Consider the following 115,343-nt stretch of genomic DNA (forward strand, 5'->3'; position numbering starts at 1 on the left):
GTCAGGGGTGATGCCTGTCCCGTGTTTACGGGAAGTGTTGCAATCGCAAGAAAATCAGGCTGTTTGGAGATTTTAGCATAGCACCGCTATGGTGAAATTGAAAGCAGCAACGAAGTGGCTGATTTTGAAGCGATTTCAGCACGTAATAGAATGTCTATTGCATATTTCGGGTTTAAAGGCACTGGACACTTCCTTAACCTTTCCAAATGCTGTTATTGAAACAACTATTGAAATTTCTGGAATTCAAAATTTTGTTGCCCTCTCTTATAATAATGCTAAGCTCACTAATAAATAAATTAATTTATCTGTATCAGATTTTTCAAAAGACCTTCCCTATCTATTAAGTCCAAACCTCAATTTTTTATAAAGCAACAACTGTTCTTGAAGCAAATGAAATTGTCGAAGGTGATTTTTGGCCATCGGCTGAATTTCTTAGATCTTTTTCTTCCATGTTCTTAAAGCAAAACCCTGATAAATGGTTTAATTCAAGCTGGTGACTTTGAAACAGCATTAGGTTTCTTTAAATTTCTTTCCCAACTTTTGAGCTTTTTTAATTCTTTGTGATGCTTCCTATCTATAATTCAAATAAATTTATATTCTAAACCATATCAGCGTATAGAATTTAACCTACCGGCAAAAATTTTCTGCTTTATATTTTACATTTAATCACAATCAGAATTCTATGAAAATTTGCGTATATAAAACACCAAAAGGAAAATTTAAAAATAAGTTAATCGAAAAACCAGTCTTCAGGTCGGTCCTTTCACTTTGGTTCCAAGTCATGGTGGTGGTTTTTGCTGTAAGCTGTAAATCTGAAAGCACCGAAAAAGAGGTGGTGAAAAATAATGAATCAGAACCTATAAAGGTTATTTTCGAAACTGATATGGGGAATGATATTGATGATGCCTTGGCCTTGGATATGTTGTACAAATTTGCAGACCAAAACAAAATGGAAATAGTAGCTATCAATGTTAATAAAAACAATAAATATGCTCCACTATTTATTGACCAGATGAATAACTGGTATGGTCATCCCGATATACCTATTGGTACTGTTACCAATGGTGCAGACTCAGGTGGTGAGTCTAGAAATTTTACTCAGGCTGCTTGGGAACATCAAGTGGATGGGAAGCAAGCCTTTCCCGGAACAGTGCTAGAGAGCAATAAATTTCCTGATGCGGTAGATTTATACCGTGAGGTTTTGACCAAACAAGCAGATAACACTGTGACAGTTGTTTCGGTGGGTTTTTCAACAAATTTAGCCCGATTATTGGAATCTTCCTCTGATGATATTTCTGAATTATCAGGCAAAGACCTGGTGAAAGAAAAGGTTAAACTTCTCAGTATTATGGCAGGAAATTTTAATGAAAACCGGATGGTGGAATACAATGTGAGGATAGATATTAAATCAGCTCAAAAGGTTTTTGAGGATTGGCCAACACCTATTGTTGCCAGTCCATGGGAACTTGGACACCAAATAAAATACCCTGCTTCCAGTATAGAAAATGATTTTAAATGGGCGGGAGATCACCCTTTAGTGGTGGCTTATGAGAACTATTTAGAGATGCCTTATGACAGGCCTACTTGGGACCTTACTTCGGCTATATACGCCTTAGAAGGTGGTAGTGATTTTTTTACTTCTAGTAAGAATGGTCAAATTTCTGTTAATGATGAGGGGTATACTAATTTTGTGGAAATGCCTAATGGAAACCATAGATATCTAAAAGTTACTCCGGAGCAAGCCACGACCTTAAAGAAAGAATTCCTTAATATCATTACAAAAAAGCCCCGCAATAGAGATTGATTTATTACCAATAAAGCACTCACCTTCATTTTATAATCACTTAGCCCAATTTATACCAAAAATGAAAATTAAAAGCACATTTACCGAAATCCATGCCGCCAACTTTTATCAAAATAATCCCCTAACTTTCAATAAGAATAAAGGGACATCTTTACTAAATTCCATCTGCTTTCTGCTCTCTTTGTTCATCGGAATGTCTTCAGCTTTTTCACAAGAATTCCCCAAGCTCTCCGATGAAATCTTATTGTCAAGGTTAAAACCAAACACTGAGAAAATTAAAGTGGTGATAGATACAGATACTTATAATGAAGTTGATGATCAATTTGCGGTGGTGTATGCTTTGCTTTCCCCTGAGCAAATAGATGTAGAGGCCATATATGCAGCACCATATCATAACAGTCGTTCTAATGGGCCTGCAGATGGAATGGAAATGAGTTATAAAGAAATCCTTAAGTTAATGGATAAAATGGGAATGCAACATAAGGATTTAGTTTACCGTGGGTCAAAGGAATTTCTCAAGAACAAAAACCAACCAGTAGAAAGTGATGCTGCCAGAGATCTGGTAAAAAGAGCCATGGCTTCTGAGGAACCATTGTATGTGCTTACCTTAGGCGCGCCAACCAATGTGGCGTCTGCTATTTTGATGGAGCCTAAAATCATTGAAAAAATTGTTGTCGTTTGGCTAGGAGGAAAAAGTTTGGAATGGGATACGGCCAGAGAGTTTAACCTATTACAAGACATGGAATCTTCAAAATTACTTTTTGATTCCGGCGTACCGCTAATTCAAGTTCCAACAGAGCCTGTAACCTCCCACCTACTCACAACTATTCCCGAACTGGAAACCTATCTTCAGGGAAAAGGGCCTATTGGGGATTATTTAATCGAGATATTTAAAGACTACCACGATAATCATTATGCCTATTCTAAAATTATTTGGGACATCGCTGTCATTGCGTATGCAATTGATTCCTCATGGTTCAAGACAGAAATTAGACATTCCCCTGTTTTAACTGATCAAATGACCTATAGTGTGGACCAGTCAAGGCATTTCATCCGGCTGGTCACCTACCTAAGACGCGACAAAATATTCGGAGACATGTTCAGAAAGATTCAGGACCATCACAAGTAGATAAAACGAAAGGCTTGTTGGAAAAGAAAGTCCAACAAGCCTCTTATTAATTTCATCCATACTTCTACATTTGATTAAAGCTCCATTATCAGCCTCCATTGCAACGAATTTTCCACCACACTCAGGAAGGAATTTTAAATTAAAGCATACTTATCTCTAATTTGTACCTATTGCTTTTAGATATTGAGATATCAGGGTTCTCATTGTCCTTAAAGCGAACTTCCTTAGGTAATTTGAATCCTCGTTCAAAAATATAAACTGGATATTTTCCATCAATTGCTTCTGCAGGAATGGCAGCAACTTCCATTTCGCCATCTTTTTTAGTGAAATATCCTACTGCAATCTCTTTCCATTTCACCTCAGACCTTCCGCACCTATTGATCTCTGTTCCCTTCTTGTCAAAAAACAAAATGCTATAATAATCCTTTTCATTAATTCGCGAAATCGGTTGATCCCAGATGGCAACAAACTCGTTCTCTGGCAAATCCAAACTGAACTCTCCAGTAGCAGTGGCCATAGGAACGCCTAGCCTGTAGTCTTCCAAGAGGTTTTTACCACTGGCCTTTACCGGGTTGAGCTTAAAATTTTCATCTTGGTTTTGCGAGAAACTCGGACTTTCCCTTTGCGAAAACACAGTGATCATTTTCTCTTTCTTCTTGATACTTCCATTCAGGTCATCTTGAAACCTGAACCAATCCGAATACTGAGCATAGTCCTCCGTAACCTACCAAAGTTTAACTTCATCATTCTTTTGATAATTGATCGTGGTATTTTCAAGTTTAAAAAAGACGCACTGCAAAACAATTTCTTCTTTTACATTGCTGAAGGAATTGCCTCTGATAGTGTTTCCTTCGGTGTTGATTTTTATTCCTATGGTTGAATTCTCAATGGTATTGTCTGATATAAGGTTATAAAAAGCATAGTCACGTCCTTCGTCTGTAATGTCATTTCTTGTGTCTCTTCCCATGCGTGAGCCTATATGTATGGCTACCGAATAGCCATCAAAATGGTTGCCACTGATAATGTTATTGTGAGGCATCTGCTCTCGCAAATTATTGCTTTCCCCCATGTTCCTAAACATTGAAATCCCAATTCTCCTTTGATCCGTATTTATTTGGGATTTAGAAAATTCATTGTTACTTATTTCACTGTCAAAAAAAGTGTCACCGATAAAATCCCCATAGGAATGTTGATTTTGGCTTAGCGTATTGTCCCGAAACACATTGTCTATAAATTGATTGCGCCGACTGCGACTTCCCGAATAAATGGCCCCATAACCATTCTCAAAAAGCTTACAATTCTTCAATAGGGTATTGTATCCATTGGTATAGAACCCTATCCTATTTCGAGTAAAAATGCAATTCTCCACAATCAACCGGTGTTGTTCCTGATCACCTGTGCCATTGATTTTAATGCCTCGTTTCCAACCCATAAACGTGAAATTCTTTATTTGTGTGGCTTGGATTCCTTCTACTTGGGGAAGGTTATAAAATATCCCACGAAGTTCATTACCTTCTCTCCACGGCTCTTTTCTTAAGGCATACAATTCATCAAGAGGGAGGCTTTGGTTGGTGGTTCTTACATCCATAATCAATCCATTGCCATCCATTACTATACCTTGTTTTGCGATGGTAAAAGGAGACTTATTGGTAAACTGCTCACTAATCTTCACCAACCAAGGCTCTTTTCTTGATTTGAATTTAACAGAAGTATCCACATCAAACTGCCGGATCAACGCTCCTTTATCATTGTACCAGGCAGCCCAACGTTCGGCATTCCAAGGGTCAAAATCCCCATTGCCATCTTTTAGTACTTTTTTATATAAAAAACACTTTGGCTTGATTCAGACGCTTCCTTAGGTGCTTTATTTTGGGCAACACTGAAATTATAGCTAAAAACAAGGGCTATTATTGATAAGAATGATTTTGGTATCATGTAGGTATTGGGCTTATAAATAATTGTATATAGTAATCCTAAGCGAGGATTAAATTCAACTCAAAATAAGCTGATTAACATTCTATTCCAATAGAAATTTCGAATTACAAAGCATTACTCCATTTGCACGCTAGGTTAATAATGCCCTATTTCACCAAGCCCCTAGAATCCCTCCCATTAAAGTAAGAGCAAGGATGCAATAACTTGCATTGATTAAGAATGCCTTGAAGGACCGGTTTTCAAATAGATACAAGATTCCCAATAAAGTAGCCACCCAACCAAAACCTGCCAAGAATCCAGCCATCAAGCCGAAGGACATATCAGCATTTACTCCAATAAACAACTCCAGGTTCATGGCAGCAACAAAGGCCAAAAATAATGACAAGCCAAATACCTTGGGCATATTCCTATTATTCAAGACCGATTCTGTAAATCCAAATGCCCGCATCCAGGTCTTACCAAATAATGGTCCATACCAAATACCTCCTACCAAGAAGGAGGATATTGAGGCCACGAAGACCGATAACCATTTGATGTTTTCAAAAGCTGATGCCATATCCATAATGTATTGTATTTTTGTTCTTTACAATACTAATGGTATTTCATATCCTGAAATAGTAAAAAATTAACCTTTCTTATTCAAAGGGAAAAAATTGGTGGCTTCTTGAAAACCGTATTGAATAAATTTCTGCGGATTGATTCCTGAAAAATGCTTGAATTCCTTAATAAAATGCGATTGGTCTGCGTATTCAAACTGGTAGGCTATCTGAGCCCATTCGATTTTTTTAGATTTAAAAATTTGTTGCAAAATTTCATTAAAGCGAAGCATGCGTTGATAATACTTAGGGGTCAAACCTACATACTTTTTGAATTGGTCTATCAGGTGTTTTTGGGTTTTTGGATAGCCCTCAATTATCTTCAAATAATGCTCCACAGGCTCATTGTGTAGTTTTTCCAAAACGTCCAACAAGTCTACCGGAGGGGTTTTATCCTGACGAAATCTTTCTAGAAGCCAATTTTCTGCGCTTTGAAACTTTTTTTCAGACGTTTTTCCATTAAAGATTTGCTCTCTTAAATTAAGTATTTCTTCTCCAAACAATTCCTCAGCATTAATGACCATATCATTCAAGTCCTGCATAGGAAGGTGAAAAAATGGATAGCCTCCAAAAGGTTTAAACTGGATCACAAACAATTCTGAATGTTGGTGAGCTGAAATTGAAATGTAATTTTTTTGCATACCCGACACCCAAACTTCCTTATATGTGGCGATAGGTTCTAAAGTAGCATTGTCATAAGTTTTTCTTGGAAAGCCATCCAACTCAAAAATTATAAATACATGCCCTGTGGGAACCACTCTTTCAATAGAATGGTCAGGCATAAAATCCGTTAAGTGAAATATCGCCTCAACGTATTGATTTAATGTTTTTTTGAGTAGATGTCTTTCAAGTGGCATTGTTGCTAATGGTTGGTTGTCCTTACTAATATAACCATTCCTAAACTTTTGCCCGAAAAATCACTCAATTTCTATTTTCACCAGTCTCTCTTTAAAAAATTTGGCAGCTACTCCTACATAGGTGTTATCTCCTACTCTTGATATGGTACCAGGAACCAACCAAAAACTCTTCAATTCACCACCTTTCCTAGATTTCAATACGGTTTTAGAACTTATTTCCCCGTCACTATTTATATGACCTACATGAATTTCTTTCTTTAGGGGCTCATTGTAAATAAAATAAATGGTGCCATTTTCATACATTTGGTAAATCCCATTCGTATGCAGAGTAATGTCTTTTTGGCGTTTGTTGAAATTTTGTATCCAATTGATCTCACCATTTTCTGATATATTGGTAAATTGGAAATCTTCATTAACATGATACAGTTTACCATTATAGGTATGGGCCTGATAATACTCTGAAGACAACGTAATACTATTGTCATCATTGACAAATATCGACTTGATGTAAGTATTGGAAGGAACCTCCATCTCCTTCCCCTTTTCAACTTTTCGTTTGTCTTTACCTGTTAAGTAATCCTCACTTTGGTATAGAAAATCCACTTTATTTTCATCCGAAAATGGAATGAATTTTTCATTGTCTATTGCCAAGGTAAATGGGTTCAAACTCTGAACAAACATCCCATCAATTTGCCTAAGTTTTTTGTCATTGGAATAATAACCAACCAGTCTAACATCTTTGTTCTTGTCCTGAACCAGTGACATTCTCAAGAGGTATTTGTCTGTGTTTTTCAAATAATTAATAACGGGGTCATCAATTCCCCTATAAAATGAATACATGAAGTGCATAAATTCATTGCCCCCTTTTACTATATCCACCTTACTCAACATATTAAACACCCCTTCATTAGAAAGGCGAACATTACCATTGCTATTTAAGGATTTTATAATACCATATAATTTCGTGTCCTGCCCTCCCTTTTGGAATTCAGGTATACTAGTATTCATTTTCCATTCGGAGTTCATCGAGGCATCGAAAACCTCAACATATGCTTCAGACCCCTCATTGCTCCTACTGCCTACAAAGGAGAAAACAGCAAATTTGCTATTGTCCTCAGAAGGGACAATACTATAGCTTGATCTTCTGTCCAGCTTTTTGTCTACGATGGGCTGTTCGGAAACCATAATCGGCTCTCCAAAAGCCAAGGTTTCCTGGTCCATCTTTTTCCTGAACAAACGGTTTTTATCATCGGATTCATCTGAATAAAACAACCAAATTCCCTTACTTTTGTCTTGGTAAAAAAACTCAAAGCTTTTGTCATTGGCCTTATTCATTACAGTCATTGGAATGTCCTCTATTTTCCTACTTTTTTCCAGTACATAGTCTTTGCTATACTTTTCAACAACCAACACCCCTTTGGTACCTACTCCTACTCCATACAATGAAAAACCTTTGGAAATGGCTCGCAATAAAAAGTATCCATCTTCTGCCGTACCGATAAGGCCAATTGTGCCAGTTAAAAGTCCTCTAGAAGTAGGATCTGTAATTTCCACGTTTATCGTTTTCTCTTGTGCAAGCAGGTCAAGATTTAGTGCCAAAATAATCAATGCCACCAGGTAAAATTTTACTTTCATTTTCTTAAGATTTTTGTTAAAAATTATTTAAAATAACACGCTTATAAAAGTCAAAAAATCCAGCTACTTTATTCATAAAAAGAACCAACAGCTACAATTCCTTACACTTCACTCATTCCTACCTTTTGCTACCTCCTACTCTTAAGTAATATTCACATCTTAATTAAAGCCCACACCAATCAGACACTATCAAATCTGTTTGCTGAAAAAGTAACAGAAAGCAAAACTAATAATTAAATTATTTTTAAACCAACTTTTTTGTATTTTAAATGTAAAAAAATGTTTTACAATAAATTGTAGACATTTTTTTTAGTGGCATTGATGTAAATAAGTTAAAATCACTTGTCTGGTCTTTGATTAGCTAAGTTTAAATAGCTCATGATGCAGAAACTTTTCAACTCACAGCAAAGCCTCTGACTGGTCCCTAACTGGTCGAAGTGTAGCGAAGCGTAACTTAGCCCCATAATGCCGAAAGTTTTCAACTTTCATCAAAGAAGCAAATATCCTCCCCTTCGCATAATTTTTTGGAGTCATTTCTGGTATTATGATTTGGCTAAAGCCACAGAGAAGAGAAAATCCATACTATCCCCCAGCTGAAGCTAGGGGCTATTGATAAAGAAGGATGGTATCATTTTTAAGCATCTTTGCCTGGCTCCTTCCGTACCCCCAGCGGCTGAGCGGAGTCGAAGTCATAGGATGATGAATACGTAATGCCTCCCCCTTCAGTTGGACTTAGGGATCGGAAATCCAATTGATCAACAAAATAAATTCAATAGGAATGGGCTTCAGCCCATTTATAGGGTTACACAATTTCATCTGGCTTTAGCCAAAAATTAGTGATCGAAAGGGTTTGATTTGTGGCTACCTCAAATTTGAAACAAAAATCACTCTGAGAAGGAATCTCCTCTGACATATCAGGTCATCACTATTGTTTTGGACGACCTCCTTATGTTATTAAAAGTGGATTCTTGCTTTAATTTAATTAAACTTTTATTTAAATTAGTTGATTAATAAGTTTAGCTATACCTAAACATTTTGAGGAAATATTCGTTAATCCATACAGAAAACATTCCAAATCCAACCAAAATTGACATTTGGGAATTGTGCAAGAACGGTAAAAGTCTTTTGCAAATGTTTATTGATGAACATCAAAATGACGCCTTAATATTTGACAAAATAGCTGGTGCACTTAGCATTATCGAAATCACATCTAATCTATTACGGTTGCCTAAATCTAAATTCAGGTTGATTGAGGGACACGGAATAAACTGTAAAGTATATGAAGCTAAATCAGGGATTATAAGATTGTACTTATTCCATGAAGAAAACACTGGAAGAGTTATAGTTACTGGTGGAAAAAAGGGCAACCAAAAAGAAGATATTAAATCAGTGCTTCAAACGATTAAAGACTTCAAAAATGAAAGTGAATAAGAGAGAACAAATTTTAAACCAACCCTCCTATTGGATTGAAAATATCAATGCATTATTATACAATGCTATTGTGGATTATATGGAGGAACATAATATGAAGCAAAAGGATTTAGCGGCACATTTAAATATAAGTAAGGGGCGTGTATCCCAAATTTTAAACGATGGTGATATTAATTTTAGTTTAGAGAAGGTCATTCAAATTGCCCTAAAAGTCGGTATGTATCCTTCATTTAAACTAGAAAAAAAATCCAATGTATCAGTGGAAGATTTTGACGATTCTTTGGTGAAGTAAGTTTCACATTTGCTTCTGCTCCTATCTGGTCTAAGTTTAGCGAAGCGTAAATAGACCTATGATGATGAAAGTTTCCAACTTTCATCAAAGAAGAAAAAATTAGACCTTTTCCACCTCAATGAATATCCTTTCTTGGCACAAAGACATTAGCAAATTAAGGCTTAACTATTTGCCTTAAGCGGTAATTGTTGGGTCGTATTTTTTATTTTTTCATTTATAATTTTACTTATTTCTCCAGCTCTATCAACAATCATAAAATGTTCCCCATCTTCAATTAATTCAACTTTACCCGAACCTCTCCAGGGAATCAACTTGTCTTTTGTACCATGAATGCGAATTACGTTATCAACTTGGTTTTGGTTGTCCCAATTTACCAATTCATTAACTGCCCATTTTGCAAACTTTAAATCAGTATCCTCGAAGATATCATTTAGAAGCTCTTTATTGGCTGTACCAAATAAAAAGGATGCAAAATATCTTGGTGGGTCAAAAAATTTTACCGGTAAATTCTTTAGGATACCTAGTTTACCAAAACCTTTATAAATTGGCCTTAATTCATTTTTAGTTTCGACCGAAGAAATTAATATTGTTAAGCAAGGTTTCAAAATTTTACTAATCTCGACAGCCACTAATCCACCAAAACTGACACCAATGAGCACAAAATCTGACTTAAGGTTAATAATTTTCGAAAGTCGGGCTGAATAGTCTTTTAATGCTTCCTTTTTGTAAGGCTTGATCCACTCAATAGGGATTAGCGTATGATCCAACTTAAGAAAATTGAAAACTCGCTTGTCAGCTCCAAGTCCACTTATTCCATAAATTTTCAATTTTTATCGAGTTTTTATGTTTTTAAAAAAAAGCGTGTCAGACTTCTAAGGCATTAAAATTCTAAAGTGCTGTGGCCTAATAACCTCGGCTTTTATTTTGAATTTTTTTTGATCGTTCAACACATGCCCAATATTCTGGCTTTCCATAATCTTGAATTACAAGATGAATCTTTGGCTTTCCTAGAAAAGATGATTTGTCAATTCCACATCTGATAAAATAACTTCTGCCCTTTTCAATATTAAGCTTAATATCAGTTCGTTTACCTGTCTTTGCACTCAAAGTGTAAAGCCCTTCATTTTTCACCTTAACAATTGCTGGCTCATCTTTTCTTAGTTCATATATTGTTGAATCATTAAGTTTTAAATCATACTTCCCTACATGAAAACTATTATATAAAGAGGATGGACTGTAGAAGTAAAGGGACGCAAATTCATTTTCACTTTTTTCTAACTCGACAACATCAAGCTCAAGTTGGTCAAAATCAATATCGGTTTGATAGTTGATATTGCTTTGAGAATAGTAAAAATGAAGCACACTTATGGCTTTATTTAATCTATCATCTTTTTGATCAAATCCATAAGCCAATTTGTAACTTTCAGGTTTTTGATAAGCGTAATTATCCATCCATTGTTTTTTATAGACCAATCTTTTGTAAACATCTATTTTCGTCCCACTAAAACTAAATCTTATTTGCCATTGTGGTTTTGATTTAATTATAGTCACCTTGAAATCTGGGTAGTTTTTTTTTAGATAATCGTAAAGGAAAGTAGCGCTTCCAAGCATCATTGTTGATTGTCCTTTACCTTCCCACAGCACAATTTCTTTTTTTTTAAATTTTTGCCAGTTTAATAAATGACCAACATCTTGTTCGTTGGCAAAAATGTAGTTATTATATTTTTTAAGTTCTTTATCAAAGTATTTTTTGTTTTGTCCAAAAGAAAATAGGTATACGAATAGTAATAAAAGTATAAATAAAAATCTAGTCATTGGGCAGTTAATTATTCAACATAATGTAGGTTAATTGAGCATTTCTCAAAGCTTTAAGTTTTATGAACTTATACCAGCATTTATTGATAATTCAATAGTGAATTACTCAATATTTGACAAATTAAAATAGTCGCCACTGTCATGGCCTGTTGCAAAATAAATCTTATCTCTTTTACTTAAAAATAACTTTTTATCAATCCTTACCCTAATGATGTCGTCAAACATAAAAGTGGAATACGCCAGTGGCAAAATCCAATCAAGAAAATCATAATTAGCAACATCCGTTTTAATGATGTCGTCAATTCCCTTTAATATTCCTGGTAAAACGTATCTATATTCAGGCAAAAAAGTCGGTTCACTAGCCCAATCAATATCATTCTCGTTATAGGTATCAGCTCCAACCAAATAAATCGCAGGAATCTCATTATTGTTATCTTCAAATTTTAATATCCCTACCCATATTGCTTGAACGTTTTCAGGTAATGGCGAATCAATTATTAATCGATGCATCCAACTGATGATATCATTTTGTTCATCTTCAAAATCTAAATCTTGTAAGTCTGTCCAGTAAGGCTTAGGATGCAGTTGCTTATGAAAATCAATAAATTGATTCCAGGCTTCTTTTGCCACAAATTTACTTTTGAATATTTTTTCTAAATAATCCCAAGATATATCGTGTTGAAATTCTATTTTACCGTATCAATTTTTACTTTAAACAACTGTTTATTAGGTTATTATTTAATTTGATATTTTAATCGTCCATGATTAACGAAAATTAAAATGCACTAAATTCACCTAATTTAAACTACGATTAGTGAACAAATTAAAAATTCCAAGGAGCAATATCTGTCAATATAACCCAATCTCTCGAGGATCGAAAAACACCCAGAAGCTCTAATTTAAAATGATTTTGACCATCTGATACAACAAAATAGAAATTCTGTACTTCTATTTCTCCAATTTTTGTTTTAGTTGACTTCTGAATTTCAACATTATCTATTTTTAGAATGTTTTTTCTTTCCAGTTTACCGTAAACAAAATCAAAGGATGAGGAGATATTTTCTTCTAACATCCCAATTGTTGGACCAATGGTCTCGTAGAAACCAACACGTTCTTTTTTCTTTACTTTATTCACTTTTGCCCCATAAGAAAGCTCGAATAAATCCTCCTTGGTTGGACAAAAACGCATTACAAAATCAGTTTTATTATTTTCTACTAACAATTCACTTACCTCTCTACAAAATTGTTCGTAATTAGTTGATTTCTGGGCAAATATTGGATTGAGGGTACTTATTATAATAATCACTGATAAAAATAGTTTTTTCATAAGCTATTATAATGCGTTTAATCATTTGATAATTAAATTATTAACAGGGCATCCTTGTCTGATCTAATTTATGCTTCGCTAAACTAAGACATAAATTAAGAAAAGTTATCAACTTTCATCAAAGAACCACAAGCTGACGCAATCGCAAAATTAGTCGGGAAGCTCCTTGGCAATAGGATTTGGCTAAAGCCACAAAGACGAACAAATCCATAGCATCCCTCAGCTAAAGCTGGGAGCTATTGAAAATTATTACCTTTAAACCTTTCTGTGTTTTTGCCCAACTCATATCATTAATAATACCAACTCAATAGGAATGGGCTTCAGCCCATTTATAGGGTTACACAATTTCATCTGGCTTTAGCCGAAAATTAAAGGGAAAATGGATGTCTATAAAATCCACCTTTCCATGATTTAATAGTTAAAAACATTTGATCTGGCTCCGGGGTCGAAAAATTTGGCTAAAGCCCCAAAAAAAAATACACACCATCCCCTAGCTAAAGCTAGGGGCTATTGAAAATTAGAACCGTTAGACCTTTCTGTTTTGTACCCGTATTTTTCATTTCAAAATTAAAGCCTGCAGCACCATCAGCAAAACTTATAATCCTTTCCGTTAAATCGGATTCATTAAGGTTAAACATGCTTTTATATTCCGCTAAAGTTCGCCCCCATGGAACTGTATTTGTTAATTCAAAACTCATTTTTAATAGGCTGTTAAACGTTATAACCTTATCTCGAATGCCATTTATTTAGGTGAAAATTTCACCTACCGGTTTACCCCAGTTGCCTCAACGGATTCATGTAAGTTCCATTCAAGTGGATTTCGGATCGAAACACATTCTAAATCCGGTTTATGTAAAGGGTCGTTCAGAAAATCTTTTACAATTTGAAAAAAACAGGGACTGTAAAACTGGTGACTCTCATCTGGGAAAACTACTTCATAACCATTTTTCAAATGCCTTAAAGCTTCAGTGGCATTGATGGGGGGAGTGGCAGGGTCCAAATTTCCTGATACCATAAGTGTTGGGATTTCTGAAACTATGGCTTCGTTTTCCAAATAGGTCGCCCGGTAAGGATGCCATTCTGCCAATAACCTGGCGGCCGAATTAGAAGCAAAGGCAAATCCAATCTCAGATTCTTTTATAGCTTTGTCCATGTCTGCGGCATTATAGAAAGGAAGTTCTTCATAAGCTGCAACCGAATACATCACGGGAAAATTCATAAGATAATAAAAGGGCTCAAAAGCCTGTATAAGGTCGGCAATAGGTTCGGATTCTCCATTTTCCAGCGCTTCAATAAGTAAGGGTATCTTGCCAATGGTGGGGCGGTCGTATAGTAGATAAATTAATAAAGACATTGTATCCTGGACATTAAGCACAAACAGCTTTTCCTTATAATCAAAATGCAAAGGCTCTGTTTCCATTTTCTCCAAAGTTCTCAACAATCGTTCTTTAAGATTGGGATATCTACCATTACACTCCTCATTCTCCTCACAACGTCGAAGAACCTCAAAAAGGGAATTTTCAAAGGTTTTGATTCTGTCCCCAAACACATCGGATTCTGGGGTTAAAACACCAGCCAACACAGCACTTCGTACACTTTTGGGAAAATCACGCATGATGGTCAATCCCAACCTTGACCCATATGATACGCCATAAAGATTCCACTGATCATAACCCAAAACTTTGCGTAAGTCCTCAAAATCCGCGGCATTTTCACGGCTATTGTATCCGGCGAGATCGACTCCTTTGCCCTCCATGGTTTGCTTGCATTCTGCTATCAAGTTAGCTATAGCTTTATAATCCCTCTCTAGGTCAAGATCTTGTCGCATGATGTCGAATAGTGAGGAACCAGCTTCGGTACAGTTTGCTTCAGAAGCGCCAGTTCCGCGTTGATCCATTAACACAATGTCCCTATTATTTCTTAGAGGGGAATTTTTCCAAAACGCTTCCATTTCCATGGTTAAGGTGGCTGCTCCTGGGCCACCTTGTAAAAATAAAATAGGCACTTTTAAGGAGTCAACTTTTTTAGCCTTTAGCACCTTATAGGCTAATTTAAGCATTCGTGAATTAGGGTTCAGCCGATTTTCAGGAACTTCTAGTGTTCCATCTATGACTTCATAGTTAGAAGTGGCATTACAGGCATAAAAGAGAATTGCTAGGGTTAAAATTATCGAAAAACGCATAATATTTTGGTTTAAAGTACCTATTTACGATTCCATTTCCCCTGTCTGGATTTTCAAATCCACTCTAAGTGTTGATTCCATTATATCTCTATAGCAAAGATTTTGAAATTTGCCGAAATGTTTATTTACAGAAAACGATAACGGCAAGCATAAAACATCACAGCAAACTATAAAAAGGGATGCATTCTCATACAATGAAAGCCTTATATTACACTCCAAATGGTGGCTTGTACTCTTCCATACACTTTATTCCCACATACGAGAACAATCAATGCAATAGACAATCTCGCTTTTGGTGGTATTGTTTCCATCTAAAATAAACTCGAGTTTCTTTTTGCCCTCACCTGTATTTTGTACTTCAAGTTTAAATTCGAGGTATCCGTCGGTATCTCTTTTGGGCAAACTCCTGTTTTCTTGGTGCACTTCTATCCATTTCTCTCCATCAAAACTGTTATAAGTAGTCAGCTTTAAATTATGGGATGCTTTCGATAGGTTTTCAATGCGCACAATGGCATATATTTTGTCATTTGAGGTGAATGGTCCATCGGAAGAAATACAACGATAGCTTTCTCCACTTTCATCCACACTTCTACACAATTCTATGCTTGAAAAAGGATTGCTCAAATCTGGCGCACCAAATGGAGTAACCATTACGATATAATCTTCGCTAATAATAACCTCCCCTTTTCGGGCTTCTAAAGTGTATTTCATTGTTTTTATTGGGGATACTATTTTATCTCCTAAAGCGATTACAGATTCACCATTTAAGCTGATCTCTTCTGCCTCATAAACCTCCCATGTCAATTTACTGTTTTGCCCTCTGCGAATCGTATTTCGATTTGCAGTGAACCTACCAATCACAGGATCGATAGGGACATCTATGGTAAGCGCTTTAGTCTCCATCTTCACCGGCCCCCCTTTTTCAGCCATAGGTGCAACCATAAGTGTATAGGTCGTCGTCTTATCTACCCCAACAGTTAGGCTTCCCGATTTTCTGACCTGCTGGAATTTTTCTGATCCATGCGCACCAAACATAACCTTAGAGGCATTCTCTGTTTGCCAGGATATCGTAACCGAATCGCCCTTGCTAACTTTGCTTTCGCTTGAAGAAAATGAGAGAATCTTAACCGGTAGGTCAAAATTTGGCCATGACTTTTCAAACGAATATTCACCACACAATATCAAATTCCTTGATTCCATCATACAAACCTTTATGCTTTCACTTGTAAATGCCTTCGTTTTTGGGCGTTTTGTTATGAGCAGACTTACCTGGTTAATTCCGGATTTCAGTGGCACTTTTTCAATGTCTACTTCTTTAAAATTTGACTCACCATCAGATTCCACAGGAAATGCATGAATGAATGTATCATTTGAACCAGCCTTTCCGGTATAATTGTATTCCACATTCACCTGAAGTTGTTTATCGGAAATAGCCACTACCTCAAGAATTTTAAGCTCCGATGCATTACTGGCTTTTTTTGATTGAGCAATAGCATTTTGTATGGATAGGTTTACAACTATGACGAGGGCTATGCATTTAATTGCGCTAAATGAATTCATTGGGATTCTAATTTTTAATAAAAACTTCGCTAAATAACGATCTAAAAATATTAATCGTGACAACGAAAATTGGCGTGGTTAAACCAATTGTTAGCATTGCGCAGAACCATAGATATACTTTGTGTTGTATTTTTCAAAAACACCTTACTCCTAATATAGGTAATATGTCACAAGAGCCAATAGCACTGACAGTAAATCTGTTTGATGTTAGCCTAATTACCCTTTTGCTTTAACAATTACATCCTATTTGGTAATGCACCCGCTTTAAAATAAGAAAACCCCATGCATTTTCCGTATCGTAAAAACCCCGCCAACAAATAATTTCGAGGTATATCAACACTTTAAAATCCAGACATCCCCAAATCCTACCCAAATCAAGTAGTACTAAACCTATAATTGCCCGTAATCTAAGTGAACCTTTGAGGTTTAACGCAATAATACCCCATGAAAAAACTCATTTGTCTATTCGTCTTCACACTTTTTTGTTCCACAACCATTTCTGCACAGGAATTGAAAGTTGGGGCTGCCCTTCGGGTAATAACCCCTGATCCATTGATTCCCGTTTCCGGCGGAGTGGGAACACCGAGTCCGGCAACAGAGAAAAAAGGAGACCTTTTTGTTCGGGCAATGGTGATGGAACAGAATGGAGTCAAAGTAGCCATAGTTGGCATTGACAACCTTGGATGGCCTGCAGTCCTAGGCGACCAGTCACGGGCCCTTATCAAAGGCATCCCTCCTGAAAACATCCTTATTGGGGCTACCCATACCCACAGTGCGCCCGACGCCTATGGCTTTCCCAATGAAAAGGGTGAGGTTCTGGCAGATTTTGACTACCTGGAATGGTGTGTCAAGCAGGTGGCCGACGCAGTAAATGAAGCCATGGAAAACATGGAGCCTGCGGCATTAAAAATCGCGGTGGGAGAAGCCAAGGGAAAGATTGCCTATAATTATTATGCACCGGATCTTTATGACCCACGTTGTGGCGTCATCCAGGCTTTTGGTACTACAGGAAAGAACAAAGACAAGGCCATAGCCACCTTGGTCAATTATGCCATCCACCCAGAAGTCATTGGCAATAAAAAAGGTATTTTATCTCCAGATCTTTGTGGTCCTCTTTACGATCGCATTGAAGCCAAAGCAGGAGGAATAGCAATTTTTATGAATGGTGCCCAAGGAGGTATGGTAACCGCAGACAATAGAAGACCTGAAGGCAGAGAGGCCGGGGATTGGAAAGAATGTATCCGGATTGGTGAATTATTGGCAGACCAGGCCCTGGCGATTGTAGACAAGGCTCCCATGCAAACTGCGCCTGTCTTGTTTACCAGCTCAAAGGAAATCAATCTACCTGTGACTTCTCCTCTGATGAAAATGTTGATAGACCATTCTGAAATAGGGCTAAAGGTATCCGAGGATTATATGCTAAAAACTAGGATAAACCTTCTGAACATTGGCTCAGCCCAAATCCTTACCATTCCTGGAGAAGCACTGCCGAATATTGGTTATTACTTGAAAAGAAAGATGAATACAGCGCATCCCTTTTTGTTTGGGCTTACCAATGATGCCTTTGGCTACATGCTTACCAAAGAAGATTTCAATAGTTTCAAACGCTATGAATACATCAGCGAAACAAGCCTTGGTGAAGAAACGGCTGAGGTTTATATAGAGGAGGCGCTTCAATTGATTGAAGAAAGTCCAGGGGCCAAACCATAATTTTGTTGGCATTGTGTTTTTAATAAAAATAATAAAAACCTCGATCTCATTAAGCCCTGTATTAATATTTTAGCATCTGAATTGGGATATACCTAAATTAAAAAACGAAAAGAACTTTTCTTAATACCAAACAGCAATATAAATCCAATGAAAAATCTGTTTATACTTTTAATTGGCTCGTTTATACTACTGCTTCCAATCACCTGTTACCCACAATTGCCTCCACCAAAAAATGGCAACACTTATGTAATTGCACACAGGGGCGCACATGAAGGTATTCCTGAGAATTCACTCCCAGCCTACCAAAAAGCCATTGATCTGGGATGTGATTTTATAGAAATAGACATTAGGACAACCCGTGACAAACAATTCGTAAGTGTGCACAACAGCAGCATTAACGCATATGTGGACGGCAAATCTGGAAATGTTAAAGACATGCGTCTGGCTGAATTGAAAGCCTTGGATATTGGTAAAAAGATTAGTGGGGAATGGCAAAACACCCGAATACCTACCTTTGAAGAAATCCTCAAGCTTTGCCAGAATAAAATAGGGATTTACCTTGACCTCAAAGATGCAGCTCCTGAGGCATTGCTCCCATTGATTCGGAAGTATAATATGGAGGAAAATATTGTCTGGTTTATCTGGGGAGATGATGATGAAAACATTTCAAAAGTCCGGCAAAACTGCCCCAACTGTTTCCTCATGCCTGATCCGGGAAAAGAAAGTAACCTAAATACTGTTTTGGCCAAATACCAACCGAAGGTAGTCGCTAGTGGAATGAAAAATTGTAGCCTTTTTTTCTGTAAAACAGTACATGAGCAAGAAGCCATAGTATTTGTGGATGAAAGCAAAGACAACCTGGAAGATTTAAAGCTTGAATGGACAAAAATGATTGAGTGGGGAATTGATGGTATTCAAACAGACAAACCCAAGGCACTAATCAGCTTTCTCAAAAATTTAAATTAACAACATGAGTACTACTTCCAAAATATTAAAATGGTTTAAGTTTTTGTTCTTAGGGACAATGGTACTTTTTCTATTGCTGGTCTTGGTAAAAATAAGCCCTGCCCTCTGGAACCGTTGGGTAACTTATCCTGGATTAGAACAGGCAAGGAACGAACTATGGCAGCAATACCGGAAACCTCCACAGGTAATACCAATGCCGCTGTACCAGGGAGTTGTTCATTCCCATACTTTTTGGTCCCACGACAGTCGGGGTTTACTACCTGAAATAATGGATGGGGCCAAAAAAGCCGAACTTCAGTTCATTTTTAACTCAGACCATAAACGCAATCAGCTAGATACTTTTCCTAGGGGATATCAGGGAGTTTATGATGGCATCATCATAGAATCCGGTACAGAACATAGCTCCGGGCTGATGATCAGCCCTTTTGACAGCACTGTAATTGACTGGGACAGGCCTGAAGCTGAGGTTATTCACGATGTAGTTGAAAACGATGGATTGGCCATTTATGTACATTCTGAAGATGAGCATGATTGGGAGAATCCTGATTATCAAGCGATGGAAATTTACAATATCCATACAGACATGAAGGATGAAGAAGGGATATTCCCCATTCTTGTCAACAGATTATTGAATCCAAAAAAATACACCCATTGGATGTTTAGGGACCTTTATGATGAACAAACGGAAATATTGGCCAACTGGGACCGTCTAAACCAAAACCGGAAAATTGTAGGAGTGGCCGGAGTAGACGCACACAACAATCAAAGTTTCAGGGCCAGGCATCTTGAGGACGAAAAAATAGAATGGGTAGGCCCCAATGCCGACACCTTGGTGATAAGGGAACCCAATTGGTTTGACAAATTGCTTATGGGAAAAGTCGACAAATACGGTTGGGCTTTTAAATGGGAGTTGGATCCTTATTTCAACTCTTACAACCATGCCAATAACTATGTCTATTGCGACACTTTTACCAATGTAAATATTAGGGATCATATTAAATTAGGACATCTTTTTGTCTCCTTTGAAAGTCTGGCCAAAGGGGACGGCTTTCAATATTTTGCGGTAAATGATGCGGATAGCTTAACAGCCATTTTGGGGGATTCTGTAAACCTGGCTGCTGTTAATAAATTGAAAGTGTTATCCCCATTTCCCGTAAAATTTCAGCTTTACCAGAATGGGGAGCTTATAGAAGAAACCGAGGAAAATTACGAATATGAATACTTGATTCTCGACAAAGGCAATTACCGAATAGTGGCAAGAATCAACCTGAGAAAAGAATGGACACCATGGATTTATACCAATCCTATTTATGTTTATTAGCACCCTAATGGAGTTGTTTTGGGAATATGTAATTCCTTGGTTTTTAATAGAACACTTGCGTAAATAAATAATTATGAAAAATACACTACTCCTAGTACTTATTACCTTATTCTGTGTGGTGGGATGCAAAACAGCTGATAATAATCCTGACCGCCCACTCAAAGCACCCAAAGGATATATGAATGAAACGTTCCTCAAAATGGCCTACGGTTTGGGAATGTTAGATCTAATCGATTCTAAGCCCCCTGTACCGGATGATTTAGAGGCGATAAAAAATATTACTTATAAAACCGTAGGAGATATTGATTTACAATTGGATATCTACAAAAAGAAAGGCTTGGAAGCTCCTGCTCCTACGATGGTTTTCATTCATGGAGGCGCCTGGAAAAAAGGAAAGCGTCAAGACTATTTGCCTTATATGATCGATTACGCCGAGAAAGGTTTTGTAACCGTAACCCTCTCCTACAGGCTTTCAGGAGTGGCTAAATTTCCAGCTGCGGCCCAGGATGTAAACTGTGGGATCAAATGGGTAAAGCAACATGCCGCTGATTATGGCATCGACCCAGACCGCTTGGTGTTGATCGGTGGATCAGCCGGTGGGCACCTTTCTTTACTGCTGGGCTACGGAGGTGATGAGGAGGAATTCAACCAGGATTGTGCAGCGCTAACCTCAGATAGCAAGGTAAAAGCCATTGTAGATTTTTACGGTCCTGTGGACATTACTACTCCTTATGCCATTACCACGGATCAGGTACTAAGTTTTATGGGGGCTACTTATGAAGAAATCCCAGAGAGGTATCAGCTCGCTTCGCCAAGCACCTTTATCACCCCTGATGATCCCCCAACTTTAATCTTTCAGGGAACAATTGATTCATTGGTTCCTGTCAGCCAATCAGATTCACTTGCCAGTTGGTTAGATCAGGCCGGTGTAGACCATGATTACCACCGACTCAAAGGTTGGCCACATACCATGGATGCTGCCAAAAAAGTAAATGAATATGCCCAATTTTATATTGATGCTTTTTTAGAGAAACACCTATGATACGGGAATAGTCACACCGGCTCCAATCTATAAAAGTCTCTAGACTGGTTAAAAATTTGGATGTCCGCAACCCCTTTTAAGCTGAAGATCATGAAGTTTTCTTTTATTTAAGTTAATTAAACTGGATCTCTTCATCTCTAGCCGGAGGATACAAAAGGTTTAATAAAGGAAACCCGGCTTTGAACACAGTTGTCTGTAGGAATAGGTAACTTAAAGAACATCCTTTTATTGAAAGGAACAACAAAAATAATTTGAAATTTAATTCATTATTATTATCTTAATAACAGAATTCGAACAATAAATACGTTTAACGGTATCAACATTTATGATATTGTCTTAATATCAGATGTTGATTTAGTAGTTTTTTTTTCAAGCCATTTTACTAAATTAAGGTTTGTTTTTGTAAAAATCGAAAGGTTGGATTATCCCCAATACAATTCAGTCGCCAATATTAGTAGCCTTTTGATAACGTGTTCTATAGCGAAATGGCCAATTATAATCTATAAATTGGTTTTAAAATGCTTACTAAAAGAATTAAAACAATTTTAATCATTTTCTCAATATTTTCCATCTTTTCCTGTGATGAAAATTTATATGATTCCCAGACTTTTGATAGCTTTGAAATTCAGGGAGAAGACCTGCTTTCTCATAAAGAGTTAAAAAATATTATTGGCAATATTGCAGAAATTCAATATGAATTTGAAAACGGAAGAATAAGTGCTGATATTTTGGAAAAAGAAATTAAAAATTCTCTAGATCCTCTTATTAAAAATGGGAGAAATTTACACAGCAAGTTTTTAAATAACCTTGCTAGAAGTGGAGATCTAAATAAAATGTCTACCCATGAAATAAGAGAGATTGAAGATTTTTCTGATCAACAACTCGCAGAACTTTCATTTGCAATAAATTACTCAAATTACAACTTTTCTATCGATCCAAGAATCCGTTCATATCTCAATACGGCGTTAGGCATTACAGGGATGTATGACCTGATGAGGAATACCCAAGCTTTGGGTATTGTTCAAACCACAGTTAAAGCTTTACGTTTAGTCGGCCGTAGAGCACTGGGATGGGTTGGTGTATGACTAATGATTTTGGATTTTACTGATTGTTACTATGCTTTATAATAAAAACAATGATCGTCTAATCAATTCATGGAATAGCAACACCTCAATCTTTACTGTTTTGATGTATGTCCTATATGGTATCTTTTACAGGATTTTAGATCTTCCAGTACTATTTTATTTTCTATCCTTCCTTACCTTTATCAACGTCATCGCCATTATTTGGCTCTTATCATTGATTTTCAAAAACACAGCTGGCAGTCTTTTTAAAGACAAGCGTTTTGGTTTTGCGTCTTTGAGACTTATTTTAAACTCCTTGCTATTCTTTCTGATTATTACCGCTGCAATTAGTGGCTAAAAGGAATCTCTTGAAGGTGCCTAAATAAATGGAAAATGAAACAAAAGCGAATAAAATTTGCAAAAATGATATCGGTAAAAAGAAAATAATCCCTGATTCTAAAACATTTAAAATAGTAAGATTAGCCTCCTAAATTGGGTAGAGATTTCAACGGTATCGTTGCAAGAAAAGGCAACAATACCGCCAAAACACTGTCACATAATATTGGCTACCTTGGGCCAATAACTTAGGCTGAGGAATTATCGTCACTGTTAGGGAGTAATTGCGTACAAAAATGGTAAAGTAAATGAGCACTGCGACTGTGGCAGTCTGTGGGAATAGGTATACGCCCTATATTATCCAATGACCCTATTCGAAATCTTTACACTGCCGTTACAATTCAGATTGCTTCGCTTAAGCTCGCAATGACGGTAAGCATTTACCGCTTAAAATAAAGGTAATTGGCTGGGCCTTGTTTTCCTTCGGTGGTCATGGTAGAGGTGATATCAAAACTTGAGCGTTGCCAATAATAGAATTGCCCTGTTTCAGTTCCTACTACAAGGTCAGGTATCCCGTCTTTATTGAAGTCAGAAACAACAGGGCCATCGGTATGCCCCATCAGGGTTTTGGACAGCACTCTCCCCATGTATTCCAAAACCAACTTACCATCCTTCATGCCTTTATTCTTCATCCAATCTACTGCAGGTTTAGAAGAGACAATCAAATCTTCCAGGCCATCGCCATCCCAGTCATGGAAGGTTATTTTTAACCGCCCACTGCTCGATCCTGTACGCTGATTGAGCAAAATGGGTTGACCATCAGGAAAGACAAAATTCCTTTTTGGATGCATTAGTATCAATTTATCGTCCACCTTTTTACGAGGATACACTGCCAAATAACCTTCATGGTCCAGCATGACCAGGTCATTTAATCCATCATCGTTAAAGTCCATAATCAGCGGAGACGTTCTCCAGGGAGCCAATAATTCATTGTCTGCTTTGGCCACACCGGGCACCCAGGCAGGCCGAAGTGGTTCGCCTTCCCATTCCACGTACAATGGCTGTGGGGCTGCCAGTTTAGGGGCTTTCTTGCTACCAGTATTTTTAAAAAACACAATATTTCCATTGTGTTCATTGGCCAGAATATCCGGCAAATCATCTTCATCCCAATACCCCACATCAATGGTGCTATACCCCCAAATTGGGGCCTCAGTGTTGGGAAGGGCTTCCGTTTGAATCAACCGGATAGGCTTTCCATCTGCCTCAAGCAATTGAGGAGCATCCCATACAGGGTCTTTTCCTCCAAGGTTTTTAATGAAGCCAATATGTCCCACTCCATTTCCACTAATAATATCATCCAATCCATCTCCATCCCAATCAAAAATCCTAGGCGCCACTAAAGCACCAAAATCTACATATTTGGCTTCTTGCTGAATATATACTGGCGCTGCAAATTGAGGTATTCCGTCTTTGATTTCTCCAGTATGCCTGAGGTAAGAGATTTTCCCATCTTCATCCCCAGCCAAAATATCCATAAAACCATCTTTGTTCCAGTCAATTGCCGTCTGATGCATGGTAGCCCTAGACTCATATTGGATGGGAAGTCCATCAATTTTCAAAGCTATCCCTAGGCCAAACTCATATTCTGTAGCAGAACCGGTATTCTCGAAATAAACGACAAAGTCATCGTTCCAGTCAATGTCAAAATTTTCATGGTTTTTACCAATACTCAAAAAATCATAGTCTCCATCATTGTCAAAATCCGCAAACATGGGTTTCATCGATAACCCTTCGGATAAAGGAGATCCATCTGATTTCAAAAGTCTTTGGGGACTTTCATATACTGGATCCTCATTGGTGCCAGAATTTTTCAAAAACAATACATGGCTTTTTCCATCGGTTACAAATTCAAGTTTTTTCGCAAGTTCCCCTATCCGGCCTCGGTAAGTTCTGGGTTTGTCCCGTGTGGCAACTGCCATCAAATCATGGACACCATCCCCATCAAAATCAATAATTTTCCACTCTGTTTTGCAGTTGTGCAAGTAATCGTATCCATCAACAGGTAAATGCACTTCATTTTCATCCCAAAAGACATTTTGAGGCACATTTTTATAAATCAAAAGCTTTTCTCTAACCCTATCAGGGGTAAGCACGTGCACTCCTTCCCCCACATAAGAGGCCTGAAACCTGGAACCATCATCGCCCAACCTCCTTCTTTCAAAAGACACCTTCATTCTCCTTCTAAATACAGGCATTTCCGTGTTCCCTGAAATATTTTCAAAGTAGAAAATTCCAGATTCAGTATAGCTCCCGGATTCTGAAATCAACAAATCGAGATCTCCATCCCCATCAAAGTCCATGGGCATGGGTACGGCTTTAAAACCAGCATCTAAGTCTACCAGCAAACCAGGATTATTATAGGCCAGTTTGTGAAGCATATTGTCACCATAAATGCTTGATTCTGCAGACGGCTGGTTCGTTCCACAGGAAAAGAGAAAAAGGCTACCTATTGCTAAAATAGGCAGCCAGGTTTTAATGGGTTTAATCATTATTGTAAAATGTTTATTGCTATATTTTAATATAAGTATTGTTTTTATACATGTACCATAATATAAGGTAAAGCAAACCAAAACCACCAAGGGTGGTCAATGCACCATAATAGGCACCTGTATATTGCTCCAAACCATACAATAGAAAATGGGCTATATCAGGGAAGCTAATGACATGGGAAAGCACATAAGCAGTAATGGCATTCATCCCGATCACTTTAAACATAAAAGTCCATTTCACCTTACCTTTCACATCAATGATCCAGTAAAACAGGGCCATTAAAAGAAAACAAACGCCAGAGGAGGCGAGCACAAATGAACTGGTCCATATTTTTTTGACAATTGGATGCCAAATTCCCCAAATCATGCCCAATGCCAATCCTGCAACACCCACAATCAATAGGTAAAGAGCCACTTTATTTCTAGGAAGATTGGATTTAATCAACTCTCCAGCAAAGAGTCCAGACAAGGTAGTAGCAATAAATCCAAAACCAGTCAGTACCCAGGTGTATTGATAGCCATCGTCAAATCGACCCAATACCAAATGATCAAAATACAAAGCATAATTTTTATCAGGAAGAATCACACTTTGACCAACTCCCGGAACATTGGGAACTGTGAGTATCAAGGCATAAATGATCAAACAAGCAGCAAACATAATATAGCGCCCATTCCTGCTCAAATAAATAAAAGCCAGACAAGAAAAGAAATAGCCTACTGCAATCGCTTGAAGGGTATTGCTAAAGATTTTAAAGGTATTGACATCCAAGGCCAGTAAATTTCCCTGAACAATCCATCCCAAGAAAAACAGGATAAAGACCCGCTTAAAGAGTTTTTTATAAATCTGAGCCTTTCCTGTATTTTCCTGCATTCTTTTGGACAAGGAAAAAGGAATAACAGCCCCCACCATAAAAAGGAACAGCGGCATGATGATATCGTAAAAGGTGGATCCAAACCAATCGGGATGGTCAAATTGGTTGGCCAAAAAACCTGTAATCGGGGATTGGGAACCTTTGTGAAGCAGAGCGAAAAAACGATCCGCAAAAATAATAAACAACATATCAAATCCTCTCAGTGCATCTATGGAGAGGATTCTGTTGGGTTTGATGTTTTGCTCATTCATGAAAATAAACTTTAATGGGTGGTGGAAAGAAGGTAATATATCAATTAATTTAAACAAAAATCTAAATTGAATTGGTTAAACACTTCTGGGTTTATGTTTGATCTTTTGAAAAACAAGGATTATAATAGCTCTAATAGGCGGTAAAACAGATCAGCACCAACTGAAAAGACATAGCATCAAGATTATTTGCCAAATAATTTATTGCGCTTTTTCCAATTTATCTTGGCAACATAAACACTGCCATCGCTTCCATACTTCTCTACTCCTTCTGGCTGCATCCATTCCGAAACAGTCACCCATGTTTCTTTTGGACTTATTTCTGTTACTCCGAAATTACCCAGTCTGGCACCTCTCTCTGGCACTAGGGCAATTTCTGTTTCTCTGATTACCGCTAACTTTTCGGTGTCAATCTTCGCCATAAACAATGGCGCACGGTGTCTGAAAACATGATCATTGTCTGCACCTCTACGTGTATATACCAAGTACAATCCATCTGAATGCCTTACCCAATGCTGCTGGGTATTGTAATTACCCAAGGGCGATCCATCGTCAAAAGTCCATGGTTTGATCTCATCGTAATGCAAACCGTCCTTACTGGAAGTAATATAACCCTGCAGGTCATTTCTGATGGTAAGAAAATATTTACCCCCAAATTCCATCAACGAGGGTTCGTGCAAACCTCTGGTCTCATTATTCACCCAAAGTGAATTCCCTTTCTTTAAATACCGCAATGTCTTCCCATCAAAACTACAATGACATACCGTTACTCTGGAATTATTCCCCTGAGAAATATAATATATGGGTAATAAAATTGAGCCATCAGCTAAATCCAGTCGCTGAACACATCCAGCCCCTGCACTTGCAAGTTCATCACCTTCCGGCATTTCCAATTTCATCCACGGCAGCCATTCAGCACTCTTGGGGTCGTAGACAGAATAGGAAGTATGTCTTGCCCCATGATGATCGACTTTCCAGTCAGGAGTGTAAACAATGGTATGGCCTGTTCCCAAAAGCACGCCTGACTTTTCGTGCCACTTGGGCCAAAAATCAGCAGCCGCTACTGGCCGCTCTACACCAGCTATGGTTTCCATTTTAGGAGCTAAAGGCTCGGACTTTTCAGGCTTTGTCCATGTTTTCCCTTTATCCATACTCCGAATCTGATACATTCCTTTAAATACATCGCTTCCTTCCAAGTCCAGTGTACTCATGGTCATGACAATCTCTTTTGTTCCATTCACCTTTCCTGCTCTAGGATGCACCCAACATTGTTTGCCATCAAAAAGCTTGGCCACCACATCTAAGCTGACCGTAAAATCCGGTACCAAAGGTGCTCTAGGAAAGGAGAAACCCACTTGAGGAAGGCTCAGTACCAGGAAGGAAGCACTACTTTTAAGGAGGAATTTTCTACGGTTCAACATGCTAATATTTTTTTTGAGGAGTAGGATAAATAACCAATAATAAGGAAACATACATAAAACTAACCTTATAAACCACCGTTTTTTCACAAAATAACGGTACTTTTATCTGACTGGTCTTCACCTGCCAGCATTCCACTTATTTATTGTTGATTAGGTCTCCTTTTTCAAAGGAATACCCTTGTCAATACCATTCAAAAACCATTCGGACGATAATGGACAACGTTACATTAAAGGACTTTTTAATTTCAAATCTAAAGGTTGACGAAAACGAAATTTTATCAATCGTTGAAAGCTGCAAGAAAAAAAGGGTTAAAAAAGGGGACTTTTTATTACGAAAAAATGAATACTGCAAATACACCTTTTTTATAGAAAAAGGGCTGCTACGTCAATTTTCTATAGACAAAAAAGGAAAGGAGCACATTTTAACTTTCGCTCCTGAAAATTGGTTTGTTACTGATAGAGACGGTGCCTACTTCAATAAGCCATCAACTTATTTTATTCAGGCATTGGAAGACAGTCAGGTTGTATTAATAGATGAAGAACAAGTCCACCTGCTTTCCAATAAAATCCCAAAGTTTACCTACTTCAACTATAGATTGCTTCACAACCATATTCGACACTTACAAAACAGAATTAACCTGTTATTAAGTACTGCCGCAGAAGACAGGTATTTACAGTTTGTAAAGATGTACCCTGACATACTTTTAAGAGTACCTCAAACAATGGTAGCATCCTATCTAGGCATCACTCCCGAAAGCCTGAGTCGTGTCCGTAAGGAATTGACTCTCAAAAACTTCAAAGTATAATTTCTTACCATACATCAATGCAAGGACCATGTTCTAAATGTAGGTTTGCTAAATAAAATTAAACAGCTATGAAAACGAGAACAGTAGAATTGGTAGTAAGTCCTGGAGAGCCCCACTTTGTTGGTGATGGTTTTCGTGTGCATACCTTTATCCCCAGTGGTATTGGTCTAGATATGCAACGGATGAACCCCTTTATTTTGTTGGATTATAATTCACCCTACAAATTTCCACCATCAAGCAATCCAAAGGGAGTGGGGGTCCATCCACACAGGGGTTTTGAAACGGTAACAATCTCCTATAAAGGAAAAGTAGCTCATCATGACAGTAGTGGTGGTGGCGGAGTGATCGGTGAAGGCGAAGTTCAATGGATGACAGCTGCAAGTGGGGTTTTGCATAAGGAATACCATGAAGAAGAATGGAGCAAAACCGGAGGCATTTTTCAAATGGTCCAACTTTGGGTGAACCTACCCCAAAAAGACAAAATGAGTGAACCAAAATACCAAGCCATAAAAAAAGAAGATATCAACCAACATAAATTGGAAAACGATGCAGGACATATAGAGGTAATTGCAGGAGAATACAACGGCACCAAAGGTATTGCTTCCACCTTCACCCCATTACATGTTTTGAATGCAAGGTTAAACAAAGGAGGTAAAACAACCTTTGAGTTACCTGCCAATTACAATACAGCCCTCCTTGTATTAGAAGGGAGCATCGTTATCAATAGAAATAAAAAAATACAAACGGATCATTTGGCATTAATGGCAAATGATGGAGAAACTTTTGAGGTCGAAGCCGATAAGGAAGCCCTAGTATTGCTTTTAAGTGGGCTACCAATTGATGAACCAATAGTTTCACATGGACCATTTGTGATGAACACAAAAAAAGAGCTATTAGAAGCTTTCGATGATTTCAACAATGGCAAATTTGGCTATTTAAAAGATTGAATATAACCTAGTCATAATCTTTTTTAAGTGCTAAAAAAAGATCATGATTAACTTTAAACAAGCCCTTCTTTAAGGTTAGCATTAGAAATAATGATACGGCTAGAATAATCAATCATTTTCTTTATTAGGTCATCGTCAACTATTGCCCACAAAAGTTTTTCATCGTCCCCACCCCATATTTCTCTGGTATCAAATTGAAAAAACAGGATATTTTCATTCACCCTTTTATATAAAAGCTTTCTGCTCTCAGAATCTTTAATGATGTTTTGAGAAAATATCACTAGATGGCATTTAACACTATCACTAGAATAAAATTTTAAGAATTCTTCTCCTTTTTCAAACAACAAATCAAAATTTGAATTTTCGCCAATTCTATGGTGGTAGAAAAAAACAACCCTCTTTCTTCCTCTTATTTTTTTTAAACGTTGGATTTTTCGTTGTAAACTCTTCCTTTTGTTTTCTGAGGCAATAATATCATGATGGGAGAATTCAAAGCCTTTCATGTGCAATTCGTTATAAATAGTTTCGCAGGTATTATATAAAGTTGACCTCACGACTTTTGTTTTTCCTACATAGTCATACCTTAAATTCATTTTTTCTAAAAGCCCCTCGAAATTATTTCTTTCAAGCATCAAGGCATCATCGATATTACTTCTACTATGAGAAAAGGGTGTACTGAAACTTTTCACACCATGCCTTTGCAGAATATTATCCGTTAAACAATTTTCACCTAATGATAACCAAAAAACCTTAGCTGTATGAACTTCCACAAAGGCTTGTAAGACTCTTAAAATTTGTATTAAAATAGATTTGATCTTGGAAAAATATATCATTATGTCTTATCAATTATTTATGGTAAACTGCCAATGCCGAAGGGAAACTTTACTTAACCCACAATACGACGCCACTTCTTTACTATAACACAAAACTACATCTATTCCCGTCCGGAGACAATCTACACTCACTTTACCGATAAAAGAGTGGCCACCCACTATTAATACAAATTAAACCACCTTGTATTTTATTTCAACTGCTCCAGTAGAGTAAGCTTTGGTTTCGATAAGCATCAATTTAGTCTCTTTAGGAAAGCTTTCAAACAAATCAATACCTTGAGTCAGTACAATAGGCATTACAAAAACCTGGATTTCATCAATAAGTTTTTCATTTAGCAACAGGGTGTTCAATTGCCCTCCCCCTATAAGCCAAATATCTCCCCCTTTTTGGTTTTTTAATTGTTTGACAAAATCCAGGTGATTGTCCGAAATGAATACCACATCCCTTGTATTTATCAAGGTTTTATCCCTTGTAAACACATAATTATTTTTGTCTGCATAAGGAAAATCGATTCCCCAACTTAAGATTTGCTTATAAGTAGTATTCCCTTGAATGGTCGTATCAATGGATTTATAAAAATCAGCATAACCGTGATCAATTTTCTCTGGATTAGGGATAGCTTCAAGCCAATCGACACTACCGTCAGACTTGGCAATCTTCCCATTAAGACTTATGGCAATATATAGTTTTAATTTTCTCATTATCAATAAATTAAATAAACATCTCAACTAAAAAACCTCTACTTCACTATTAACTATTGGCCAAAGTACGGTTAATTTTTATTTGGAAGAAGAATCAGTAAATAGAAATATTAAAACGAATAGAAACAACCTAACACAGAAAGGAAAATGCGCTAAGTGTTAAAAATGTTCTCCAATAATTTGTTTTGCAGGGTTAAGTTTTCTAAAATTATTCTGAATTAGCAATAACGGCCTTTGCACCCATGAAGTAAAGGTCAAAACCCAATATATATAATGAAGCCTACCGATACGAGTAATCCGGAATATTACCACAAGGTAGTGGACTGTCAGTACGCCTGTCCAGCCCACACACCGGTCCCTGAGTACATCCGAAAAATTGCAGAAGAAAAATACACCGAAGCCTACATGATCAATTGGGAATCCAATGTATTCCCAGGGGTTTTAGGCCGAACATGTGACCGTCCCTGTGAACCGGCATGTAGAAGAGGGAGAGTAGAAGAAGAACCTGTAGCAATCTGTAGGTTAAAAAGAGTGGCCGCAGACAACAAAGGAGATGTCAAAGCCCTAATGCCTCATGCACCATTCCCTTCCAATGGTAAAAAAATCGCCCTTATAGGCGGAGGGCCAGCTTCCTTGACAGTAGCAAGAGACCTTGCTCCTTTGGGCTATGAAATCCATCTTTTTGATGAACAAATAGCTGGAGGAGGTATGATGCGAAGTCAGATACCTGCATTCCGCTTACCTGAAGAAGTCCTCAATGAGGAAGTCAATTACATCTTGGATTTGGGTATTCACACCCAATTCATGCATTATGTAGATAGCCTTAAAGGCATTCTAGAGCAAGACTATGATGCCGTATTTGTAGGTACTGGAGCTCCAAGAGGTAGAGATCTTCCCAAACTTCCAGGAAGAAAAGAAGCCGATGCCAATATCCATATCGGAATCGAATGGCTGGCCAGTGTAGCATTTGAACACACCAAAAAGATTGGAAAAAAGGTAATTGTTTTGGGTGGTGGTAACACCGCCATGGACTGCTGCCGTACTTCTCGCCGAATGGGTGGAGAGAGTGTAAAAGTAGTCGTTAGAAGCCCATTCAAGGACATGAAAGCCTCTCCTTGGGAAAAAGAAGATGCTCAGCATGAAGACATTGATATATTTGACAACCATGTCCCCCTTAGTTTTGAAGTGGAAAATGGCAAGCTTATAGGCATGAAATTCCAAAAGGTGGAAGCTGTCTATGATGACAATGGCAAAAGAAAGCTAATTCCAACCGGCGAAGCGGATGTTTTTATAGAAGCAGACGAAGTACTTATCGCTATAGGTCAGGAAAACAGCTTTCCATGGATAGAAAGGGACATAGGGCTTGAGTTTAACGAATGGGAAATGCCTACAGTAGATAAGGTAACCTTTCAGTCTACAAACCCTAAAGTGTTTTTTGGTGGAGATGCTGCATTTGGACCAGAAAACGTTATCACGGCAGTGGCTCATGGACACCAGGCTGCAGTATCCATGCACCTCTTTTGCGAAGAAAAAGACCTAAAGCAAAGGCCTGCTCCGTTTACCAAGCTGTTCAGCACCAAAATGGGTATCCACGAATGGAGCTACGACAGCCCAGTAACCATCGATCAAAGATTCTTGGTTCCACAGGCAGAAAAAGCCCTGACATTGGTAGATCGAAAGAAAGAAGTGGAGCTAGGATTTAACTTGCCCACAGGATTTAAAGAAGCTCAACGTTGCCTAAACTGCGATGTACAAACAGATTTCTCTGCTGATCTCTGCATAGAGTGCGATGCCTGTATGGACGTCTGTCCTACAACCTGTATCACATTTACAGGAAACGAGCCGGAGGAGGATAAATTAAGACAGAAACTACTGGTACCAGCAACCAATAAATCACAGGATATCTTGGTATCAGAAACACTCAAAACCGGACGTGTCATGGTAAAAGATGAAGATGTATGTCTTCACTGCGGACTATGTGCAGAAAGGTGCCCCACCTCCGCATGGGACATGAAACAATATTTTTACAGTGTAACAAAAGCAGGAAACATATGAATGAGGAACAAACCATTGCTCACCCTAAAGCAAGGGTAAATGATTTTGTAGCCCGGTTTGCCAACGTCAATGGAACCGGGTCAGCAAGTGCCAATTTTCTATTTGCCAAAGCCATCTTCAGGATGGGAATTCCCGTCACCCCTAAAAATATTTTCCCTTCCAATATACAAGGGCTTCCCACCTGGTATGAAGTTAGGGTCAGTGAAAAAGGCTATCTGGGACGCAGAGAAGGCATAGACCTGCTCGTGGCTGTCAATGCCCAAAGCATGAGACAAGACATCGAAAGCGTCCAGTCCGGAGGCTACTTGATGTATGATAGCACCAAAAAACTGCACACAGATATGATCCGAGGGGACATCCATTATTTGGGAGTCCCTATGATGGAAATGGCCAATGAAAACTACAGCAACCCAAGGCAGCGACAACTGTTTAAAAACATTATCTATGTAGGCGCCCTTTCTGTTTTGCTAAACATAGAGTTTGAGGTATTGGAAACATTGCTCAAGGAGCAATTTGCCGGCAAAGAAAAGCTGATAGCTCCGAATGTAAAAGCCCTGCAACTGGGAATGGATTATGCAAAAAAGCATTTTGACTACCCCCTACACATAAGACTGGAAAGAAGAGACCTCGTCAAGGATAAAATATTGGTAGATGGCAATACAGCCTGTGGACTGGGTGCCGTATATGGTGGGGCTACGGTAATGGCCTGGTACCCTATCACCCCTTCAACTTCTGTGGCAGAGGCATTTGAAAAATTCGCAAGCAAATACCGCATAGATCCCGAAACAGGAAAGAAAAACTATGCCATCGTTCAGGCAGAAGATGAGCTGGCAGCCATGGGAATGGTCATCGGTGCCAACTGGAATGGGGCAAGATCCCTAACCGCCACAAGTGGCCCGGGGGTCTCATTAATGAGTGAATTTATAGGCTTGGCCTATTTTGCAGAAGTACCTGCTGTACTGATAGACGTGGAAAGAGCCGGCCCCAGTACCGGCATGCCTACAAGAACGCAACAATCGGACATCACCATCGCTGCATACGCCTCCCATGGAGACAGCAAGCATCCATTGTTATTCCCCTCTACTCCCAAGGAGTGTTTTGACATGACAGCCATCTCATTTGACTTGGCAGATCGCCTTCAAACGCCAATCATTTTGATGACTGATCTGGACTTGGGCATGAACGATCATATGAGCGAGCCATTTACATGGGATGCTGAAAAGAAATATGACAGAGGAAAGGTATTGAACAGGGAAGAGTTGGAAGCCATGGGCAGGTACGGCAGATACCTGGACAATGAAGGAGATGGTATTCCTTACAGAACCTATCCCGGCACTCATCCATCCAAAGGCGCCTTCACCACCAGAGGAACCTCCCGAGATGAGTATGCCGTGTACACTGAAAACAGCGAAGCCTATGTGCGCAATATGAAACGCCTGCAAACCAAGTGGGAAACGGCAAAAAAAATAATGCCCGAACCCCACTTGTATCAAGAAGAAAACCGGCAGGAAATAGGCATGTTGTTCTTCGGAACCTCCACCTATTCTTCAGAAGAAGCCAAAGATTTGCTGGCAGAAAAAGGCATTCACCTGGATGCCATTCGCATCAAAGCCTTCCCTTTTGGAGAAGCTACTGAGGCCTTTATCCAATCTCACAAGCTTGTGTTTGTCATCGAGCAAAACAGAGATGGGCAGCTTCGCAGCCTGATCATTAATGAAATGCAAACCAATCCTGCAAAACTAGCCCCTGTACTGAATTATGATGGCATGCCCATCACTGCAGACGACATCGCTTCCCAAATCACCAATTATTTAAAGCAAAAAACCGCCGTAGCTCATGACTTATCTGAAACCTTTATTTAGACACCCAAAATTGCCCAAAAACAAGCTTGGGTATACCCTTAAAGAGTATGAAGGAAGTATTTCTACGCTCTGTGCAGGTTGTGGACATGACAGTATCAGTGCCACCATCGTGCAGGCTTGTTATGAACTGGACATTGAGCCCCATCTGGTAGCTAAAATTTCCGGCATTGGTTGCTCTTCCAAAACCCCGGCCTACTTTCTAGGCAATTCCCATGGTTTTAACTCTGTGCACGGCAGAATGCCTTCCGTAGCTACAGGAGCCAATATGGCCAATAAAAACCTGGTATATTTTGGTGTTTCAGGAGATGGTGACACAGCCTCCATCGGTATGGGACAGTTTGTGCATGCCATCCGCAGAAACCTCAACATGGTCTACATTGTGATGAACAATGGCTGCTATGGCCTTACCAAAGGGCAAGATTCAGCTACTGCCGATGTAGGGTCTAAAAGTAAAGCAGGGTCTATCAATCCATTTCAACCTGTGGACCTTGCCAGTCTGGCAGTAGAATTAGGAGCCACCTTTGTTGCCCAGAGTTTCAGTGGTGACAAACAGCAGTTGGTTCCACTTATCAAGGCTGGTATACAACACAAAGGCCTGGCCTTTATTAATGTAATGTCCCCGTGTGTCACTTTCAACAACAATCCCGGATCCACCAAATCCTATGATTATGTACGTGAACACATGCAAGCCACGGGCACTTTGGATTTTGTTCCCGAAGAAAAACCCATTCATGCCGAGTATGAGGAAGGTACGGGCACGGCTGTATCGCTACATGATGGCTCTGAGATGAAATTACACAAATTGGCACCGGACTGGGACCCCGAAGACAGGGTATCCGCAGCCAATGCTATTCAGCAAGCACGATTAAAGGATGAAATACTCACCGGCTTACTGTACATCAATACGGAATACGGTGACTTGCATGACATTATCGACACTTCCGATACACCTTTAAATACCATGAAGGAAAATACGTTGTGTCCGGGAACGGAAAAACTGGACACCATCAATGCGGGATTCAGGTAAAAAAATCCTGACACCATCACATTCGAAACAAACAAAACCCCATCGCTTTTACTAGAGATGGGGTTTTGTTTTTTATTCCTTCTAATTCTAAAATAAGGTGATAACCAATGGGATGGTTAACAACATTTGAAATTTCATGAATCTGTTCGTATGACCTCAAAATTGATTCGAATTCCATTTTCGCTATTTGGTGCATTGGCATCCCAGCATCAAATTTCTCCTTGACTAGTAATGCCTTTGCGAAATCCTCGGGAGGCAGTCCGCTAGGACGAGTCACTCTTTGGCCGAACCGATGGAAAGGCAATGTGCTGTAGGCGTGGGAAAACGGCTTAGGGATAGGAACGGAAATCCTTTCGGCAAGGCAGAGCGTAGGGAAAGATTGGAGGGATAGCCCGCTGAAGGAAAGCCCCAAGTCCAGCAAAAGAAATTACTATCAAAAATTCCCTTCCGGAAGATCTCCATAAAACAACTTTACTATCAAAAACCAGACACTGATAATTCTGCAGCATACATAAAGACTATCATACTTAAAAAAGATCCTGGCTTTCCTGGAATCATTCTGCTTTCAAAAAATCAATAAACCGTAAAAATTGATCTGAAAGAATAGTTTGAATGAGAGTTCAATACTTAAGATAAACAACGTTAGCATCCTGAAATAAACGCTTAGAAAAATATAAAAGCTTCAACTCACTATGATGCAAAGAGCGAAACTGAACCAAAACCTGCAATTCCAGTTTTATAAATCATCATGTGAAATTCATTCTGTTCGTCAATCATAAGAAAAAGAATGCTTTTCAAAGGTTCCTCCCATTTAGAGGGAAGGTTTTTTTGCCCACAACTCACTTGTGAATAGACTTCCCAGTAATACCAAGTTTATCTTCTAATGAGGAAATACGAATTAGATACTTATTGGAGACTAAAAATTGCCTGTAGATAGAGTCAACGATCATAATTGAAAAGATAGATAGAAAAAATCATAACTGTATTTTGGCACATTCCCAGAAAGGAATGCCTTAATTAATTATGGGGAAAATATACAAGTTCAAAAACCTATCTCCAAAAGAGACCCATGAAACAAATTGCAACGCATTGAAAATCTCAATCGTATTTTTCCAAAAAAATTTTCTAAAAATGAAAACTAATTCCCTAATAACACGTAATTTAAGAAATAATAGTTAATGATTATTTAATACTCTATAACCCAAAAACCATGAAAAAAATCATATTTTTAGCTTTTATAGCTATTTTTTTGTCCTTTACCCCACTTTTCTCTCAAGAAACGAGTTGGGATTATCCTATTCGACCTGGAAGTAGGGAATGGGCTACACTACCCACTACCGCAGATAGGGTAAAAGCCATTCAAGTACCTGAGGACGTACTGCCCAAGCTATCGGATCAACAATTGCTGGATCTTATTTTAAATTACCCTTTCTTTAATAGTTATATCTTATCGGATAACCCGTTTGATGGATACCAAAGAACAATGGTGACACTGAATGCTTATGGAGAACTAAAGTCTAGACCGGAAAGCCTTAATATTATTTTCGATCATTACAACAGGATGGATTTTTCTCAAATAAATAAATTGGGGGAAAGTGCTGAGATTGGAAGGTTTGCGTTACGAGTTTCAGCAATAGAGTTGATGCTAACTGATTTTAGTTTGGACAAAACCTTATCTCTGGAAGAATCTGAGAAAATATTGGAAGGCGTATCAAGAAAATACACAGAAAAATCCGTTAACGAGGAAGAGCTACTGGGCTTGGGAAAGCTAACTACCGCTTTTCTGGCCGCCAATGTGTTTAATGGACAACCTACTTTAAAAAACAAAATCTATAAAAAAAACGAGCTAGAAAATTTTGTAGCAAACATACGTGTTGTAAGCAATGATTTTGTAGATAATATTATCAATCAAATTAATTATCCCCAAAACCGATGAAAACAAGAATATATATTCTAGCGATCGCCTTATTGGCCTTCTGTTCACAATCCTGCAATAGCGTGGATCAAGATGATCCGGAGTTAAACGAGCTGTTGCTTTCCTGCAATGCCACTGATCCCATCAACGATCTGCAATGGCTGGGTGACCTCGATGCCGAGTATGAGCAATTGTGGCAAACGTACCGTATTATGGTAGTTGAATTCGAAAGGAAAGGTTATATCGTTTTGGATGGTACTCTGAGTTCTTCCCCTGCGTCTACCATATTTAATTGTAATGGAGATGTAGCCCTAAATAGTACATTAAAGGGAATCTCTTACAATGATTTTATTGACAACATGAGAATAGTAAAAGTTTTAAAAACCAAAAACTGGCCATGAAAAAGCTCTACGCATTTATAATTTTTAGCACACTAATCACATCGACTTTATTAGCGCAAAATGTATATACTCCAAAAGGCACTTTGGTTCCAACTAATTCATATTTCACATATAACACTCCCCAAAGTACAATAAACGCATTTTATGACGATTTAAACAATGGCCTTTATTGACCCACCCCTGTAATTGTTGCAAGCGTAAATGATAATTATAATTGTCACGGATATGCCTGGAACATGTATCCTTCAAATGGAAGACAAGTAGCATTAGATGATCCCACATATAATGCAGTTAGTACTTATATCAATGATCAAAGTTTCAAAACTACAACCAACACTACATTGCCAGGTGTACTTGTCCGTTACAGTGGAGACCATTCTGCTGTAGTTATAAACGTAACAAATCGGCTAATGTCCAAATGGGGATGGGCAACGCTCACTAGACATGCTCCGGGTGACGTTCCTCCAGGATATGGTCTCCCGGCTAGTTACTATCGGTGTAACTTCCCTTCGAAGTTAACCCACGCACAAATAGACAACGGGACAATATCATATGGAACCTACCCTTCATTCGAAGCAAATACTGGTTCACACCGAATTGATGTTTATGGAACCCCACATACTACTTATTCATTTGCAACCCAGCCAAGTGTTCCAGGAATATCCATTTATGGTCAGTATTCAAACACAGTGCTTTTTGATAAACCGGCATATAATCAGCAAGGCCGATATATATTTGTAACTATGAGCAACGGATGTACAGTACCTTCAGCTCAAACAAGTATCTATGTTTATGATCCACCGGGAGCATCTATGATGATTTACCCTGTTCCGACAGATGATGAAGTAACGATCCAATTTGCTGATTTAGAAGAAAAGCTTGTGATGGAAGATATGACTTACGATGGGGAAGGTCCATCTTTACCAGTTTCCATAGAAGTATTCAATGGAAACAACATAAAAGTTGCCGATTTATCTGAAGAGGTAATAGTTAGAAAAAGCAATAAGGTGAGTCTTGCTCACTTAGGGAAAGGAACTTACTATATCAAAGCAATTTTTAAAGACGGTTTTGTAGAAACAAAAAGGGTAATTGTAAAATAAATTATCATAAGAAAATCCAATACCAGAATATTTCGGAAGCCCGGGCAAAAAGTTCGGGCTTTTTTGAAAAAAAAGGAATAGATATGAAAAAAACTAAGCATATTATTAGGGTTGGTTTTGTTCCCGCTTTTGGTTCACTCCCAAGACTTGGAAAAAGTAAAAACATGGTTTTAGGAGAATTACCGAGAAACACAAAGAAAATGTATTTCGCATGATTGAGGGGATGTATTGGGAAATAGCCAATAGCAGTACTAAGGACAGAGTAACGGAAGTGATTTTAAAGGAAATGAATAGAGCGAAGGAAAGGGCAAAATCTTGTAGCCACGTGTGAAACCCGTGGTAAATACAGTGTATACGCCAAAATCCTGATGTCAGCTAGCTAAGTAACGTTACATTTCTCTATGCTTTAGAATTTCGGGATAGCCCTGACTCAGTTTTCCTTCCCATTAAACGGGTTAAATTTCCGACTCCCTACATGCATGCCCACAGCCCTGCAGACCGTTTTGTCTCCATACTTGCCATTGAGTCGATCCAAGGCCTGGTACAAAGAAATACGTTCTTCTGTATCTTCAAATAAGTTGATCTGATAATGCCCATGCACCAGCCCGCTAAAGCGAACACCTATCAAACGAATCAGTAAACGCCGTTGGTACAGTTGCTGAAAAAGCGCCTTTACCAGGGGAAGGAGGACATGGTCTGCTGAAGTATAAAATACCCGGCGCTGTACCGTATGGGTATCAAAATCAGAATACCGGATCTTAACGGATACAGTAGAAGTCAGTTTTTGCTGCTGCCTCAGCTTACTTGCCAGCTGTTCTGTCATGGCCGTAAGTGTGGCTTCCAGCAGGCCTACATCAATGGTATCTTGTTCGAAGGTGTTTTCTGTAGAAATGGATTTGGCTTCCGAATAAGGCGTAATGGGCGAGCGGTCGATACCATTGGCCTTTTCCCAAATCATCAGTCCATTTTTACCAAAGGCAGCTTCCAACAATTCCGCAGGCATAGTCTGCAGGGTGTGGATTTTCTTTACCCCCATATTGTACAGCGTATGGGAAGTTTTCTTCCCTATCATGGGAATCTTTCTCACAGATAATGGCGCCAAAAAAGGTTTTTCTTCTCCATAAGGCACCTGTTTCTCATTATTGGGCTTGGCTTCTCCCGTGGCCACTTTGGATACGGTTTTATTTTGTGAGAGCCCTAAAGAAATGGGCAAACCACTTTCTTTGATAATCTTTTGTCGCAGCTCCTGCGCCATCTTATAACAGCCAAAAAACCGGTCCATGCCCGTATAGTCCACATAAAATTCATCTATAGATGATTTTTCAAAAAGCGGCACACTCTCACGGACAATGTCAGTGATCTCACTGGACTTCTGGCTGTATTTAGCAAAATCACCTCTAATCTGCAAAGCCTCCGGACAAAGCTGTCTGGCCGTACGCATGGGCATGGCAGAATGAATACCAAATTTCCGGGCCTCATAGCTGCAAGAAGCCACCACTCCCCTGTCTCCGGACCCTCCGATCAGGATAGGCTTACCCATAAGCCGACTGTCGTACAAACGCTCTACCGACACAAAAAAACTGTCTAAATCCATGTGTACAATGTTTCGTCTTTCTGCCATTACCTTCCTCTCCTACTATTATTTACAATCTATTTTGTTAATTTTATTGACATTTTATTGTTTATAATTTAAACAATTGTTTTATATTTAAACCATTGATTTCATTAAAAAATTTGACCATGTACCTTCACAGCAACATCAAACTACTGCGCAAAAGAAAAGGAATCACACAGTCCATAATGTCTGAGTCACTGAACATCAGCAGGTCCAAGCTTGCCGGCTATGAACTAAGTATCAGCCCTCCGCTGGATACATTGGTGAAGATTTGTGAATACCTGGAGGTATCGGTAGATCTGATCTTGAAAGAAAACCTAGAAAAATATCCTGCGCACAAGCTCAGGGAGGTATTGGAAACCAGTCGCTACCTCAAAGGCCGAGATTTACGCATCCTCACTACCACGGTGGATGCACAGGGACGTGAACTCATTGAAGTAGTCTCCCAAAAAGCCAAAGCAAGCTACCTGGCAGGATTTTCAGATCCCGACTTTATTGGGGATTTGCCTCGGTTTCACCTCCCCTTTCTCCCACAGGACAAAAAATACAGGGTTTTTCAGGTAGATGGAGACTCTATGGAACCGATCCCTGACGGGGCATGGATCATTTGTGAATACATAGACGATTGGACAGCCATACGTGACGGTGAGAAATACGTTATTGTCACCGAGCAGGATGGGGTTACGTTCAAGCTGACTTACAACCAATTAAACAATAAAAAGCAGCTTTTACTCTGTTCAAGCAACCCCTTATATCCCCCTTTTGAAGTAAAAGCAGAGGCAGTAAGGGAAGTATGGAAATACCGTATGATGATGGTATAAGTGCCGCAATAAATTGGTATAAAGTGAAATAAAAGCTATCTTTAGTAAGTAGGAACCCACCGACAGTATAATTAAAGGCAACATTTTCTGCCATAATCTGTTAATAATAAGTACACTTATCCGGCCCCTTAATAGGATGTGCCGAAAACCGCATGTATTGATTTTTATTTTGACACGCATGGTGCAATAGGGTTTCCAGACATTTCTCAGCTTGTTCTGGTTTTTCTTCAGGGGATGTGATAATATTCAGGAAATTAGGAATGTTAGATACTGAGCAACACAGTCGCAAGCCAGCAATTGCATCTCCGAGGTCAAAAGGGTTAAACATTATCGTATTTCATGAAGCGTCGGCAGTAACACTGCATTAGTAGAGATTAAAGCTTGTCTTGGTTTTAAAATTGTAGAGGATATGAAAGAAACAGTAGTAATTACATCGCCCTTAGGTAATATCAGACTTGTAGCTGAAGATGGTTTTTTGCTGTCCTGTAGCTTTACGGAAGAGCCTGTAACAGAAAAGATAAATAACCTGTTTTTTCTAGACATCATCAGTCAATTGAATCGTTATTTCGATGGAGACCTCAAGGTTTTCGATATTCCGGTAGCCATTGGTGGTAGCACATTCCAGAAAAAAGTATGGATGGAAGTAAATAAGATCCCTTTTGGACAGACGGCTTCTTATCAGGAGATAGCCAATGCCCTTTCTAAACCTACTGCTGCCCGTGCTGTAGGTGCCGCCAATGGTGCCAATCCACTATTGATTGTTATCCCTTGTCACAGGATTATCGCCAGTACGGGAGAGTTGACCAGCTATGCCGGAGGGCTGTGGAGAAAGCTCAAGCTACTACAAATGGAAGCCATGGACCAGCCAGGTCAGCAGTATAATTTGGGCTTTTAAATTTCCAGTCAAACGCTTTCTTCTTTTTATCAACATCCGTATTTTTAAAGATGGAAAAAATAAATATCCATCTCTATACAGCAGCCCTGGCCCCTTACTTTCTCTCTATCAATCAGGAGTGGATAGAAAAGTATTTTGTTATGGAAGCTTTTGACATTGCCCAACTGAAAAAACCTCAGGAAACCATCAGGGATCATGGTGGGGAAGTTTTATTTGCAGAATGGGAAAAGGAAATTGTAGGTACGGTGGCTTTGAAAAAAATAAATGAGAGCCAATACGAATTGATTAAAATGGGTGTATCACCCAAAGCGCAAGGCAAAAACATCGGCCATATACTCGGTAATGCTGCACTGGATTGGGCCAAAGCTAAAGGCGCTACTAAAGTGATCCTGTACAGCAACAGTCTATTGGCTCCCGCGATAGCCCTGTACCGAAAAATGGGCTTTAAAGAAACCCCCATGGAATGTGGGACCTATGAGCGCTGTGACATTAAAATGGAATATATTTTTTAGTTATTTTCTCTGACTTGGTGCAAAAAAAAACATAAAATTATGGCTATTGAAAAAACTGTTTTTTAGTCGAAATATTTCGCTAAACACGCACCTCTTACAAATACATTCTATAAAACCTTACAATAAATTTATATATTAGAAGTAGAATAAATCGAATCAATTCAATTGAGCTGTAGCTATATATAATATTTTTTTTATAGTATCAATGAAGAGATAAAAAAATCACAATATGGCATTTGAATTTTCCTCGAAACATGTTCAAGAAATACCATTGGACAATCTAACCTCCGAAAATTTTCTTGTTATTGCCATTGAGGTTGCCCGAAAGCTCAAATGGAAAATTTCCTCCATCCGTGAAGATGGATTTATTGCCTATACAAAAATGTCAATGCGCTCCTTCAGTGAGGAAGTAAACATCAAAATCCTATACAAAACGGTTGAACTTAAAAGTGAATGTACAGGCATTCAAATAATTGACTGGGGGAAGAATAAAGAAAACATTTCAAACTTCATTTACTCCTTTAATGAAATTAAAGACAGTTTTACCATAGAGGAATTGGATCAAGAGTTTGAAGAAATAAAACCTATATTTATTTCAAAAGAAGAAGTTATATTAACCCACTCCTCATCTTCCATTAAGGAAAAAATTACGGGAATTCTATCTATATTTAAACCAACCCATGGCTATTTCATCACCCCCATAATCATTGATTTAAACATTGTCGTATTTCTTATCATGGCAATAAAAGGTGTGGATGTTTTTGCGCCTGATAGCGATAGTTTAATTCTATGGGGAGCCAATTTCCGACCCCTAACCCTTGATGGTCAATGGTGGCGTTTATTTACCAGCATTTTCTTACACATAGGCATTTTTCATTTGCTAATGAATACAATTGCTTTGCTCTATATAGGCCTTCTTTTAGAACCACGTTTGGGGAAAACAAGGTTGATTTCATCCTATGTACTTACGGGTATTGTAGCAAGCGCAACAAGTCTTTGGTGGCATGATCTAACGATAAGTGCAGGGGCTTCTGGAGCCATATTTGGTTTATATGGTGTTTTTCTGGCTTTGCTTACAACAAACTTAATTGAGAGACATTTACGGAGTGCCTTATTGATAAGTATAGCGTCTTTTGTTGGTTATAATTTAATTTTAGGGCTTCAAGGAAATATAGACAATGCTGCTCATATTGGAGGTCTTCTTTCAGGTATTGTGATTGGTTATTCAATGGTGCCAAGTTTAAAGAGAAATGATGACCTACGATCAAAACTAAACCATATTGCGTTTGCTATTGTCATTACCATAGCGTTGTGTACATTGATTTTTAAGAGCATTATTCCTTACCAATTTGAAAAATACGGTTCCTTGGTGGAAAGATTTGTTGAACTTGAATCAATGGCTTTAGAAATGTTTGAAATGCCTGAAAGTACTCCTGAAGAGGATTTGCTCTTTGAAATTAAAACGAGAAGTCTTTATTATTGGAATGAAAATAAAAAAATTATTAATGAAGCTAACCTGTTGTACTTGCCAGATCCAATCCTGGACAGAAATAAAAAATTATTACAATACTGTGAATTAAGAATCCAAAGTTGCCAATTGATTTATAAAGCAATTGAAGAAAGCACTGACGACTATAGCTCACAAATCACAGAAACGAACGATCAGATTGAGGCCATTCTTAATGAGCTTAACATTAAATAACTCCCTCACCAAAAAAAGCTATTAGGTAAAATTTATTAGCCAATCGTGCCAAATATTTAAAAAATAAAATTGGCATTTGTAAGATTTGCTACTTTTTGGACAACTTATAGGGAAATGAATATTTCAATCTTCTCCCTATGTCTTTAGCAATATCTCCATCCCTACGCACATCCATATTTGACCTTTCGTTAATCAAGCAGGTTAAGTTAAAAAATGAAATACATAAAAAGACGTCAATAGTTTGCGATAAGAAAAATACTTCTGAAATTATTTTAGGATTCACAAATAATGTAATAACTGATATAAAGACTGTAATTATCAAATTTGGCTTTCAATTCATTCTAGACATTAAGCTATGGAAAGGGAATTTCTAACTATAGTAGAAGCGAATCAGGGGATAATCTTTAAAGTCTGTAAACTATACCGGAACAGTAAAGAGGATCAGGAGGATTTGTTCCAGGAAATTGTACTTCAACTGTGGAGGGCATTCCCAAAGTTTCGAAAGGAATCAAAAGTAAGTACCTGGATGTATCGTATTGCATTAAACACGGCCATTGCGGTGTTCAGGAAAAACAAGATTGAAATCGAATACAACGAAAACATTCCGAATGAAATTTATTCAAATCATGTGAATGAACAGTCAGAAAGTGAGGAAAGGCTGTTTGAGGGCATTAGAAGATTGAATATGGCAGAAAGGGCTATCATCGCCTTATTTCTTGAAGACTTTACCTACAAGGAAATTGGCGAAATCACAGGGATAACCGAAAATTACGTGGGTGTGAAGATTAATAGAATAAAAGAAAAACTCAAAAACATTTTAAAATAAAAAGCTATGGAACTCGATAAATTAAAATCAACCTGGGATCAATCAAGTACTGGAAAAAAAAGCCAAAATGAATTATTGATAATGACAAAAGTGAAAAACCACCCAACGATTAAAAAAATGAAACTAAAATTTTTAATTGAGGCCATTCTTTTGATTGTTTTTATAGCCGTTTACTACGATGGTTTTGATGGGGAAACTAAACCCTTGTGGGCAAATTTACTTTTGATAGGCGCTACCAGTTTATACATCTTTGTCCGTTTTGTGGGCTGGCTAGTTTTGAGAAACCCTATCAATGGCGACAATTTAAAACAATCACTTTTTAATTTTCAATCGAAATTAAAGCAAATAACTATAGCTATTGTTTTGACTTCCTTTCTTTTTGGCTGTGCGGTGATTTCCTTTTTCTCCTCGTCTATTGACTTTACAAAAGAAAAATATGCTTCAATTGCCTGTATGCTTCTATCCTTGTTTCTGTTAGTCTATTTATCAAGTAGAAATTGGAGCAAAAGAATTAGTAAAATAAAAACCAACCTAAAGGAATTTGATGTTTAATTAGGTATACTGAACCACTATTGGCTGGAATCCTTTAGTTTGTATTTCTAAATTGTGGCGTTATATGCATTAATCAAGACAGGGATTTTTGAATTTTTGTCACCAACGCTAACTGAACCACTAATGGATACAGATTAATAGATCCTGGGTTCTATTTCAATTATTTTCTCCACATCATACCTTCCCAATTAATTTGTATTCATTTTTGTTTGCACAGCTGAAATTATCTTCTACTTTTGCACTTCCCATCTGCGCACGTGGTGAAATTGGTAGACACGCCACCTTGAGGGGGTGGTGCCTTCGGGTGTGGAAGTTCGAATCTTCTCGTGCGTACAAAACCTTTCCTAAATTCAGGAAAGGTTTTTTTTTGATGGTCAATTTATTTTATATTCCTTTTTTATTCATCTTTTACTCATTAAAGCCATGACTGCTGCTACCATCCATCACTTGACATTTGGTAAAATGGAAGCCCAAATCTCCACCCTGGGTGCTGAATGTATTTCCCTTAAGAAAAACGGACAGGAATACCTCTGGCAAGCAAATCCTGACGTCTGGGGCAGACATGCACCCGTACTGTTCCCTATCGTGGGCAGGTTGAAAGACAATCAGTACACCTATCAAGGCAAGTCTTACGCTATGGGACAGCATGGTTTTGCCAGAGACCGCAATTTTGAGTTAACTGAAAAAACGGATAGGAAACTCACAATGATTCTCAGGGCTGACGAAACCAGCAAAAAAGTATATCCTTTTGACTTTGAGCTTTCTATTGGATACAGGCTTAGCGAAAACGGCCTGAATGTGGACTATCATGTACACAATCCCTCAGGAGAACAAACCTTGTTCTTTAGTATAGGAGCCCACCCAGGTTTTGGCTGTCCACTTGAACCTGATAAAGAATCATTTTCAGATTACCAATTGGATTTTGGTCACAAGAGCATTACTAACCTCCCATTGTACACCCTGGAAGGAGGCCTGATCTCTACCAAGAAAAGTTCTTTAGCCCTTCAAGAGGGGAAATTGAATCTTGATTACAAGCTTTTTGAAAATGATGCACTAATAATAGATGTTGACCCAGTTACGACCGTAAGTGTTTGCAGTCTCAAAACAGGTAAGGGTTTCGCTATGCAATTTTCAGACTTTAAATGGCTAGGCTTATGGACCAAAGAAAAAGGCGCAAAGTTCCTATGTTTAGAGCCTTGGAATGGAATTGCAGCGACCACGGATCATGATGGCACCCTTGAAAATAAATTAGGGATTGTACAATTGGCTCCTCAAGCTAGTCATAAAGCCAGCTTTCAAGCGGATCTTTTGGGGTAAAAACAGGAAAAAAGACAAGTTTATTGAATTCCTTTTTCTAATCCTGCCATATACCATATAGTTTTCTTAATTTTGCGGAATGTTATCCATCAACAATCTCTCTTATTATATTGGGGGTCGACCTCTTTATGAAAATGCTTCCCTTCACGTCAAGCCAAAAGACAAAATTGGTTTGGTAGGGCTCAATGGTACAGGCAAGTCTACCCTATTAAAAATCATCTATGGAGACCTTCAACCTAGCTCAGGTGAAATCCAAAAAGCAAAGGACTGTAGCGTAGGTTTTCTTAATCAGGACTTGCTGTCTTACCAATCAGAAGACAGTATACTCGATGTTGCACTTGAGGCTTTCAAAGAAACCTTGACCTTACAGGAAGAAATAGACAAAGTACTTAAGGCAATGGAAACAGATTATTCTGATGAAATCATCCAAAAATTGGCCAATCTTCAAGAAAGGTTTGAAGCACTGGAAGGGTACACTATAAAAGCCAAGGCTGAGGAAGTATTAGAAGGTATAGGATTTCAAACGGCTGACTTGAGTCGTCCTTTAAAAACATTTTCCGGAGGATGGAGGATGCGTGTGATGTTGGCAAAGTTACTTTTGGAAAAACCATCTTTGCTCATGCTGGATGAACCTACCAACCACCTTGACTTACCTTCCATACAATGGGTGGAAAATTACCTTAAGTCCTATGAGGGTGCTGTGATTGTGGTTTCTCACGATCAAACTTTTTTGAACAATAGTACAGAAACTACTGTAGAGGTTTCCCGAGGCAACCTCACAAGTTATGCCGGTAACTATGCTTTCTATAAAAAGGAGAAAGTAGAGAGAGAAGAAATCCAGCAAAATGCTTACGAAAATCAACAGCAGATGATCAAGCAAACGGAGCGTTTTATCGAACGTTTCCGTGCCAAAGCTACCAAATCCAATCAGGTACAATCCAGGGTAAAGGCTTTGGATAGGTTGGATAAAATCTCCGAAGTAGAAAAAGATGAGGTATCTGTTAATTTTAAATTTACTTTCTCTCAGAAATCAGGTCGGGATGTTATTATATTGGAGGATGTTTCCAAAGCCTTTGGTAACCTTCAGATTCTAAAAAACACCACCGCCCGAATTGAGAGAGGAGATAAAATAGCACTAATTGGAGCCAATGGAAAAGGTAAATCTACCGTTCTGAGGATTATCAATGGTTCTGAACCTATAGAAGGAAAAAGAGAAGAAGGGTACAACTTGATAAAAGCCTTCTTTGCACAGCACCAATTGGAAGCGCTAGGGATTAACAACGAAATCCTTCAAGAAATGTCTCAGGCAGGCAGTAGAAAATCAGAAACCGAACTGAGAAATGTTCTGGGCTGTTTTCTCTTTACCAATGAAGATGTTTTTAAGAAGATAAAGGTGCTTTCTGGAGGGGAAAAATCAAGAGTTGCACTCGCCAAAACCTTGATTTCTGAAGCTAACTTCCTATTACTGGATGAACCTACCAATCACCTTGATATACAGTCTGTCAATATATTGATTCAAGCTTTACAGCAATACGAAGGTACTTTTGTTACTGTTTCTCACGACAGGTTATTTATCAAAGGAGTCGCCAATAAAATTTGGTATATTGAAGACGAACAAATCAAGGTGTATCCAGGTACTTATGATGAATACGTTTACTGGCGTGCTAATCAAGCAGAAAAAGAAGTCAAGCCTCAAGCCATTGTAAAAAAAGCACCAAAACCTTTACCAAAAAGTTCGGCTGCAAAGCAAGATGACCATGCTCAGAAGAAAGCGCTAAAGGAAAAAGAGAAATCACTGGAAAGTCTGGAGCAGCAAATTACTGCTTTGGAAAAGAAAAAAACAGATATAGAGCATGAATTGGCCCAACCTTCCGTTTATGAAGATGAGGTGAAATTGCAACAGCTCAATGAAAAGTACAGCAAAATACAAAAAGAGGAAATTGTACTCAACCAGAAATGGGAAGCACTTGCTGAACAAATAGAGACCATGCAAAGTTAAAATTAAGTGCTTTCACTGGCACAAAACCTATACCTAACCAATGAGAAGCCCATTGACTAAGCTTGTTTTTTTTCTAATACTTTTTACAACAAAACTATTGTCTGCACAGGAAGTATTGGAAGATCAGGTCTATGATGAAAACATAAGAACTGTACAGCTTTATCCAGCAAGCAGTGAGTTTTCAGCACAAATGACAACTCCGGTTATTTCTCTCAATAGCCCTGTACCATTGGAATTGCATTTCGATGACATTGCTTTTGAGACGGACAGGTACTTGGCTAAATTGATACATTGTGATGCTGACTGGACCCAATCTGGGCTTAAAGATCCGGATTTCCTGACCCAATACAATGAGTACAACATCAACTCCTATGAATATGGTATCAATACCAGAATACCTTATATTCATTATACTTTTCAGATACCTACCGTCACAAGATCTGGGAATTATATTCTTAAAGTATACCGAGGAAGGAAAGAATCAGATGTGATTTTCACAAAAAGATTCATGGTTTACCAAAATCAGGTTGGAATAGGCGCAGAAATTGTTCCTCCTAGCATAAATGAAAACCGTAGAATTGCCCAACAAATCAACCTCAATATCGGCTATGGTAATCGTGAGTTGATTGATCCACTAAATAATACCAAGGTAGTCATTCGTCAAAATCAAAGATGGGACAATGCCATTTACGGTTTGAAATTCACTCACATCCGAGAGGATATCAAACAGTTACAATACCAATTATTTGACGGCTCTAATACCTTTATGGGGGGCAATGAATTTCGCTTTGTTGACTTGCGCTTCGTACGTACTCGTGGACGGAATATTGCCAAGGTTAGCATGGAAGAAGATGTTGTCTTTGCTGAAGCTGCAGTGGACAAAGACAGAAAAGGATTGCCCTATTTAGAATACTTAGACCTCAATGGACAATTTGGTGTTTTCAATATGGAAAGGCAGAATCATCTTTTGGAAAGTGAGTATGTATTACTGAACTTTAATCTAGAATCTCCTGAGCTACCTAAGCCTCCATATATCTTAGGCGCCCTGACCAATTGGGGTAAAATCCCTGAGGCTAAGATGGTATACAACAAAAAAAAGGGACTTTACCAGACAAGTTTATTTTTAAAGCAGGGCTGGTATGATTATCAATATGGCTTTCAGACAACGGATGGATGGGACATAGAAGCCTTTGAAGACAATCATTTTCAGACTGAAAACGAATACGAAATCTTTTTTTATTACCGGAATATGGGTTCGAGGTATGATGAACTGATAGGTTATACCGTCATCAACCCTAACAAAAGGAGGTTTTAAGTAAATTTCACCTTCAAAGAAGGGGATGATTGTTTACCCCTTTCGGCCATCCAATAGAAATTATACGTATACCCCAGAAAGGCGATTCAGCCCTCACAAACACGGAATACAAGCTTGCTTTTAGCGCTATGAGAAAACCACTCCAATCACAGCAGGGCAGCAGCCCGCTAGTGAATCAATGGTTTTACGCGAAAAAATGAACCAAACTTAATGAGAAAAACCGTATATTTTTCATCTGTTCAAATCAGTCTAAACAAAAAAAATACCCGGCTTAATCACCGGGTATTCAGTTTTAATCGTTTCCTTCTTCAGGCTTTTCATCCTCGTTTTCCGCTCTTTCGTCGTTTTTACGAGGCTCATGAGTTTGTGCTCTGTAAGGCACAAATCCTTCTCTTTTAAACTTATAGGGTTCTGTACGCTGACTTGGCATATTATTAGCCAAATCCAACATCCCGAAACCTTTATGGGTAAATGCCCCTAATCCACATTTAAATACAAATTCCTGGACTTCGCTTGCAGCATATAAGGTAAAAGGCAAGGTATAACCTCTAACCTCATACTTCACATCCATGTCATAGACAGAATAGATTCTTGCGAATTTTTTCTGTTGTTCACGAAGTTTGTTTACGTAAACCATGTCCGGTACAACCTGGAATTTATAAAAAGATTCCATTTGTTCCTGATTGTACCAGCCAGATTTCTCCATTCTTGTGAGCGTAGACTCATACAAAAGATCAGAAAACTCATCGGTGTCAGGGTTAATAAATCTTTTACCTGACTCATCATCAAAGGTAGGAGTAAGCAAAACCAATGGAGAGATACAAACAAATTTATTGGATGTCTCTAAAGGTGGCTCGATCTCTTTCTCAGTATATTCAGGCGATAATATTAAATTACCCAATTCAATTTTGGGAGTTTTAAAAACCTGCTTCAATAGATAATCTATAAAAGGTTCATCAGGTGCTGAAACCACAAGTGTAACCAAACTGGAATAATAATGCAACCCACTTCTACTAACTTTTGTTTGGCCTTTTAGCCCAGAAAAGTTGAAGTAATTGTAGTTAAAAAACTCTTCCTGGCCTCCTTTAACGATCAGACCTTTGAGAAACTGAGCTAAGATGTACTGATGGTGAAAGGGTAAGTAAGCACCTTTGTTCTTTAAGGAAAATATTAATCTAATTCTCACGACTATAAAAATGAAAAGTTAAACAAAAATTTATTTCATCACACTACCTGAACTAACTGATAGTCGAGCAAATAAGTTGCAACAAACTTAATAATAATATTTCAATTAATTTACACATTGAACCTAAAATGCATGATATCTCCGTCACAAACTACATATTCTTTACCTTCAACTGCAATTTTCCCGTTTTCACGGCAAATAGCCTCAGTTTTGAACATCTCAAAATCTTTTAGTTTAATAACTTCTGCTTTGATAAAACCTTTCTCAAAATCAGTATGGATCACACCTGCTGCTGCTGGGGCTTTCCAACCTTTGGTGATTGTCCAGGCTCTTACCTCCTGCACTCCAGCCGTAAAATAGGTTATTAGGTTCAATAGATCATAGGCAGCAGCGATCAATCTGTTCAAGCCACTTTCCTCAAGTCCATACTCACCTAAAAACATTTCTTTCTCTTCAGGCTCTTCAAACTCTGCAATTTGCTCTTCCAATGCTGCGCAAAGGATAATCACATCTGCGTTCTCATTTGCTACCTCCGCTTTGAGTTTATCCACATACTCGTTCCCCTCCTTAATACTTCCTTCATCTACATTGGCAACATACAATACGGGTTTAATCGTCAACAAATGAATATCTGCTATGGCTTTAAGGTCGTCGTCTTCCGCTTCTATTGCACGGGCATTCTTACCTTCTTTTAAACCTTCTTTAAATTTTTGTAAACTTTCAACAGCTTTTCTAGCTTTGGCGTCTCCACTTTTTGCAACTTTCTCTATCCTGATTAGTTTTTTATCAATTGACTCAATGTCTTTTAGCTGCAACTCAGTATCAATAACTTCCTTGTCAAAAATGGGATCTACTCCACCTGCCACATGTACTACATTGGGATCGTCAAAGCATCTGATAACGTGAATGATCGCATCAACCTCTCTAATATTACCCAAAAATTTATTTCCTAAACCTTCTCCCCTACTTGCGCCTTTTACTAATCCAGCTATATCTACAAATTCAATTACTGTTGGAAGTACTCTTTGTGGATTCACCAGATTTTCCAAGATTTGTAAACGCTTATCCGGCACTGTCACAACACCCACATTGGGTTCGATAGTACAAAAAGGAAAATTTGCTGCTTCAGCCTTAGCACTTGACAAGGCGTTAAATAATGTTGACTTTCCTACATTTGGTAAGCCTACAATTCCACACTTAAGTCCCATGAATGTTAAATCTTATCTATTCTAAATATCCTGTATTCTCTATACCCCTTATAAAATTCCTTTATAGAAACCCTAAATATAGTATAAACTGGTATGGCGAAAATCATACCCAATACACCGGCAATTTTTGCCCCCACAAAGATAATAACAAAAATTTCAAGAGGGTGAGCTTTTACTGATTTAGAAAAAATAAAAGGCTGTAATATCACATTATCACTCACCTGCACTATAGAAAAAACTGTTAACACCTTAAAAAGAAACAAATACACTTCATTAGTGGTATTAAAATCGCCTGTAGAAAGACCGACCAACACGCCAAAACTGGCTCCTAAAATTGGCCCAGCGTAGGGTATTAGATTGGCAACCGCCGCAAAAACAGCAATGGTCATCGCATATTCAATATTTCCTATAGTTAAACCTACGGATGCAATTGTGAAAATCACCGACATTTGAATCAATAAGCCTATTAGGTAATTGGACAATAGTCTTTCCACCTTGTGAAAGGTAGCTACAGACAGTTCAAAATACTTATTCGGTATAAAATTTAATAGGTTTCTCCTTAGAAGTCCATTTTCCAAAAGCAGAAAAAAGGTGATAAAACCTATGGCCAGTATACTAATAAAAAAGCTACTTGTTGTGGAAATTACGCCATTGATAAAACCTTGAAAATTCATCCCATTGACACTATTGATGAGGCTTTCCTTTACAAGCTGAATCAGATAACCCGGCTCATTGTCAATTAGGTTCAACTGAATAAGAATGCCTTCCAAGTTGGCAATAGGCTTTTGAATCTGATCATAGAGGTAATTAACATCCAGATCTTTCAACAATTCAACTTGTGAACGAAACAAGGGAATAAATAATAGCACCAATAAAAACACTACCGAAAGTATGGCTAAAAATGATATTAAAATGGCCAGTGAACGGGGAATATGCTGCCCCATTATGTACAGGTTATTGATCTTATTGGTAAGTGGCCGAAGTGCAGCGGCAATAACAAGAGAGAATATAAAATAGAGGCTTATATTAGAAAAATACCATCCCAACACAAAAACAAGCAGGGTTGCAACTATAGCCGTTAATATAACTTTTAGCATGGATCAAAAATAACAAAAAAATCGAACCCTGTACCATGCTTTCCACTAATAGAGGAAAAACATTTTCAAGGTTCGATTTATAAAGCTTTTGGATTAAATAGTATAAATGGCTCGTGTTTAAAAGATCCGCCAATTAATTCCTTAATCCCATTTCAGGTCTTCACCAAATTTACTGTTATTTTCGTTATTTGATTCGGTAGTTTCAGGCTCACCATCAAATTGAGAGAAATCAAAATCTGCCATCAAGTCATTCTTCACATGGTCTACTGCCTCTTGAAGCGCATCTACAAATTTCCCAAAATCCTCTTTGTACAAGAATATTTTGTGCTTTTCATAGTAGAAATTATCGTCCTTGATTTTCCTTTTGCTCTCTGTAATGGTCAAATAGTAATCATTGGACCGGGTAGACTTAACATCAAAAAAATAGGTTCTTTTACCTGCCTTTACCCTTTTGGTGAAAATCTCATCTCTTTCGTAATCTTTATTATCTTCCACTATCCAAATATTTATTTTTTAAAAATCAATTTAATGCCAAGTTAAATCAATTCAAATATCAAATTCAAGTTATTACAAGTTTTTTTTCTGAAAATATGTGATATTCGTCAAAATACCTATTGGAAAAGACAATTTTATGACTACAAAATATTGATATTCTTATCTCTAAGATTATTCTCCGTGTAGAAATTGTTTCTTAGCAACTAATTCTTCTTCTGTTTCTCTGTTGTCAGGATCATCTACACAGCAGTCCACTGGACACACTGCAGCACACTGAGGTTCCTCGTGAAAACCAGTACATTCCGTACATTTCTGAGTTACGATATAATAAAACTCATCAGAGACAGGTTCTTGTTTTTCATCACCTGCTACCACTGTTCCATCCTCTTGTATCACCTCATTCAGCTCAGTGCCTCCACCCCAGGTCCACTCTATTCCTCCCTCATAAATGGCGGTATTGGGGCATTCTGGTTCACATGCACCACAATTGATGCATTCGTCCGTTATCATTATTGCCATTGTGCTTCTTTTTTTGTTCGACCGCAAAACTACTAACCAATTCACAATCTCACAAGCAAAATGATTCTCCATTCAAAAAATATCTCATAGACATTATTTGTTACACTAACTATTTGATGAAAATTATCCCTTAGCTTTCCTTACGAATAATTATATTTGGGGCAAACTTCACCAATTGACAAAGTCTTTACGCGGACCTTGTTTACTATTCTTAAAATTATGGATGTAAATCAAAGACTAACTCAACTTGCTGCATTAGGCGATCGCTTGCTTCATTTATCTGATGACACCAAAGCTGAACTTTTTGCTAAAATGCAAAATTACAACAATTGGTTTACCCCTAAGCAGTCGGCTTTGGCCCTTGATGGAATAAGCAGGTACCTTTCTCACGATAAGTTAAAAGCCTGGATACAGCCCTATTCTTTCGACACAAACTCTGCCGATAAAAATATAGGCATCATTATGGCCGGAAATATCCCTGGTGTTGGCTTCCATGATTTGCTTTGCACCTTAATGGCCGGACACAAAGCAAGAATAAAATTGGGGTCTTCAGACAGCATCTTAATCCCTTGGTTGGTAAAACAATTGACATCAATATCACCTGAATTGGCCTCAACAATTTCATTTGAAGAGCGCTTAACTGGTATGGACGCCTACATTGCCACTGGTAGTGACAATTCAGCGAGGTATTTTGATTATTATTTTGGAAAATACCCCCATATAATTCGAAAAAACAGAACTTCAATAGCCGTACTCAATGGAGAGGAATCAGAATTGGACTTAGAATTACTTGCCTCAGACATCTTCACTTATTACGGCTTAGGTTGTAGAAATGTATCCAAAGTTTTTTTTAGCGATATTTCCCAAGTACAGGATTTTATGAAGGCCATGGAAAAGGTAAGTGGGGTATTGGATCACCACAAGTACTTTAATAATTACGAGTACAACAAGTCCAAGTACCTCATTAATCGGGTCCCTCATTTTGACAACGGACATTTACTTTTAGTGGAGTCAAATGATTTGGTTTCCCCTATTTCTGTACTCTACTATGAGGTTTATGATACCGCCGATTCATTAAGGGATAGATTAAACTCCTTGGAAGACAAAATTCAATGTATTGTTTCAAAAGATGGCTGGTTTAAGGGAAGTATCCCCTTAGGTACCGCTCAAAGCCCTGAAGTTCATGATTATGCAGACAATATTGACACTCTTGCTTTCCTTTTGGCATTGGAATAGCACCTGTAAAATCCGGTACACCAGCTATTTTGAATAAATTTATTTTTTAAATCCTTTATAAATAAGCATATTAAATAAGCATCATGGCCAATTAATTATTGATTTTAGTATCTTTGCGCCCTATTGAATTTTCATCAAACAACAATATAACTTCATTATTAATGGTTTTTGATATAGATATGATTAAGTCGTTATATGCTGAGTTTCCTCAGCGTATAGCTGCCGCCAGAAAAGTTGTGGGAAAGCCACTTACTCTAACAGAGAAAATCCTTTATGCTCATCTCTCAGAGGGCACACCCACTAAAGGACATGAAAGAGGCGTATCTTATGTTGATTTCAAACCCGATAGGGTAGCCATGCAGGATGCAACAGCCCAAATGGCATTGTTACAGTTTATGCAAGCAGGCAAATCTAAGGTAGCGGTACCATCGACTGTGCATTGTGATCACCTTATTCAGGCAGAAATCGGTGCTTCTATAGATTTAGCGAAAGCGAAAGATAAAAACAAGGAAGTATATGATTTCCTTTCTTCTGTTTCCAACAAATATGGTCTTGGTTTCTGGAAACCTGGCGCAGGTATCATCCACCAGGTAGTTTTGGAAAATTATGCCTTCCCAGGAGGTATGATGATCGGAACAGATTCTCATACGCCTAATGCAGGTGGTTTGGGAATGGTAGCCATAGGCGTAGGTGGAGCAGATGCTTGTGACGTTATGGCTGGTCTTCCTTGGGAACTTAAATTCCCTAAATTGATCGGTATTAAGTTAACCGGTAAATTATCTGGTTGGACTTCCGCTAAAGATGTAATCCTTAAAGTAGCTGGAATCCTTACAGTAAAAGGTGGTACAGGTAGTATTGTAGAATATTTCGGAGAAGGAGCTCGCTCTTTATCTGCTACAGGAAAAGGAACAATCTGTAACATGGGTGCTGAAATTGGCGCAACTACTTCCATCTTTGGTTATGACGAAAAATCAGAAGCCTATTTAAGGGGTACTTCCAGAGCTGAAATTGCAGACCTTGCTAATGGTATAAAAGAATATTTGACAGGTGATGAAGAAGTTTATGCTTCTCCAGAAAAATACTTTGACGAGGTAATTGAAATCAATCTTTCTGAGTTGGAACCACATATCAATGGTCCATTTACTCCTGATTTAGCATGGCCGCTTTCTAAATTTGCAGCAGCTGTAAAAGAAAACAATTGGCCAGAAAAACTGGAAGTTGGACTAATCGGTTCTTGTACCAACTCTTCTTACGAAGATATTTCAAGAGCTGCATCTCTAGCCCAACAGGCAGTAGATAAAAAACTAACAGCCAAATCAGAATATACCATCACTCCAGGTTCTGAACAAGTAAGGTTCACCGTAGATAGAGATGGATTCCTCCAAATTTTTGAAAATATGGGTGGAGTAGTTTTGGCTAACGCTTGTGGTCCTTGTATAGGCCAATGGGCAAGACATGGTGCTGAAAAACAAGAGAAAAACTCCATCATTACCTCTTTTAACAGAAACTTTGCTAAAAGAGCTGATGGAAATCCAAATACCCATTCCTTTGTAGCTTCTCCTGAAGTGGTTACTGCCTTGGCTATTGCTGGAAACCTTACTTTCAACCCAATGACTGACACGCTTACCAATGAAGATGGAGAGCAGGTTAAATTGGACGAACCAGCAGGACTTGAACTTCCTACAAAAGGATTTGCTGTTGAAGATGCTGGCTATTTAGCTCCTGCAGAAGACGGATCTAAAGTTCAAGTAAAAGTTGCTTCTGATTCAGAAAGACTTCAGCTTTTAGAACCTTTCAAAGCATGGGAAGGAAAAGACCTTACAGGACTTAAGCTTTTGATCAAAGCAAAAGGAAAATGTACTACGGATCATATCTCTATGGCTGGACCGTGGTTGAGATTCCGAGGTCATCTTGACAATATCTCAAACAATCTATTGATTGGCGCAGTTAATTTCTTCAACGAAGCTACCAACAAGGTGAAAAACCAATTGGATGGAAGCTATGGTGAAGTCCCAGCCGTACAACGTCAATACAAGTTGCATAATATCGGTACCGTAGTAGTAGGTGATGAAAACTATGGAGAAGGTTCTTCTAGAGAACACGCTGCTATGGAGCCAAGATTCTTGGGCGTTCGTGCTATAATAGTAAAATCCTTTGCTAGGATTCACGAAACAAACTTGAAAAAACAAGGTATGTTAGGCTTAACTTTCGCTAATCCTCAGGATTACGATTTGATTCAGGAAGATGATAACATTGATATTGTTGGACTGGAAAGTTTTGCTCCAGGCAGACCATTGGCAGTTGTTCTTCACCACAGCGATGGAAGTGAAGACAAAATAACTGTTAATCATACATACAATGAAGGCCAAATTGAATGGTTCAAAGCTGGTTCAGCATTGAATCTTGTAAAAGAAGGTCTCATATAACACGAGAGCTGCAATAATTATTGCAGCTCCTGAGTTAAATAATCCACTTTTTCTGGCTATAATTAGTCAGCTTTATGTTCATAATAAAGAAAAGGCTACAATTAATTTTGTAGCCTTTTCCATTTCATTTTATAAGAAGTTTGCCCAACCATTTTTAGGCTATTGGCTTTTATTCCAGAATTAATGATAATGGCAAAAAGTAGTTAATCCATAAAGAAGTTATGGATTAGGGCTTATTTATTACTGAGCAGAATCTGTATTTAATTTAAGAAGGTACTCCGAAAGCAATGGCATTTCAGGGTCTGCTTTGTACGCATCGTTTATAAATTTACTTGCCAAATCCATCTCACCTTCCATGAAATAATAGATCCCTTTATTTCTAATGGCATAGTAATTTTTCGAGTTTTGTTTTAAGCTAAAATTGATATCCTCCAGGGCACCTTCCATATCCTTTAGATAAAGCTTGTAAAGACCTCTATTGTTGTAATAGTACGATTGGTCCTTGTCTAGTCGTATCGCTTCGTTTACGGATTCAAGCGCCTTTTGATAGGCCCCATTTTCAAAATGAACCAAAGACCAAAGGTTATGTAATTTGCTCTCAGTAGCATCTAGCTCCGAAGCTTTTTCTAGTGCTGAAAGGGCAGCATCCAAATCACCCATATAATAATGCACAGTAGCACTATTAATGTACAATTCCGCATTGTCAGGAGTGATTTGTATGGCCTGATCAAAAGCACTAAGCGCTTCCTTGTAAGATTTCATTTCGGTATTCACCAATCCACGGATAAAATAAGCCTGTCCGTCTTGATTATTTATTTGAAGCAATGTTTCTATATCCTCCAAGGCCTTATAATTTTCCCCAAAATCAAGATGAGCCATGGCCCTTTGGCGCAGAGCGGGAACATAGGAATTATCAATGTTGATGGCCTCAGAATAGTCCGCAATGGCCTCTATCAATTTGGCTTGCTGGTATTTAGCCATACCACGATTAAAGTAGGCATCCTTAAACTTCGGATCAATTGCCAATGCCTCATCATAATAGGTAATGGCCCCCTTGAGATTTCCTTCCTTTAATTCATTGTTTCCTTTTAATAAAAACCTTCCTTTTTTGTCTTCTTTTGATGTGCAGGAAATCGCAATAGTTAGTATGAGGTAAAAGCTTAACCCAAATAATTTATTCTTCTTCATCTAATTTATAATTTACTTTCATTAATCCCCTCTTTCAATATTGGTCAGTAAGGCTTATTACATTAATGCAGTAAGGACAGAAAGAAATCTTCAGAACCTATTCAAAAGTAGTGCAAGGCACTATTTCAAATTAATAATTTAAACCCCTTAGGATGTTCTATCAAACGCAGTTTAAAATTGAGAACTCCCCTACTTCCTTCAAAGGTAATAACAAACTACTTCGTACAATAATTCTAATTGGCCATCTTTTAACTCAGATTGTGTAATAGGAATTCTCCGCCCTAACAAAAATCAGGGGTAAAGCCTGTCCCATATTTACGGGAAGCGTTGCAAAAGCATCTAAATCAGGCTGTGTGGAGATTTTAGCAGGTAATTGATTGTCTATTGCAAATTTCGGGCTTAATCATAAGTAGAAAAGCAGGCAATCAATGTGATTTTTGAATATTTACCTGTTAGGTTTTCCACAATTGGTACAGATATTGATAATAGTTACATAATTATTATAAGTTTTAATAATTTTTCACTAAAACCAACATATTATGTCAACCAATTTAAAATTAAAAGGAAACTGGAACGAGTTAAAAGGTAAACTTAAGGCGAAATACGGTGAATTAACCGATGATGACTTAGTTTATACCGAAGGGCAAGAAGACCAATTGTTAGGTAAACTTCAGAAAAAAACGGGAGAAACTAAGGAGAATCTTGAAAAGATTCTATTCTCAGAATAACCTGAATTATAATAACTTAAGCCCGATGATTCCTTCATCGGGCTTTTTTTTACCTTTTTTTAGGATAGATTTTGCTTGGCTTAATTTACTTTTCATGATTTTATTCAGATGGCAGATGATATTCTTATAACTACTCCATTATCAAACCCTTATTACTAATTATTCTACCTTCCTCACCCAGCCTTCTAAATTGAAAAGGAATGGCTAAAATGAGATTTAGGTTTATGCTTAAGTGAGCTACATGATCAGACAATTTCCCATTTGGTTCGGGAAGGATATCCCCAAACAATCCCTACTATTCCAAAATCTAAATCGGGTTTCAAGTTTTTTGAGGCTGAATTTTTCCTGAAGAATGGAAAATAAATCACCTTCTAAAAAATAGTATCACTTTTACACATAATAATAATAGCAAAATTTACAGATCAATAATAAATTTGAATAATTAGGACAGTTTTTATAACATATAAAATCACTGCGCTTGTTTAGGTATAAATAATTCAATCAACCAAAGACAATTGAACGGTAAAAACAATTCTTCAACCTTTGAAATAGGAGTAGTAGGGCTTGGATTAATGGGGACAAGTATCATTGTATCTCTTTTAGTTAGTGGACACCCCGTTATCGGTATTGCACCACTTTCCTCTGATATGGATGGGGCCTTGGACCGGATACATTCCCAACTGAATCATGCAGATGAAGCAGGTCTTTTGAGTGAAAATGTAGACTATTACCTAAAAAGACTTCATCTTACTGAGGATTACTCTAAATTAAAGTCTTGTAGTTTGATACAAGAATGTGTCACTGAAGTAATTGCGATTAAAACGGAAGTTTACTTAAAAATAAGTCAAAACACCGAGTCCACTGCCGTCATAGCTACCAACACTTCAGCTATTCCAATTAGCGTTTTGCAGGAAAATGTTAATCTGCCTTCCAGATTTATTGGTATACATTGGGCAGAACCGGCCTATATGACACGCTTTTTAGAAGTTACGAAAGGTGCCCTTACGGATGAAAAAATAGCCAATAGGGTACTTTCATTGGCCCGTACCTGGAACAAAGAGCCTACCTACCTTAAAAAAGACTTACGAGGCTTTGTTACAAATCGAATGCTCTATGCAGTTTACCGTGAAATGTTTGCTATTTTAGAAAATGGCGAAGCTTCGATGGATGATTTAGATAAGGCCTTTAGGTATGATCCAGGCTCATGGATGACCTATATGGGATTGTTTAAAAGAATGGACCAATTGGGCCTTTCAGATTTTAAAGAGATATTTGAGAATATATTTCCTCAATTGGACAATTCTCAAACCGTCCCCACTACAATGCAAGCGATCGTAAAAGTACAAGGAAAAGGAATAAACAACGGTAAAGGTTTGTACAATTATACTAAAGAAGAAGCAATAAAGTGGGAAGAGGCCTTCAAGGACTTTAATCACGAAATTTTCCATTTGGCTGCACAATATCCAGAAATTAATACATAGAAAAATGAGTAACGAAAAGTACCAGAAATCCGCAGACTTATTGGCCAGAGCAAAAAATGTTTTGGCAGGAGGAGTTTCCTCTGAGTTTAGAAAATACAATCATCCCCATGCATTGTTTTACAGCCATGGAAGTGGTAGTCGTATTTATGATGTAGATGGAAATGAATATAGGGACTTTACATTAAGTCAAGGGCCTTTGATTTTAGGACATTCACATCCTGAAGTTTTGAAAGCTGTCCATGATTATTCTGCAAAAGGCCAATTGTTTGCAGGCCAACACATGATGGAACTTGAATTGGCGGAGAAATTACAGGAGCTCATTCCATCAGCAGAGATGATGCGTTTTTGTCTGGATGGATCAGAAGCAGTTCAAACAGCCTTCAGGGTGGCACGATCAAAAACAGGAAAAAGCAAATTCCTTAGATTTGAAGGTCATTACCATGGTTGGTTGGATAATGTTTGCTATGGTATTTCTACGCCTTCTCCAGAAGCATTAGGACCTCGAAACGCCCCAAGTCCAAACGCATGGAGCCAAGGCCTACCACCTGATTCAATCAACGAATTCCACCTACTTCCTTGGAATGATTTGGAATTGGTTAAAGCCAAATTGGAGGAAAGTCATCATGAAATCGCTGCCATAATCACAGAACCTATCATGTGTAACAATGGGTGTATTGTGCCCAATGAAGGTTATCTGAAAGGCTTAAGGGCCTTGTGTGATGAATACAACGTTGCACTGATTTTTGATGAGGTAATTACAGGTTTTAGAATTGGTCTTGGAGGTGCTCAGACCTATTTCGGCATCACTCCGGATATGTCCATTTTTGCTAAAGCAATAGGAAGTGGTTATCCAATCAGTGCCATTGTAGGTAAAAAAGAATGGATGGAAGAAATCTCTTCAGCGAGAGTAATCCATGCAGGTACCATGAACACGGCCAACCCAACAGTTGCTGCTGCCATGGCTACAGTGTCGGTTTTGGAAAGAGAAAATCCTTATGCCAAAATGTTTGATCTAGGCGATCAGTTACGCAATGGATTGAGAGTCCTAGCCAAAAAAACTGGGCATAATATGGTTGTCTCTGGAATCGGCCCTATTATCCATACTGGTTTTTCAGATGGAGAAGGACTGAACGAGTTTAGAGATGTATTAAAACTAGACAAAGCCAAATTGGGTCAATTTATTTCTGGCTTGCATGATGATGGCGTTCGCGTAATTGGTAGAGGACTATGGTATTTATCTGCCGTACATACTGAAGAGGACATTCTTCATGCCCTTAAAAGTGTAGAGAAGGTATTGGCTAAGATGAATGAAAAGTAAAATGACCCTATCAGAAATTAACATCTGTTTAGTGGGTGATGGAAAAGACCTTTCCGGAATTGCCTTGTGTTTGGGCAATTCCGGACATAAGGTTTCCCTTATTGCTAATGAAATACCAAAAACTGCTTTATCAAAAGACCTCGAGGCCCATGCCATGGTTAATACTGAACCAGACTGGACAGCCTTACAAACAGCAGCCATAATAATTGTCAATACCTCTGAAAATATCGAGCTAAAAAAAGACTTCCTAAATAAAATAGCTCAAAATGCTACAAAGGACACCCTGATCGCTATAAACATGGAAAGCTATCCTTTGGAAAATTTTCAGGAAGGCTTCTCTAATCCTGAGCGTTTGATTGGGCTCAACTGGGTATATCCTGCGCACCAAACTTTTTTTCTTGAGCTAATTATTACAGATATAACAAATACAGAAGCAGTAGAAGAATTGATGAAATTAGCCCGCGAACAGTGGGGTAAAGACCCTTACTTATTGAAAAATGGTAGAGGGATACGAAGTAGATTGCTGGCTGCTATGGCTAGAGAGTCTTTTTATCTCATAGATAACGGTTATGTTGAGCCTATAGACATTGACAGGGCTTGTCGGAATGACCCTGGTTATTATTTGCCTTTTGCTGGCAATTTCAGGTACATGGATTTAATGGGAACCTTTATTTATGGACTGGTAATGAAAGACCTCAACCCGGAGCTATCACAAAAAAAATCACCTTCTATGTTGATGAATTCAAAGTTAAATGCAGGCAAGACCGGACTGGAAAGTGGTGAAGGATTTTATTCCTATTCAGAAAATGAAGTTGAGACTTTTGAAAAAGATTTCTTAAAATTCAATAAGAAAATTAAAGCACTTATGGAGAAGTATCCCTTTGAGGATCAAAACGCCAAGCAACAAAACACTCCATAAGGAAAAGAAGCAGACTTATGAAAAAACAAAAGAGCAAAGAGCAGTTTGACCAGGATGGTTACCTGTACTTCCCAGGGTTTTTAGACAAGATTGAAACCAACCAAATTAAGTCTAGGTTGGATAAAATTGTAGAGGAAGGATTGCAGGACATCCCTACAGGACACATCAAATTCGAGAATACAGAAAATAAGCAAGGGGTAAAAATGATTCAGGATCTCCACTTATATGATCCCTTATTCAAAAACATTCTCTTTGAAAGTAAATTTTCAGCCCTGGCAGCTGAGCTACTGGGTGAAAAAGTAGTAGGCAAGACAGTGGAATTTTTTAATAAGCCTGCCAAAATCGGAAAAGCAACTCCTCCTCATCAAGACGGGTATTATTTTATGCTGACTCCCATGTCAGCTGTCACCTTCTGGATTTCCCTAGAGGAAGTGGATAAAGACAATGGTTGGGTGAGCTATGTCAAAGGTTCTCATTTGAATGGTGTGAGGACACACGGAAAATCTGGAACCATAGGCTTTTCTCAGGAAATCGTAGATTTTGGAACACCTTCGGATCTAGAAAATGAAGCGTTTATAGCAACAAACCCTGGAGATGTATTGATTCATCATGCCCTTACTATCCATAGAGCAGCACCAAACACAAGTATAAATAGAAGTAGGAAAGCCTTAGGACTGATTTATTTTGGAGAATCCGCCAAAGAAGACCTCGTTGCCAAAAAAGCTTACATAGCCTCCTTAAACAAATAATATCAATGTATCACTCCTTAAGAATATTTGCTTATTTAAGCTTCCTTTTAATCACTTCGATGGTCCTCTTTTCTTGTGGAGAAAAAAACAATATGCTCTCAGAAGAGGATAAAAATCTTTCTTATGAGGTACTGGACAAGGTGATGCAGGAGGAAGAACAATGGGTAAAAGTTCATGCTGCTGAGTACAAGTTACAAGTAGGGCTACCTGAGGGGGTGTACGATACATTTTTAAAGCAACTTGCTCTGTATGAAAATCAGGCTCCCTATAGAATCGGTATCTGGAGAGTGTTGGCTAAATCTGCTCCTACAGAAGCTGAAAGACAGCAATACATTGACAAAATCATAGCCGTATTTAACGATACAGAAGCCAGCGATAGAATTCATGCAGCAGAAACCTTAGCCAAGTTGGGCGTCCCCGTCAGTACTTTAGCCAAAGCTACCACGGACAAAATCCTTAAAGGAGAAAAAGGAAGTCTCTGGGTATATACCCTTTGGGCTAGTATGCAAGGCCAAGAAAAATCTAACAACCCAATGTTAGAAGCCTTGATGTCAGGCATCGAAGAAGAAATCCCTAGACTACAAGCTGCCTATGCCCTGAAAATGGAAGGAAATATTCCAGAAGAAAGATGGGAATCCCTTGCGACAATGGCACTCGATGAACCCAGTTCTTCCATTGCAAAAATTCACCTGCTTACTGCCGCTTACTATTGGGCAGAACCTGAACTTCAAAAGTCTGAGTCCTATAAAAAAATTGAAGATTTAATATTTGCCCTACAGCAGTCCGATAATAAAGGCGATAGAATGGCACTGGCATTAACGATCGCACATAAGGGGGATTGGTCTCATCAATCCATATTGCTAGGGTACCTACGCAACGACAATCCCTTAGGTACTGAGATTAATGCTGAAACCAAAGCTTCAAATGCCGATGTGATGGCTACTGCAGCTTTTGCATTGCTTCGCATGGAGCAAACAACCCACCAATTGTCCACTATAGATTGGGCTATCGTTCTGATCTATATGCTTGGAATGATGGTAATTGGATACATCTTCTCAAAGAAAAATAAAAATGAAAAGGATTTTTTATTAGGCGGTGGCAAGATGAATCCTATAGCTGTAGGTTTATCGCTTTTTGCTACTTTATTAAGTTCCTTGAGCTACCTCTCCTACCCTGGAGAGATGATCAAATACGGACCTGTGATCTTTTCAGGTGTTTTGGCTTTTCCTTTAATTTATTATATCGTTGGGTGGTTTCTAATACCACGTTTCATGAAATTAAAAGTAACCTCTGCCTATGAGATTTTGGAGATTAATTTGGGGGTAAGCATTCGATTACTGGCTACTTTTCTGTTTTTGTCATTACGGTTTCTTTGGATGGGCACAATTATTTTCATCACAGTAAATACAGCAATCATCTCAATTTTTGGCTTTGAAGATACTACCTCAAACATACTTTGGATCAGTATAATTTTAATAGGGGTGACCATTATTTATACCACCATGGGTGGTTTGAAGGCTGTGGTATTTACAGATGTGATTCAATCTTGCGTTTTGCTGGGAGGAGCCTTGCTAACCATTGTTTTGATAAGTGTTTATTTTGGTTCAGCTACTTCATGGATACCCACACAATGGCTGGATCACTGGGGAGAATACAAATGGGCCATCGATGCCAGGGAACGTTTAAGCATAGGTAACGCCTTACTGATGACAGTTATTTGGTATGTGGCTTCATCGGGTTCTGACCAAATGTCCATTCAGCGTTTTCTTGCTACGGAAAATATTCAAACAGCCAGAAAAACCTTTGCCGTCTCATTGATCACCTCCTTTGTAGCTCAATTCCTTTTGGGGCTTGTTGGCCTTGCTGTGCTGGCCTACTTCTTGGACAATCCGCAATTCCTTGCTACCGGAGAGTCGGTGTCCACTCATGCTGATATTTTATTTCCAAAGTTCATACTTGTAGGTCTACCCATAGGTATTTCCGGCTTAGTAGCTGCCGGAATTCTTGCTGCAGCCATGTCTAGCTTGTCCTCCGGATTAAGTGCAACTTCCTCTGTCATATCAGAAGATCTTTTCAAAAGGTTTTCTAGAAAATCAAAACCTGAAAAAGTTGACCAACTCAAGAGGATTAGAATTCTTTCTTTATTTGTTGGCATCTTTACCCTTGCCTTAAGCCTACTGATTAGCCGAGTGGAAGGCAATTTGTATGATGTTGTTGTCAAAGTGGTAAACCTTTTTGTTTCCCCACTTTTCGTATTGTTCTTTATGGCCCTTTTCATTCCGTTTGCTACAGCAAGAGGGGTATTAATTGGAGGATTGATAAGTATTGCAATGGCCATTGCAGTGGCTTTCTTTAAATTTTTGGGAATAGAAGTGCTCTTTATTACTCCAGCTTCACTGTTTTCCGGAATAGTAGCAGGTGTAGTGTTCAGTTATATTGACCATAAATTTTTAGGAAATCAGGAAACCATGAAAAAAAGAAGTGAGAAAATAATGGAGAAATGAAAGTCTTAAGGCAAGGAGTACTTCCAAGAATGGGGGAATTTAGTTACCTAAAGAGTAACACCTTCCCTAATATTGTATTGCTTCCTTCTGGAAGAATACTGGCCGGATACAGGGCAGGAGAAATTAAAACAGACCCCGTACATCAAAAAGCTCTATTGACCTGGTCTGATGATGGAGGAATAACCTGGAGAGAAGCCTTTGAACCTTTCCAGCTCAAACCCATAGATGGAAAGCCAGGCAGGGCACATTCCTTGTATCTATTACCATTAGGCGGAGAAAATGTACTATTAGTAGCCAATTGGGTGGATCACTCAGAGCCCAATCAACCCTTTTACGAACCATCCAATCAACACCTAAAGGATACACGGATTTTCCATTGTCTATCTCAAGACAATGGTGCTACCTGGAGCGAGCCAAAATTTATGGAAACTTCCAAAGCTAATGGACCTACTCCATTAACAGGAGCTCCACTTATGCTGGCAGACGGTAGGATTGTCTGCCAATTTGAGATCAATAAATATGCACAGGATCCTAAACCTTGGGTACATAGGTCTGCACTTATTTTTTCCAGAGACCTTGGGAAAACTTGGGGAGAAATGATTGAAGTAACCAACTATCCTCAGAAATTCTTTTGGGACCAACGCCCTGCTGTGATGAAGGAATCGGGCAAACTGATCAACTTCTTTTGGACTTTTGATGGTGTTAGCCAGGCTTATAAAAACATTCATGCTTCCCTATCCTCAGACTTCGGTAATAGCTGGTCCCTACCCTATGACACTGGCATCTATGGACAACCCGGTAGCCCGGTGGACATGGGAAAAAAAGGTTTATTCACCATTGATATTGATCGAAGAAAAGCCCCAGTCATCACTATCAGGAACAGCCATGATGATGGAAAATCTTACCCAAAATCCTTTCCCTTGTACAAGCAACCTGGAAAAGGGCAAGACAGTGAAAACATGGAATTAAATCAGGCCTGGGATGAAATGTATCGTTTTACTACAGGTCATCCCCATCTGCTAAAAATTAGTGCGGATAAATTATGGGCCTATTTTTATACAGGAAGTAGTACGGACAACACCTCTATTCATTGGATGGAATTTCAAATATGACCCTAGCCCAAAATAACAAACCCTGGCAATTACGCTCTGAAGACTTGTCTGCAATAGAAGCACTGGACTCTTTTATTCCTGAGAAGTTCTTTGACATTCATGCCCATTGGTATAGGAAAGCTGACCTAAATGCTCCTGAGAATAGTTTTTGGAACAGTGGGCCGGAGATAGCTGGTTATGGGCAGTGGGAAGATTATACCCAACAATTGCTTCCAAAAGCTTCCCTCCTGGGTGGCTTGTTTTTCCCTGCCCCCTTGCCTAAGGTTAATTTATCCGCCGCCAATCAATTCCTGTTTGATGAACTGGAAAAGTTAACCTTATCCAGAGGATTGATACTGGTGAAACCGGAAACCTCCCAAAAAGAATTGGAGCTGGGGCTTTCACATGCCAAAGTAGTCGGATTCAAACCCTACCATGTGTATGGTACCGAAACTCCAACTTCTCAGTCGGGAATTACAGGATTTTTACCAGAACCTATCTGGGCTACGGCGCATGAACACGGAGCAGTAATCATGTTGCACATCATGAAAGACAAGGCCTTGCTTGATCCTAAAAACTGCGAAGACATTAGAAGGCTCTGTTTGAAATACCCCAATGTAAAACTGATTCTGGCGCATTGTGGAAGGAGTTTTCATGCCTTGCACGCTGAAGGAGCAAAATTCCTGAACAGCATTCCTAATATATGGTTTGACATGTCAGGGATCTGTGAAATGCAGGCAATATTACCCATATTGAAATACTTCGGTCCGGAAAAATTAATGTTTGGTACTGACTTCCCGGTCTCACAAATCCGAGGAAAATGTGTAAGTATAGGCAATGGTTTTATTTGGTTGGATGAAAACAATTGCAATTGGGACCAAGCATGGGGCAAACCTACCTTGGTAGGTTTAGAGTCCCTCAACGCCTTGAAGGAAGCTGCGAATAATTTTGGCCTAGATAAATCGGATCTGGGTTTAATATTTTGGGAAAATGCCATGTACTTACTCGGGTTAAATGAGCATTCGCCAACAACTAATCAAGCTTATTACAAACACGCAAAAACCAAAATCCCCGGAGGTACCCAGCTACTAAGCAAAAGACCAGAGAACATGGCTCCCAATCATTGGCCTCCCTATTTTAAGAAGGCTTCAGGATGTGAGATTTGGGATTTGGATGGGAAACACTTTTATGACTTCTCCACCAATGCCGTGGGTTCTTGCATTCTGGGTTATGCCCACCCCGAAATAAATAAGGCCATAATTAAAAAAGTAAACCTGGGGAATATGTGTTCGCTCAACCCTCCTGAGGAGGTAGCATTGGCAGACAAACTCTGTGAAATTCATCCTTGGGCCGATCAAGCCAGGTTTGTCAGAGGCGGTGGAGAAGCCTGTGCAGTGGCAGTAAGAATCGCGAGAGCAACTACCGGCAGGGATAAAATCGCCCTTTGTGGTTACCATGGCTGGCAGGACTGGTATTTGGCCGCGAACCTAGGAGAAAATGATGCCCTCAAAGGCCATTTATTACCCGGATTAAGTCCCGAAGGTGTTCCTGATGCCCTGAGAAACACCAGCTTCCCCTTCAAATACAATGACCTGGAGGCCTTTCAGGAAATCATTGACCAACAACCGGACCTGGCGGCAGTGATAATGGAACCTTGCAGGTATGAGAATCCTGAGGACGGCTTTTTGGAAGAAATCAGGTCTATCACTAGGAAACATGGAATCTTGTTGATCATGGACGAAATTACAGTGGGTTGGCGTTTACATTTTGGAGGCATGCATTTGAAGTATGGCATTGAACCCGACATGGCTGTTTTTGCCAAAGCTTTAGGAAATGGGTATCCCATTGGGGCAGTTATAGGAAGCAAGGCTGCCATGGAAGGAGCTCAGCGATCCTTTATCAGTAGCACTTATTGGACAGAGAGTTTAGGTTCAGTAGCCGCATTGGCTACTATTGCAGCAATGGAAAAGCGGGATATTCAAAAGGTCATTGAGCATTCTGGCCAACAAGTTCAGGGTATCTTGCAAACAACCGCTGCTAGTGAAAACCTTCCCCTACAAGTCAAAGGCTTCCCTGCTTTGACAAGCTTTAGTTTTGACCATCCTGAAAGTGAAATGTTAAGAACCATTTTTACCCAACAGATGCTTTCCAAAGGCTTTCTTGCAGGCACTTCCTTTTACCCTACGCTTGCCCACAATGAAAAAATCATCGCTGCCTACAAACAGGCCTTGGCTGAAACCTTTGGAAGCTTAAGTCAGGTCATTAAAGAGAACAGTTTTGAAAAATGGCCCAAAGAAGAAAAGGCCCATAGTGGCTTTTCGCGGTTATTGTAGGTGGGAGTTGCGGAAATGGGAATTTATGGCTGAATGGCTGAAGTTGAAATGGGCTGACTCAATTGAAAGTTAGTAACGAACCCACCCATCCTGAAAGCACAAAATCGCTCGACCGCGGCGTAGGGATCAAGGGGATTTTTGACGTAAACATTTTATAGTTTAAGCTTATGATAATTGGACAGCCCATAGAAATACAAAAATAATTCCCGAACTTTAGCTTTAATCCAAACCCAAAAACAATGAAAAAAACAAACATTCTACTGACCGCTCTTTTTCTTCTTATTGGAATGGCGAGTAGCCATGCCCAAACTACCATGGAAGAGTTTCTGGCCAAATGGGAAAACAGCAAAGCTTTTACCCTTGAAGCCATTGATAAAATGCCTGATGATAAATTAGACGACAAACTCCATGAATCTGCCATGTCATTTAGAGAGCAAATCATACACACAGGTGCTGCTGTTGCTAATATCTCCAAAGGTTTTTTACTTGGGGTTGACATGGATTTCGATCCTTCTGCAAAACCTCAAACCAAAGCAGAAATGAAAGAATTCATCAATAAAACCTACGATTATGCTAAAAAAACCATTTCTTCTCTCTCTGAGGCACAATTATCCGAAAAAATAGATTCTTTCGCCGGAAAAATTACTCGTAGGCAAATGGTAGGATTGCTGGACGACCATACTACGCATCATAGAGGTGCCGCCATAGCCTATATCAGGGCGCAAGGCATTGAACCTCCGGGTTATAGAGGTATATAATTTCTTTAACAGGTGGCTGAGCGGAGCCGAAGCCTAACGGCTGAGTGAATTCAATACCCGGCAGCTGAGCGGAGCCGAAGCCTCAGGGTAACGAATGCGTAAAACCTACTCCTTCGAATCTGCTCAGGGTCCGGTAATATGGTTGACTTTCTGTAGAAACAACATACTGATAAACAGTGATATACCCGTATAAATCCCCCTACCCCCTTGTCAAGGGGGACTTGCGGAAATGTGATTTTTTGGCTGAATGGCTGTAGTTGATACGACTGAATTAATGTAAATCAGTTACGACACTATCATTCCTGAAAGCACAAAATCCCTCCGCCGCGGCGGAGGGACCAAGGGGGATTTATTACGTAAATTGTAAACCTATTGTAGTTCCCCGGCGGCTGAGCGGAGCTGACACTTAACGGCTAAGTGATCTCAATACCCGGTGGCTGAGCAGACAGAGCCGATAACTAACGGCTGAGTGAACGCTCTACCCGGTGGCTGAGCGGAGCCGAAGCCTTAGGGTTGCGTACGCGTAATACCTACTACCCCTTCCCCTCAGGGTCCGGTTGATTGGTTTCGTCACTAAATACCCTACAATTCAAACTTATTTAGCATTTTTCAAAAACCTGTCCAAAAAGGCAAAGCTTTCCTTCCCGTTAATGGTATGTCCATCATTAAAATAAGCAATGGTGGTAAAACCTTCCTTTTGAATATTTGCATAATGCCTTCTTACTTTGGCATATTCATAAGCCACCCATTTGTCTGTACCGACAGCATCCTTATGGCCTCTTTCCACCATAAATGGTCTCGGAGCGATTAAGGCTGCCATTTCAGCATAATTGAATGTATTGGCCAGGTTCCACTCTGGAATTTCATACTCTCCGGTAAAAGGATAACTGTTGAAAGCTTCATAATCTGTGCTTGCTACTTTTCGTACCCATTCATTAAAGTCTCCTGAACAAATAGACAATGCATAACCTTCCACCAGGGCTGGAACCCGCATGGCTGTTTTTCCTCCATAAGACAGGCCATAAAACCCAATTCTCTCCGAATCCACAAAATCCTGCTGACCTAACCAGTCTACAATACGTTGGTGCTGACCTGTAATGATAGAGTAAAGGGACAAACCCAATGGGTTGGCTTTTCTCTGCAAAACCCTGAAATTATCTTGACCCCAATACAAATTGTGTGGGGCAAATACCACATAGCCCCTATCCGCTAGGTCTGAGGCAAATCCTTTATAGGCTTTATATGCCCTTTCACTTTTATCTTTTGTCAAAACATCTTTGGGTAAACCTTCTAAACCATGCTGGGTAACCACAGCCGGCAAAGGAACTGATGGATCTATTCCTTTTGGAACCAGTAAAATTCCCCAGGCAAAAACACCTTCCCAAACATCCAGTTTCAGTTCATAGGCTGTCCAAGTATCTGTTTCTGCATAGAATCTCGCTTCGGTATTGTTTGGCACATTCGGATCGGGCAACTTCCCTAATTCTTCCCATAACCTTGCCCTATGGGCTGATTTTATATCTTTCAAATCTCCCGAATTTCTATCAAAGGTCTGCCAAAAAGTACTGTCCCGGATAGTCTCAGAAGCGGGAATAAGTTGCTGCACATGGTCTTCCATAGCTCGTACAGCCCTTTCTTGCCTTTCTTCAGTATTAAGCCAATGACTCGGTAAGCCACTGTTTAATAAAGAAATATTCTTTTCATTTAATTCAGCTTCTATACCCAAATCTTTCAGGAATGTTAGTAAGGCTTTATCGGATTGCACACTATTTGCTGAATTACTTCCCTCAAAAAACCGAAGGTTACTTTTGCCTTTGGGAAGCATTGCTTCTGCCCTTTGCCACTCTGCCTTCACCGAAGAAAGTTCCGGAATTGATAAGACTCCAGGAGCAGCACCAGTCCTTCCGGCTGATGGTGCCGGTGGGCCTGAAGCTTCCGGATACAAAGAATCTTCAATGTTTAACTTTTGCGGCCAACTCATGACCGCCAGCTCGGCATCCCCAAATTTTTTCAATAAGCCAAAGACATTTCTATAAATTGGCTCCTTCCATATATTCTCTCTTTGGTCAAAATAACCACTTACCAATGAGGAGGAAATCCTAGAATCCAAGGCCGCTGCATAAAGGGACAGCATCCCTCCTTCTCCATGGCCGGCAACACCGATTTTAAGTAACTTTCCCGTCCGCTCATTTTTTGCTTGGAACCAATCAACTGCTGCCAATACTTTCTGTAATTCATAGCCGATCACATGCCTGCCCAGAATAAAGCCTTGTCTGTAAATGTACTCTCTATGGGTTTGGTTGGTGAATTTCCCTTGTATAGGATTACCTGAAAAAGTATCCTGCCGATTGAGTAACACAGGAACCAACACCTCCACACCATTTTTCGCCATTGCTGCAGCCCTACCAAAACCTGGTTCATCCTTCCCTGTCATACCCGCAACTACCTCTGGTGCTGTGGCTGCATCCGGAACATAGACCACCCTGGCTTTGGTCTCCCCTTTGGGACTGATCAACAAACCTTCGGCATAAAAATCACCAAACACTCCGTCAAATACCCGCCATTTTACCGCAGAGATGGTATATTTATCATTCGCGTAAGTATAGGGTTCGAGCACTCCACTTTCCTGGTAGCTCATAAAAGGAATGGATCTCTCGTCTACGAGCCCCAAAATCTGTTGCAATTCCTGTCTTTGGGAGGCTATTGATTGATTGAAAGCTGCAGGACTTGTAAAATCCCTTTGCCAAAAATCATTTCTTGTTGCCTTGCTTTCCTGAAGGGCCTGATCCAAAAACGCTCCTACTCCCTTCATCATGGTATTGGGCAAGTCAAATTTCTCGCCCAACAAACGCGCCTGAAAAGGAAATTCATGTTCAGTTTGGCCCAAACTTTCCCCAAGGACTCCTGTCACCATGAATAAAATAACAAGCCAAATCCTACTCTCTGAAAAGCAAATTACATGCATCTATCTATTCGATTTTGTTTAAACCTGTGAGGTTAATCTGTTATTTTATTTCCTTGTCCACCAATGGATTGAATAGGGTCAAAGGAACTGTCATCTGGGTTTAGGGCAGTTATCAAGCACCCCGAAACTTTACTTTCTGTAACATTGTCCAACAAGAGGCCAACTTTTTCACAACTCAACAGGCTACAATTCCCAATATTAATACGCTTTGAATCACGTACAACAAGACCTGGGCTGTCCTTGGAACCATAAACCTGCACCCCTGTGAAGATACAATCCTCACTATTGGTGACCAATAACTTATTGGATGGAAGCGTCCCGGAGGGATAATTGGCATTGGCATCAAATAAATTTGATCCAAACACTACATTGCTACAGCCCTCCATCAATAAGCCGTAATCATAGCCTTGCCAAATGGTGTTTCCAGTGACTACCACTCCCCTGCAATATTGCAAGTCAATATTTACCATCACATCACTCAACACATTTCCGGTGATGGTTACATTTCCCCAGCGCTCTTTTTCACTTCCAATTCCCGATTGATCTTTTCCAATAATTCGAATATTTGCTGAATTGGGCGCATTGCGGTTGTGCTGAATGGTACAACCCGTAATGGCTACTTCAGCGGTTCCAACTGCACTACCCGAGCAATCAATCAGCACATTCGCAGTGGGAGCTTTGTCTGATCCCATATTGCTTTCTATGTCACAGCCTGTGATGTGTATATTCCTGATATTGCCCCCTTTGGTGACAATTCCACCTTCCTTGTTATAACTGATATGACTTCCCGTAATATTGGATTGGTGCAAATTGACCCCATCATAAAAGACGCCAATGCCATGGTTTTCGTAAAGGTGACAATCAGCAATGATTAAATTCCTGTTGTTTTCTCTCAGGTGGATCGCATGCAGGGTATGTCTAATCTGAACCCTGGTGATGGTCAACTGCATGGTGCCTATGGCTTCAATGCCTACAGCCGCTGTATGCTGTCCTTCTATAGACAATCCTTCTACTAAAGGCATACGCTCTGAAGACCAAACCTTCTTATCAAATCCTTCAGGATCAGCTGAGCCAAAATGGGTCCCTGCAATTTTAAATGCCGGGCCGGCTCCTGCCATAATCACCTGTGCATCACCATTTCCCCTAATGCTGGCGTAACCCATTTTTGCCAGATCAATTAAAATGGTTTTAGAAATCTTATAATGTCCTTTTGGGAAAAACAAACGATTCCCACTTGTAGCAACTGCTTTTTGGATCGCTGCTGTGTCATCTGTTTTGCCATCTCCTTTGGCACCAAAATGCTTTACGTTGGTTTCCTCTCCCTCTAAGTTAGAAGAAAGATCAACTGTAGACTTCCCAAACAACTGCCGTGTCCCGACAAATGAAGCCAATGTTGCAGCTGCTACCGTCAAAAACTTTCTCCTTTTACCGGAATTTATCATATTAAAATAGTATTGGGTTTACAATTATTTAACCTGCATCAAATAGGCAAAAAGGTCACTAACTTCTTCATCTGAAAGGGGTTCTAATATCCGCTCTGGCATATAGGTCGTTTGCTGTACTTCCATGGCTGCAATTCTTTCCTGAGACAAAACGGTAGATTTACCCCCTAGTGGTGGTTCAATGGTGACCGTTCCTCCACTCTGTGATTTTAGCCTTCCTTCTAGAATACGTCCATCCGTCGTTACAATTCTTTGCACTTCATATCCTTCTCTGATGTCTGCATTTGGATCTACAATGTGCAATAGTAGGTAATCTGGGTTGGATCGGTCATAGCCGGTAAGCTCCGGACCGGATACCCCACCCTCTCCATTCAGTTGGTGACAGGAACCACAATTGCTCAAAAATAGTGTTCGCCCTTTCTTTATATTTTGTTCACCTGTACCAATCAACTTTCCGTAAGCATTGATTCTTTTGGTCTTTTCTTCAGAAGTCAACAATTTACTATTCGGCCATATTCTGTCAGCTCGTGTATTGATTTCCTCATCCTGAAGTAACCTGAATCGTCTGGCAAGGTGATACTCTACGTCATCGGGGCTTATGGTTTTCGGCTGTTCGATTTCATTGAAAAAGTCCATCGCCCATTCCTTTCGACTGGCAAACAAAGAAATGGCAGCTTCCCTCACATAGACATTGTCCCTGAATCCCGGGTATGCCTTTGACAGTTGTTCACCAATTTCCTTTTGGTTGTAGGATTGCAAGGCATGCAAAGCAGTTTGCTTGATGACAGGAGAAGATTGGCCGTTTTTTACCAGATTCAAAAGATCAGGAACCACTTCATCCTGATTGATTTCTCCCAAGACCTGAATATAGGACAACCTTAATCCGATTTCCGCATTAGGATCTTTGATGATTTTCAATGCTTCTGCCAAGGCTTTTTCTTCCCTGCGCCTTAAGGCCAGGGTAAGCGGAGAGTCCCCCAATTCCTTGTTGTTTTTCTCTAATATTTTCAGCAAATTATCTGGAAGGGTTACCATCTCTCTTCCCAATAAACCTTCCTGTAGTCCTTCAATCAATATTTTAACATGTTTGGATGAAGGTGCCTCTTCCAATAATTGGGTAGCCATGGCAAAGTTTTCCTCACCTCCTTCCATAATGTACCGCTGCATTAACCTGCCTAGCAGTACCTTTTCCATAATTGGATGTTGCCATATTTTATCATCCGCCATCAAGGCCAAAACACCTTCTCTATCCGAGGTTGCTTTTTCTTCCAATGCCCACCAGGTCAACAATGGAATATCAGGGTCCTCGCTATCCTCATGGTTGTTCAGCAAGTTTTCTATAAGTGAAAAAGTTTGGCCAGAAGGCAGTCTTTTGGCTGATGCCATCAGTTGTGACCTCACCTCCGGGTGGATCTCCATTGTAGCTAGTTTTTGAAGCTCCTGGAACATGGCTGGGCTAACGGTTTGCTTGTCGCCAAGCAGCCTTACCGTCCACATCCTTACAAAAGGATCTTGGTGATTCAGTCCTTTTTTGCCGATTTCATCGCTTATGCCCGCTGTAAGGTTAATTGCCCAAAGGGCTTCCAATACTTCTTGTTCATTTCCTGTTTCCAACAAATTGATCAATAACGGAAGGCTACTTGGATCTTTCCGGTCGCCAAACTGTCTCAAGGCTTCCTGACGGAACCATTTGTTTTCATAGGAAAGCAATTGCACCAACTTTTCATTAGAATAGCTGCTTATATCAAAGGATTGCATGGGCTTGTCCTCATTTTTAGGCCCTAGTCTGTAGATTCTTCCACTTGTTTTGTGCCAGGTATCTCTGGGATCCACATGGGACAACCTGCTATCGTACCAGTCAGCAATGTAAATGCCTCCATCAGGCCCTAATTTGATATCCACAGGTCTAAACCACTTGTCCGTGGTGGACAAAACGATTTCCTTGTCCACATTTTCAAAAGAGGAACCCTTTTCAGTAAATGCCGTCAGCTGAATAAAATTATGCAAAGGATTAATAGCAAACATCAGGTCATTGTAATGGGCCGGCAAAGCCGCTCCCTCATATTTGATCAATGAATGGGTAAACCTTTTCTTCTCTCCTTCCAAAGGCATATTGGGCAGGTAGCCAAAAGCATAAGGGTTGGTTAAAGGTCCATGTTTACCCCAGCTTTTGATATAGTAGGCGCCTTGCTTGTAATAGGGACCTCTGTCATAGCCATTGGTTCCTGAAAATATCCTGCCTTTCCGATCAAATTCCACATTAAAGGCATTGTTTCCTCCTCCTTCGGAGAAAAGCTCAAAAACATAGGTCTCCGGGTGGTAACGCCAGATTGCTTGGCCAAGGAAAGCCACATTTTTAGAAACTTTTGAGTTGATATTAGCGGTAGTCGTACTTCCTTGAGCACCATATAGCCAACCATCAGGCCCCCATCTCAAGCTATTGGCAACTGCATGGGTATCCTCCAAACCAAAACCTTCCAAATGTACTTCAGGATCGCCTTCGGGTAATCCATCTTCATTCTCATCCGCATAGGCCAATAAAAAAGGAGGACTAAGCACCCATATTTTCTTTCTTCCCAGAGCTACTCCTGTGGTAATATTCAAACCGGAAATGGCATCTGTACTTTTATCGTATTTGCCATCTCCATTTGTATCTTCAAAAAAGGTAATCCTATCTGCTCCTTTGGCTCCTGCCGGTGGTGGATCCAATTTTTTATCAAACTTCACCCGGGTATGGTTGTCAATGGCCGTAATTTTCAAACCTTTGGGGTAAGGATATTGCTGGTATTGCACCACCCACATTCTACCCTTATGGTCAAAGCTAACCTGTATGGGCTGTGCAATATCAGGTTCAGAAAGCACCAATTCCAAAGACAAATCATCCGGAATAGTGAAATCCTTTAGCACATCTTCGGGAGCCGTAGGCGTTGCTAGGCTGTCGGTCAATACACCTCTTCCCTTGTAATTTTCCATAAAATTGGCCACATCTTCATTGGCCGCAAGGTCCTTGATTTCTAATTCTGACTCTTTTTTACAAGCGAAAATGAACAGGGGTAGCAAAAACCAAATGGATCCCCTTAAATGTTTTAGATGCATAGTAAATTAAAATTGTACCACATGAGTCAATGGAAATGCATGTGCTATTGTTATATTTTATAATTGAATTAAACCAGAGATTTGCTATTGCTTTTCTAATACCAATTGCATTCACTTCCCTAAAAGAAGCGGGATTTTCTTACCTAATCTGGAGTGAAATAAACAGCAATTAAATTAATCATATTTAAACAAAAGACCTAAATACGAAGGTTTTAGATCGGTTTAAACCCTGCTAAATTTGATAAACGGTCTGCACTAAAACCTTAGCCAAAAAATCAAGTTGCCGCAAAGTTATCATGAAGAAGATGCATCCATTATCAAAAGGATTGGAACCTGGGCAAAATACGCTTGGTTAAATCACCATTGCTAAAAAGGAAATGTCTCTTACATTTTGGTTTTTCTATCTTACAATTGCGTTTTAGCAGCTTACATTTCTATTTTTCCCGTCTACAATTGCGTTTTTCCGACTTACATTTCTGTTTTGCCCACCTACAATTACGTTTTCCCCACTTACATTTCCATTTTAGCAACCTACAATTCCGTTTTAGCAGCTTACATTTCCATTTTAGCAACCTACAATTGCATTTTATCCAATTACATTTTCATTTTAGAGGATTACAATAATATTATATAAATACAAACTTGAATTTTTACAACTTACCTATACGCTTAATTACCACCACCAGGAGTAGATTGCATCTACTCCTTATTATCTTTAGCGTAATAATAATTCGCTTCCAATGCTTGGACGAAGTTAAATATTGTAGAAAAAAGAGATATTATATTACCAGCCTCAGAATTAGTTTACAGTTGTAATTTAGTTGATTATTTAAACACTCTTACTTAGATTCAGTCCTACAGCAATAAATTTCTTTATGAATGAAAATACTGGCATTACCTAAAAACACAATATATGCTTAATCAAAGATAAAAATCTACTTTTATTTGTTTATATTTAATAAAATAGTTGCAAATATCATTTTTTTTCAATTTAACTGCTGTTTAATTAATGTTTTATATAAATCCAGATTAACTTAGAAAAATGGTTAAAAAATTCAAAGAAATTAATGGCGACTTTTGGCGCAGTAGCTTTTATGCTAGTCGCCGGCTGGCAGTTTGGTGTTAGTGGTACTGAAGCACCGTTTTCGGGAAAGCAAGTAGCTTTGGAGAAAGCGATTGCTGGGAGTGGGACAAGTGGTACTTGTTATAATACAATTACTATTCAAGAAGGAAGCCAAATTCTATATTGCGGAACCTGTTCTTGGGTAATGGATAGTACAAATTCATGGGTGTCGAGTACAAGTACTTGTTCAAGTTAATTAGTAGGGGGCGTTTTTTGAAATTGACGCCCCCTTTTTCTTTCATAATAAATTCCATAATACATGTTTATAAATTATCTATCAAAGTCATTAAATGCTATACTTTTTTCTTTAATAGTCACATTTATTCTTATGGGTTGTGAGAATGATTCATTTGAACATCCCAACTACATGGCTTTTAACAATGTAGAGTATGTGACTGAATTTCCTGAGACCTTTTCGCTCCAAAACAAGTCAATTCCAAACATCGATATAATTGGGATGAGAAATTTTGCCATTTATGATAGTATATTGATTCTTAACACAACTAAGCCAAATGGGCTTTGGTCATTTTACTCCTTGTTAAATTATCAGAAGTATGGTGACCATCTCAAAAGAGGAGAAGGGCCTTTAGAGTTTATGCAGGGGCCAAGTGCTTCTTCAAATTCCAAAATAACCAATGAAGGAGACCAGTTAGTTGCATTTCTGTATGATTTCCAAAAAGGAAGGCTATTAAAGCTTAATATTACAAAATCTATTGAGACCAATAATCAGCAGCTTTCAATTTTAAATGATGATTTACCTCCATTCTTATTTAATTTCACATTTATTGACAGTTCAAGATATTTAATTAAAAAAATTGAGAATTCAAATAGGCAACAAATACGTTCTTTTATAAAAGATGGTCATGAATCCGAAATAAGCATTCTTAAAAAGCTTAATCAGGCATCTATTGTGCAGGGAGAAGATTATAATATTTTGTCAACCATAACGAAATATAATAATAAAAATAATGTATTTTTAGAAATGCCAATAGGATTGAATTATTTAAATATCTATTCCTTAGACAGCACTATTGCCAAAACTATATGTATTGGGGAAAAATTATATGACATTGAAGAGATTCAAAAACAAAGCCCAGAAGAAAGAATATATACTTTTGCAAATTCACGAATTTATGACGATTTTCTTGGTGTAGTTTTTATTAATGAAGGAAAAAAGAATTACCAAACCAATAGAACAAAACTACCGTCAATATTACTGTTTGACTGGAATGGACATCCTTTGGCGGAATTGAAGCTTGAAAACCATATTACAAGTTTTGATATTGATTTTATTAATCAAGAACTTTACACCTTTGATGTACACTCGGATGAGTTTTTCAAATATGACATAAAGGACATTTTGACAACGTTAAAATTGGCGAATTAGACCTTTCAAATATCTAAATGGAGTGAGGATTTTAGGAGTAGATGCCATCTACTCCTTAATATCGAAAGAAAAGTACATCCGGAAGACCATATGCTAATTGAAAAAACCCTGTTCAACCCACTCCGGGGTTGAGGAATTGATGGGGATCTATTGTCCATGGGTTGCCACCCATGGCTATTGTTGTTGAAGCCCTTTAGGCTTCTTTGGTTTCGTTATAATGGACTATTCGAAAGAACTAAATCGATAGCATCAATTATCTCACAAATCCCAGGTCTGAAGGACCTGAACAATAATAACCGTGAGTGGAAACTCACGGAGAAGCTGTTACCTACCTTTTCCTCAACCCCGGATGGGGTTGAACAGTGATACGAAAAACAAGTTCACTTTCGCTAAAATGCTATGAAGAGACTGTCTTGACCTCTGGACTTAATTCAAATAATCTTTAACCGGTAAAAGTTTATAACAAATACTATTTTCAAAGCCTGGTCGCAGTTTAACCTAAATGCTTAGCCAAGGGAATCATGTTTTCATCTAACATCAATACCTTGCCTATTCCTCAACAAGTACATTGATAGTTTTACTCTTTTCGGAGAATACCTCACCACCTGAATTGGTTGTTAATGCTATCATATAGCTAAATTGTAAGGTAACCGGCTTTCCAACCATCTCCTGAGTGGGCTGAAAGGAAAACTTTTCACTGTAGGGAGTTTCAATAAAATCATCGATTTCATTGTCTACCAGTTTGTACTCCTCGGTTGCGTCACCATAAGACAATATTACAGTAAGCGATGTGAACTTGGTATCCTCTCCTGTTAGCAATATGTCATATACTATTTCCTGACCAATTATTGCTTGCTGTGTTTCATCTCCGGGAAGAATCGTTAAATCTGGTTTTTCTAGAAAGGTAGGTTCAAAATCCTCTCCACAGCCAATCATTAAAATTAATAGGGAATAGATAAGGTACTTGAATAAAAGATTAGGTAGTTTTTTCATAGGAATTAAAATTTTAATTTATAACTAATGGAAGGCAAAATAGGCATCAGGGTAAATTGTTCAAAACCATTGCTATTGGCATTCAAATAAATAAAATAGGGGTTTTTTCTGTTCATTACATTGTATACAGAAACATTCCATTCTCGTAAGAACCCATTTTTCCATCTTTTTTTATTTGAATAAGCCAGATCTATTCGGTGGTAGATTGGCATTCTTAGCGCATTTATATTCTCTGTGACCAACGTTTCCTGAAAAAATACAGGAAAGGGAGTATTCAAGTCATAATTGTTAGCAATATCAGCACCAGCTACATTGCTGAAATAGGCATTTGTTATGAGAAAATTGCTTTTATTGGTTAGGGTAAAAGGTTGACCAGATTGAATGGTCCCAATCAACGATAGGGATGAACGGGAAGATATTTTGTAACTACCTTCCAAATTAAAAGCATGTGGCCGGTCAAAGATAAATGGAAATTTTTCACCATTATTGATCAGGTCAAATTTGCGGAATGACCTGCTAAAGGTATAATTGGCTGAAACCAGCAACCGCTCAACACGCCTGTCCCCTCCAATCTCTAGGCCATATGCACTTCCCTCTCCCCCACCCAATATTGACTCTTCCCATTCGGTGGTTGCTATGGACAAACCATTATTTCTGTTGATCTCAATTAAATTCTCTAGCCTTCTATAGAACAAACCGCCGCTTGCTGACCAATTTTTATGGTTCTTTGTCACTGAAAAAGAAACAGTATGGCTTTCTACCGGAGCCAACTTCCTGGTGGCAGGAATCCAAATATCCGGTTCCAGAGAGGTGCCGGAAGAATTAAGCGAGTGCACCGGCTGAAAAGATTTGCTGTAGTCCAATTCCATTCCTATATCCTCTCGGACTTGATAGGTTAACATTATTCGAGGCTGAAGTGAAAAAAAATTGTTGTCATCAATAGCGTAAACCCCAAATCTCAGTCCGGGCCTAAAATGAAGATTTCTTTTTTTATTGTGAATGGAGGCCTGCGCATAACCAAAGGCCTCAAAGGCATTTAAATTTACTTTTTCTTGTCTTTCTGTTGCTCCAAATCCAGATTGATCCAGTTGATACCTGTAAGTATCTACTGGGGTAAAGTCATGGAAAATCAATTGTCCACCCACATCCACTTGGACATTCTTCTTTAGGTAATATTCCAGTTCTGATTTGAAAAGGTAATCTTTTACAGCCACCCCATAATTATTGATATTTCTCATATCGGTACTCTCCTCTCTTGTAGAATGGTCCTCTTGGGAATAATCATAATTATAACTTGAAAGCGCTACCGATGTGTTCAAATGAAGTTTATTTCCAATAACCTTCCCCCATCTTAGATTGGCAAATAAATTACCCCAGGAGTTGGTTCGGTTGAAGGAAAAATTTGCAGGTTGGTCTCCGGAAAAATAATCTCTGTCCAGCTTTTCCCAAATCCTATCCCTTCCCTGATAAAAGGAAAAATAAAGGTTGCTTTTTTCACTAAATTGATGATTTAGTTTTACAGTCAAATCATGAAACTTCAAGCCATATCTTTCCTCAGGTTTGTTGATTAAATATAAAGAACCAAGAACTAGATCAACATTGGACTTACGAAAAGACACCAAAAAAGAAGATTTCCCCTTTTTAATAGGCCCTTCCAGAGCAAGTTTACTGAACAATGGCCCGATCAGAAATTCCCCATGATAGGCGTTCATGTCCCCTTGCTTGAGATGGACATCCAGTACCGAAGAGACCCTTCCTCCAAACCTGGCAGGAAAACCACCTTTATAAAAAGTGAGTTTACTTATCGCAAAAGGATCAAAAATAGATACAAAACCACCAAAATGTCCACCGTTATATACGGGGATGCCATCCATTACCACGAGGTTCTGGTCAGGATTGCCACCACGCACCGAAAACCCAGTAGATCCCTCCAATGTTTGCTGAACCCCCGGTTGATTTTTTATTATATCTAAAATATCAATCTCAGGTTTTAATGTTGGTAATGTAAGTTCGGAAGGATGACTTATTGTGATCTCAGAACCAGATTTTATTGCTACCAAACGTTCTGCCTGCACCACAACTTCATTTAGGTTTAGAGGAATTAATTCCACCGAAAGCATTTTTTTTGTGTCGGCTGTAGTGTATTCCAGAACAAACATTTCATAACCTAAATGACTTATTCGGAGAACTCCTGCGGAATCGTCAGGCAAAAACAACTGAAAATAACCGAAATCATTGGTAAAGGTTCCGGTTTCGGATAAAGTATCATATATAGCTGCTCCTATCAATACCTCTCCACTTTCGGCATCTTTGACTTTTCCCTTTAGCGTAGTGGTTTGCGCCAATAAACTGATACTCATTAAGCAAAGAAAACCTGTAATCGCAGTTTTAAATACACTCATAGCCGGACAGATTGCAGGTTACAGAAAGATCGGTAGGGTTGTAGCCGGCAAAAACGCCTTCAGCCCCCTCAATATTGGAATAAACAGGTTGCAGCTCTTTAAAAATATCAGGGAAAAATAGCATGGGGGCGTCAAATTCAGAATTATGAGACAAGACATCCAGGTGTTGAAGTAGAGATTTTTTATACCTAAAATACTGTTCGGACACGGAGGATATTCGAAAAATAAATCTATTAGAAAAAGGATTAGCTTTAACGCTATCAAAATTTAAGGTCATGGGAAGCTTGTCTCCTTTGTTGTTTTGGAAAAGGAAATAAGGCAGGTAATTTGAGGGCAAATTTTCGATTAATGTCGCTGTATCATCGTTTCGACAGTACTGTATTTTAAATTTTGACACATCATTCTCCTCTACCTGCAAAAGCATGGATTCATAATATTTAGCCTCAATCAATGAATCAGGCATCGTCAACACAAACCTGGAAAATGGTCCGGTAATATTATCCAACTGAACAAAGCCAGCCGGAAATTTTAAATAAACATCATAGGAAGGAGCCGGTGAAGGAATGTTAGTTGTGGCTTTTATCAATTTCCCATCAGGAAGAAGTACATTTAGGTGATACGTAGTATTGGACTTGAGTTCGGCATCTCCTTCAAAGTAATCTACCGAAAACTGTAAAGAATCGATTCTTTCCTCACCTTCCCAATTCCAAGTAATCCAAACCCTAAGTTTGGACGGATCAGATATTGTTTCCATTTTTCCCAAATCACCAACTTTATGAATATAAATTGATGCTGGAACACCCGGCCTGATTAGCCCATTGACACTGTATTGCTCCTCAAAACCCTCTGATCCGTCCAAAGTATATTCTGTAATGCAACTGGAAAATAAAAGGCAACATACTGTATAAAAAATAATCCTCATTCAAAAACAATTCATCTCAAATAACTAAATAAATTCACGGAGGGTATAAAATCAATAAACATAAATTTAGTCCATTTCCCTTACTAGGCTGTAACTAATTATTCAATAAAAATAACTAATTTTTTATTGATATAAAAATTTAGTTATTTGAATGATTCCGCCTTTTTTGCCACTACACTAGGAATAGATTGCATCTACTCCTTATTATCAATGTGCTTGCGATCCTTTCAGAAATAGTAGATTAAGTATTAATCTGTCTTCCTATTTCATTTTCACGAAGGCAATAAATTATTGAGGGTATAGGCTATCAGTTGATTGTCCAATGGCTTTCCGGCCTGATTGAAAATGCTGTCTAATTTTAGCTCATAAACATAGCCCGGTTTTAGTACTTCCAATACCAATGCCACTGTCTTTTGATCAGCAGATATGGTGATGTCTTTTATGGCCACGGATTTTAAATCTCTTTGCGTAGACTTATCTACCGGCTCATCAAACGGCTTTTTCTGATACGCATAAAAATATCGACGCAACTGGTAATTTTTAATGGCCAAAGCGCCTTCCGGGTTTACCGCTTGGGTGAAGGTCAACGCAAATCCATTTTTGGTCAGCGACATTTTGGCGATATCCATGGGTGGGTTTCCGGTGGAAGAAATCTTTTGAATACCTTGATCACCTCTCCAGCCATGTTCAATTTGCCCTACCCATAAACTACCATCCGGTCCAAAAGCAAGGCGGTTGTTGCCAACTCTCAAACCTTGTCCATCAACAAATGGAATACACGCTCCTTGAAATTCCCCTGCGACTTCCTCAAGCATTACCCGGAAAATCCGGTCCCTATTCATTTCTCCAATCAGAAATTGCCCTTCAAAATCTTTAAACTGCTCGTTGTTTTTAATAAATAAAGGTTGGGTGGGAGAATTGGCCATTATTCCATGTGGAAACAATACAGACGCCTTGGTACGGAGACTGTCCAATGTTGAAATTGGGAGTGAAAATGGGTCTGCATCCTTCCACTCTTCTTGCCACACGAGGCTTGCAGGATGTCCAAAGAATCGATCTTTTTTCACATGGTACAGCGTGCTCGTCTCTACCCAATCGCTTTGGTTATCGGTAACAAACAAGTTACCCGAATCATCAAAGCCCAGACCATTCGGTGACCTGAAACCTGAGGCCATGGGAATCACTTTACCATCAGGCTGAATTTTCAATACCCAACCTCGGTAGGGAACAACTGAATACATTTGTTTTTTTCCATCTTCTCCATCTCTGCCATTTAGTCGCAACTCACCCCGAACATTCTCCCTAATGCCTCCACCAGAGGACGCGGTATTCAAGGCAATGTAAAAGTTACCTTCACTATCCCTCACAGGCCCGTAGTTGAATTCATGGTAATTGCCTGATATCCCAAAATCATCTGTTATTTTTTCATATACATCGGCTATTCCATCCTTGTCCGTATCTGTAATCCGAGTCAATTCTGGTCTTTGCAAAACCACAATTTCACTGTCATTAATTACCACCAAACCCAATGGCTCGTGCAGCCCTTCAGCAAACAAGTACCATTCATTTGTTTTAGGATCAAAAATCATGACCTCTCCTCGGGTAAAACAAGCGATCAACCGGCCATCTGATAAAAAATCAAGCCCACCCGTTTCTGCCAATAAACCATCGGGAACAGGAATAGTAGCTACCTGATAAGAGGCTCCGGCTCCTTGGGGTTTGGGCTTACAGGCTGAAACAACACAAAGACCAGTTAGTAGTACAATTAATATATGTCTCGTTTTTGTCATCACTTGTTAGTTTTTGTCATCCTAATGGTAAATTCTTTTGCTTCATCAGGACTCAACTTCAAGGCACCATTTTCTGTTTCACCCTTATTAAACCCATACTCCACTTGCCCATCAGCATTGAAAAGCAACCAGACAGGTTCTTTCGCATCGCTTATCCTTATTGTTCTGATCAATCCTGTACCTTCTTTGTTCGGATAAATAATTTCGTGAACCTCCACTCCTGAAAGCAAATAGTGAAACTCAGGGTAGCCATCGATCAATTTGTACCTCAAAAATTCAGGACTTGGAATGTTTTCTCTACTACCAATCCGTATAGGGAATTCCGTTTTCTCCCGATAAAATATTTCTCCGAGCACTTTTGCATAGGCATTTTTATGTCCGTGCCAAAGATCGGTATTGTCCAGAAATTCTCCTTGCCAGGCAAACTGTAACTGACACAATGCTGCATCCCAAGCATAAGACAATTGATTGGGAAGGTGGACAGCTATACTTGCAAGGCTGGATCCTTCGATAAAAACACGGTAAAGGTAAGGAGGCACATTGTCGTAAGGATGTAATTTGGGATGATGGTGCATGGCAGCACTTTCCGTATCCAGCACTTTCTGGTCTCCTGTCCTTCGAGAAGGCGGGATGTTTTCATCGTTTTCTAGCGCTGGCATTTTACTATCTGCGGTCACAAACATGTATCCGTACATGATAAAGCCATGACCGGGATAGGTACATACAAAAGGATAAATACCAGGCTCCTCGGGCGCTTTAAACTGTATGGTTTTGCTCTCGCCCGAATAGATTACGGGAATGGACCATAGCACCAAAGGACTCTTTGGAATAAAATTCATTTCCGGGCCTTTTTCTGCCAATTGCTGGGCTGCAAGGACTACATCGGCTCTTGATCCGGGTTTAGTAATGACCATATTGTGGGGCATGTCATCATCACTATTCGTAACAGTGAGCTTGACTTCCGCCCCGGGTGCAACAGAAAACCTGACCTTGTCAAATTGAAGACCGGGAATAGCCTTTATTTCAATGGATGTAATTTTCTTATCTTCATCCTGTGCCAGAAGTGCCGAATGTAGCAGGAGCGCAAAACAGAAAATTAATGGTGTACTGTATTTTAAAACCATAGCTAATTGTATCAATTAAAAATCCTTAAAAGGACCTCTTGGTGCTGCATTTTCCATCTCCTCTTTCCATTTTGAAAATTTCCGGGTAAGCTCTTCCAGAATTTCGGGCTTCTCCAAAGACAAATCATTTTGTTCTCCAATGTCCTGTTTCAGATCAAACAATCCATTTCCTTTTGCGGACTGCACCCATTTCCAATCCCCAACTCTTGCTGCCTGATCACCTCTAAATTCCCAGAACATTTCTGTTCTTTCAGCATCGGTTTTACCCTGAAGTACCGGTAACATGTCAAAGCCATCATAAATGATGGCTTCAGGTAGTTCTAAACCTGCCGCTGCAACCATCATGGGAAACAATTCCAAAGAAGTCAAAAAGGCATCATTTGTTTGTCCAGCTTCAATTTTACCCGGCCATTTGACCAAACAAGGAACTCTTACGCCTCCCTCAAAAAACTGAGCCTTCCCTCCTCTTAAAGGGTAATTGTCTGCCAAGGACATACCACCATTATCAGAAAGAAAGATTACCAGGGTATTTTCCTCTAGCCCCATTTCCTTAATCCTTTCCAAAATAGTACCAATGGACTGATCCATTTGGGTAACGGCAGCTTTGTATGCCCTTTGTTTTTCACCTCGTTTTGTGTTTGACTTGGGGTACATTTTCAAGTACTTTTCAGTAGCCTGAACAGTGCCCTTAATCTCCGGATCTAAATTTGAAGCACTGTGAGGAGCGTTGAAGGCCAAGGTCAGAAAAAAGGGTTTTCCTTCGCTTCCATTGATAAATTCCAGTGCTTCCCTTTCAAAAAGAGCTGTGGTATACCTTCCTTTGTCTTCCAGGCTTAACTGATTGCCATCGATCATGGATGGACTCCCATAGCGCTCATGGGTAAAATAATCAATCCCTGTGTTGGCAAAACCATAGTACTTGTCATAGCCCTGCTGCATTGGTAAATACCGCCTCAATTGGCCTAAATCCCACTTTCCTATATAGCCATTGGTATAGCCTCCTTCTTTTAATACTTCGGAAATAAAGATTTCTCTAAGGTCTGTCCCTAAGATCCGTTCCGGGGAAACGCTGTATTCGTAATCAGTATACCGATGCCCATAATTGACCATATTGTTACGAAAAAGCTCAAAAGTGCCATTTCTTTGCGGATACCTTCCTGTTAGCAATCCACTTCTGGAAGGGGTACAAGCAGAACTAGTGACATAAAAATTAGTTAACCTCACTCCTTCTGCCGCCAATTGATCCAAATGAGGGGTAAGAATATCCTTATTACCAAAGGAACCAAGGTCATGATAGCCTTGATCGTCTGATATAATCAATAGGACATTAGGCTTTTGTTGTTGGCCAAACCCATGCGTTCCAACCAAAAACAATAAAGAAAAGAGCAAGCTTTTAAGTCTCATAATCATGTCAATTTGTTCACAGATAGGCTACTTAGACCGTAATATTTATGCCTTTTGATGCAAATATTGGTTTTGCAATTTTCCGGTAATTTTCACCGAATACTTTCATGCGTTCTTTCTGGGAAAGGGAGGCATCTAGGACTTTAGCCATTTCCGTAGAAAAAGAGCGACTTGGTCCATGTCCACCCCAAACGATTCGGTCAACACCTACTATATCTACCGCATAATCCACAGAACCTGAATGCGGATCTGCACCGCTAAATTCAAACAATACATTTTCGTAAGGTCTGATGGCTCTGGCCGCCAACTCCCAATCACCACCCGCATGTCCACAAATCAATGGCACGTTCGGGAATCGTTTGGCAAGTGTCGCTACATCCATTGGAGTTGATTCCCCATCAAGGTTTCCTCCTCCGGGCCATCTTGGCTCTCCCCCTACTTTAATCCAGGTATGGATATAAATCACAGCTCCTAATTCGGCGGCATAGCGAATGATCTTGTCATTCTGGTCTGCATCGCAAGTCACCCCCAATTTATTTCCTCCAACATATTTTATACCTATGCAAGGCCCATTGGCTATCCACTTTTCCATTTTAGCTAAACTCTCATCCGGAAAACCAGGGTCTATGGGGATAATTCCGGAAATCCAGTCAGGATCATTGTTCAAGATTTCTAGTTGGGCCGCATCATGCGGCTTAGGATCCAGAGGGTCGCTTAGGGTTCCCCCTATATCGACAGAAATGATTCGCTCCAACCCCATTCTTTTTACATAAAACAGCATTTCCTGGTGTTGTTTTATGGGCTCAGTTCCTGTTAAAAACCCATGATAATGGGTATCCCAAATTCTAAATGCTTTTAATTCTTCTATATCTGGAAGTCCGTATAAATGGGGATCTATGGCGAAATTGTTCATAATGGATTGATTAAAGTAATTGGCATTTCAAATAAACTATAGAGAGGAATTCATGAAATTATTGGCATTCCCCTGCAAAATCCCATTGGCATGTTCAACCGATAATGGTGATTCCATAAGCTTCAATAAGCTTGCTTCAACGGGGAAATAAGGGGCATGAGAACCAAACAATATGCGCTCTGCAGCCAATGGAACTCCTTTTTTTCCATTCCAAGGATTGCCTTCAATCAGTTGTCCTATTGCACCACTCCCTTCAATTCTGGAAGTATCAAAAACTACATTGGTCTCCTTGATAAACCGCTCCAAAAGGTTTCCGGTAATTTTATGGGTCCAGTAAAGCATTTGAATTTTTACCTTAGGGTATTTTTTAATGATGTCTACCAAAGGATTCATGTCTGCTCCCCTGGTGAGGACGATCGGGTGGTGATTTCTACTGTCATCCATGTCTCCTACAATTTGTAAGATCATTTTCCTTTTTTCTACCTGAGCTACCAATTTTTCAAAATCCGGATGGCTTGGATCAAAGGTTTGGTAAATGGGGTAAATCCTAACACCAGGCATCTTGTATACCTCATGGCAACGCCTCAGGTCTTCTTCCCAATCCGGCCAAGCCAGATTTACTGTACCGAATGGGAGCAACATTCCCTTTCCATTATGCTTGCATTCCTTGGCCAGTCGTTCATTGACGCCATTGATGTCTTTGTGAAAAAGTGCTTGAAAGCTGCCTGCCCAGGCTTTTTCCACCCTGTGTTTGTTTAACTTTGCTAGCAAAGCATCGGTCTCACCGTATTTCAGTTTTCTAAATGGCCAATCAAACAAATTGACATTGGTATCGATGACACCTGGCTTTCCGGCAAACAAATTGGGTTTACTTTTTACATCCTCCGGTAGGTTGGTCGAAAAACTAAGTGGCAATGAGGCAGCGGCAGTGGCTTTAAGTGTGGTACTAAAAAAGCTGCGGCGGTTTACTTTTTTCATAATGTTGTTATTCAGGCTTTCAATGGTGGTTAAAGTTTCTTAGGTGTTTTTGATTTTATTCAAACTGTCTCTGTTTTCGTATACTTTCGTAATCCCGGCAACTATCTCGTCCATTTCTCTACGTGTACCTAATAGCATTCCGGAACCCCAGAAGGAGATCAGCGTTTCGTTACAAATCTTATCGCAATTTGGGAGATCCAGTGAGTTAGTGTACGCTTCCCTTCTTTCTTTTGTATACATGGTCTGGTATTCATCCAAGCCCAAAACATGTTGGATCCAAGGTTCTTTGTGCAGTCCGTTTTTAATATAGGAGCCCATAGGAATCCCTTCCGCATTCAGCGCTTTTAAGAACAGGCTCCTGTCAGCACTATTAAAATGTTCTTTGTTATAGGACATCGCAAAGTGATAATAGGAACTGCTTTCGGTTCCTGGGTACTTTTTCTGTGGAGTCAGTCCAGGAATGTCTGCCAACTGAGCTATGAGGTATTCAGCATTTTCATTTCGCTTCAAAAACCTATCCTTGGCCCCCGGCAACTGTCCCATAAGTATGGCCCCTTCAAATTCATTCATCCTGTATTTTGGGCCAATGGTTTCATTCCTACCTTTTCTGGAAGCCCCTCTGTTCTGAACCGTATAACATTGCTCCATCAAAGCCTGATCGTTTCCGACCACAGCTCCTCCTTCTCCGCAGGCAATCGCTTTACTTGCCTGAAAACTAAAGCAGCCCAAGTCCCCTATAGTACCTATGGCCTTCCCCTGATAGCGAGCAAAAGGTGCCTGACAGGAATCTTCTATTACTTTCAAACCATGCTTTCTCGCCAATTCCATGATACGCTCCATGTTCGCAGGTACGCCCATAATATGGACTGGCATTATAGCCTTTGTATTTGTATTGATTTTTTTGGCTACTTCCTCTGGATCCAACTGGAATGAAGTAAGGTCAAGGTCTACCATCACCGGTAGCGCCCTACTGGTTAAAATAGAAGAAATAGTTCCCATGTCCGTATAAGGAGAAGTTATCACCTCATCACCTGGACCAATACCAAGGGCTTCTACACAAGTACTTAAGGCCTGGGTGCCAGATCCTGTTCCTACACTGTACCCAACCCCAATCTGCCTGGCAAATTCCTTCTCAAAAGTGGGCACATTGCCTGTAGCAGATTGTATCCTGCTCCATATGCCACTTCGGGTTGTTTTGACGATGGCATTCACCATTTGATCATCCACATATGGCCAAGCTGGCCCTATCCTGCCTTTTTCTCTTATGGCTGTGCCTCCTAAAATAGCCAGCTTTTCTTTGTTTTGGATCAATACATTGCCCAGTCCAGGCAAAACAGGTGAGGCGGCTATGGCCAAAGAGCTGGTAGAAAGACCAGCCATGAATTTTCTCCTACTGTATGCTTTGTTCATTGCTTATGTGGCATTAATTGTTTTAAGAATAATTTCCTGATTCGCCATTCGGCCATAAGAAGCATTGACCATAATTATAAATTCAACATGCTTTGGGCATTTCTCCACCTCAGCAAATCTTTGGTACTTTGGCTTGCTTCTTCTTCGCGTAATGATTCAATACGCAACATTCCTGTTAGGTAATCCAGTATCGGGGCATGCGTCCCAAAAGCAAATTTATCTTCTCCATAGAATTCCAGTGCTTGTGCCATATTGGCCAGGGATCGACCGGAAGTATCCATGAGGACCTTACTTTTCATAATTAACTCAAAGTCGTCATTTTTAAGCTGATAACCATTTGCAAGGTTTAATATAAAATATTTGGCCGCTGGCACTTCCTTTATTATGGGCAATAAATCCACTAAGCCTTGCTCGGGTTTATCTGTACCTGCTAATTGATCCAAGTCCATCCAGGATTTCTGTCGGCTATCGACCATTCTCATGGTCAGCCCAACAACCAAGTCATGGTCTCGGGCCATTTTCACCAATTCAACACATGCGGAATCCGTCAATTGATAATCGTGGTATTGGGGATAAATACGTATGCCTTTAATTCCGACTTTTACACATTTATCAAAATCACTTTTCCATCCGGGGTAGAAAGGATTAATAATGGCAAATGGAATAATTCTTTCTTTATAGGTGGCTGAGGATTCAATTTCAGCAAACAATGCCTCATTGGCTGCCTGACAATTTTTATAGAAAATCCCGCTCATATTGGCGACTACAGCCTTGTCAACTCCAAACTGATTCATTTTTTTCAGCAGTGATTCACAGGTTGAATACGCCATCTGCTTGTAAGGCCAGTTGCCCACATAGGCATTGATATCAATTAACACCAAAACCTCCTTTCTTCAGCAAAGCATTGTAATTGTCGAAAAACAGTTTTCTTTTCTGTCCTTCATTGAGGTTGGAAGCCAGTACTTTTCCTACGCTTTGATAGTAACTGTTGTCCGTTCCGAAAAAAAGCCTGTCCTCACCCAAATACTTAAGGGCGAAGTCAATCATGTTTTCTTCATTATTGCTGCCTCCTGTGTCCACATATATATTGGGCGTATGTTCAAAGGTTTTACACATGCATTCCCAATCTCCTCCACCTCCGATATGGGCAAATTGGAAATTGGCATCTGGAAATTTCTTTGCAGCGGCTACAAAATCTTCCGGTGTAGAAGTGCCAGGAAATTTTCCAGCATCATACTTCATTCGGTACCCTCCTACTCCTAGCTGACACTCTCCATGCATAAAAACAATCATTTTTAATTCAGAGAGCTTTTCAATAATGGGTTCATACAATGGGTCACTGATCTTTACCTGATTGTACAAACGGGTACCCACAAGTCCATTGTCTACACAGCGGTTGATTTCATCAATCGCCTCCTTTTTATAAGTAGGGTTAATAGTAAATTCCCCAACCAATCGATCAGGGTAGGCTTTTACTCCTTTGATCACCTTATCATTGATACTCCTGAACTCTTCTGGAGTAGCTTTTATAGGCAACATGGGCATACCAACAAACATCTTTTCTATAGATAGCCTGTCTGCAAAATCAATTTGGTCTCTTAGCTGATCCAGAGTCATGTTAGAAGTAGCATAGGCATCTATTTTCCTGTACTTATTCACCTCTCTCATCAAATCAAAATCATTTTCTCCAGATGCCCTTGTTCTGAAATCAATAGGTGGAACACATGTCATCAAACCAAAAATGGAAACAGTTCCACTAAGTGAAAATTCTCTTCTTGTCATGCCCATGACCTATTATTTTTTATTAAAGAAGTTAACCTTCATCCAGATATTATAGCCTATTTCGAAGTCCATTGTATAATTCAACCCTGATCATATAATAGCCTTGCAACTGCTGCGACGAATCATCACGTAATAGATTGTCTATTGCCTATTTCGTGTTCATTCTAACGCTATTCGAATTGACATAAATCACCGAATTAAGGTCTTTATTTACTCCTATTTCATCAGCCCCATCGGGGCGAAATTTTTGTAGCCCCGGGTTTTTAACCCGGGGTATAAGAATATAATCGTCTCTGATTTTGGCGGTATTGTTGCCTATTTTTCAGCAACAATACTGACAAAATCCCGATGGAATTAAGCGAAGAAATGTCTTTTACCTAAACCCACGATTGACCTAACTAATCAATAACCATCATTTTGTTCCATTACCCCTGGAGCTGCCAATTGAATTTGCTCATAGGGTATTGGGAAATATTTCATATAGGCTTGTGCATTCAGATTTTGAATCACTGCCTGTTCTGTAGAGGGATTGTACTCACTTTCAAGTTGAGTCAAAGCTGTAGTAAATCTGCCAGTACGTACCAGGTCAAACCACCTGTTGTTTTCGACGGCCAATTCAAGTCTTCTTTCCAATAACAGTTTGTCCATGAACAATTCCGGAGTGGCAATGTCTACCAAAGTATAATTATGGTCTGAATCCCCAAATGCTCTTTCTCTGATGCTATTCAACTGTGCTAGAGCAGTTTCCTGATCACCTAATTGGTACAGTGCTTCGGAATAAAGCAATACCATGTCAGCTAATCTCAAAACAGGCAAATCCAGTCCTGAACTACTGATATTGTCGATTGGAATAATGAATTTATTGAAGTAAGGAAACCAAAAAGGTTCATCATCAGGTGCAGAAGAGAAAGTTCGTTGCCATTCTGTGATGGTTACACTAAACCTGGAATCCTCAGGATTATAAGCTTTATGCAAATTCCATGTTGGTCTTCCAACCCTGCTACCGTTATTGATAACGCCGTAAACGCCTGCAGTAGGTGCCAAGGCATAAGTTAGGCTATGTCCATTGGTACCTTCCAAATAGGGTAAGGAAAAAATGGATTCAACGTTTACCTCAGTTTCTATGCGAAATAGGTCCTTAAAATCAGGCAACAATTCATAATCGTAATCTGCGAACAGCCTTTCCAATAAGGTTTTGGCATCGCTCCATTTTTCTTCATAAACTTTCACCTTAGCCAAAAGTGCTATGGCTGCTGCTTTGGACAACCTTCCTTGTTCGGAAGTAGTTGGAAGCTTGGCAATGGCATCATTCAGGTCACTGGAAATTAATGCATAAATTTCTGTTTCAGTGGCTCTTGGAACCTGTCTGGATTCCTCCACCTCGATGATACTTATCACTGCTGGCACACCTCCAAAAATCCTTACCAGATCAAAATAGAAGTAAGCTCTCAAAAATTTCGCTTCACCTGTATGTTTGTCTTTTAATTCAGTGCTATAATCTGTGGGCACTTCAATATTTTCCAAGACAGTATTGGCTCTAAAAATACCATTGTAAGTATCCTTCCAAAAGACATTTAGTCTGGGATTTTCAGGGCTAACATCCAGTAATCCTATTTCTGACATCCCTGGAGAGGTCGCAAAATAATAACCATACATATTGTCTGAAGGAATTTCCATCAATTCATAATCCGTTGGAAACCTTGATTGCAATCGATTGTAAATCCCCAAAACTGCCAGATCCAGGTCATTCGAATTTTCAAAAGCGTTGACATTGGTCAATAATGATTCTGGAATCGGATTGAGCAGATCATCATGACAGGAAGTAAAGCTTAGCAAAATCGCTAATGTGCTTAGTATAATTAATTTGTAAGTTTTCATTTTTCTGTTTTTTCGTGCCTATACCAATCAAAAGCCAATGTTAAGTCCCAAGACAAATGTTCTATTCAAGGGTTCTGAACCGAGGTTTACCCCAGGGGTACTGCTAATGCCTGAAACTTCTCCTCTTGTCGTCCCTTCGGGATTGTAGGCATGATTTCCTTTGTTTTTAATAACCAATGCGTTATTAACAGACGCATAGAGTCTTAAACTTTTAATTCCTTTTCCTTCTGAGAAATCAGGAAAAGTATAACCTAAGTTTATGCTTCTCACATTAAGGTAGGAAGCATCCTCTAAGTAAAAGTCATTGTTGGTATTGTAGCCAAACAACTGACTTAGAGCTGCTGCTGGATTAGTACCATCACCAGGTTCTTCTTCAGACCACCACTGGTTTTCTACCAATGATCTTCTCATGGCGCCCAAAGTGTTGCCCTCGTAATATTGGTTTTCTGCATTGAACATTTTGGCTCCTAATGAAGCTTGCATGAAAATACTTAGGTCAAATTGTTTCCAGTAAAATTCATTGGAAAAGCCCAATTGCATTTTAGGTTGAAAACTTCCTAAGATCACCTTGTCTTCAGGATCAATTTCACCATCATTGTTCGTGTCCTGAAATATTGGGTTACCGGGTTTTGTTCCGGCTAGGCTTGGCGTTTGAGAAATCTGTTCCTCATTCTGAAAAACACCTATAGACTTGTAGCCATAATAAGAAAACATTGGTTCTCCTTCTCTCAATAGAAAGTCCATTGACCAATAAGTATTGATTCGCTCATCCACTTCTCCCAAGTCGGTCACTTCATTTTTATTCATGGAAAGGTTAAATGAAGAATTCCATTTGAACTCACCTACCAGATTCCTGGTGTCGATCTCCACATCCAGCCCACTGTTTCTTACTTCACCAACATTGTTTATAATACTACTAAATCCAGTAATAGCAGGAGTATTAACATTGTACAACATTCCCGTGGTTAGGTTGTCATAATAATCCACATTCAGGTTAAACCTGTTTTGAAGAAAGCTTATTTCAAAACCAAAATCATAGCCTTTGGTTTTTTCCCATGAAAGCCTGGGGTTTGCCATGGAATTCTGAACAATCCCATTTACCAACATATTATTAGGAGAATAACTTACAGATCCAACAGAACCTAGATACTGGAAATTCCCAATATTAAAATTCCCTGTAACACCATAACTGGCTCTTAATTTAAACTCTGAAATATTTGGTATATTTTTTATAAACTCTTCTTCAGAAAGTCTCCATGCAGCTGAAAGGGAAGGGAAATTTCCCCATTTATTTTCAGGGCCAAATCTGGAACTACCATCTCGTCGGAAAGAACCTTCCAAGAGGTATTTGTCCTTGTAAGCGTAATTTACCCTAGCAAAATAAGAAACCAAGCCCCATTCAGATTTAGACTGTGTAGTATTGGCAGGATTGATAATGGCATTGTTGAGGGTTTTTACCTTATCGTTGTTAAACGAATTGGAAACGGCATACATCGCTAGGGACCTGGAGGTTGAATTTTGGTAAGAAGCACCAAGCAAACCACCTACATTGTGAACATCATTAAAGGTTTTGGTATAATTCAGTACATTCTCATTGACTAGATTTATACTTCTTGCATCCGAGACATTCCCATTGGTGTTTACTCGAGTATCTCCAATCCCACCACTCCAATAATCATTGTTCGTGAAAGCGATGTTTGTTCCTACAGAGGTTTTGAAGCTAAGTCCATCCATAAGGTTCAAATTGATAAAAGCCCTCCCGATATTTGTAAAAACGTTGGAATAATTCTCCGTTCCATAAAGGTAAACATAGGGACTAGCCTGTCCGGAGTGACCAGTTGGAATGTAATCATAAGTACGAGGGTATTTCCCGTCAATGTAATCAGGGCTGACAAAGGGTGGATATTTTACTAAGGAAACCATATTGGATCCTGCATACCTCGTCTTGGAATAGGAAGGGCTCAATTCCATACCCATGCTTATCATCTCATTGATTTTCACATCAACATTCGCACGAAAACTATACTTTTTATACCCGGAAGTTTTCAATACGCCTTCCTCATCCATATAAGTACCTGACAAATAATATTTGGTGTTATCGGTACCACCAGAAAGGGAAATATTGTGGTTTTGGATGGTAGCGGTCTGAAGCACTTCATCCTGCCAAATGGTTTGAGGAAGTTCTTTGGTAAGTGGATTGACCTGGTAGGTCAAAGGTCTTCTTGGATCTCCCCAAATAGGAATGGAAGTATCTCCCCCAGCCCATGCAAATTCCCTGTTCTGGTATTTAGCCAAATAGCTATGCCATTCTTCTCCTGTCAACCAATCGTCATGAACAAGGGCATTGGACATTCCAAAATAAGAATTGATTTTTAACTCAGGTTTTTGGGTCGACCCTCTTTTGGTTGTAACCAATATCACTCCTCCTGCACCTCTTGAACCATAAATAGCGGTCGAAGAAGCATCTTTTAACACCTCAATGGATTCCACATCATTCATATTCAATTGACCTAAGTTTCCTCCAGGAAAGCCATCGATGACTACCAAAGGGTCATTTCCCGCACTTATGGAACCGAGTCCACGAACCCTAATGTCAGGCGCGTCACCGGGCCGGTTACGGGTATTGGAAATATTAACCCCTGCCATTCTTCCTGCAAGGACATTTTCAAGCCTGCCAACCGGCAATTGGTCTAGGTTTTGGTTTTCTAATTTAGAAATAGATGAAGTAACAGAAGTTTTCTTCCTTGTTCCATAACCAATTACCACAACTTCATCCAGGTCTGATTGCTCTGGAACAAGGTTAATAGCAAAGGTCTGTCGATTGTTTACCGCTACCTCTTGGCTTACAAAGCCTACGAAAGAGAATACTAAAACAGCACCTTCATCAGACACCTTTAAGTTAAAGGCTCCGTCAATATCAGTGACTGTTCCAATATTCGTATTCTTGATTAGGATATTAACACCAGGAAGTGTTTCACCGCTCTCCACATCAGTGACGGTACCAGAGACGGTTCGTTGTTGTGCAAGGGTCATTGAGGCAAGCCCTGAACCCAGAAATAAGATCATTGTAAAAACCCCTAAATAAAAAAGGCGGTTGATCTTGCTTAGGACGGGAAGGAATTCTTCCTTCCCCATTTTTCCATTGTATTTTTTTTCCAAAACTGATTGATTTAAGTGGTTAATTATACTTATATAAAGATTCATTTGGTTTTGTAACTCAAATAATAATTATAGTATAAATTCCAAAATTGGAATTAAATATGTCTAATTATAGAATTAGAACATTAATCATCTTTTCGGTTACGTTACCTTAAACCTATTAAATTTTATTCAAGTAACAAACAATTTTATAGTATTTTACTTAATTGAAGATTAAATAAAATTAAACCAGTCACAGAATATAAAAGATAACTTTTCAAAGTATAAAAGTGATGAATGGAGTATTTCTAATGATTGATCTTGAAAAATAAGGCTAAATAAAAATGAAGATCATTAAATGTCAGGCAACACTTAAAATCAGCAATTTATCGCCCACCTTTAATCCAATTATTTTCCAGACTATAATAACTCCATTGGTGGACCAAGTAAAATGGTTAACTTGAGTAAAAGCCTGGATTTACATTTTACAAAAGTTTTTTTAGTCGTCTTCCAACCTTTTGCCGGGTTTCTGACTCTTTTATACATATGGACGAAAAATGAGTATACCAAAGCCAGATGCGACACTGATAAAAAAGATCAACCAAAATGACCGAAATGCTCAATTTCAGTTATTTGAAATGACCAAAGGAATGTTGTACTCAACTTGCTACAGAATAATCGGTGATGAGGAAGAGGCTCATGACATTCTTCAAGATGTTTATGTAGAAGTATTTCAGAACATACGAAAATTGAAAAACCCTGAAGCACTTATTTCATGGATGAAAACCATCGCTGTTCGAAAGGCGATACACTTTAGCAAAAAGAAGATCTATTTTGAACCGGTAGAAAATCAGGAAATGGAGACTACAGAAGCATTTGATTCTTGGTTTGATGCAGAAATACTGGATCAGGCCATACTAAGTCTTCCTTCTGGGGCCAAGGCTGTTTTTCTACTCACGACAGTGGAAGGCTATTCGCATAAGGAAACGGCAAAACTACTTAGTATCACAGTGAGCACTTCAAAATCTCAGTTGCACTATGCCAAATCATTACTTAAAAGTAGAATCACTAAGCTCCTTAAGGCATGAAGACACACAACCCCAACCCAGAGCTTTGGAATAAGATTTTAGAAAGGAAAACCTTCGACAAACAGCTGGAAGAAAATAGCAGAAAACTTCCCATCAGGGAGCCTAATACCGAGATCTGGGGACAGATTGAAAAAAGGCTTGAGGAACCGAAAAGGCAGGTAATCTGGTATTATTTAGGCGCTGCGGCCATTGCCATGTTCATGCTTTTTTCAGGCATTGCTTATTTCTTCCCCGCTAAGGTGAATGAAAAAACACCTTTGCTTACAGAAAAAACAGCGTCCACCGCTCCCGAAGATTCAGCTGCAAGGAAATCTATAAATCCGCTGTCCAAGACCAGTGAAAAAATAACAACGAATGAACTTCCTCCTTCAAAGGTAGCCATTTCTTCCACTTTGAAACGTGAGAAAATAGTACCCATAGAGGCAGAACCAATTGTATTGAGCCCATTCCAAATAAAAAAAGAACACACCATTGCCAAAGCAAGTATCTACCGGCCTATGGCAGACAATACAAAAACTTACCATGAAGTGAAAATCACTTGGGAAGCAGAAAAACCAAAATCAAGCGGTTCTCCTTTTGGAAGAAAAGAGAAAATACAAGTAGAAAACGTCAATTACCCGACGGCTACAATTCAAGTTAAGTTCAATAAATCAAAAAACTAATATTCTAAATTCTCTCGTTATGAAAAGATCAATTCAATTGTCTTTAATGGCATTGCTATGCGCAATCCAATTTGAAATCCTTGCTCAGCAAGTAGAAAACCAATTGCCTAAAAATACCCAGGAATGGATGGACGAAGATTGGCCGGTTACTGATTCCCTGGCTTTTGAATTGCCAAATCAAGGCAAACTTCTATTATTGTTTAATTCTGATGAGCACAGCCCAGAGGACTTAAAATTAAAATTTAAGCCCATTCTTAAAAAAGCAACTGAATTTCCTGAGTTTAAAACCATTACCTACAGGCTAGCCGAGGCATTTCCACAGACAAGTGTGGACAGAGTAATTCTCAACATTGAAAAAAAATATGTCCCTTATGCAGATCGGCTAGAAATGACTTTTCCTGTAGGATTAGATTATACGGGAGGTTATTTCACACCTGAGATAGGGTTTAGGAGTAAGATTTCTTGGAGAAAATTTGATATTGGCGCTTCGATTACCAACTCCGTTTTTTTCCCGGAAAAGATTGAAAACAAGGTAGCGGTCAATCACAATTGGTTTTTAAATGCGGAATTCAGCTGGGAGCTATTCAATCCCAAATCCAATAATAAAAACATGATAGGCATTGGCTACCTATTGAACGAAGAGAAAAGCCAACTATTCAACCAAACTACGATCAAAGCTTTCTACAGAAGGCAAGTCAGTCAAGTCATTTCTATTCAGGTAGGGGTAGTTGGCACCAACAAACTTAACACCCTTTATCCTACAATAGGAGTAAGGTTTTGGTAAAAACTAACATAAAGAAATAACTAACCGATTTTTTTAAAATACCCATAGTTTTTTAGAAAAAACAGGCATTACATTCTCTTTTCAAAAAAATAGCATGGCTCAACCGTGCTATTTTTTTTCAGCCTTAAACCCGAAATAGGCAATTGACAATCTTTTTCATAATCCGAGTTAAAAACTTGACCTATCGCATATACAGAATAACTCAGATTGAGCACAGATAAAATGTTCTTTTTAGATAATACTTTATTTATTACCTGCCAAAAGAAGGAGAGCAACACTTTATCCAAAAAATAGAAGCCCCAAAAGCGTACCATCCTCAATCTTCAAATTAACCAAACAAAACTTCTTGAATAAGAACCAGTATAATCACAAAAAAATGATATCAATTTCATCATCTCTTTTAATCTAAATGAATAATGACTAAATGACAATAATATTATATTAAACCGACTGCTTTTTTACGACAATTTGCTGTAAAATTGGGATTACGACTGCTTTTTGATAAAGTTGGACTTAAATTTTTTTTAGGAGAAAAAAATTTTTAATATGCAATAATGAAACAATAATAAAAATAGCAATTTTCAGTCAAATACACACGATTTATCAATAATTATAAATTATAACAAAATAAAGTTTTGACATACGAGAAAAGATCCATGTTTAACGAAATATCTATTTGTTACTTCATGTAAATTATTTACCGTTCATCAATAAACCAAATGCCAATGAAATAGATTTCTAAAAGCCCAAACCCGATTTTAAGAAAGGATTTCTTTCTAATCAAAAACAATTAACAATAATCCATTATGAAAAGAAAACTACTTAATCGACTAGTGGTGAAACCGATATCATCACTAGCGACTTTATCGTTCTGCTTGTTTTCAGGGAGCTTAATGGCTCAGCAAACAAGTTTGGACAAAAACCTAAAAAATATCGAACAAAATCAGCTTACGACTGCCTCCAATTCCAATGTAGGCAAATCGACATTGGCAGATATGTTTGACGTCACGATATCAGGAACAGTTACTGACAACAATGGCCAACCTATTCCAGGAGCCACTGTTTCTGTACCCGGAACATCCATAGGAACAGCAACCGACCTGGATGGTAAATACACCCTTACAGTACCTGATAATTCTTCAGTGGTCATTTCCTTTATAGGTTTTGAGAGTCAAACCATAGAAGTTGGCAACCAATCTACTATAGATGTAACCCTTACCATGAGCACCCAAGCTTTGGATGAAGTGGTTGTTATTGGTTATGGTACGCAAAAGAAGAAAGACCTTACAGGTGCTGTAATCAACGTGCAGGCTGAAGAGGTAATGAAATACAAACCTACCTCTGTTTCTGAAATCTTGAGAACAACAGTACCAGGTTTAAGTGTGGGATATTCCACAAGTGCGAAAAACGTTCCTAGTTTCAATGTTCGTGGAGATGCTTCTATTAAAGCTGACGCAACTGATGAAGCCAATGCGAACCGTCCACTTATTGTACTAGATGGTGTAATATTTAGAGGTGACCTTGCAGAAATCAACCCTAACACCATAGAAAGTGTTGATGTTTTGAAGGATGCGAGTGCTGCCGCCGTTTATGGTTCTCAAGCGACCAATGGTGTAGTAATATTTACCACCAAAAGAGGTGAATATGGCAAACCTCAAATCTCTTTCAGCTCCAGAGTTGGATTAATAACAGGTGCTAGAAGACAACAGACTCACAAAGGTGGTGAAGATGTATTGAATTGGTTAACGGACATGAACGAAACCATTACCAATTCCATTACTGATCCTTGGACAAGATTTAGGGATTATAACAGCATTGATCCTCAGTACCAAGATGATTGGCTTGCTGCCAATGGTATACCAGGTGAAACTGACCCAGCTAAAATCGATTTGGCTAGGATTAATAACTTTGGTTTTTGGGAAAACGAAATTGAGAATTACCAGAATGGTATTTCTTACGACTGGCAAGACTTCTTATTCCACACAGGTGTAAGACAGGATTATGACGTTAGTGTATCAGGAAGAAATGAAAGGGTATCCTATTATTACTCTTTGGGATACAGTAATAGAGAATCTGTTCAAATTGGAGAATCCTTTGAAACAATCACTTCTCGTTTAAATTTGGATGTAAATTTGGCTGAGTTTTTCACCATTGGTGCAAATACTTCCTTTACTTACCAAAACGAAGGACAAGAAGCCGTAGAAAGTGGTAGCTTTAGGGTTTTTTCACCTTATGACCAACCATGGAAGAATGGCATGCCACAAACAAGAGAAAACTTGAATGATCAGGCTGCAGGTTCAAATATTAGTAACCCTTACCAGGATCCATCTTGGAACACAAGAAGCTATTCCAGGTTTATGATTAACCCTACCTTATATGCTTCTGTTAACTTACCAGGAAACTTTACATTAAGAACGGATTACACTCCTCGATTTGATGTTTACAAAAGATTTGACTTGGATGAAAAAGGAAACCCTCAAAGGGCTGTAGATGCGGCTGAAAGAAGGTACAATGATTACTTCTCTTGGCAGTCCAACACTACTTTAAACTGGAACAAATCTTTCGGTGAGCACAGAATCAACTTCACTGGATTATACAATGCAGAAAGAAACCAAAGATGGGAAACCAGAGCAATGACTAACAATTTCTCCCCAACATCTGCACTTGGTTATCACGCAGTACAACTTGGCCTTAATCCTACCATGTCCTCTTATGATGAGACAAACTCTAGAACAGGTTTAATGGGTAGGGTAAATTATGCCTACAGTGATAAATACAATTTCTCTGCTTCCATCAGAAGAGATGGTTACTCTAGATTTGGTTTACAAAACATCTATGGTAATTTCCCTTCAGTATCTGGAGCTTGGACAATTAGCAATGAGGACTTTATGCAAAACAACTCAGCACTTAATTACTTAAAGTTAAGATTGAGTTATGGGGTTAACGGAAACAGTAGTGGATTGGAAGACTACAATGCTTATGCAAGATTGAGTAATGGTGTATTTTTGAATTATGATGGAGGATATGTACCTACACCTTATACAGAGATCACTAGAATAGCTAACCCTATGTTATCATGGGAACGTACCGGATCTTTTAACGTAGGTTTGGATTTTGGTCTTTTCAATGATAGACTAAGCGGGTCCTTAGATGTATACCAGTCAGAAACAAGAGATTTATTGTTGGATCAAAAACTACCTGATTTATCAGGATTTGAATCAGTTAAAACCAATGTAGGGAATTTACAGAACAGAGGTTTTGATTTGGGATTAAACTCAATCAATGTATCTACTGCTAACCTTGTGTGGACTACTGCCTTTAACGTCACTTATAGAGTGAATAAAATCACCACTTTAGGAAATGCTCCTTCTGAGACAACCGACAGTGAAGGAAATACAGTAATGAGAGAGCCTGATGATTTACAAAACGGATGGTTTATTGGTGAAAACAAAGACATCATTTGGGATTGGGAATTAGATGGGGTTTACCAATTGGGAGAAGAAGCAGAAGCTGCTAAATATGGCCTATTCCCCGGAGACTTCAGGTTTGTGGATCAAGATGGTGATGGAGACATTGACATTGATGACAAAGTATTCTTAGGCTTAACCAATAACCCTTGGTACATCACTTTAAGAAATGATGTAGAATATAAGAACTTTGATTTAGGTGTAATATTCCTAGCTAGATTGGGATACAAAGGAGGTACTTCTGAACCTTTTAACAATTCTCAACAATATATCAAAAACCACAACTGGTACGATATTCCTTACTGGACTCCGCTTAACGGACAAAATGATTTTGCCAGAATTAACTCAATCAATTTGGGTGGTGGTAATGCATGGTTGAGTCAGTCTTATGTAAGGCTTCAAAATATTTCAGTAGGTTATAGTTTGCCTCAAAATATTTTGGAAAAAGTCAAAGCGAATAGGGTAAGACTAGCCGTTAACATTGAAAATGTGGCTGTCTTCACTCCATGGATTAAGGAATTAGGCGATCCTGAATCTGCTAGAGAAATGCCAAGAACTTATTCATTTAGTTTGGATGTAACTTTCTAAAACTAAGCACTATTACAGTTTTAGAAACACAAATTAAAAAAAGAAAGAAATGAAAAAGATAAATATATTTAAAGGGATAATACTTCCTGTATTCCTGGTATTTTCGTTCTCATGTAACGAAGAATTCTTGGATGAGAAACCATTGTCATACTTAAGTCCTGAAAACACTTTTGTAGATGCAGCAGGACTCCAAACTGCCTTGGATGCAGCATATCTTGGGGTTTTCAGTCAATGGAATGGTGATACCCGTGAACTGATGTTCAACAGTAACATGAGTGATGCTTCTGTGGTATCTGCTACGGATAAACCGGATGCATTTGTAGATTTACGTGTATATGCTACGCCTACCAACAGTAGAAACAATGATGCTGGACGTACAAGGTCTTTTTACGCTGACAATTATAAGCATATCAAGAAAGCAAATACAGTAATAGATTATATTGACATCCCTGACTGGGATAATGGTACCAACAATGAAGATAGGAATCACTTATTAGGTTCAGCCTATTTCTTGAGAGCCTTTTTCTACATGCAATTGACCATGGATTTTGGTAATGTTGCTTTCCCACTAAATGTGCTAGCAGGAGCGAGGCGTGATTTTAAAGCATTTAATATGCAAGGAATCTGGGACCAAATGATTGTAGACTTGGAATATGCTGTACAGCATGTTAAACCAAAAAGTCAAATACCTGTAGGGCAAGCCCCTAAGGATGCTGTACGTGTCCTTTTAGCTAAGTATTACATGCTTAACTTACGTTTTGCCGATGCTGAAAAATTAATGGACGATGTCATCAACGGAGGTGAATCTCAACTTTTCACTGATGACATGATACCTGCAGATGTTACCGAGGTAGAAGTTGCCAATACCAACAATCCAAATACAGGAAATCCATTGCCTGGTAGAAGTGGTTATGCCTCTGCTGATGCAGTAAATTACCTACACATGGACAAAGGAGCACAAAAAACCAGTAATCCTGAAGGGATTTGGTTGGTTGTCAATGAGCCATTCGTATTGGGTACGCAAGGTAGATCTGCTAGAATCAGAGCTTGGGGTCCTAACTTTGTAAGTACAAACCTAGGTGTTTGGGAGCCTGGTACTACCAGAACCGGTACAGATGTACAGCAGTCTACTAGCGACGAAAGAGGTAGAATGATGAAAAAATGGGGTAGAGGTCAAGGATTTGCGAGACCTACCAACTATTCTCAATATGACATCTGGAACTTTAAAGGAAAAATTGACGAACAAGATTACCGTCACAAAGACCTTAACTGGTTTGAGATGGAGGATGTTTTGTATGACAATCCTTCTTTATTGGAAGATGGAAGTGAATATTATTTGGAGCCCCTTCGTCTATATGATGACAATGGCAACTTAACTTGTCAGGATACCATCAGGTGCTGGTTCGGTTACCCAAGATACAAGTTTTACTCTGTTAACCAAGAATCTAGACCTGACCGTCAGGATGGAGGTAAAATGGACATGTACATCATGAGAATTGCTGAAGCCTATTTAGTAAGGGCAGAAGCTCGTTACTGGCAAGACAATTATGCAGGTGTAGCTGAAGACATCAACACCATCCGTCAAAGAGCTAACGCCATGGAAATGTATACTGTTGCAGACATTCAAACAGAAGGTATTGGAGCAGTTCTAGACGAAAGAAACAGAGAGCTATTTGGTGAAGAATACCGTCATGATGAGTTGGTTCGTATTTCTGTAATCTTTGCTAAAAGTGGCAAAATGGCTTACAATGGCAAGACTTATTCAATCTCTGGTACAGATATAGAAAAATCGCTTTCAGCGAGTAGTTTCTATTATGACAGGATGATGGAGAAAAACACCTTCTTTAGAGACGAAGTTCCGTGGGCTACTTACAGCACTACCAAATACACCATGGATCCTATGCATGTATTTTGGCCTGTTTATCAGCCATACCTTGTAGGTAATGTGGATGCTATATTGAACCAAACTACCGGTTACAATGGTGCAGAGAACAATATTGAACCACTAAATCATGTAGTTCAACCTGCAGGTGCTCCCAATGAAGACCCTATGAGAGCCATTGGCGAATAAAATTTAACCACTTGTGAATAAAAAGTAAATTAATTCCCCTGCTGTTATCATTTGGTCAGGGGAATTTCTTAATTTAATGGGTCGAATTAATTATAACTTCAATAATAAACCAAATTTGAATATGGATAAGGAATCATCAAGAAGATCCTTTATTAAAAAATCAGCCGTAGCCGGTTCGGCTGCTCTTATTGCTCCTACAATTGTACCTTCCAGTGTATTTGGAGCCAATGATAGGATCAATGCTGCAGTTTTAGGTTTAAATGGTAGAGGAAAAAGCCATATCCAAGGCTTTATGTCACAAAAAAATGTTCAAATAAAGACTTTTTGTGATCCTGACATGAATATCCTTAAGGAACGTCAAAAAAGCTTTAAGGAAAAATACAATGCAGACGTGGTCTTGGAACAAGATCTACGTAGGGTAATGGACGATAAAGATATCGATGTAATCAGTATTGCTTCTCCTAACCACTGGCATGCATTGACTACCATCTGGGCTTGCCAGGCAGGTAAAGATGTTTATGTGGAAAAACCTGGTTCCCATAATATCTGGGAAGGTAGGAAAATGGTAGAAGCAGCTCATAAATACGATAGAATCGTTCAACATGGTGTTCAGCTTAGAAGTTCTCCTGCAGTTCAAGAAGCCATCCAACTAATACGTGATGGTTATATAGGAAATGTTTACATGGCCAGGGGTCTAGTTTTTAGATGGAGACCGAGCATCGGTGACAAAGGATTTTCTCCTGTACCAGAAGGATTGGATTACGATTTATGGACAGGACCGGCTCCAAAAACTCCATTTACTGAAAACCTAGTGCACTACAACTGGCACTGGAATTTTAACTATGGCAATGGAGATGTTGGTAACCAAGGTATCCACGAAACAGATCTATGTATGTGGGGATTAGATGTAGGGCTACCTACTAAAATCACTTCCATGGGAGGAAAATTCCTATGGGATGATGCCAAAACAGTACCAGAAGTATTGACATCTGTGTACAAATATCCTGATGAGAACAAAATCATTCAGTTTGAAGTAAGACCATGGTGCACCAATGCTGAAGATGGAGCTACTGTAGGTAATATTTTCTATGGGGACAAAGGTTATTTGGTAGTTGATGGGTATGACAAATACCAAACATTCCTTGGCAAAGATAGAACCCCTGGTAAATCAGGACAAGATGGCGGACCTTCTGGATCTGAAATGGATCGTGGAGCCGGTGGGACTGACGGTCACTTTGCTAATTTTATTGAGGCAGTTCGTAAGCATGATGCTTCCATCCTAAACGGCCCTGTAGAAACAGCGCACCTGTCTTCAGGATTGGCTCACCTAGGAAATATAGCTTATCAATTGGACCGTGTATTGACGTTCAATCCAAAATCTGAGACTTTTGTCAATGATCCGGAAGCAGATGCCATGCTTACCCGTAATTACAGACCAGGTTTTGAAGTTCCAGACAAGGTTTAAACAATCAATAGTCAAAATATTGATTGCCTTTTTAGAAAAACCTGCCAGGAATTTTTACCCTGACAGGTTTTTCTTGTAAAAGGATTTAAATTTATATTTTAGATATAAACAAAATTATCAAATGAAATACATAGCATTAGTAGTAATAATGGCAATGAGCAGCAATTTTCTCCTCTTTGGTCAAAAAGACAAAGAACCCATTAAAATCGAAATTAAAGACGGCGAGAAAAAAGTAGATGTAATGGTTGCTGGTGAACTATTCACTTCTTATATCTATCCAGACAACGTAATGAAACCGGTACTTTGGCCAGTAATTTCACCAGATGGAAACATGCTGACTAGGAGTTATCCAATGATCAATAAAGCAGGAGACAGAACCGACCACCCTCATCACGTAGGTATTTGGTTAAATTATGGTGATGTTAACGGACTTGATTTCTGGAACAATTCAGAAGCTATTCCTGCTTCCAAAAAGGATGGTTATGGCTCCATCTTTCACCAATCTATCGAAAAAACTAAAAGTGGTAAAGGAAAGGCCCTATTGGTTACGAAGTCTCTATGGAAAGCTCCTGACAACACAAGCATGTTGGAAGAGAAAACTTCTTTTTCTTTTAAAGCAGGAAAAGATATCCGCATTATTGACCGTACTACCGAATTAACGGCATTGATTGATGAGGTTAAGTTCACAGACAACAAAGAAGGAATGTTTGCCATCCGTGTTGCCCGTGAGATGGAGTTGCCTTCAGAGAAACCAACTACCCTAATGGATTCACATGGTGTTGAAACCAAAGTGGATAAAATGGACAATACCTATGTAAAAGGGGATTACAAAAGTTCAGAAGGAATTACAGGAGGGGATGTTTGGGGTACTAGAGCCCGTTGGATGGAGTTGGCAAGTGAAATTAAAGGAGAGCAAGTTTCTTTGATAATCATTGATCATCCAGAAAACCCAGGCTACCCAACTTATTGGCATGCTAGAGATTACGGTTTATTTGCAGCAAACACTTTAGGTCAAAAAGCACTTTCTGGTGGCAAAGACGAATTGAACTACAGCTTGAAAAAAGGCGAAACAGCTACTTTCAAATACAGAGTTGTGGTAGCTTCTGAGCACCTTAGTGAAGATGAAATCAATGCCTTAGCTGACGAATACGCTAAAAAATAACCGGATAAACCCATTTAAACACAAGCATTTCAATGGATAACAATCAATCAAGGCGGAATTTTCTCCAAAAGAGTATTGCTGCAGGAATAGGTCTCTCACTATTGGACCCTGCTACTGCGGCAGCTTTCGCTAAAAAACCCAAAATGAACCTTGGCTTAGTAACCTATCAATGGGGAAAAGACTGGGACCTCCCTACTCTTTTGACAAACTGTGAAAAGGCAGGTTTACTCGGTGTAGAATTAAGAACTGAACATGCACATGGTGTAGAGGCAAGTCTTTCTACCAACGAAAGAAAAGAAGTAAAAAAACGCTTCAAAGACAGTCCTGTAAAATGCCTTGGCTATGGTTCAAACTATGCTTATCACTACACTGACCAAGCCCAAGTTAGAGAAAACATAGAAGGGACTAAGAAATACCTTCAACTTTGCAAGGATATAGGTGCCACTGGAATTAAAGTAAAGCCTAATGGACTTCCTGCGGAGGTATCCAAAGAGCAAACCATAGCGCAGATCGCAAAATCCTTTAACGAGGTAGGTAAATTTGCCAGTGATCTGGGCCAATTGGTAAGGGTGGAAGTGCATGGAAAACTGACACAACAATTGCCAAATATGAAAGCCATATTTGATCAGGTAACTGAAAAAAGTGTTAAGATCTGCTGGAACTCCAACGATCAGGACCTTATGGCCCCCGGCTTGGAAGCCAACTTCAACTCTGTAAAAAAATGGTTTGGTGACACGGTTCATATCCGTGAGCTAAATGAGGGGAATTACCCTTATCAGGAGTTGATGAATTTATTCGTTGGGATGAATTACAAGGGTTGGATTCTTTTGGAAGCACGCACCACACCTGCTGACAGGGTTGCGGCCATGAGAGAGCAACTTGATATCTTCAATACCATGTTGGCCAATGCCAAATAAATTAAACCCGAAATATGCAATAGACATTCTATTACATAATCCGGGTTAAAATAAATAAAGTGCGTCTGGGTCTGGGCAAAAAATTGCAATAATTGCTTATATTTATCAAGCATAGCTTATTGCCTTTTAATAACAAACCCATCCAGATCATGCCTTATTTTATTCAAAGTTTAAAGAATATAAAAGGAAGCTTTTTCTCTAAAAAAGGCCTTTTATATTCTTTTTTTATTTTTATCTACCTGGCAACTTTTCTTTCAGGCTTTACACAAGCAAACTCTTTCAATCTTAGCATTGAACAATTAACCTTTGGCAAAAAGCACCACTTCTTTGGCTACATCGGCCAATGTCAAACCATCCCTTGGAATGAATCAGGAAGGTATATTTTAGGACTTGAGATAGATGCCATAGACCGCATGCCAAGACCTGAAGAATCGGCAACGGTTTTTCTTATCGACACCCAGAATAAAAACAAGCTAATCCGGCTGGACAAATCTCACGCATGGAATCCTCAGCAGGGCACTATGTTTTATTGGAACCCTTTAGCACCCGAAAACCAGTTTTTCTTTAATGACCGCGACCTTACTACAGGAAAAGTATTTACAGTGCTGTATGATATCAATCAAAGAAAACGAGTTAAAGAATACCGTTATGAAGACAGCCCTATCGGGAATGGTGGTGTCGCTGCTGATGGCTCAGCTTGGCTCGGCCTGAATTATGGCCGCTTGGCAAGACTTAGACTCGTTACCGGATATCCCGGGGCACTGGACTGGTCCAAGGATCAATTGGCACCTGAGAATGATGGGATATTTCTCGTGGATGTAAAAACCGGAAATAAGAAACTGTTGGTTTCCTACCATCAAATGGAAAATAAACTAAAAGAAACCAATCCAAAACTTGACCACAGTGGCTTATTTATCAATCACACCCTCTGGAATCGTAATGCCAATCGCATTTATTTTTTTATCAGGGCGGGATGGAGTGGCCAAGGCAAGGAAAGAATCAATGTACCTACCTCCATTCATGCAGATGGTACCGGACTTCAACTCCATGAAACCCATATAGGTGGTCATCCGGAGTGGGATTTAGGTAATGTATTGATCGGCATAAAATACAATGATGGGAAAGGTCCAGACGAGCAAATTCGTTACAATGTTGACAGCAAGGAAATCATAGGAAGCTTAGGAACTCCGGAAATGTTTCCCAAACCGGAGGGAGACATTTCCCTTTCTCCAAATGGTGACCTATTCGTCAATGGATACAGTGATGATAATAAAAACTACTATGCGGTATACCGAAGAAGTGATGGTGCCTTTGCCCGAAGTGAAGGAATCAACAAAGGACTTTACAGTGGTGACATCCGTATAGACCCTGCCCCGCGTTGGAACCGAAGCAATGATGCCATCTTAGTACCTGGGATTGACAAGAATGGCACTCGTCAAATGTTCGTAATTCGCTTGAAGGAGGAGTGATTTTTCTGGAAATAACATCACTTTAGCAAAATCCAATGTCTTCAAAAATAGTGAGAATCCACTACAAGGTGAGTTTGCCTCACCGTTTTTCCACTCAGCCAACCCGCAAGGATTCGCAATGACGATTTTACTGGAATAATAAAAATAACCTACCTCCTTACCAATCCACAGACTTCGTATGCTTCACTACTTTATGCACACTTGCAGCAATCTTGTCTTCTACATCTCCTCGCCATCTCCAAGCGGGATGACCGTATTCGTCCAAATGAGATCCACCTTCATATCCACCCTCTTCCCAAACACGACGAGAGGGCATATAAGCTGCCATATAATTGGCATAACCACAAACCCAAGTTTTCTCAGGAAACTCCTTTTTAAACCTTAAAGAGTAAT

At 39.0% G+C, this 115,343-nt stretch carries 91 protein-coding genes and 1 tRNA gene (1 of these 92 running past the window's edge); 51 read left to right on the forward strand and 41 right to left on the reverse strand.

Annotation, left to right across the window (positions count from 1 at the left end; all coding sequences use genetic code 11):
- The first annotated feature begins 682 nt into the window (after positions 1–682).
- Entirely contained in the window at positions 683–1,804 is a 1,122-nt protein-coding gene (locus AC13EX_RS11530; protein ID WP_482892791.1) for a nucleoside hydrolase, read from the forward strand.
- Between the two features lie 61 nt (positions 1,805–1,865).
- Positions 1,866–2,933 carry a nucleoside hydrolase gene (locus AC13EX_RS11535; protein ID WP_482892792.1) on the forward strand — a complete coding sequence of 356 codons (1,068 nt, stop codon included), beginning with the start codon at positions 1,866–1,868 and terminating at the stop codon, positions 2,931–2,933.
- 139 nt (positions 2,934–3,072) lie between these two features.
- Here AC13EX_RS11535 and AC13EX_RS11540 read toward each other — a convergent pair whose 3' ends face one another.
- From AC13EX_RS11540 to AC13EX_RS11560, 5 genes are all read right to left on the reverse strand, one after another.
- Positions 3,073–3,576, reverse strand: coding sequence for a hypothetical protein (locus tag AC13EX_RS11540; protein WP_482892793.1), 504 nt, complete (start codon positions 3,574–3,576; stop codon positions 3,073–3,075).
- An 81-nt stretch (positions 3,577–3,657) separates the two neighbouring features.
- On the reverse strand, positions 3,658–4,668 hold the full coding sequence (locus AC13EX_RS11545; protein WP_482892794.1) for a right-handed parallel beta-helix repeat-containing protein: 1,011 nt from the start codon (positions 4,666–4,668) through the stop codon (positions 3,658–3,660).
- 351 nt (positions 4,669–5,019) lie between these two features.
- Complete coding sequence (locus AC13EX_RS11550; protein WP_482892795.1) at positions 5,020–5,424, reverse strand: DUF1761 domain-containing protein; 405 nt, start codon at positions 5,422–5,424, stop codon at positions 5,020–5,022.
- A gap of 69 nt (positions 5,425–5,493) precedes the next feature.
- A complete protein-coding gene (locus AC13EX_RS11555) occupies positions 5,494–6,321 on the reverse strand; it encodes a DUF6597 domain-containing transcriptional factor (protein ID WP_482892796.1) in 828 nt (275 codons plus the stop codon).
- A gap of 60 nt (positions 6,322–6,381) precedes the next feature.
- Positions 6,382–7,956: a hypothetical protein gene (locus tag AC13EX_RS11560; RefSeq protein ID WP_482892797.1), complete on the reverse strand. Its 1,575-nt coding sequence runs from the start codon at positions 7,954–7,956 to the stop codon at positions 6,382–6,384.
- 1,131 nt (positions 7,957–9,087) lie between these two features.
- Here AC13EX_RS11560 and AC13EX_RS11565 point away from each other — a divergent pair.
- Positions 9,088–9,387, forward strand: coding sequence for a hypothetical protein (locus AC13EX_RS11565; RefSeq protein ID WP_482892798.1), 300 nt, complete (start codon positions 9,088–9,090; stop codon positions 9,385–9,387).
- The gene (locus AC13EX_RS11570) at positions 9,374–9,679 is read left to right on the forward strand and encodes an XRE family transcriptional regulator (RefSeq protein ID WP_482892799.1); all 306 of its coding nucleotides are present in this window, start codon (positions 9,374–9,376) and stop codon (positions 9,677–9,679) included. Before AC13EX_RS11565 ends, AC13EX_RS11570 begins: the two co-directional genes overlap by 14 nt.
- Before the next feature lie 161 nt (positions 9,680–9,840).
- Here AC13EX_RS11570 and AC13EX_RS11575 read toward each other — a convergent pair whose 3' ends face one another.
- From AC13EX_RS11575 to AC13EX_RS11605, 7 genes are all read right to left on the reverse strand, one after another.
- Positions 9,841–10,338, reverse strand: coding sequence for an alpha/beta hydrolase (locus tag AC13EX_RS11575; protein ID WP_482892800.1), 498 nt, complete (start codon positions 10,336–10,338; stop codon positions 9,841–9,843).
- A 244-nt stretch (positions 10,339–10,582) separates the two neighbouring features.
- Positions 10,583–11,494: a hypothetical protein gene (locus AC13EX_RS11580; protein ID WP_482892801.1), complete on the reverse strand. Its 912-nt coding sequence runs from the start codon at positions 11,492–11,494 to the stop codon at positions 10,583–10,585.
- A gap of 102 nt (positions 11,495–11,596) precedes the next feature.
- Complete coding sequence (locus AC13EX_RS11585) at positions 11,597–12,124, reverse strand: hypothetical protein (protein WP_482892802.1); 528 nt, start codon at positions 12,122–12,124, stop codon at positions 11,597–11,599.
- A gap of 193 nt (positions 12,125–12,317) precedes the next feature.
- Positions 12,318–12,821 (reverse strand): hypothetical protein, encoded by a 504-nt coding sequence (locus AC13EX_RS11590; protein ID WP_482892803.1) that lies wholly within the window; start codon positions 12,819–12,821, stop codon positions 12,318–12,320.
- A gap of 500 nt (positions 12,822–13,321) precedes the next feature.
- Positions 13,322–13,519: a hypothetical protein gene (locus AC13EX_RS11595; protein ID WP_482892804.1), complete on the reverse strand. Its 198-nt coding sequence runs from the start codon at positions 13,517–13,519 to the stop codon at positions 13,322–13,324.
- A gap of 65 nt (positions 13,520–13,584) precedes the next feature.
- Entirely contained in the window at positions 13,585–15,003 is a 1,419-nt protein-coding gene (locus AC13EX_RS11600) for an alpha/beta hydrolase (RefSeq protein ID WP_482892805.1), read from the reverse strand.
- 246 nt (positions 15,004–15,249) lie between these two features.
- Positions 15,250–16,563 carry a hypothetical protein gene (locus AC13EX_RS11605; RefSeq protein WP_482892806.1) on the reverse strand — a complete coding sequence of 438 codons (1,314 nt, stop codon included), beginning with the start codon at positions 16,561–16,563 and terminating at the stop codon, positions 15,250–15,252.
- A 444-nt stretch (positions 16,564–17,007) separates the two neighbouring features.
- Between AC13EX_RS11605 and AC13EX_RS11610 the strand changes: the two genes are divergently transcribed.
- The 6 genes from AC13EX_RS11610 (at position 17,008) to AC13EX_RS11635 (ending at position 23,024) form a co-directional block, all read left to right on the forward strand.
- Positions 17,008–18,273 (forward strand): hypothetical protein, encoded by a 1,266-nt coding sequence (locus AC13EX_RS11610; protein ID WP_482892807.1) that lies wholly within the window; start codon positions 17,008–17,010, stop codon positions 18,271–18,273.
- A 147-nt stretch (positions 18,274–18,420) separates the two neighbouring features.
- Positions 18,421–19,239 (forward strand): glycerophosphodiester phosphodiesterase, encoded by an 819-nt coding sequence (locus AC13EX_RS11615; protein ID WP_482892808.1) that lies wholly within the window; start codon positions 18,421–18,423, stop codon positions 19,237–19,239.
- Positions 19,240–19,243: 4 nt separating this feature from the next.
- Positions 19,244–20,560, forward strand: coding sequence for a CehA/McbA family metallohydrolase domain-containing protein (locus AC13EX_RS11620; RefSeq protein ID WP_482892809.1), 1,317 nt, complete (start codon positions 19,244–19,246; stop codon positions 20,558–20,560).
- A gap of 73 nt (positions 20,561–20,633) precedes the next feature.
- Positions 20,634–21,602: an alpha/beta hydrolase fold domain-containing protein gene (locus AC13EX_RS11625; protein ID WP_482892810.1), complete on the forward strand. Its 969-nt coding sequence runs from the start codon at positions 20,634–20,636 to the stop codon at positions 21,600–21,602.
- 518 nt (positions 21,603–22,120) lie between these two features.
- The gene (locus AC13EX_RS11630) at positions 22,121–22,687 is read left to right on the forward strand and encodes a hypothetical protein (protein WP_482892811.1); all 567 of its coding nucleotides are present in this window, start codon (positions 22,121–22,123) and stop codon (positions 22,685–22,687) included.
- Between the two features lie 31 nt (positions 22,688–22,718).
- Positions 22,719–23,024, forward strand: a complete 306-nt coding sequence (locus AC13EX_RS11635; RefSeq protein ID WP_482892812.1) for a hypothetical protein — start codon at positions 22,719–22,721, stop codon at positions 23,022–23,024.
- A 418-nt stretch (positions 23,025–23,442) separates the two neighbouring features.
- Here the strand turns inward: AC13EX_RS11635 and AC13EX_RS11640 are convergent, their stop codons facing one another.
- From AC13EX_RS11640 to AC13EX_RS11650, 3 genes are all read right to left on the reverse strand, one after another.
- On the reverse strand, positions 23,443–25,551 hold the full coding sequence (locus AC13EX_RS11640) for an FG-GAP repeat domain-containing protein (RefSeq protein ID WP_482892813.1): 2,109 nt from the start codon (positions 25,549–25,551) through the stop codon (positions 23,443–23,445).
- Positions 25,552–25,570: 19 nt separating this feature from the next.
- Positions 25,571–26,674 carry an acyltransferase family protein gene (locus tag AC13EX_RS11645; RefSeq protein WP_482892814.1) on the reverse strand — a complete coding sequence of 368 codons (1,104 nt, stop codon included), beginning with the start codon at positions 26,672–26,674 and terminating at the stop codon, positions 25,571–25,573.
- Between the two features lie 182 nt (positions 26,675–26,856).
- The gene (locus AC13EX_RS11650) at positions 26,857–28,092 is read right to left on the reverse strand and encodes a sialidase family protein (RefSeq protein WP_482892815.1); all 1,236 of its coding nucleotides are present in this window, start codon (positions 28,090–28,092) and stop codon (positions 26,857–26,859) included.
- Between the two features lie 212 nt (positions 28,093–28,304).
- Here AC13EX_RS11650 and AC13EX_RS11655 point away from each other — a divergent pair, with 212 nt between their 5' ends.
- Both AC13EX_RS11655 and AC13EX_RS11660 read left to right on the forward strand, forming a co-directional pair.
- The gene (locus AC13EX_RS11655) at positions 28,305–28,898 is read left to right on the forward strand and encodes a Crp/Fnr family transcriptional regulator (RefSeq protein ID WP_482892816.1); all 594 of its coding nucleotides are present in this window, start codon (positions 28,305–28,307) and stop codon (positions 28,896–28,898) included.
- 68 nt (positions 28,899–28,966) lie between these two features.
- Positions 28,967–29,845, forward strand: a complete 879-nt coding sequence (locus tag AC13EX_RS11660) for a pirin family protein (protein ID WP_482892817.1) — start codon at positions 28,967–28,969, stop codon at positions 29,843–29,845.
- Between the two features lie 53 nt (positions 29,846–29,898).
- Here AC13EX_RS11660 and AC13EX_RS11665 read toward each other — a convergent pair whose 3' ends face one another.
- Entirely contained in the window at positions 29,899–30,678 is a 780-nt protein-coding gene (locus AC13EX_RS11665) for a DUF1796 family putative cysteine peptidase (protein WP_482892818.1), read from the reverse strand.
- Positions 30,679–30,849: 171 nt separating this feature from the next.
- Positions 30,850–31,380, reverse strand: coding sequence for a dihydrofolate reductase family protein (locus AC13EX_RS11670; protein ID WP_482892819.1), 531 nt, complete (start codon positions 31,378–31,380; stop codon positions 30,850–30,852).
- Positions 31,381–31,653: 273 nt separating this feature from the next.
- On the opposite strand from AC13EX_RS11670, the gene AC13EX_RS11675 reads away from it, so the two are divergent.
- The 7 genes from AC13EX_RS11675 (at position 31,654) to AC13EX_RS11705 (ending at position 39,955) form a co-directional block, all read left to right on the forward strand.
- A complete protein-coding gene (locus AC13EX_RS11675) occupies positions 31,654–33,435 on the forward strand; it encodes an FAD-dependent oxidoreductase (RefSeq protein ID WP_482892820.1) in 1,782 nt (593 codons plus the stop codon).
- Entirely contained in the window at positions 33,432–35,297 is a 1,866-nt protein-coding gene (locus AC13EX_RS11680; protein ID WP_482892821.1) for a 2-oxoacid:acceptor oxidoreductase subunit alpha, read from the forward strand. Before AC13EX_RS11675 ends, AC13EX_RS11680 begins: the two co-directional genes overlap by 4 nt.
- Entirely contained in the window at positions 35,272–36,324 is a 1,053-nt protein-coding gene (locus AC13EX_RS11685) for a 2-oxoacid:ferredoxin oxidoreductase subunit beta (RefSeq protein WP_303614658.1), read from the forward strand. Before AC13EX_RS11680 ends, AC13EX_RS11685 begins: the two co-directional genes overlap by 26 nt.
- A 1,210-nt stretch (positions 36,325–37,534) precedes the next feature.
- A complete protein-coding gene (locus AC13EX_RS11690; protein WP_482892822.1) occupies positions 37,535–38,260 on the forward strand; it encodes a hypothetical protein in 726 nt (241 codons plus the stop codon).
- On the forward strand, positions 38,257–38,640 hold the full coding sequence (locus AC13EX_RS11695; RefSeq protein WP_303614660.1) for a hypothetical protein: 384 nt from the start codon (positions 38,257–38,259) through the stop codon (positions 38,638–38,640). Before AC13EX_RS11690 ends, AC13EX_RS11695 begins: the two co-directional genes overlap by 4 nt.
- Positions 38,641–38,876: 236 nt before the next feature.
- Entirely contained in the window at positions 38,877–39,740 is an 864-nt protein-coding gene (locus AC13EX_RS11700) for a hypothetical protein (RefSeq protein ID WP_482892823.1), read from the forward strand.
- 83 nt (positions 39,741–39,823) lie between these two features.
- Complete coding sequence (locus AC13EX_RS11705) at positions 39,824–39,955, forward strand: hypothetical protein (protein ID WP_303614662.1); 132 nt, start codon at positions 39,824–39,826, stop codon at positions 39,953–39,955.
- Between the two features lie 215 nt (positions 39,956–40,170).
- Here AC13EX_RS11705 and dinB read toward each other — a convergent pair whose 3' ends face one another.
- On the reverse strand, positions 40,171–41,361 hold the full coding sequence (gene dinB, locus AC13EX_RS11710) for a DNA polymerase IV (RefSeq protein WP_482892824.1): 1,191 nt from the start codon (positions 41,359–41,361) through the stop codon (positions 40,171–40,173).
- Between the two features lie 119 nt (positions 41,362–41,480).
- Between dinB and AC13EX_RS11715 the strand changes: the two genes are divergently transcribed.
- The 10 genes from AC13EX_RS11715 (at position 41,481) to AC13EX_RS11760 (ending at position 51,294) form a co-directional block, all read left to right on the forward strand.
- A complete protein-coding gene (locus tag AC13EX_RS11715; protein WP_482892825.1) occupies positions 41,481–42,176 on the forward strand; it encodes an XRE family transcriptional regulator in 696 nt (231 codons plus the stop codon).
- 409 nt (positions 42,177–42,585) lie between these two features.
- A complete protein-coding gene (locus tag AC13EX_RS11720) occupies positions 42,586–43,071 on the forward strand; it encodes a methylated-DNA--[protein]-cysteine S-methyltransferase (protein WP_482892826.1) in 486 nt (161 codons plus the stop codon).
- A gap of 50 nt (positions 43,072–43,121) precedes the next feature.
- Positions 43,122–43,583 carry a GNAT family N-acetyltransferase gene (locus AC13EX_RS11725; protein WP_482892827.1) on the forward strand — a complete coding sequence of 154 codons (462 nt, stop codon included), beginning with the start codon at positions 43,122–43,124 and terminating at the stop codon, positions 43,581–43,583.
- Between the two features lie 229 nt (positions 43,584–43,812).
- The gene (locus AC13EX_RS11730; protein WP_482892828.1) at positions 43,813–45,285 is read left to right on the forward strand and encodes a rhomboid family intramembrane serine protease; all 1,473 of its coding nucleotides are present in this window, start codon (positions 43,813–43,815) and stop codon (positions 45,283–45,285) included.
- 355 nt (positions 45,286–45,640) lie between these two features.
- On the forward strand, positions 45,641–46,111 hold the full coding sequence (locus tag AC13EX_RS11735; protein ID WP_482892829.1) for an RNA polymerase sigma factor: 471 nt from the start codon (positions 45,641–45,643) through the stop codon (positions 46,109–46,111).
- 6 nt (positions 46,112–46,117) lie between these two features.
- Positions 46,118–46,663: a hypothetical protein gene (locus tag AC13EX_RS11740; protein ID WP_482892830.1), complete on the forward strand. Its 546-nt coding sequence runs from the start codon at positions 46,118–46,120 to the stop codon at positions 46,661–46,663.
- 251 nt (positions 46,664–46,914) lie between these two features.
- Positions 46,915–46,996, forward strand: a tRNA-Leu gene (locus AC13EX_RS11745).
- A 90-nt stretch (positions 46,997–47,086) separates the two neighbouring features.
- Entirely contained in the window at positions 47,087–47,980 is an 894-nt protein-coding gene (locus AC13EX_RS11750; protein WP_482892831.1) for an aldose 1-epimerase family protein, read from the forward strand.
- A 79-nt stretch (positions 47,981–48,059) separates the two neighbouring features.
- Positions 48,060–49,979 carry an ABC-F family ATP-binding cassette domain-containing protein gene (locus AC13EX_RS11755; protein ID WP_482892832.1) on the forward strand — a complete coding sequence of 640 codons (1,920 nt, stop codon included), beginning with the start codon at positions 48,060–48,062 and terminating at the stop codon, positions 49,977–49,979.
- Between the two features lie 40 nt (positions 49,980–50,019).
- Positions 50,020–51,294 carry a type IX secretion system plug protein gene (locus AC13EX_RS11760; RefSeq protein WP_482892833.1) on the forward strand — a complete coding sequence of 425 codons (1,275 nt, stop codon included), beginning with the start codon at positions 50,020–50,022 and terminating at the stop codon, positions 51,292–51,294.
- A gap of 292 nt (positions 51,295–51,586) precedes the next feature.
- Here AC13EX_RS11760 and cas6 read toward each other — a convergent pair whose 3' ends face one another.
- From cas6 to AC13EX_RS11785, 5 genes are all read right to left on the reverse strand, one after another.
- Positions 51,587–52,480, reverse strand: coding sequence for a CRISPR-associated endoribonuclease Cas6 (gene cas6 / locus AC13EX_RS11765; protein ID WP_048640108.1), 894 nt, complete (start codon positions 52,478–52,480; stop codon positions 51,587–51,589).
- 110 nt (positions 52,481–52,590) lie between these two features.
- Complete coding sequence (gene ychF / locus AC13EX_RS11770; protein WP_048640109.1) at positions 52,591–53,688, reverse strand: redox-regulated ATPase YchF; 1,098 nt, start codon at positions 53,686–53,688, stop codon at positions 52,591–52,593.
- 5 nt (positions 53,689–53,693) lie between these two features.
- Positions 53,694–54,785 (reverse strand): AI-2E family transporter, encoded by a 1,092-nt coding sequence (locus AC13EX_RS11775; protein ID WP_048640110.1) that lies wholly within the window; start codon positions 54,783–54,785, stop codon positions 53,694–53,696.
- A gap of 141 nt (positions 54,786–54,926) precedes the next feature.
- On the reverse strand, positions 54,927–55,280 hold the full coding sequence (locus tag AC13EX_RS11780) for a DUF3276 family protein (RefSeq protein WP_482892834.1): 354 nt from the start codon (positions 55,278–55,280) through the stop codon (positions 54,927–54,929).
- 171 nt (positions 55,281–55,451) lie between these two features.
- Complete coding sequence (locus AC13EX_RS11785) at positions 55,452–55,799, reverse strand: 4Fe-4S binding protein (protein WP_048644273.1); 348 nt, start codon at positions 55,797–55,799, stop codon at positions 55,452–55,454.
- A gap of 219 nt (positions 55,800–56,018) precedes the next feature.
- Here AC13EX_RS11785 and AC13EX_RS11790 point away from each other — a divergent pair, with 219 nt between their 5' ends.
- Both AC13EX_RS11790 and AC13EX_RS11795 read left to right on the forward strand, forming a co-directional pair.
- On the forward strand, positions 56,019–57,035 hold the full coding sequence (locus AC13EX_RS11790) for an acyl-CoA reductase (RefSeq protein ID WP_482892835.1): 1,017 nt from the start codon (positions 56,019–56,021) through the stop codon (positions 57,033–57,035).
- 161 nt (positions 57,036–57,196) lie between these two features.
- Positions 57,197–59,461, forward strand: coding sequence for an aconitate hydratase (locus tag AC13EX_RS11795; RefSeq protein WP_482892836.1), 2,265 nt, complete (start codon positions 57,197–57,199; stop codon positions 59,459–59,461).
- A 240-nt stretch (positions 59,462–59,701) separates the two neighbouring features.
- Here AC13EX_RS11795 and AC13EX_RS11800 read toward each other — a convergent pair whose 3' ends face one another.
- Positions 59,702–60,649, reverse strand: coding sequence for a tetratricopeptide repeat protein (locus tag AC13EX_RS11800; protein WP_482892837.1), 948 nt, complete (start codon positions 60,647–60,649; stop codon positions 59,702–59,704).
- A 539-nt stretch (positions 60,650–61,188) separates the two neighbouring features.
- On the opposite strand from AC13EX_RS11800, the gene AC13EX_RS11805 reads away from it, so the two are divergent.
- The 9 genes from AC13EX_RS11805 to AC13EX_RS11845 all read left to right on the forward strand — a co-directional run bounded on the left by AC13EX_RS11805 (position 61,189) and on the right by AC13EX_RS11845 (position 72,530).
- Positions 61,189–61,377, forward strand: a complete 189-nt coding sequence (locus AC13EX_RS11805; RefSeq protein ID WP_048640115.1) for a CsbD family protein — start codon at positions 61,189–61,191, stop codon at positions 61,375–61,377.
- A gap of 515 nt (positions 61,378–61,892) precedes the next feature.
- Positions 61,893–62,858, forward strand: coding sequence for a 3-hydroxyacyl-CoA dehydrogenase family protein (locus AC13EX_RS11810; RefSeq protein WP_482892838.1), 966 nt, complete (start codon positions 61,893–61,895; stop codon positions 62,856–62,858).
- Positions 62,859–62,862: 4 nt separating this feature from the next.
- Positions 62,863–64,176, forward strand: a complete 1,314-nt coding sequence (locus AC13EX_RS11815) for an aspartate aminotransferase family protein (RefSeq protein ID WP_482892839.1) — start codon at positions 62,863–62,865, stop codon at positions 64,174–64,176.
- Positions 64,166–65,095, forward strand: a complete 930-nt coding sequence (locus AC13EX_RS11820) for a 3-hydroxyacyl-CoA dehydrogenase family protein (RefSeq protein ID WP_482892840.1) — start codon at positions 64,166–64,168, stop codon at positions 65,093–65,095. The genes AC13EX_RS11815 and AC13EX_RS11820 overlap by 11 nt, the downstream gene beginning before the upstream one ends.
- A 17-nt stretch (positions 65,096–65,112) precedes the next feature.
- The gene (locus tag AC13EX_RS11825; RefSeq protein ID WP_482892841.1) at positions 65,113–65,844 is read left to right on the forward strand and encodes a phytanoyl-CoA dioxygenase family protein; all 732 of its coding nucleotides are present in this window, start codon (positions 65,113–65,115) and stop codon (positions 65,842–65,844) included.
- Positions 65,845–65,849: 5 nt separating this feature from the next.
- Positions 65,850–68,348: a sodium:solute symporter gene (locus AC13EX_RS11830; RefSeq protein WP_482892842.1), complete on the forward strand. Its 2,499-nt coding sequence runs from the start codon at positions 65,850–65,852 to the stop codon at positions 68,346–68,348.
- Positions 68,345–69,460 carry a sialidase family protein gene (locus AC13EX_RS11835; protein WP_482892843.1) on the forward strand — a complete coding sequence of 372 codons (1,116 nt, stop codon included), beginning with the start codon at positions 68,345–68,347 and terminating at the stop codon, positions 69,458–69,460. Before AC13EX_RS11830 ends, AC13EX_RS11835 begins: the two co-directional genes overlap by 4 nt.
- Positions 69,457–71,772, forward strand: coding sequence for an aminotransferase class III-fold pyridoxal phosphate-dependent enzyme (locus tag AC13EX_RS11840; RefSeq protein ID WP_482892844.1), 2,316 nt, complete (start codon positions 69,457–69,459; stop codon positions 71,770–71,772). The genes AC13EX_RS11835 and AC13EX_RS11840 overlap by 4 nt, the downstream gene beginning before the upstream one ends.
- Positions 71,773–72,011: 239 nt before the next feature.
- Entirely contained in the window at positions 72,012–72,530 is a 519-nt protein-coding gene (locus tag AC13EX_RS11845; RefSeq protein WP_482892845.1) for a DinB family protein, read from the forward strand.
- 595 nt (positions 72,531–73,125) lie between these two features.
- On the opposite strand, the gene AC13EX_RS11850 is transcribed toward AC13EX_RS11845, so the two are convergent.
- From AC13EX_RS11850 to AC13EX_RS11860, 3 genes are read right to left on the reverse strand one after another with little or no spacing between them, the layout of a single operon-like run.
- A complete protein-coding gene (locus AC13EX_RS11850; RefSeq protein ID WP_482892846.1) occupies positions 73,126–75,495 on the reverse strand; it encodes an alpha/beta hydrolase family protein in 2,370 nt (789 codons plus the stop codon).
- A gap of 32 nt (positions 75,496–75,527) precedes the next feature.
- Positions 75,528–76,937 (reverse strand): right-handed parallel beta-helix repeat-containing protein, encoded by a 1,410-nt coding sequence (locus AC13EX_RS11855; RefSeq protein WP_482892847.1) that lies wholly within the window; start codon positions 76,935–76,937, stop codon positions 75,528–75,530.
- Positions 76,938–76,961: 24 nt separating this feature from the next.
- Positions 76,962–80,033: a PVC-type heme-binding CxxCH protein gene (locus AC13EX_RS11860; protein ID WP_482892848.1), complete on the reverse strand. Its 3,072-nt coding sequence runs from the start codon at positions 80,031–80,033 to the stop codon at positions 76,962–76,964.
- 1,067 nt (positions 80,034–81,100) lie between these two features.
- On the opposite strand from AC13EX_RS11860, the gene AC13EX_RS11865 reads away from it, so the two are divergent.
- Positions 81,101–81,352, forward strand: coding sequence for a hypothetical protein (locus tag AC13EX_RS11865; RefSeq protein ID WP_482892849.1), 252 nt, complete (start codon positions 81,101–81,103; stop codon positions 81,350–81,352).
- Between the two features lie 261 nt (positions 81,353–81,613).
- The gene (locus AC13EX_RS11870) at positions 81,614–82,543 is read left to right on the forward strand and encodes a BF3164 family lipoprotein (protein ID WP_482892850.1); all 930 of its coding nucleotides are present in this window, start codon (positions 81,614–81,616) and stop codon (positions 82,541–82,543) included.
- Between the two features lie 549 nt (positions 82,544–83,092).
- Here AC13EX_RS11870 and AC13EX_RS11875 read toward each other — a convergent pair.
- The 13 genes from AC13EX_RS11875 to AC13EX_RS11935 all read right to left on the reverse strand — a co-directional run bounded on the left by AC13EX_RS11875 (position 83,093) and on the right by AC13EX_RS11935 (position 101,298).
- On the reverse strand, positions 83,093–83,536 hold the full coding sequence (locus AC13EX_RS11875; RefSeq protein WP_482892851.1) for a hypothetical protein: 444 nt from the start codon (positions 83,534–83,536) through the stop codon (positions 83,093–83,095).
- A gap of 5 nt (positions 83,537–83,541) precedes the next feature.
- Positions 83,542–85,938 (reverse strand): TonB-dependent receptor, encoded by a 2,397-nt coding sequence (locus tag AC13EX_RS11880; RefSeq protein ID WP_482892852.1) that lies wholly within the window; start codon positions 85,936–85,938, stop codon positions 83,542–83,544.
- Positions 85,925–86,860: a DUF4249 domain-containing protein gene (locus tag AC13EX_RS11885; protein WP_482892853.1), complete on the reverse strand. Its 936-nt coding sequence runs from the start codon at positions 86,858–86,860 to the stop codon at positions 85,925–85,927. Before AC13EX_RS11885 ends, AC13EX_RS11880 begins: the two co-directional genes overlap by 14 nt.
- Positions 86,861–87,132: 272 nt before the next feature.
- On the reverse strand, positions 87,133–88,650 hold the full coding sequence (locus AC13EX_RS11890; RefSeq protein ID WP_482892854.1) for a PQQ-dependent sugar dehydrogenase: 1,518 nt from the start codon (positions 88,648–88,650) through the stop codon (positions 87,133–87,135).
- Entirely contained in the window at positions 88,650–89,789 is a 1,140-nt protein-coding gene (locus AC13EX_RS11895; RefSeq protein ID WP_482892855.1) for a plastocyanin/azurin family copper-binding protein, read from the reverse strand. Before AC13EX_RS11895 ends, AC13EX_RS11890 begins: the two co-directional genes overlap by 1 nt.
- Positions 89,790–91,178 carry a sulfatase family protein gene (locus AC13EX_RS11900; protein ID WP_482892856.1) on the reverse strand — a complete coding sequence of 463 codons (1,389 nt, stop codon included), beginning with the start codon at positions 91,176–91,178 and terminating at the stop codon, positions 89,790–89,792.
- A gap of 31 nt (positions 91,179–91,209) precedes the next feature.
- Positions 91,210–92,091 (reverse strand): amidohydrolase family protein, encoded by an 882-nt coding sequence (locus AC13EX_RS11905; protein ID WP_482892857.1) that lies wholly within the window; start codon positions 92,089–92,091, stop codon positions 91,210–91,212.
- Positions 92,092–92,127: 36 nt separating this feature from the next.
- A complete protein-coding gene (locus tag AC13EX_RS11910; RefSeq protein ID WP_339710179.1) occupies positions 92,128–93,069 on the reverse strand; it encodes an amidohydrolase family protein in 942 nt (313 codons plus the stop codon).
- A 39-nt stretch (positions 93,070–93,108) separates the two neighbouring features.
- Positions 93,109–94,479, reverse strand: a complete 1,371-nt coding sequence (locus tag AC13EX_RS11915) for a DegT/DnrJ/EryC1/StrS family aminotransferase (RefSeq protein ID WP_482892858.1) — start codon at positions 94,477–94,479, stop codon at positions 93,109–93,111.
- A gap of 74 nt (positions 94,480–94,553) precedes the next feature.
- The gene (locus AC13EX_RS11920) at positions 94,554–95,273 is read right to left on the reverse strand and encodes an amidohydrolase family protein (protein WP_240477899.1); all 720 of its coding nucleotides are present in this window, start codon (positions 95,271–95,273) and stop codon (positions 94,554–94,556) included.
- 73 nt (positions 95,274–95,346) lie between these two features.
- Entirely contained in the window at positions 95,347–96,261 is a 915-nt protein-coding gene (locus AC13EX_RS11925) for an amidohydrolase family protein (RefSeq protein WP_339710170.1), read from the reverse strand.
- 402 nt (positions 96,262–96,663) lie between these two features.
- Positions 96,664–98,139: a RagB/SusD family nutrient uptake outer membrane protein gene (locus AC13EX_RS11930; RefSeq protein ID WP_482892859.1), complete on the reverse strand. Its 1,476-nt coding sequence runs from the start codon at positions 98,137–98,139 to the stop codon at positions 96,664–96,666.
- Between the two features lie 27 nt (positions 98,140–98,166).
- A complete protein-coding gene (locus AC13EX_RS11935; protein WP_048644279.1) occupies positions 98,167–101,298 on the reverse strand; it encodes a SusC/RagA family TonB-linked outer membrane protein in 3,132 nt (1,043 codons plus the stop codon).
- Positions 101,299–101,834: 536 nt separating this feature from the next.
- On the opposite strand from AC13EX_RS11935, the gene AC13EX_RS11940 reads away from it, so the two are divergent.
- The 9 genes from AC13EX_RS11940 to AC13EX_RS11980 all read left to right on the forward strand — a co-directional run bounded on the left by AC13EX_RS11940 (position 101,835) and on the right by AC13EX_RS11980 (position 114,950).
- The gene (locus AC13EX_RS11940; RefSeq protein ID WP_048640136.1) at positions 101,835–102,365 is read left to right on the forward strand and encodes an RNA polymerase sigma factor; all 531 of its coding nucleotides are present in this window, start codon (positions 101,835–101,837) and stop codon (positions 102,363–102,365) included.
- On the forward strand, positions 102,362–103,027 hold the full coding sequence (locus AC13EX_RS11945; RefSeq protein WP_339710160.1) for a hypothetical protein: 666 nt from the start codon (positions 102,362–102,364) through the stop codon (positions 103,025–103,027). Before AC13EX_RS11940 ends, AC13EX_RS11945 begins: the two co-directional genes overlap by 4 nt.
- A gap of 19 nt (positions 103,028–103,046) precedes the next feature.
- A complete protein-coding gene (locus AC13EX_RS11950) occupies positions 103,047–103,811 on the forward strand; it encodes a hypothetical protein (protein ID WP_482892860.1) in 765 nt (254 codons plus the stop codon).
- 806 nt (positions 103,812–104,617) lie between these two features.
- Positions 104,618–107,866: a SusC/RagA family TonB-linked outer membrane protein gene (locus AC13EX_RS11955; RefSeq protein ID WP_084011573.1), complete on the forward strand. Its 3,249-nt coding sequence runs from the start codon at positions 104,618–104,620 to the stop codon at positions 107,864–107,866.
- Positions 107,867–107,915: 49 nt separating this feature from the next.
- Entirely contained in the window at positions 107,916–109,937 is a 2,022-nt protein-coding gene (locus AC13EX_RS11960; protein WP_048640140.1) for a RagB/SusD family nutrient uptake outer membrane protein, read from the forward strand.
- A gap of 121 nt (positions 109,938–110,058) precedes the next feature.
- The gene (locus AC13EX_RS11965; protein ID WP_048644280.1) at positions 110,059–111,402 is read left to right on the forward strand and encodes a Gfo/Idh/MocA family protein; all 1,344 of its coding nucleotides are present in this window, start codon (positions 110,059–110,061) and stop codon (positions 111,400–111,402) included.
- A gap of 121 nt (positions 111,403–111,523) precedes the next feature.
- The gene (locus AC13EX_RS11970; protein WP_482892861.1) at positions 111,524–112,564 is read left to right on the forward strand and encodes a DUF6807 domain-containing protein; all 1,041 of its coding nucleotides are present in this window, start codon (positions 111,524–111,526) and stop codon (positions 112,562–112,564) included.
- Positions 112,565–112,596: 32 nt separating this feature from the next.
- Complete coding sequence (locus tag AC13EX_RS11975; protein ID WP_048640142.1) at positions 112,597–113,481, forward strand: sugar phosphate isomerase/epimerase family protein; 885 nt, start codon at positions 112,597–112,599, stop codon at positions 113,479–113,481.
- 149 nt (positions 113,482–113,630) lie between these two features.
- Entirely contained in the window at positions 113,631–114,950 is a 1,320-nt protein-coding gene (locus tag AC13EX_RS11980) for a hypothetical protein (RefSeq protein WP_048640143.1), read from the forward strand.
- Between the two features lie 157 nt (positions 114,951–115,107).
- On the opposite strand, the gene AC13EX_RS11985 is transcribed toward AC13EX_RS11980, so the two are convergent.
- Positions 115,108–115,343, reverse strand: the end of a protein-coding gene (locus AC13EX_RS11985; protein WP_482892862.1) for a neutral/alkaline non-lysosomal ceramidase N-terminal domain-containing protein. It continues 1,225 nt past the right edge of the window; the window shows 236 of its 1,461 coding nt (coding positions 1,226–1,461); the start codon falls outside the window, past its right edge; it ends in the stop codon at positions 115,108–115,110.

Source organism: Cyclobacterium sp. L-R, assembly GCF_056859355.1.

Excerpts from the sequence above, each read along its gene's own strand:
- AC13EX_RS11840 (WP_482892844.1), top strand. The coding sequence starts at position 69,457 with ATGACCCTAGCCCAAAATAACAAACCCTGGCAATTACGCTCTGAAGAC.
- AC13EX_RS11865 (WP_482892849.1), top strand. The coding sequence starts at position 81,101 with ATGGCGACTTTTGGCGCAGTAGCTTTTATGCTAGTCGCCGGCTGGCAG.
- AC13EX_RS11775 (WP_048640110.1), bottom strand. The coding sequence starts at position 54,785 with ATGCTAAAAGTTATATTAACGGCTATAGTTGCAACCCTGCTTGTTTTT.
- AC13EX_RS11795 (WP_482892836.1), top strand. The coding sequence starts at position 57,197 with ATGGTTTTTGATATAGATATGATTAAGTCGTTATATGCTGAGTTTCCT.
- AC13EX_RS11965 (WP_048644280.1), top strand. The coding sequence starts at position 110,059 with ATGGATAAGGAATCATCAAGAAGATCCTTTATTAAAAAATCAGCCGTA.
- AC13EX_RS11805 (WP_048640115.1), top strand. The coding sequence starts at position 61,189 with ATGTCAACCAATTTAAAATTAAAAGGAAACTGGAACGAGTTAAAAGGT.
- AC13EX_RS11790 (WP_482892835.1), top strand. The coding sequence starts at position 56,019 with ATGGATGTAAATCAAAGACTAACTCAACTTGCTGCATTAGGCGATCGC.
- AC13EX_RS11610 (WP_482892807.1), top strand. The coding sequence starts at position 17,008 with ATGAAAAAACTCATTTGTCTATTCGTCTTCACACTTTTTTGTTCCACA.
- AC13EX_RS11800 (WP_482892837.1), bottom strand. The coding sequence starts at position 60,649 with ATGAAGAAGAATAAATTATTTGGGTTAAGCTTTTACCTCATACTAACT.
- AC13EX_RS11820 (WP_482892840.1), top strand. The coding sequence starts at position 64,166 with ATGAAAAGTAAAATGACCCTATCAGAAATTAACATCTGTTTAGTGGGT.
- AC13EX_RS11530 (WP_482892791.1), top strand. The coding sequence starts at position 683 with ATGAAAATTTGCGTATATAAAACACCAAAAGGAAAATTTAAAAATAAG.
- AC13EX_RS11620 (WP_482892809.1), top strand. The coding sequence starts at position 19,244 with ATGAGTACTACTTCCAAAATATTAAAATGGTTTAAGTTTTTGTTCTTA.
- AC13EX_RS11550 (WP_482892795.1), bottom strand. The coding sequence starts at position 5,424 with ATGGCATCAGCTTTTGAAAACATCAAATGGTTATCGGTCTTCGTGGCC.
- AC13EX_RS11650 (WP_482892815.1), bottom strand. The coding sequence starts at position 28,092 with ATGTTGAACCGTAGAAAATTCCTCCTTAAAAGTAGTGCTTCCTTCCTG.
- AC13EX_RS11720 (WP_482892826.1), top strand. The coding sequence starts at position 42,586 with ATGAAAGAAACAGTAGTAATTACATCGCCCTTAGGTAATATCAGACTT.
- AC13EX_RS11955 (WP_084011573.1), top strand. The coding sequence starts at position 104,618 with ATGAAAAGAAAACTACTTAATCGACTAGTGGTGAAACCGATATCATCA.
- AC13EX_RS11690 (WP_482892822.1), top strand. The coding sequence starts at position 37,535 with ATGAAAAAAATCATATTTTTAGCTTTTATAGCTATTTTTTTGTCCTTT.
- AC13EX_RS11975 (WP_048640142.1), top strand. The coding sequence starts at position 112,597 with ATGGATAACAATCAATCAAGGCGGAATTTTCTCCAAAAGAGTATTGCT.
- AC13EX_RS11725 (WP_482892827.1), top strand. The coding sequence starts at position 43,122 with ATGGAAAAAATAAATATCCATCTCTATACAGCAGCCCTGGCCCCTTAC.
- AC13EX_RS11915 (WP_482892858.1), bottom strand. The coding sequence starts at position 94,479 with ATGAACAAAGCATACAGTAGGAGAAAATTCATGGCTGGTCTTTCTACC.
- AC13EX_RS11890 (WP_482892854.1), bottom strand. The coding sequence starts at position 88,650 with ATGACAAAAACGAGACATATATTAATTGTACTACTAACTGGTCTTTGT.
- AC13EX_RS11735 (WP_482892829.1), top strand. The coding sequence starts at position 45,641 with ATGGAAAGGGAATTTCTAACTATAGTAGAAGCGAATCAGGGGATAATC.
- AC13EX_RS11870 (WP_482892850.1), top strand. The coding sequence starts at position 81,614 with ATGAGAAATTTTGCCATTTATGATAGTATATTGATTCTTAACACAACT.
- AC13EX_RS11680 (WP_482892821.1), top strand. The coding sequence starts at position 33,432 with ATGAATGAGGAACAAACCATTGCTCACCCTAAAGCAAGGGTAAATGAT.
- AC13EX_RS11615 (WP_482892808.1), top strand. The coding sequence starts at position 18,421 with ATGAAAAATCTGTTTATACTTTTAATTGGCTCGTTTATACTACTGCTT.
- AC13EX_RS11920 (WP_240477899.1), bottom strand. The coding sequence starts at position 95,273 with ATGAATCAGTTTGGAGTTGACAAGGCTGTAGTCGCCAATATGAGCGGG.
- AC13EX_RS11855 (WP_482892847.1), bottom strand. The coding sequence starts at position 76,937 with ATGATAAATTCCGGTAAAAGGAGAAAGTTTTTGACGGTAGCAGCTGCA.
- AC13EX_RS11670 (WP_482892819.1), bottom strand. The coding sequence starts at position 31,380 with ATGAGAAAATTAAAACTATATATTGCCATAAGTCTTAATGGGAAGATT.
- AC13EX_RS11860 (WP_482892848.1), bottom strand. The coding sequence starts at position 80,033 with ATGCATCTAAAACATTTAAGGGGATCCATTTGGTTTTTGCTACCCCTG.
- AC13EX_RS11835 (WP_482892843.1), top strand. The coding sequence starts at position 68,345 with ATGAAAGTCTTAAGGCAAGGAGTACTTCCAAGAATGGGGGAATTTAGT.
- AC13EX_RS11885 (WP_482892853.1), bottom strand. The coding sequence starts at position 86,860 with ATGAGGATTATTTTTTATACAGTATGTTGCCTTTTATTTTCCAGTTGC.
- AC13EX_RS11695 (WP_303614660.1), top strand. The coding sequence starts at position 38,257 with ATGAAAACAAGAATATATATTCTAGCGATCGCCTTATTGGCCTTCTGT.
- AC13EX_RS11755 (WP_482892832.1), top strand. The coding sequence starts at position 48,060 with ATGTTATCCATCAACAATCTCTCTTATTATATTGGGGGTCGACCTCTT.
- AC13EX_RS11880 (WP_482892852.1), bottom strand. The coding sequence starts at position 85,938 with ATGAGTGTATTTAAAACTGCGATTACAGGTTTTCTTTGCTTAATGAGT.
- AC13EX_RS11960 (WP_048640140.1), top strand. The coding sequence starts at position 107,916 with ATGAAAAAGATAAATATATTTAAAGGGATAATACTTCCTGTATTCCTG.
- AC13EX_RS11905 (WP_482892857.1), bottom strand. The coding sequence starts at position 92,091 with ATGAACAATTTCGCCATAGATCCCCATTTATACGGACTTCCAGATATA.
- AC13EX_RS11940 (WP_048640136.1), top strand. The coding sequence starts at position 101,835 with ATGAGTATACCAAAGCCAGATGCGACACTGATAAAAAAGATCAACCAA.
- AC13EX_RS11875 (WP_482892851.1), bottom strand. The coding sequence starts at position 83,536 with ATGAAAAAACTACCTAATCTTTTATTCAAGTACCTTATCTATTCCCTA.
- AC13EX_RS11665 (WP_482892818.1), bottom strand. The coding sequence starts at position 30,678 with ATGATATATTTTTCCAAGATCAAATCTATTTTAATACAAATTTTAAGA.
- AC13EX_RS11590 (WP_482892803.1), bottom strand. The coding sequence starts at position 12,821 with ATGAAAAAACTATTTTTATCAGTGATTATTATAATAAGTACCCTCAAT.
- AC13EX_RS11570 (WP_482892799.1), top strand. The coding sequence starts at position 9,374 with ATGAAAGTGAATAAGAGAGAACAAATTTTAAACCAACCCTCCTATTGG.
- AC13EX_RS11730 (WP_482892828.1), top strand. The coding sequence starts at position 43,813 with ATGGCATTTGAATTTTCCTCGAAACATGTTCAAGAAATACCATTGGAC.
- AC13EX_RS11850 (WP_482892846.1), bottom strand. The coding sequence starts at position 75,495 with ATGCATGTAATTTGCTTTTCAGAGAGTAGGATTTGGCTTGTTATTTTA.
- AC13EX_RS11635 (WP_482892812.1), top strand. The coding sequence starts at position 22,719 with ATGCTTTATAATAAAAACAATGATCGTCTAATCAATTCATGGAATAGC.
- AC13EX_RS11970 (WP_482892861.1), top strand. The coding sequence starts at position 111,524 with ATGAAATACATAGCATTAGTAGTAATAATGGCAATGAGCAGCAATTTT.
- AC13EX_RS11925 (WP_339710170.1), bottom strand. The coding sequence starts at position 96,261 with ATGACAAGAAGAGAATTTTCACTTAGTGGAACTGTTTCCATTTTTGGT.
- AC13EX_RS11900 (WP_482892856.1), bottom strand. The coding sequence starts at position 91,178 with ATGAGACTTAAAAGCTTGCTCTTTTCTTTATTGTTTTTGGTTGGAACG.
- AC13EX_RS11675 (WP_482892820.1), top strand. The coding sequence starts at position 31,654 with ATGAAGCCTACCGATACGAGTAATCCGGAATATTACCACAAGGTAGTG.
- AC13EX_RS11830 (WP_482892842.1), top strand. The coding sequence starts at position 65,850 with ATGTATCACTCCTTAAGAATATTTGCTTATTTAAGCTTCCTTTTAATC.
- AC13EX_RS11640 (WP_482892813.1), bottom strand. The coding sequence starts at position 25,551 with ATGATTAAACCCATTAAAACCTGGCTGCCTATTTTAGCAATAGGTAGC.
- AC13EX_RS11645 (WP_482892814.1), bottom strand. The coding sequence starts at position 26,674 with ATGAATGAGCAAAACATCAAACCCAACAGAATCCTCTCCATAGATGCA.
- AC13EX_RS11605 (WP_482892806.1), bottom strand. The coding sequence starts at position 16,563 with ATGAATTCATTTAGCGCAATTAAATGCATAGCCCTCGTCATAGTTGTA.
- AC13EX_RS11945 (WP_339710160.1), top strand. The coding sequence starts at position 102,362 with ATGAAGACACACAACCCCAACCCAGAGCTTTGGAATAAGATTTTAGAA.
- AC13EX_RS11535 (WP_482892792.1), top strand. The coding sequence starts at position 1,866 with ATGAAAATTAAAAGCACATTTACCGAAATCCATGCCGCCAACTTTTAT.
- AC13EX_RS11980 (WP_048640143.1), top strand. The coding sequence starts at position 113,631 with ATGCCTTATTTTATTCAAAGTTTAAAGAATATAAAAGGAAGCTTTTTC.
- AC13EX_RS11685 (WP_303614658.1), top strand. The coding sequence starts at position 35,272 with ATGACTTATCTGAAACCTTTATTTAGACACCCAAAATTGCCCAAAAAC.
- ychF (WP_048640109.1), bottom strand. The coding sequence starts at position 53,688 with ATGGGACTTAAGTGTGGAATTGTAGGCTTACCAAATGTAGGAAAGTCA.
- AC13EX_RS11600 (WP_482892805.1), bottom strand. The coding sequence starts at position 15,003 with ATGCGTTTTTCGATAATTTTAACCCTAGCAATTCTCTTTTATGCCTGT.
- AC13EX_RS11750 (WP_482892831.1), top strand. The coding sequence starts at position 47,087 with ATGACTGCTGCTACCATCCATCACTTGACATTTGGTAAAATGGAAGCC.
- AC13EX_RS11625 (WP_482892810.1), top strand. The coding sequence starts at position 20,634 with ATGAAAAATACACTACTCCTAGTACTTATTACCTTATTCTGTGTGGTG.
- AC13EX_RS11705 (WP_303614662.1), top strand. The coding sequence starts at position 39,824 with ATGAAAAAAACTAAGCATATTATTAGGGTTGGTTTTGTTCCCGCTTTT.
- dinB (WP_482892824.1), bottom strand. The coding sequence starts at position 41,361 with ATGGCAGAAAGACGAAACATTGTACACATGGATTTAGACAGTTTTTTT.
- AC13EX_RS11740 (WP_482892830.1), top strand. The coding sequence starts at position 46,118 with ATGGAACTCGATAAATTAAAATCAACCTGGGATCAATCAAGTACTGGA.
- AC13EX_RS11595 (WP_482892804.1), bottom strand. The coding sequence starts at position 13,519 with ATGAGTTTTGAATTAACAAATACAGTTCCATGGGGGCGAACTTTAGCG.
- AC13EX_RS11815 (WP_482892839.1), top strand. The coding sequence starts at position 62,863 with ATGAGTAACGAAAAGTACCAGAAATCCGCAGACTTATTGGCCAGAGCA.
- AC13EX_RS11785 (WP_048644273.1), bottom strand. The coding sequence starts at position 55,799 with ATGGCAATAATGATAACGGACGAATGCATCAATTGTGGTGCATGTGAA.
- AC13EX_RS11655 (WP_482892816.1), top strand. The coding sequence starts at position 28,305 with ATGGACAACGTTACATTAAAGGACTTTTTAATTTCAAATCTAAAGGTT.
- AC13EX_RS11660 (WP_482892817.1), top strand. The coding sequence starts at position 28,967 with ATGAAAACGAGAACAGTAGAATTGGTAGTAAGTCCTGGAGAGCCCCAC.
- AC13EX_RS11760 (WP_482892833.1), top strand. The coding sequence starts at position 50,020 with ATGAGAAGCCCATTGACTAAGCTTGTTTTTTTTCTAATACTTTTTACA.
- AC13EX_RS11565 (WP_482892798.1), top strand. The coding sequence starts at position 9,088 with ATGTTTATTGATGAACATCAAAATGACGCCTTAATATTTGACAAAATA.
- AC13EX_RS11580 (WP_482892801.1), bottom strand. The coding sequence starts at position 11,494 with ATGACTAGATTTTTATTTATACTTTTATTACTATTCGTATACCTATTT.
- AC13EX_RS11555 (WP_482892796.1), bottom strand. The coding sequence starts at position 6,321 with ATGCCACTTGAAAGACATCTACTCAAAAAAACATTAAATCAATACGTT.
- AC13EX_RS11630 (WP_482892811.1), top strand. The coding sequence starts at position 22,121 with ATGCTTACTAAAAGAATTAAAACAATTTTAATCATTTTCTCAATATTT.
- AC13EX_RS11560 (WP_482892797.1), bottom strand. The coding sequence starts at position 7,956 with ATGAAAGTAAAATTTTACCTGGTGGCATTGATTATTTTGGCACTAAAT.
- AC13EX_RS11845 (WP_482892845.1), top strand. The coding sequence starts at position 72,012 with ATGAAAAAAACAAACATTCTACTGACCGCTCTTTTTCTTCTTATTGGA.
- AC13EX_RS11910 (WP_339710179.1), bottom strand. The coding sequence starts at position 93,069 with ATGAAAAAAGTAAACCGCCGCAGCTTTTTTAGTACCACACTTAAAGCC.
- AC13EX_RS11950 (WP_482892860.1), top strand. The coding sequence starts at position 103,047 with ATGAAAAGATCAATTCAATTGTCTTTAATGGCATTGCTATGCGCAATC.
- AC13EX_RS11700 (WP_482892823.1), top strand. The coding sequence starts at position 38,877 with ATGTATCCTTCAAATGGAAGACAAGTAGCATTAGATGATCCCACATAT.
- AC13EX_RS11930 (WP_482892859.1), bottom strand. The coding sequence starts at position 98,139 with ATGAAAACTTACAAATTAATTATACTAAGCACATTAGCGATTTTGCTA.
- AC13EX_RS11540 (WP_482892793.1), bottom strand. The coding sequence starts at position 3,576 with ATGATCACTGTGTTTTCGCAAAGGGAAAGTCCGAGTTTCTCGCAAAAC.
- AC13EX_RS11825 (WP_482892841.1), top strand. The coding sequence starts at position 65,113 with ATGAAAAAACAAAAGAGCAAAGAGCAGTTTGACCAGGATGGTTACCTG.
- AC13EX_RS11715 (WP_482892825.1), top strand. The coding sequence starts at position 41,481 with ATGTACCTTCACAGCAACATCAAACTACTGCGCAAAAGAAAAGGAATC.